Annotated in this window: 101 protein-coding genes, 2 tRNA genes, 6 rRNA genes, 1 other RNA gene and 1 other annotated feature (2 of these 111 running past the window's edge); of the genes, 16 read left to right on the forward strand and 94 right to left on the reverse strand. The window is 44.1% G+C overall.

Annotated features, from left to right (window positions below; genetic code table 11):
* From lysS to ACVHUV_RS02960, 14 genes are all read right to left on the reverse strand, one after another.
* Positions 1-1,327 carry the 5' portion of a lysine--tRNA ligase gene (gene lysS, locus ACVHUV_RS02895; protein WP_462086069.1) on the reverse strand. 164 nt of this gene lie to the left of the window's left edge, so the window shows 1,327 of its 1,491 coding nt (coding positions 1-1,327); it begins with the start codon at positions 1,325-1,327; its stop codon lies beyond the left edge, outside the window.
* A 215-nt stretch (positions 1,328-1,542) separates the two neighbouring features.
* Positions 1,543-2,031 carry a 2-amino-4-hydroxy-6-hydroxymethyldihydropteridine diphosphokinase gene (folK, locus tag ACVHUV_RS02900; protein ID WP_371391664.1) on the reverse strand — a complete coding sequence of 163 codons (489 nt, stop codon included), beginning with the start codon at positions 2,029-2,031 and terminating at the stop codon, positions 1,543-1,545.
* On the reverse strand, positions 2,028-2,396 hold the full coding sequence (folB, locus tag ACVHUV_RS02905; protein WP_371391665.1) for a dihydroneopterin aldolase: 369 nt from the start codon (positions 2,394-2,396) through the stop codon (positions 2,028-2,030). The genes folK and folB overlap by 4 nt, the downstream gene beginning before the upstream one ends.
* Before the next feature lie 22 nt (positions 2,397-2,418).
* Positions 2,419-3,273, reverse strand: coding sequence for a dihydropteroate synthase (gene folP / locus ACVHUV_RS02910; protein ID WP_462086070.1), 855 nt, complete (start codon positions 3,271-3,273; stop codon positions 2,419-2,421).
* Between the two features lie 4 nt (positions 3,274-3,277).
* Positions 3,278-4,129: an aminodeoxychorismate lyase gene (pabC, locus tag ACVHUV_RS02915; protein WP_371391667.1), complete on the reverse strand. Its 852-nt coding sequence runs from the start codon at positions 4,127-4,129 to the stop codon at positions 3,278-3,280.
* A 16-nt stretch (positions 4,130-4,145) separates the two neighbouring features.
* A complete protein-coding gene (locus tag ACVHUV_RS02920; RefSeq protein WP_462086071.1) occupies positions 4,146-5,573 on the reverse strand; it encodes an anthranilate synthase component I family protein in 1,428 nt (475 codons plus the stop codon).
* Positions 5,574-5,700: 127 nt separating this feature from the next.
* Positions 5,701-6,627, reverse strand: coding sequence for a cysteine synthase A (cysK, locus tag ACVHUV_RS02925; protein ID WP_462086072.1), 927 nt, complete (start codon positions 6,625-6,627; stop codon positions 5,701-5,703).
* A 204-nt stretch (positions 6,628-6,831) separates the two neighbouring features.
* Positions 6,832-7,755, reverse strand: coding sequence for a peptidylprolyl isomerase (locus tag ACVHUV_RS02930; protein ID WP_462086073.1), 924 nt, complete (start codon positions 7,753-7,755; stop codon positions 6,832-6,834).
* Positions 7,733-8,620 carry an Hsp33 family molecular chaperone HslO gene (gene hslO / locus ACVHUV_RS02935; protein WP_462086074.1) on the reverse strand — a complete coding sequence of 296 codons (888 nt, stop codon included), beginning with the start codon at positions 8,618-8,620 and terminating at the stop codon, positions 7,733-7,735. The genes ACVHUV_RS02930 and hslO overlap by 23 nt, the downstream gene beginning before the upstream one ends.
* A gap of 15 nt (positions 8,621-8,635) precedes the next feature.
* Positions 8,636-9,400 (reverse strand): type III pantothenate kinase, encoded by a 765-nt coding sequence (locus ACVHUV_RS02940; protein ID WP_317945963.1) that lies wholly within the window; start codon positions 9,398-9,400, stop codon positions 8,636-8,638.
* Between the two features lie 266 nt (positions 9,401-9,666).
* Positions 9,667-11,685 carry an ATP-dependent zinc metalloprotease FtsH gene (ftsH, locus tag ACVHUV_RS02945; protein ID WP_317945865.1) on the reverse strand — a complete coding sequence of 673 codons (2,019 nt, stop codon included), beginning with the start codon at positions 11,683-11,685 and terminating at the stop codon, positions 9,667-9,669.
* A gap of 207 nt (positions 11,686-11,892) precedes the next feature.
* On the reverse strand, positions 11,893-12,435 hold the full coding sequence (gene hpt, locus ACVHUV_RS02950) for a hypoxanthine phosphoribosyltransferase (protein ID WP_317945867.1): 543 nt from the start codon (positions 12,433-12,435) through the stop codon (positions 11,893-11,895).
* Between the two features lie 30 nt (positions 12,436-12,465).
* On the reverse strand, positions 12,466-13,851 hold the full coding sequence (gene tilS, locus ACVHUV_RS02955) for a tRNA lysidine(34) synthetase TilS (RefSeq protein ID WP_462086075.1): 1,386 nt from the start codon (positions 13,849-13,851) through the stop codon (positions 12,466-12,468).
* A 24-nt stretch (positions 13,852-13,875) separates the two neighbouring features.
* Positions 13,876-16,284, reverse strand: coding sequence for a SpoIIE family protein phosphatase (locus ACVHUV_RS02960; RefSeq protein WP_317945869.1), 2,409 nt, complete (start codon positions 16,282-16,284; stop codon positions 13,876-13,878).
* A gap of 208 nt (positions 16,285-16,492) precedes the next feature.
* On the opposite strand from ACVHUV_RS02960, the gene ACVHUV_RS02965 reads away from it, so the two are divergent.
* A tRNA-Met gene (locus ACVHUV_RS02965) sits at positions 16,493-16,566 on the forward strand.
* Between the two features lie 1,791 nt (positions 16,567-18,357).
* Here ACVHUV_RS02965 and ACVHUV_RS02970 read toward each other — a convergent pair.
* From ACVHUV_RS02970 to ACVHUV_RS03025, 12 genes are all read right to left on the reverse strand, one after another.
* Positions 18,358-18,777, reverse strand: coding sequence for a S1 domain-containing RNA-binding protein (locus ACVHUV_RS02970; RefSeq protein WP_317945870.1), 420 nt, complete (start codon positions 18,775-18,777; stop codon positions 18,358-18,360).
* Between the two features lie 126 nt (positions 18,778-18,903).
* Complete coding sequence (locus ACVHUV_RS02975; protein WP_317945872.1) at positions 18,904-19,320, reverse strand: FtsB family cell division protein; 417 nt, start codon at positions 19,318-19,320, stop codon at positions 18,904-18,906.
* Positions 19,321-19,375: 55 nt separating this feature from the next.
* Positions 19,376-19,843, reverse strand: a complete 468-nt coding sequence (gene yabQ / locus ACVHUV_RS02980; RefSeq protein WP_462086076.1) for a spore cortex biosynthesis protein YabQ — start codon at positions 19,841-19,843, stop codon at positions 19,376-19,378.
* Positions 19,840-20,136, reverse strand: a complete 297-nt coding sequence (gene yabP, locus ACVHUV_RS02985) for a sporulation protein YabP (RefSeq protein ID WP_317945876.1) — start codon at positions 20,134-20,136, stop codon at positions 19,840-19,842. The genes yabQ and yabP overlap by 4 nt, the downstream gene beginning before the upstream one ends.
* 105 nt (positions 20,137-20,241) lie before the next feature.
* The gene (locus tag ACVHUV_RS02990) at positions 20,242-20,589 is read right to left on the reverse strand and encodes a cell division protein FtsK (RefSeq protein ID WP_317945878.1); all 348 of its coding nucleotides are present in this window, start codon (positions 20,587-20,589) and stop codon (positions 20,242-20,244) included.
* Positions 20,590-20,598: 9 nt separating this feature from the next.
* Positions 20,599-20,889 carry an RNA-binding S4 domain-containing protein gene (locus ACVHUV_RS02995; RefSeq protein ID WP_371391675.1) on the reverse strand — a complete coding sequence of 97 codons (291 nt, stop codon included), beginning with the start codon at positions 20,887-20,889 and terminating at the stop codon, positions 20,599-20,601.
* Positions 20,886-22,343 (reverse strand): bifunctional methyltransferase/pyrophosphohydrolase YabN, encoded by a 1,458-nt coding sequence (gene yabN / locus ACVHUV_RS03000; protein WP_462086077.1) that lies wholly within the window; start codon positions 22,341-22,343, stop codon positions 20,886-20,888. The genes ACVHUV_RS02995 and yabN overlap by 4 nt, the downstream gene beginning before the upstream one ends.
* A 4-nt stretch (positions 22,344-22,347) precedes the next feature.
* Entirely contained in the window at positions 22,348-23,940 is a 1,593-nt protein-coding gene (locus ACVHUV_RS03005) for a putative polysaccharide biosynthesis protein (RefSeq protein ID WP_462086078.1), read from the reverse strand.
* 129 nt (positions 23,941-24,069) lie between these two features.
* Positions 24,070-24,480: a type VII toxin-antitoxin system HepT family RNase toxin gene (gene hepT / locus ACVHUV_RS03010; RefSeq protein ID WP_462086846.1), complete on the reverse strand. Its 411-nt coding sequence runs from the start codon at positions 24,478-24,480 to the stop codon at positions 24,070-24,072.
* A complete protein-coding gene (mntA, locus tag ACVHUV_RS03015; RefSeq protein ID WP_371391678.1) occupies positions 24,473-24,883 on the reverse strand; it encodes a type VII toxin-antitoxin system MntA family adenylyltransferase antitoxin in 411 nt (136 codons plus the stop codon). The genes hepT and mntA overlap by 8 nt, the downstream gene beginning before the upstream one ends.
* An 887-nt stretch (positions 24,884-25,770) precedes the next feature.
* Positions 25,771-27,705: an iron ABC transporter permease gene (locus ACVHUV_RS03020; RefSeq protein ID WP_462086079.1), complete on the reverse strand. Its 1,935-nt coding sequence runs from the start codon at positions 27,703-27,705 to the stop codon at positions 25,771-25,773.
* Positions 27,706-27,734: 29 nt separating this feature from the next.
* Positions 27,735-28,721: an ABC transporter substrate-binding protein gene (locus tag ACVHUV_RS03025; protein WP_317945889.1), complete on the reverse strand. Its 987-nt coding sequence runs from the start codon at positions 28,719-28,721 to the stop codon at positions 27,735-27,737.
* A gap of 179 nt (positions 28,722-28,900) precedes the next feature.
* Here ACVHUV_RS03025 and ACVHUV_RS03030 point away from each other — a divergent pair, with 179 nt between their 5' ends.
* Together ACVHUV_RS03030 and ACVHUV_RS03035 are read left to right on the forward strand one after the other, a co-directional pair.
* Positions 28,901-29,725, forward strand: a complete 825-nt coding sequence (locus ACVHUV_RS03030; protein ID WP_462086080.1) for an ABC transporter ATP-binding protein — start codon at positions 28,901-28,903, stop codon at positions 29,723-29,725.
* Entirely contained in the window at positions 29,718-30,410 is a 693-nt protein-coding gene (locus ACVHUV_RS03035) for a hypothetical protein (protein ID WP_462086081.1), read from the forward strand. The genes ACVHUV_RS03030 and ACVHUV_RS03035 overlap by 8 nt, the downstream gene beginning before the upstream one ends.
* Positions 30,411-30,589: 179 nt before the next feature.
* On the opposite strand, the gene ACVHUV_RS03040 is transcribed toward ACVHUV_RS03035, so the two are convergent.
* From ACVHUV_RS03040 to metG, 19 genes are all read right to left on the reverse strand, one after another.
* Positions 30,590-31,165 carry a Uma2 family endonuclease gene (locus ACVHUV_RS03040; RefSeq protein ID WP_462086082.1) on the reverse strand — a complete coding sequence of 192 codons (576 nt, stop codon included), beginning with the start codon at positions 31,163-31,165 and terminating at the stop codon, positions 30,590-30,592.
* Positions 31,166-31,497: 332 nt separating this feature from the next.
* On the reverse strand, positions 31,498-32,034 hold the full coding sequence (gene spoVT / locus ACVHUV_RS03045; RefSeq protein ID WP_317945894.1) for a stage V sporulation protein T: 537 nt from the start codon (positions 32,032-32,034) through the stop codon (positions 31,498-31,500).
* Positions 32,035-32,124: 90 nt separating this feature from the next.
* The gene (mfd, locus tag ACVHUV_RS03050; RefSeq protein ID WP_462086083.1) at positions 32,125-35,658 is read right to left on the reverse strand and encodes a transcription-repair coupling factor; all 3,534 of its coding nucleotides are present in this window, start codon (positions 35,656-35,658) and stop codon (positions 32,125-32,127) included.
* Positions 35,659-35,740: 82 nt separating this feature from the next.
* Positions 35,741-35,977, reverse strand: coding sequence for an anti-sigma-F factor Fin (locus ACVHUV_RS03055; RefSeq protein ID WP_462086084.1), 237 nt, complete (start codon positions 35,975-35,977; stop codon positions 35,741-35,743).
* A gap of 55 nt (positions 35,978-36,032) precedes the next feature.
* A complete protein-coding gene (pth, locus tag ACVHUV_RS03060; RefSeq protein ID WP_462086085.1) occupies positions 36,033-36,596 on the reverse strand; it encodes an aminoacyl-tRNA hydrolase in 564 nt (187 codons plus the stop codon).
* Between the two features lie 112 nt (positions 36,597-36,708).
* Entirely contained in the window at positions 36,709-37,341 is a 633-nt protein-coding gene (locus tag ACVHUV_RS03065; RefSeq protein WP_371391686.1) for a 50S ribosomal protein L25/general stress protein Ctc, read from the reverse strand.
* An 82-nt stretch (positions 37,342-37,423) separates the two neighbouring features.
* On the reverse strand, positions 37,424-38,383 hold the full coding sequence (locus ACVHUV_RS03070) for a ribose-phosphate diphosphokinase (protein ID WP_371391687.1): 960 nt from the start codon (positions 38,381-38,383) through the stop codon (positions 37,424-37,426).
* Positions 38,384-38,397: 14 nt separating this feature from the next.
* Positions 38,398-39,768: a bifunctional UDP-N-acetylglucosamine diphosphorylase/glucosamine-1-phosphate N-acetyltransferase GlmU gene (gene glmU / locus ACVHUV_RS03075; RefSeq protein WP_462086086.1), complete on the reverse strand. Its 1,371-nt coding sequence runs from the start codon at positions 39,766-39,768 to the stop codon at positions 38,398-38,400.
* Between the two features lie 278 nt (positions 39,769-40,046).
* Positions 40,047-40,331, reverse strand: a complete 285-nt coding sequence (gene spoVG, locus ACVHUV_RS03080; RefSeq protein ID WP_317945905.1) for a septation regulator SpoVG — start codon at positions 40,329-40,331, stop codon at positions 40,047-40,049.
* Positions 40,332-41,522: 1,191 nt separating this feature from the next.
* Positions 41,523-41,900, reverse strand: a complete 378-nt coding sequence (locus ACVHUV_RS03085) for a RidA family protein (RefSeq protein ID WP_462086087.1) — start codon at positions 41,898-41,900, stop codon at positions 41,523-41,525.
* 1 nt (position 41,901) lies between these two features.
* Positions 41,902-42,729: a pur operon repressor gene (gene purR / locus ACVHUV_RS03090; protein ID WP_317945910.1), complete on the reverse strand. Its 828-nt coding sequence runs from the start codon at positions 42,727-42,729 to the stop codon at positions 41,902-41,904.
* A gap of 57 nt (positions 42,730-42,786) precedes the next feature.
* Entirely contained in the window at positions 42,787-43,653 is an 867-nt protein-coding gene (ispE, locus tag ACVHUV_RS03095) for a 4-(cytidine 5'-diphospho)-2-C-methyl-D-erythritol kinase (RefSeq protein ID WP_317945912.1), read from the reverse strand.
* Between the two features lie 174 nt (positions 43,654-43,827).
* The gene (locus ACVHUV_RS03100; protein ID WP_317945914.1) at positions 43,828-44,013 is read right to left on the reverse strand and encodes a small, acid-soluble spore protein, alpha/beta type; all 186 of its coding nucleotides are present in this window, start codon (positions 44,011-44,013) and stop codon (positions 43,828-43,830) included.
* 128 nt (positions 44,014-44,141) lie between these two features.
* Positions 44,142-44,408, reverse strand: coding sequence for a biofilm formation stimulator Veg (veg, locus tag ACVHUV_RS03105; RefSeq protein WP_317945916.1), 267 nt, complete (start codon positions 44,406-44,408; stop codon positions 44,142-44,144).
* A 146-nt stretch (positions 44,409-44,554) separates the two neighbouring features.
* The gene (gene rsmA, locus ACVHUV_RS03110; RefSeq protein WP_371391689.1) at positions 44,555-45,439 is read right to left on the reverse strand and encodes a 16S rRNA (adenine(1518)-N(6)/adenine(1519)-N(6))-dimethyltransferase RsmA; all 885 of its coding nucleotides are present in this window, start codon (positions 45,437-45,439) and stop codon (positions 44,555-44,557) included.
* Positions 45,432-45,992 carry a ribonuclease M5 gene (rnmV, locus tag ACVHUV_RS03115; RefSeq protein WP_462086088.1) on the reverse strand — a complete coding sequence of 187 codons (561 nt, stop codon included), beginning with the start codon at positions 45,990-45,992 and terminating at the stop codon, positions 45,432-45,434. Before rnmV ends, rsmA begins: the two co-directional genes overlap by 8 nt.
* Positions 45,993-46,143: 151 nt before the next feature.
* Positions 46,144-47,370 (reverse strand): resuscitation-promoting factor, encoded by a 1,227-nt coding sequence (locus ACVHUV_RS03120; RefSeq protein ID WP_317945922.1) that lies wholly within the window; start codon positions 47,368-47,370, stop codon positions 46,144-46,146.
* Between the two features lie 176 nt (positions 47,371-47,546).
* Positions 47,547-48,317 (reverse strand): TatD family hydrolase, encoded by a 771-nt coding sequence (locus ACVHUV_RS03125; protein WP_462086089.1) that lies wholly within the window; start codon positions 48,315-48,317, stop codon positions 47,547-47,549.
* A gap of 120 nt (positions 48,318-48,437) precedes the next feature.
* Positions 48,438-50,408: a methionine--tRNA ligase gene (metG, locus tag ACVHUV_RS03130; RefSeq protein ID WP_462086090.1), complete on the reverse strand. Its 1,971-nt coding sequence runs from the start codon at positions 50,406-50,408 to the stop codon at positions 48,438-48,440.
* Positions 50,409-50,791: 383 nt separating this feature from the next.
* On the opposite strand from metG, the gene abrB reads away from it, so the two are divergent.
* Positions 50,792-51,067, forward strand: a complete 276-nt coding sequence (gene abrB, locus ACVHUV_RS03135) for a transition state genes transcriptional regulator AbrB (RefSeq protein WP_317945928.1) — start codon at positions 50,792-50,794, stop codon at positions 51,065-51,067.
* A gap of 56 nt (positions 51,068-51,123) precedes the next feature.
* Here the strand turns inward: abrB and rsmI are convergent, their stop codons facing one another.
* The 25 genes from rsmI to ffs all read right to left on the reverse strand — a co-directional run bounded on the left by rsmI (position 51,124) and on the right by ffs (position 74,419).
* Positions 51,124-52,005 carry a 16S rRNA (cytidine(1402)-2'-O)-methyltransferase gene (gene rsmI, locus ACVHUV_RS03140; protein ID WP_462086091.1) on the reverse strand — a complete coding sequence of 294 codons (882 nt, stop codon included), beginning with the start codon at positions 52,003-52,005 and terminating at the stop codon, positions 51,124-51,126.
* The gene (locus ACVHUV_RS03145; protein ID WP_317945932.1) at positions 51,968-52,273 is read right to left on the reverse strand and encodes a GIY-YIG nuclease family protein; all 306 of its coding nucleotides are present in this window, start codon (positions 52,271-52,273) and stop codon (positions 51,968-51,970) included. Before ACVHUV_RS03145 ends, rsmI begins: the two co-directional genes overlap by 38 nt.
* On the reverse strand, positions 52,257-53,006 hold the full coding sequence (locus ACVHUV_RS03150; protein ID WP_462086092.1) for a tRNA1(Val) (adenine(37)-N6)-methyltransferase: 750 nt from the start codon (positions 53,004-53,006) through the stop codon (positions 52,257-52,259). The genes ACVHUV_RS03145 and ACVHUV_RS03150 overlap by 17 nt, the downstream gene beginning before the upstream one ends.
* 60 nt (positions 53,007-53,066) lie before the next feature.
* The gene (yabA, locus tag ACVHUV_RS03155) at positions 53,067-53,426 is read right to left on the reverse strand and encodes a DNA replication initiation control protein YabA (protein ID WP_317945936.1); all 360 of its coding nucleotides are present in this window, start codon (positions 53,424-53,426) and stop codon (positions 53,067-53,069) included.
* A 13-nt stretch (positions 53,427-53,439) separates the two neighbouring features.
* The gene (locus ACVHUV_RS03160) at positions 53,440-54,267 is read right to left on the reverse strand and encodes a PSP1 domain-containing protein (protein WP_317945937.1); all 828 of its coding nucleotides are present in this window, start codon (positions 54,265-54,267) and stop codon (positions 53,440-53,442) included.
* On the reverse strand, positions 54,260-55,255 hold the full coding sequence (gene holB, locus ACVHUV_RS03165) for a DNA polymerase III subunit delta' (protein WP_462086093.1): 996 nt from the start codon (positions 55,253-55,255) through the stop codon (positions 54,260-54,262). The genes ACVHUV_RS03160 and holB overlap by 8 nt, the downstream gene beginning before the upstream one ends.
* Before the next feature lie 28 nt (positions 55,256-55,283).
* On the reverse strand, positions 55,284-55,724 hold the full coding sequence (locus tag ACVHUV_RS03170) for a YaaR family protein (protein WP_317945941.1): 441 nt from the start codon (positions 55,722-55,724) through the stop codon (positions 55,284-55,286).
* A gap of 20 nt (positions 55,725-55,744) precedes the next feature.
* The gene (darA, locus tag ACVHUV_RS03175; RefSeq protein WP_317945943.1) at positions 55,745-56,074 is read right to left on the reverse strand and encodes a cyclic di-AMP receptor DarA; all 330 of its coding nucleotides are present in this window, start codon (positions 56,072-56,074) and stop codon (positions 55,745-55,747) included.
* A 164-nt stretch (positions 56,075-56,238) separates the two neighbouring features.
* Complete coding sequence (gene tmk / locus ACVHUV_RS03180; protein WP_462086094.1) at positions 56,239-56,883, reverse strand: dTMP kinase; 645 nt, start codon at positions 56,881-56,883, stop codon at positions 56,239-56,241.
* Positions 56,880-58,322, reverse strand: coding sequence for an aminotransferase class I/II-fold pyridoxal phosphate-dependent enzyme (locus ACVHUV_RS03185; RefSeq protein ID WP_462086095.1), 1,443 nt, complete (start codon positions 58,320-58,322; stop codon positions 56,880-56,882). The genes tmk and ACVHUV_RS03185 overlap by 4 nt, the downstream gene beginning before the upstream one ends.
* 170 nt (positions 58,323-58,492) lie before the next feature.
* Positions 58,493-59,638 (reverse strand): ABC transporter permease, encoded by a 1,146-nt coding sequence (locus ACVHUV_RS03190; protein ID WP_462086096.1) that lies wholly within the window; start codon positions 59,636-59,638, stop codon positions 58,493-58,495.
* Positions 59,639-59,650: 12 nt separating this feature from the next.
* Positions 59,651-60,850: an ABC transporter permease gene (locus tag ACVHUV_RS03195; protein WP_462086097.1), complete on the reverse strand. Its 1,200-nt coding sequence runs from the start codon at positions 60,848-60,850 to the stop codon at positions 59,651-59,653.
* A gap of 12 nt (positions 60,851-60,862) precedes the next feature.
* Positions 60,863-61,795, reverse strand: a complete 933-nt coding sequence (locus ACVHUV_RS03200; protein ID WP_462086098.1) for an ABC transporter ATP-binding protein — start codon at positions 61,793-61,795, stop codon at positions 60,863-60,865.
* A 134-nt stretch (positions 61,796-61,929) separates the two neighbouring features.
* Positions 61,930-62,586, reverse strand: coding sequence for a response regulator (locus ACVHUV_RS03205; RefSeq protein WP_462086099.1), 657 nt, complete (start codon positions 62,584-62,586; stop codon positions 61,930-61,932).
* Positions 62,583-63,788: a sensor histidine kinase gene (locus ACVHUV_RS03210; protein ID WP_462086100.1), complete on the reverse strand. Its 1,206-nt coding sequence runs from the start codon at positions 63,786-63,788 to the stop codon at positions 62,583-62,585. The genes ACVHUV_RS03205 and ACVHUV_RS03210 overlap by 4 nt, the downstream gene beginning before the upstream one ends.
* A 13-nt stretch (positions 63,789-63,801) precedes the next feature.
* Positions 63,802-64,149 carry a hypothetical protein gene (locus ACVHUV_RS03215; RefSeq protein ID WP_462086101.1) on the reverse strand — a complete coding sequence of 116 codons (348 nt, stop codon included), beginning with the start codon at positions 64,147-64,149 and terminating at the stop codon, positions 63,802-63,804.
* A gap of 860 nt (positions 64,150-65,009) precedes the next feature.
* Positions 65,010-65,125 (reverse strand): 5S ribosomal RNA (rrf, locus tag ACVHUV_RS03220).
* 84 nt (positions 65,126-65,209) lie between these two features.
* A 23S ribosomal RNA gene (locus ACVHUV_RS03225) occupies positions 65,210-68,141 on the reverse strand.
* Positions 68,142-68,416: 275 nt separating this feature from the next.
* Positions 68,417-69,968, reverse strand: a 16S ribosomal RNA gene (locus ACVHUV_RS03230).
* Together the 16S, 23S and 5S rRNA genes form the textbook arrangement of a ribosomal RNA operon.
* A gap of 604 nt (positions 69,969-70,572) precedes the next feature.
* Positions 70,573-70,836: a pro-sigmaK processing inhibitor BofA family protein gene (locus ACVHUV_RS03235; protein WP_317946810.1), complete on the reverse strand. Its 264-nt coding sequence runs from the start codon at positions 70,834-70,836 to the stop codon at positions 70,573-70,575.
* An 82-nt stretch (positions 70,837-70,918) separates the two neighbouring features.
* The gene (locus ACVHUV_RS03240; RefSeq protein WP_317946811.1) at positions 70,919-71,134 is read right to left on the reverse strand and encodes a YaaL family protein; all 216 of its coding nucleotides are present in this window, start codon (positions 71,132-71,134) and stop codon (positions 70,919-70,921) included.
* A 13-nt stretch (positions 71,135-71,147) separates the two neighbouring features.
* The gene (recR, locus tag ACVHUV_RS03245; protein WP_317946812.1) at positions 71,148-71,744 is read right to left on the reverse strand and encodes a recombination mediator RecR; all 597 of its coding nucleotides are present in this window, start codon (positions 71,742-71,744) and stop codon (positions 71,148-71,150) included.
* An 11-nt stretch (positions 71,745-71,755) separates the two neighbouring features.
* Complete coding sequence (locus tag ACVHUV_RS03250) at positions 71,756-72,076, reverse strand: YbaB/EbfC family nucleoid-associated protein (protein WP_317946813.1); 321 nt, start codon at positions 72,074-72,076, stop codon at positions 71,756-71,758.
* A 25-nt stretch (positions 72,077-72,101) separates the two neighbouring features.
* On the reverse strand, positions 72,102-73,871 hold the full coding sequence (gene dnaX, locus ACVHUV_RS03255) for a DNA polymerase III subunit gamma/tau (protein WP_462086102.1): 1,770 nt from the start codon (positions 73,869-73,871) through the stop codon (positions 72,102-72,104).
* 281 nt (positions 73,872-74,152) lie between these two features.
* Positions 74,153-74,419: signal recognition particle sRNA large type (gene ffs, locus ACVHUV_RS03260), an RNA gene on the reverse strand.
* Positions 74,420-74,604: 185 nt separating this feature from the next.
* Here ffs and ACVHUV_RS03265 point away from each other — a divergent pair.
* Together ACVHUV_RS03265 and ACVHUV_RS03270 are read left to right on the forward strand one after the other, a co-directional pair.
* Positions 74,605-74,820 (forward strand): hypothetical protein, encoded by a 216-nt coding sequence (locus tag ACVHUV_RS03265; protein WP_462086103.1) that lies wholly within the window; start codon positions 74,605-74,607, stop codon positions 74,818-74,820.
* Between the two features lie 41 nt (positions 74,821-74,861).
* Positions 74,862-74,954: transfer RNA gene (locus ACVHUV_RS03270), tRNA-Ser, on the forward strand.
* Positions 74,955-75,107: 153 nt separating this feature from the next.
* Here the strand turns inward: ACVHUV_RS03270 and thrB are convergent.
* The 3 genes from thrB to ACVHUV_RS03285 are packed head-to-tail and all read right to left on the reverse strand — an operon-like array spanning position 75,108 to position 78,363.
* Positions 75,108-76,010: a homoserine kinase gene (gene thrB, locus ACVHUV_RS03275; protein WP_462086104.1), complete on the reverse strand. Its 903-nt coding sequence runs from the start codon at positions 76,008-76,010 to the stop codon at positions 75,108-75,110.
* A complete protein-coding gene (gene thrC, locus ACVHUV_RS03280) occupies positions 76,010-77,068 on the reverse strand; it encodes a threonine synthase (RefSeq protein WP_317946817.1) in 1,059 nt (352 codons plus the stop codon). The genes thrB and thrC overlap by 1 nt, the downstream gene beginning before the upstream one ends.
* Positions 77,065-78,363, reverse strand: coding sequence for a homoserine dehydrogenase (locus ACVHUV_RS03285; protein ID WP_462086105.1), 1,299 nt, complete (start codon positions 78,361-78,363; stop codon positions 77,065-77,067). The genes thrC and ACVHUV_RS03285 overlap by 4 nt, the downstream gene beginning before the upstream one ends.
* Positions 78,364-78,518: 155 nt before the next feature.
* On the opposite strand from ACVHUV_RS03285, the gene ACVHUV_RS03290 reads away from it, so the two are divergent.
* Positions 78,519-79,886 carry an aspartate kinase gene (locus tag ACVHUV_RS03290; protein ID WP_462086847.1) on the forward strand — a complete coding sequence of 456 codons (1,368 nt, stop codon included), beginning with the start codon at positions 78,519-78,521 and terminating at the stop codon, positions 79,884-79,886.
* Positions 79,887-80,254: 368 nt separating this feature from the next.
* Positions 80,255-80,767, forward strand: coding sequence for a hypothetical protein (locus tag ACVHUV_RS03295; protein WP_462086106.1), 513 nt, complete (start codon positions 80,255-80,257; stop codon positions 80,765-80,767).
* 80 nt (positions 80,768-80,847) lie between these two features.
* Here the strand turns inward: ACVHUV_RS03295 and ACVHUV_RS03300 are convergent, their stop codons facing one another.
* On the reverse strand, positions 80,848-81,516 hold the full coding sequence (locus ACVHUV_RS03300) for a deoxynucleoside kinase (RefSeq protein ID WP_317946820.1): 669 nt from the start codon (positions 81,514-81,516) through the stop codon (positions 80,848-80,850).
* Positions 81,513-82,148 (reverse strand): deoxynucleoside kinase, encoded by a 636-nt coding sequence (locus tag ACVHUV_RS03305; protein ID WP_317946821.1) that lies wholly within the window; start codon positions 82,146-82,148, stop codon positions 81,513-81,515. The genes ACVHUV_RS03300 and ACVHUV_RS03305 overlap by 4 nt, the downstream gene beginning before the upstream one ends.
* Before the next feature lie 192 nt (positions 82,149-82,340).
* Here ACVHUV_RS03305 and tadA point away from each other — a divergent pair, with 192 nt between their 5' ends.
* Positions 82,341-82,841, forward strand: a complete 501-nt coding sequence (gene tadA, locus ACVHUV_RS03310; RefSeq protein WP_462086107.1) for a tRNA adenosine(34) deaminase TadA — start codon at positions 82,341-82,343, stop codon at positions 82,839-82,841.
* A 28-nt stretch (positions 82,842-82,869) separates the two neighbouring features.
* Here the strand turns inward: tadA and serS are convergent, their stop codons facing one another.
* The 5 genes from serS to pdxS all read right to left on the reverse strand — a co-directional run bounded on the left by serS (position 82,870) and on the right by pdxS (position 86,909).
* The gene (serS, locus tag ACVHUV_RS03315) at positions 82,870-84,144 is read right to left on the reverse strand and encodes a serine--tRNA ligase (protein WP_371391853.1); all 1,275 of its coding nucleotides are present in this window, start codon (positions 84,142-84,144) and stop codon (positions 82,870-82,872) included.
* Between the two features lie 70 nt (positions 84,145-84,214).
* Positions 84,215-84,428 (reverse strand) — a binding site (T-box leader).
* Between the two features lie 252 nt (positions 84,429-84,680).
* Positions 84,681-84,791: a putative holin-like toxin gene (locus ACVHUV_RS03320; RefSeq protein ID WP_462086108.1), complete on the reverse strand. Its 111-nt coding sequence runs from the start codon at positions 84,789-84,791 to the stop codon at positions 84,681-84,683.
* A gap of 75 nt (positions 84,792-84,866) precedes the next feature.
* Positions 84,867-85,457, reverse strand: coding sequence for an NUDIX hydrolase (locus ACVHUV_RS03325; protein ID WP_462086109.1), 591 nt, complete (start codon positions 85,455-85,457; stop codon positions 84,867-84,869).
* A gap of 114 nt (positions 85,458-85,571) precedes the next feature.
* Positions 85,572-85,919, reverse strand: a complete 348-nt coding sequence (locus ACVHUV_RS03330; RefSeq protein ID WP_462086110.1) for a DUF4288 domain-containing protein — start codon at positions 85,917-85,919, stop codon at positions 85,572-85,574.
* A 123-nt stretch (positions 85,920-86,042) separates the two neighbouring features.
* On the reverse strand, positions 86,043-86,909 hold the full coding sequence (gene pdxS / locus ACVHUV_RS03335) for a pyridoxal 5'-phosphate synthase lyase subunit PdxS (RefSeq protein WP_462086111.1): 867 nt from the start codon (positions 86,907-86,909) through the stop codon (positions 86,043-86,045).
* An 81-nt stretch (positions 86,910-86,990) separates the two neighbouring features.
* Between pdxS and pdxR the strand changes: the two genes are divergently transcribed.
* Positions 86,991-88,394, forward strand: coding sequence for a MocR-like pyridoxine biosynthesis transcription factor PdxR (gene pdxR / locus ACVHUV_RS03340; protein WP_462086112.1), 1,404 nt, complete (start codon positions 86,991-86,993; stop codon positions 88,392-88,394).
* A 57-nt stretch (positions 88,395-88,451) separates the two neighbouring features.
* On the opposite strand, the gene ACVHUV_RS03345 is transcribed toward pdxR, so the two are convergent.
* The 14 genes from ACVHUV_RS03345 to dnaA all read right to left on the reverse strand — a co-directional run bounded on the left by ACVHUV_RS03345 (position 88,452) and on the right by dnaA (position 109,577).
* A complete protein-coding gene (locus ACVHUV_RS03345) occupies positions 88,452-89,795 on the reverse strand; it encodes a serine hydrolase (protein ID WP_462086113.1) in 1,344 nt (447 codons plus the stop codon).
* 146 nt (positions 89,796-89,941) lie between these two features.
* A complete protein-coding gene (gene guaB, locus ACVHUV_RS03350; protein WP_462086114.1) occupies positions 89,942-91,408 on the reverse strand; it encodes an IMP dehydrogenase in 1,467 nt (488 codons plus the stop codon).
* Between the two features lie 110 nt (positions 91,409-91,518).
* On the reverse strand, positions 91,519-91,998 hold the full coding sequence (locus ACVHUV_RS03355) for a glutathione peroxidase (RefSeq protein WP_462086115.1): 480 nt from the start codon (positions 91,996-91,998) through the stop codon (positions 91,519-91,521).
* Between the two features lie 754 nt (positions 91,999-92,752).
* Positions 92,753-93,004, reverse strand: coding sequence for a hypothetical protein (locus ACVHUV_RS03360; RefSeq protein ID WP_462086116.1), 252 nt, complete (start codon positions 93,002-93,004; stop codon positions 92,753-92,755).
* 592 nt (positions 93,005-93,596) lie between these two features.
* Positions 93,597-93,712, reverse strand: a 5S ribosomal RNA gene (rrf, locus tag ACVHUV_RS03365).
* Positions 93,713-93,796: 84 nt separating this feature from the next.
* A 23S ribosomal RNA gene (locus tag ACVHUV_RS03370) occupies positions 93,797-96,728 on the reverse strand.
* Positions 96,729-97,004: 276 nt separating this feature from the next.
* Positions 97,005-98,556 (reverse strand): 16S ribosomal RNA (locus ACVHUV_RS03375).
* Positions 98,557-99,010: 454 nt separating this feature from the next.
* The gene (locus ACVHUV_RS03380) at positions 99,011-100,102 is read right to left on the reverse strand and encodes an HD-GYP domain-containing protein (protein WP_462086117.1); all 1,092 of its coding nucleotides are present in this window, start codon (positions 100,100-100,102) and stop codon (positions 99,011-99,013) included.
* 400 nt (positions 100,103-100,502) lie between these two features.
* Positions 100,503-103,037 (reverse strand): DNA gyrase subunit A, encoded by a 2,535-nt coding sequence (gyrA, locus tag ACVHUV_RS03385; RefSeq protein WP_462086118.1) that lies wholly within the window; start codon positions 103,035-103,037, stop codon positions 100,503-100,505.
* A gap of 173 nt (positions 103,038-103,210) precedes the next feature.
* A complete protein-coding gene (gyrB, locus tag ACVHUV_RS03390; RefSeq protein WP_371390789.1) occupies positions 103,211-105,133 on the reverse strand; it encodes a DNA topoisomerase (ATP-hydrolyzing) subunit B in 1,923 nt (640 codons plus the stop codon).
* 93 nt (positions 105,134-105,226) lie between these two features.
* The gene (recF, locus tag ACVHUV_RS03395) at positions 105,227-106,345 is read right to left on the reverse strand and encodes a DNA replication/repair protein RecF (RefSeq protein ID WP_317945330.1); all 1,119 of its coding nucleotides are present in this window, start codon (positions 106,343-106,345) and stop codon (positions 105,227-105,229) included.
* Positions 106,335-106,574: a S4 domain-containing protein YaaA gene (gene yaaA / locus ACVHUV_RS03400; protein WP_317945328.1), complete on the reverse strand. Its 240-nt coding sequence runs from the start codon at positions 106,572-106,574 to the stop codon at positions 106,335-106,337. The genes recF and yaaA overlap by 11 nt, the downstream gene beginning before the upstream one ends.
* 303 nt (positions 106,575-106,877) lie before the next feature.
* Positions 106,878-108,014 (reverse strand): DNA polymerase III subunit beta, encoded by a 1,137-nt coding sequence (gene dnaN / locus ACVHUV_RS03405; RefSeq protein ID WP_317945326.1) that lies wholly within the window; start codon positions 108,012-108,014, stop codon positions 106,878-106,880.
* A gap of 213 nt (positions 108,015-108,227) precedes the next feature.
* Entirely contained in the window at positions 108,228-109,577 is a 1,350-nt protein-coding gene (dnaA, locus tag ACVHUV_RS03410) for a chromosomal replication initiator protein DnaA (protein WP_317945324.1), read from the reverse strand.
* Positions 109,578-110,106: 529 nt separating this feature from the next.
* Here dnaA and rpmH point away from each other — a divergent pair.
* The 6 genes from rpmH to mnmG all read left to right on the forward strand — a co-directional run.
* Entirely contained in the window at positions 110,107-110,241 is a 135-nt protein-coding gene (gene rpmH / locus ACVHUV_RS03415) for a 50S ribosomal protein L34 (RefSeq protein WP_317945322.1), read from the forward strand.
* A gap of 480 nt (positions 110,242-110,721) precedes the next feature.
* Complete coding sequence (gene rnpA / locus ACVHUV_RS03420) at positions 110,722-111,060, forward strand: ribonuclease P protein component (RefSeq protein WP_462086119.1); 339 nt, start codon at positions 110,722-110,724, stop codon at positions 111,058-111,060.
* 95 nt (positions 111,061-111,155) lie between these two features.
* Positions 111,156-111,926, forward strand: a complete 771-nt coding sequence (gene yidC, locus ACVHUV_RS03425; protein ID WP_317945318.1) for a membrane protein insertase YidC — start codon at positions 111,156-111,158, stop codon at positions 111,924-111,926.
* Entirely contained in the window at positions 111,923-112,693 is a 771-nt protein-coding gene (gene jag, locus ACVHUV_RS03430; RefSeq protein WP_462086120.1) for an RNA-binding cell elongation regulator Jag/EloR, read from the forward strand. Before yidC ends, jag begins: the two co-directional genes overlap by 4 nt.
* Positions 112,694-113,511: 818 nt before the next feature.
* The gene (mnmE, locus tag ACVHUV_RS03435) at positions 113,512-114,897 is read left to right on the forward strand and encodes a tRNA uridine-5-carboxymethylaminomethyl(34) synthesis GTPase MnmE (protein ID WP_462086121.1); all 1,386 of its coding nucleotides are present in this window, start codon (positions 113,512-113,514) and stop codon (positions 114,895-114,897) included.
* An 82-nt stretch (positions 114,898-114,979) separates the two neighbouring features.
* Positions 114,980-115,343, forward strand: the 5' portion of a protein-coding gene (gene mnmG, locus ACVHUV_RS03440) for a tRNA uridine-5-carboxymethylaminomethyl(34) synthesis enzyme MnmG (RefSeq protein WP_462086122.1). Its footprint extends 1,526 nt past the window's final position; only the first 364 of its 1,890 coding nucleotides appear in the window; it begins with the start codon at positions 114,980-114,982; the stop codon falls past the right edge of the window.

A 115,343-nucleotide genomic window follows, 5' to 3' on the forward strand; every position in this document is an offset into this window, starting at 1 on the left:
CGTTTCCTTGCTCCTTCTCGACAAGCTGCGCTTCAAATCGTGCACGCTGATCGATTGGATCGTTTAATTCAGTAAATGCGTTTGCATGTTCACGTCGTACAATGAACAATTCAAAGCGATCTGTGAAGCGAGCATCTTCTGGATTTTTCTTTGCAAGTGGAGAAATCTCTACCGGATGTCCATAGATGAACGTTGGTTGAACAAGTTGTTCTTCTACTTTTTGTTCAAAGAATTCATTTAGAACATGTCCAACTTCCATCATAGCCGTTACTTCAACACCATGTTCTTTTGCAAGTGCATGGGCTTCTTCTTTCGTCATCTCTTGCCAGAAGTCTGCGCCTGTGAATTCTTTAACAGCATCTGCCATATGCATGCGTTTCCAGCCTGGTGATAAATCAATAATGTCTTCACCGTACTGTACTTGCGTCGTTCCAAGCACATCTTGAGCCATGTAGGAAATCATGTTTTCCGTTAGTTCCATAATATCGTTGTAATCTGCATACGCTTCATATAACTCCATCATTGTGAATTCAGGGTTATGGCGCGTAGAGATTCCTTCGTTACGGAATACACGACCGACTTCATACACCTTCTCAAGTCCACCAACGATTAGGCGTTTCAAATGGAGCTCGATTGCGATTCGCATGTAAAGCGTCATATCCAATGCATTGTGATGTGTAATGAAAGGACGCGCTGTTGCACCGCCTGCAATTGAATGAAGCATTGGTGTTTCAACTTCCAAAAATCCTTGTCCATCCAAATAACGACGCATCGATTGGATGATTCGGCTTCTTGTAATGAAAGTCTCTTTGCTCTCTTCAGAAGAAATTAAGTCCAAGTACCGCTGACGGTAACGTTGTTCAATATCTTTCAATCCGTGGAATTTATCCGGTAACGGGCGAAGTGCTTTTGTCAGGAAAGTAAATTCCGTTGCTTTAATAGAAAGTTCGCCAACTTTCGTTTTAAAGACATTTCCTTTCACACCGACGATGTCACCTAAATCTGCACTGTTGAACAAAGCATATGCTTCTTCTCCAATTGCATCTTGACGTACGTAGATTTGAACTTGGCCACCGAGGTCCTGGATGTGTGCAAATCCAGCCTTCCCTTTGCCTCGCTTCGTCATAATACGGCCTGCAATTTTCACTTCATGCACCGTTTCGTCCAATTCTTCTTTCGTTAAGCCCTCATAAGCTTCACGGATTTCATTGGAAAGATGCGTCCGCTCAAATCTTGAACCGAATGGATCAAGTCCGTTTTCGCGTAATTCATCCATCTTCTGGCGTCTCACCAAAAGCTGGTCGTTCAATTCATCCAAATGGGACATTTCCTTCACTCCTTCATCAGTTATCCCTCACGCCCGCTGGCATGGTTCTATTGTACACAAACTCCTTATGTAAAAAAAGCCGCCACGTACATGACGACTTGTACTAAGACAATACGTACCCTATCCAATTGGCTGTTCTTCATCTAGCCACAGAGCTAGTTTTCAGCATTACCATGAACGTCTTCTAATTATACAGGGATGAATGTCGAGACCGTTCATTTCCCTACACGCAAGAAATTGTCGACATCCGATACCTCTTGCCAACGCATAACGCCACTGCCATCCACTTCAATAGGTACTAAGGTAGGTGCAATTTCCAATAGAGGCACAAGAACAAACGCACGTTCGCGCATGCGCGGATGCGGCACGATTAAGTTCTCTGATTCAATATTGTCGTTATTATACAGTAAAATGTCAAGGTCAACAGTCCGAGGACCCCATCTAATAATTCTCTCACGACCTAGTCCATTTTCGATTTCTTGACACACTGCCAATAATTCGTGAGCATCCAATGAAGTTTCCAAACAGACAACTATATTGAGAAAATCCGCTTGGTCCGTATAGCCGACAGGTTTTGTTTCGTAAACAGAAGACACCTTCACAACATGTATTTCAGCATGCCCATGAAGTGTACGGACAGCTTCAGTCAAATGGTGCAACCGGTCACCTATATTAGAACCGATTGAAAGGTAGGAGACGTTCACACAAATTGCCCCCTTGTAATGTCTACAGATACAGATGCATAATGACCGCGAATCGGCGGATCGGGTTTGATAAGCACAACGCGCACACCTCGTACTTGCGCGGCAAATTGACTAAGAATCACGTCTGCGATGTTTTCAGCGACCGCTTCAATCAACTTCCTCGGCTCCCCTTCGACAACGTCACGACATAGATTGAACACCTCAGCGTAGTTGACGGTCTTTGCCAGATCATCTGTCTTACCTGCATCCGCCAAATCGACCGCTAACGAGACGTTCGCCCGAAAACGCTGCCCTAACACCGTTTCTTCCTTTAAAGCTCCATGGTATCCGTAAAACTCCATTTCATTCACATGAATATAGTCCACTACACATTCACCCGCTTTCTAGTCAATTCACACCTACAGCAACTTTGGCTGATAGAACATCCATCATTTTCACCATGCGTGAAACCTCTTTCACATCATGTACGCGCATAATATGACACCCATGATCAATACCATAGCAAACTGTAGCGCCTGTTCCTTCCATTCGTTCATCGACCGGCAAATCCAAAATTTTGCCGATCATCGACTTGCGCGAAGTCCCAAGCAGGACAGGATACCCCATATTCGAAATTCGACGTAAACCTTGCATCGTTAATACATTTTGCTCAACACTTTTCGCAAAACCGATTCCTGGATCTAACCATATATCCCCTTCAGGCACACCTGCATTCCTTGCAATGTTCACACTTTCTTGTAAATCTGCAAGCACTTCCTCCATAAAATCTCCGCTATATTCAGCTCTCTCACGGTTATGCATCAGAATAATAGGTGCACCATACGCAGCCGCCACATCCGCAATACGCGGCTCACGTTTCGCGCCCCATACATCATTAATGATTCGAGCGCCCGCTTTTAACGCCTCTTCCGCTACCCCCGATTTATACGTATCGATTGAAATGACACAATCTAGTTCACGAGCCAATGCTTCAATGACTGGGACAGTTCGTTCCAACTCTTCCTCCAGCGGAACAGGGGCATGACCCGGTCGAGTGGACTCTCCGCCAATATCAATAATTTTCGCGCCATCTCGCAACATTTGTTGAGCGTGTAAAAGCGCTGCATCGATTTGCCCGTATTTTCCTCCATCTGAAAACGAATCCGGTGTAACATTCAAGATCCCCATTACAACCGTTTCCCTATGAAAATCAATTGTCATCTGACCGAAACGATACGTGTCTCTCGCTTTCATTAATTCCATCTCGTTAACCTTCTTTCCTATCAGCAATCGCCTGAACATATCGTTCATGCAGTTTGTTAGTATAAACACCCGATGCACCCGGCAATGGTTTGTCTCCTATTTGAAGCAATGGCACAAGTTCTTGGACCGCATTTGAAATGAACACCTCATCAGCTTGCTCCACAACACTTTTTGGGAAGAATCCTTCATGTACCCGCATACCAGCTTCCTCAGCGATCACCAACACAAACGCGCGCGTAATTCCTGGTAAGATGCCTGTTTCAATGGAAGGCGTAAATAACATGCCATCTTTTATCCAAAATACATTTGAAGTAATTCCTTCTGCCACATAGCCTTCTGCAGTGACAAAAATTCCTTCCTGTTCTTTTAGCGACGGTAATTCCAATCGTCCCTTTACATTGTTCATGTAATTATGCGATTTGTGCCGCACACTACTTTCCGGAAGGTTGCGCAGAGTTTCAAGCCACACACCCTTCTTCGGTGTCCCTCTCTCTACTTGAGGCAACTCTTTACGGAATAAAATGACGTTTGGTGAGTCATATCGTGAAGGGGCAAGTCCAATTTCGTGGGTCCCAGCCGAGATATTCAGACGGAAATACCCGTCGCGATCAGCTGACAAAGCTGTTAGCCTTTGAACTGCCGCACGAATCTCTTCAGTCGTATAAGGCATTGAAATGCGGTACTCTTCTAACGCGCGGGCTAGTCGTTCCATATGTTCCTCGAATAAAAACACATGCCCGTCATACGTCCTAAACGTTTCAAAAAAGCCAATTCCATATAAAAAACCGTGATCAAACGGTGAAATGAGCAATTCTTCTGCCCGCTTGTATTCACCGTTCATCCAACAGTATTGCATGAGGAAAACCTACCTTTCACGCCTTAGCAACCGATGCTTTTTCAGCCATTTCTTTCGCTTGCCAAAGTGCTTTCGCTTTGTTCAACGACTCCACATATTCTGCTCGCGGATTAGAATCAGCAACTAATCCCGCCCCCGCTTGAATATGCGCAACACCGTCTTTGATATAAGCGGATCGAATGACGATATTCAATTCTAAATCACCGTTAAAACCGATCCAACCGATAGAACCGGTATACAAACCTCTACGTGTCGGTTCCAACTCTTCAATAATCTCCATCGTCCGCAGTTTCGGTGAACCCGTAATGGATCCGCCCGGAAATACCCCTTTAATAATTGCAGCAGTAGACAAGTCAGGCGCAGCGGTTCCTCGGACATTTGAAACGAGATGCATGACGTGTGAATAGCGTTCGATTACCATGAATTCATCCGTTTCGACGGTTTCTGGAACACAAACTTTACCGAAATCCTCAAGCTCTTGCTCAACAAGCATAATGTGTTCGCCTTTTTCCTTCTCGTTTGACAGAAGTTCCTGTTCAAGCGCTTGATCTTCCTGCAAAGATGCACCTCTAGGACGGGTACCACCAATCGGGCGCGTGCTCAATTCATTGCCTCGTTTTTTCAGCAATAATTCGGGAGAACCTGAGACAACCGCAAACTCTTTCGCTCCAATGGACGCCATATAAGGGGACGGGTTAAATGAACGCAATGCTTCGTACATAGCAAGCGGTTCAACCTCTAGCGCTTTTGATTGGCGGACGGAAAGATTCACTTGATTGACTTCTTGCACCTCAATGTAGCGTTGAACGTCCCGAACCATTTGTTCAAATTGAGGACCTGTTACTGAAACGTCAATGTTTTCGGGTCTGTTGAATTCTACAGCAGTACCACCCGCTTCATGGACACGTTTTTTCTCACCGATTGCAGCAGCTTGCAACCACTCCGCTTCCACTACTTCAGGATTTAGTCCGCGTTCAGGTAACGTCATGAACGTCACAACTTCATCTTCAACGTCCAATACTGCCCAACGGTCAAATAAATAGAAGAATATATCCGGAGTGTCGAGGTCATCTTTCGCAATCTCGGGAATTGGCTCGTATGTTCTCGCATAGTCATAGCTTACAAAACCAATGACACCGCCTTGGTAATCTGGTAGTTCTGGAAGGTAATCCACATTCATCGAACGGACGAAATCAGCTACCAGTTCAAGCGGTTCACCTGTTCTCACTTCTGTCGTCCCATCCCGCCATACCAACTCAAGTGATTGCCCATCTGTACTTTTCATCGTTACAAGGGGGTCTACACCAGCAATACACAACTTCCCGACGCGCCCACTTTCCAATAGCACATGCTCTTCACTCGTTTGGGCAAGTTCTTTATACGCATAAAAGAATTGCTCTTTCGTCATATTTGCTTTCTTGTAATTCGGAAACACACGCTTCATATCGTTTTCCCCCACATCTCGTAATATCATTATCTTACTATCTGAAGAACTGTTTAGGCTACAAAAAACGACATGTGCAATGATTCCCATTTACAAAAAAGAGAGCACTTAGGCTCTCTCTTTCTACTTATTCTTCTTCGAATTGATAAAGTGGTGTACTTAAGTACCGTTCACCATTGGAAGGGAGCACAGCAACAACCGTTTTCCCTTTTCCGAGTTGTTCTGCAACTTGTAGTGCTGCAAAAATTGCTGCGCCGGATGAAACACCACCCAAAATCCCTTCTTCGCGAGCTGCCCGTCTTGCTAGATCATACGCATCTTCGTTGGACACTTGAATAATCTCGTCGTACACATCCGTATCAAGAACTTTAGGCACAAAACCTGCACCAATCCCTTGTATCTTATGTGGTCCTGGTTGACCACCTGACAATACCGGTGAATCTGCCGGCTCAACAGCAACAATTTTCACCCCTGGAAAACGTTCTTTCAACACAGAACCGACTCCTGTTATAGTGCCCCCTGTGCCGATTCCAGCAATAAATGCATCAACTTGGTCGAATGCATCTGCAATTTCCGGTCCCGTCGTCAAGCGGTGTACTTCCGGATTATGTTCATTGTTAAATTGCTGCGGCATGAACCAACCGTTTTGCGCGGACAGCTCCTCCGCTTTCGCAATGGCCCCTTTCATCCCTTCAGCACCAGGTGTCAATACAAGATCAGCACCATATGCACGAAGAAGATTACGTCGCTCCATGCTCATAGTGTCTGGCATGACGAGTACAGCTTTGTACCCTTTTGCCGCCGCAATCATAGCGAGACCAATCCCCGTATTGCCGCTCGTCGGCTCAATAATCGTGCTTCCTTCTTTCAAATCGCCCGTCTTTTCAGCAGCTTCAATCATCGCAAGCGCAATGCGGTCTTTCACACTGGAACCCGGATTGAAGTATTCCAATTTCAAATAGATATCCGCACTATCTGTGTTCCCCATACGATTCAATTTCACGAGTGGCGTTTTACCGACAAGGTCCGCTACTGTATTTCCGACTCTACTCATGCATATCCTCTCCCAATTCCTACTTATTTGATATGTTTTATAGTATTAATTGTATACCGCTTTTGTGATACGTGTCAAACGATACCTACATACATTATTACCGATTTCCCTATCTCGATTCGGCAACTCTGTGCCCCTTCAACCTTCAAAAAATAAAAAAACTGTCTTGACCTAACATGTTCAGTAGGTCGAGACAGTCATCAGTTACTTTCCATAATACCATTCTGCGTCAAATTCTTTCCAAAACGCTTCTGGATTCACCGTTTGAGGCAATTGTTCAAGCGCTAGTTCTCTGCGGATATGTTCTTCAACTTCTTTGAAGTCGAATGATCTCCCTTTAATAATTTCATTCACTTGAATGAGCGCATATGTACCATCTTGAAGATGTACTAATTTACCGACTTTGCCCTCTTTCGTCTTAACAGCAGCTTCATAGATTGCAGGATCGATCGTTTCTGTGTCTGCATTAATGTAGCCAATGTCACCACCTAGACTTGCGGAAGCTAGATCGGTTGACAGTTCCTTCGCCAAAGCGTCAAAGCTGGAGCCTTTCGCTATTTCATCCAATGCTTGTTCTGCCTCTTTTTTCGTCGGCACAATAATGACCGATGTCCGGTAAGCGGTTAATATGTTAAACAGCGATTCGTTCTCCTTATAAAAAGACCGCACCGCATCGTCTTCTATGAGGACATCATGTGTAAGCACTTTGTCTAAAATAAGCGAGGAACGGATTCGTTGTCGCGTTTGCTCGATGTCCAAACCGGAATGGGAGCGCCCGTCAACAGACGTGATGAGGGCGAGTTCCAAGTCAATTTCCTTATCCGTCACGTCGATGCCGTATTTCTCTGCCGCCGTTTCCATCACTTTATGGTTCACAAGTTCGAGTAACACTTCCCGACCGACTTCCTTTTCCATCGCTGTCATCCATTGTTCCCTCGTAATCGGGTCACCCGCGACCGAAGCAACCACTTCTTCCGGTTGCTTCGATTTATTTGGGATTAACCATCCAATGAACCACAAGAGGTTGCAGACAAAAAGAATTGCAATTAAAACGAGCAATGGCTTCGTTTTTAACTTCCTTCTTTGAGGCGCCGTCTCCTGGGCGTTAGGATTTCGATTGTATTTCATCGATAAAACCTTCTAATTCTTCTTGAGGGAACAAGTATCGTTCATTACAAAAATGGCATTCCGCTTCGGCTTGCCCATCCTCATCGATCATCTCTCGAATTTCCTGTTCGCCAAGACCGATAATTGCGTTGCCAAAACGCTCTTTGGAGCAGTTACATCGGAAAGAGACATCCATTTTGTCGAGAACTTCCACATTGCCTGCACCAAGTACTTCTTCCAATACTTGCTCAGGCGTTAAACCGCGGTTGATCATACTGGAAATCGGTTCTATAGAAGCAAGCTTTTCTTCAAGCTGACTAATCGTTTCCTCGGTAGCCCCTGGCATTACTTGAATGATGAATCCACCCGCTGCCTTTATTGTATTATCCGGATTCACGAGTACACCTAGCGCTACAGCAGAAGGAACTTGTTCAGACACTACGAAGTATTGTGTGAAGTCCTCTGCAATTTCTCCAGAGACGATTGGAACTTGACCTGTAAAATAATCCCGGAGACCAAGATCTTTCACGACTGTAATCATACCTTCCGTCCCGACAGCTCGACGAACATCCAACTTTCCTTTTTCATTTAAATCAAAGTGCGTTTGCGGATAAGTAATGTATCCTCTCACTTCTCCACGCGCATTCGCATCGACGACAATCGGTCCAGCTGGTCCGTTCCCTTCGACTTTCACCGTCAGCTTATCGTTCCCTTTCATCATGACACCCATCATCAATCCAGCGGTCATCGTTCTGCCTAACGCTGCAGCCGCAGTTGGCCAAACGTTATGTCTTTTCTGCGCTTCCGCAACCGTTTCTGTCGAATCGACTGCATATGCACGAATCGTCCCATCAAAAGCCAATGCTTTTAGTAAATAATCACTCATTCATTTCTACTCCTTTTAAACGTTTCTTTCGTAAATTAAGTGCAATCCTTTTAACGTAAGGAAGTTATCGACAATATCGATCACTTCTGTTTCACTAGCAATCAGCTCCGCCAATCCACCTGTCGCAATAACAGTCGGCTCAACCTTACTGTGTGCCTTCATCCGATTAACAATACCTTCAACAAGCCCTACATAGCCATATACAATCCCCGCTTGCATTGCAGAAACTGTATTCTTCCCAATAATATGATCCGGACGCGTCAATTCAACACGCGGCAACTTGGACGCCCTGTCAAATAGAGCCTCCATGGAAATACCAATACCAGGTGCGATCGAGCCTCCCATGTATTCACCTTTTTCATTCACATAACAAAATGTTGTAGCCGTTCCAAAATCCACGATAATGAGCGAATTGCCGTACTCATGGATCGCCGCTACCGCATTCACAATCCGGTCAGCTCCAACTTCACGCGGGTTCTCGTATTTAATATTCAAGCCTGTTTTCACACCTGGTCCCACAACGAGGGGACGCATATTAAAATACTTCCGACACATCTGCTCAAGCGGAAACATAACAGGCGGAACAACAGAAGAAATAATAATGCCTTTAATATCCTCAAATTTTAGTCCGACGTGAGAGAAAAGCGCCTTTACAGACATCGCATACTCATCTTCCGTCTTTTGTCGATACGTTTCCATGCGCCAATGATATTTCAGCGCGCCATGTTCATATACACCAAGGACGATATTCGTATTACCCGTATCCAATACTAAGATCATTTTCATTTCCTCGCTAACATTCGTCATTTTCCAAAACATCATAACATAATACAAAAGCGGAGGGTGGCGTCTAGGCTCGACAGGCGCTGGAAGAAATGAAAAAAAGGCGTTCTTTGCCTTTATTTTATTTCTGAAGCGACCCGAGAGACTGCCACCCGGAGTCTGGACGATACAAAAGCGGAGGGTGGCGTCAAGGCTTTACACATTAAAAAAACAGCCGACTGCCTTTAAAAAGCAGCCGACCGTCGCAAGTCATTTTATTCGGATCAATCTCTTCGCTGTTCATCGATCGGAGGAAGCGTCGTGTCGCCTTCATTCTCCTTTGGCAGATCGCCAGTCGATGGATCAGTTGGAGCTCCTGTAGAATCAGGATTTACTTCATCTTTCACTTCAGATTCTTCATCTGCTTTTGCAGCTGCACCATTGCCATTTTGCTCATAAGCACGTACCGGCAATGTACCATGATCTTTCAAGTGATTGATTTGTTCAGCATCCAACGTCTCAACTTCAAGAAGTGTATTTGCGATCAAGTCAAGAAGCTCACGGTTTTCCGTCAGGATTGTTCTTGTACGCTCATACTGTTCCTTAATAATACGTTGCATCTCTTGATCAATTTCGTACGCAATCGACTCAGAGTAGTTTTGTTCGGAATTAAAGTCTCTTCCAAGGAACACATTTCCACCTTGCGCCTGACCAAATTGCATCGGTCCGAGCTTATCACTCATCCCATATTCCGTTACCATGGAACGAGCAATGCCCGTAGCACGTTGGAAGTCATTATGTGCCCCAGTTGATACTTCGCCAAGAACGATTTCTTCCGCAACACGCCCGCCGAGTAAGCCGGCAACTTTATCGAGAAGCTCAGGCTTCGTCATGAAGTAACGGTCTTCTTTCGGAAGCATGACTGCATATCCACCCGCCTGGCCGCGAGGTACAATTGTAACTTTATGGACAATTTCGGCATCATCCAACATAAGACCAACTACGACGTGTCCCGCTTCGTGGAACGCTACAATATTTCTTTCTTTCTTTGAAATAACTCGTGTCGTCTTAGCCGGACCTGCGATGACGCGATCTGTCGCTTCATCGATATCTGCCATATCGATTTTCGCTTTTCCTCGTCTTGCCGCAACAAGTGCCGCTTCGTTCAGTAGGTTTTCAAGGTCTGCACCCGAGAAACCTGGTGTACGTTGTGCTAACGCCTTCATGTTGACAGTATCGTCAAGAGGCTTATTACGCGCATGCACTTTAAGTACCGCTTCACGTCCTTTTACATCCGGACGACCGACCGTAATTTGACGGTCAAAACGTCCTGGACGAAGAAGTGCAGGGTCTAGAATATCCGGACGGTTCGTAGCTGCAACGATGATAATCCCTTCGTTACCATCGAATCCATCCATTTCAACTAATAGTTGGTTCAACGTCTGTTCACGCTCATCGTGTCCGCCACCGAGACCAGCGCCACGTTGACGACCCACTGCATCGATCTCATCGATAAAGATGATACATGGAGCATTCTTTTTCGCATTTTCAAACAAGTCACGAACACGGGACGCACCGACCCCGACGAACATCTCAACGAAATCCGAACCGGAAATCGAGAAGAACGGAACGCCGGCTTCACCAGCAACTGCTCGCGCCAAAAGTGTCTTACCTGTACCCGGAGGACCTACTAACAAAATACCTTTTGGAATACGAGCCCCAAGTTCAGCAAACTTACGTGAATCCTTTAGGAAGTCAACTACTTCTTCAAGCTCTTGCTTCTCTTCATCCGCACCCGCTACATCCGTGAATCGGACTTTCTTGCGGTCATCCGAGTGAAGCTTAGCCTTACTCTTACCAAAGTTCATGACACGGCCGCCACCGCCGCCTTGCGCTTGATTTAACAAGAAGAAGAACAGGATGATAATAATGATAAAAGGAACCAACCCTGTGAAAAAGGCTACCCAAGCACTGGTTTCAGGCATTTTTTCAACAACGATTTCGGGGTTGTTCGATTCACCGATTGCTTCTAGCTTCTCCATAAGCGTTGTATCGTTATGCAGGACATTCGTAGTGAATTTCTCCCCTTCTTTTGCCCCTTTCATAACACCTTCAACTGTCAGAACGCCAGCGTCCGGTTGCAACGTCATAGACGCAATATCGCCTTTTTCTAACGCATCGTAAAATTGATCGTACCGAATCACTTCCGTCTTCGGATTCGGATTATTTAGTGAACTGAATATCCCCATTATTGCAAGGAAAATCAATCCGTATAATAGAAAGTATCGAAGTATACGATTCATCCCAAGCCTCCTCATTTCTTCAACAGAAAACTATTGTAAATCTTATCATATAACGAATTCACACTTCAAAGGAAATGCCTTTCTTGCTAAGGTCTGTTACTAGTGGTAATACATGCTAACCGCGCTACCAACCCACTTATCAAGCAATTTTTTTATCACATGAGGAAGCTTTCCAACAGCCTTCAGAAGAAGAGGACTGCAAGTGAATTAGAAAGAATAGATTTCCTTTTTCAATACGCCGATGTATGGCAAGTTACGATACTTTTCAGCATAATCCAGTCCGTATCCGACAACAAATGCATCTGGGACGAGGAAACCGACATAATCCGCTTTTAAATCGACTTTACGTCCAGTTGGTTTATCAAGTAATGTGACGATTTTAATGGATTTTGCCTTGCGGTATTTGAATAGGTCAACTAAATAGTTCAATGTCTTCCCACTATCAATGATATCTTCAATAATGAGTACATCGCGACCTTCCACACTCGTGTTTAAATCTTTAACAATTTTCACTTCACCTGAAGATACGGTTGCATTTCCGTAGCTTGAAACATCCATGAAATCGAGTTCGATGTATGTGTCAATTCGTTTAATAAGATCGCTCATGAAAGGTAATGCACCTTTTAACACACCTACCGCAAGCGGAAACTTGTCTTGATAGTCAGTAGTCAACTGTGCACCAAGCTCAGCAATTTTTTCTTGAATGTTTTCTTCTGTAATGAGTATTTCTTCGATATCCTTTTGTAACATCGAAAACCCTCTTTTCTTCATAGGATTTTTTTACAACTCTTTGAATCTCAATATGTACCGATCCTGTTCTGTTTTGTGTTTTTTGAACTGGATGCCATATCGTACGCCTGGAATAGCGCAAACTTCATCATTCGCTGTTGTAATGACAGGCAACATATGCCGTTTTTCAGCACTGATTTTTTCATCAATAAAGATTCTTGACAATCGTTTTGGAGCCTTCATGCCTGGCAGTAGCATGCGATCACCTTCCCGTTTGCTTCTGACTCGTAAAGGCAAATCATTTTCTTGAAGCGAGAAATAGCGTTCATTGTCGTCTACTGCATCAATATTATCGGCATCGTCCCAATTCAATAGCCAGTTCCCCCATCTTTGCCACACGCCTTTTTCTAAAGCTACATCCGTGAGTACGAAAGGCTCCTGCCCTTTAACAATGAAAACTTGCTCGTACTCCCGCACGAAACGATATCCTTTCGGGAGGTCTATGGAAACAGTTCCTTGGACGTCCGACAGATGAAATTGAATTAGATTCAATAGTGCTATATTCAACTCAATGGGACTACTTTCCCCATCATAAATATACTTCAATACTAGTGGAATAAAGCGCTTTTGTAAAGCAGTGTGCATGGCAGCAAACCGTTTAACGGAAAAGGTTGGAAGCCCTTCTGCTGTAAAGGAAACATGCGCTGCAACATGTTGCTTCACCAAGCTGTTTAACAAGTTTTCATCGTCTTGTAGGTCAGATGTCATTTTTACGACATTGACAGCTGCTGTAGGTGTTTCCGAGAGGATCTTCGGAATAATATGATGGCGGTATCGGTTCCGTAAGTATGCATCACTTTCATTGCTCGGGTCTTCTCGAAATGCTATCCCATGTTTTCCAACAAACTCTAACAGGTCACGCTTCATCACAGAGAGAAAAGGTCGAATGACCGTTCCACTTTCCATTTGTCTACTTGGACGAATCCCAATAGGCAAACTTCCTTTTGACAACTGCATTAACACCGTCTCCAGTTGATCTTCCGCATGATGAGCGGTTGCCAATAAAGGATACTGTTCCTTTTGCATAATCTCTTCAAAAAACTTATACCTACCTACTCTGCAAACGTCTTGTACATTACCGCCTTCCTCTTCAAGTACGGCTGGTACTGGCACACGACCACCGAAGAAAGGAATCCCAAGTTGCTCACATAAGCCTTGTACAAAACGGCCGTCTTCAGCAGACTCTTCTTCGCGTAACATATGATCGACATGGGCGGCTGCCACTGTCACGTTCCACCTCTCGCGATGGACTGCCAGAAAAAGTAAAAGGGCAACAGAATCCACCCCGCCCGAGCAGGCGACGAGGATTCGTTGACCGGAAGTTAGTAATGCATGTTTTGCAATAAAATCGTATACAGACTTCTCTAACTCACTCATTTTCCGACCTCCATTTCCCTTATTCTACCCTATAACCTTTTCCCGGGAAATAAATCGATTTGTCGGTTTTATTGTCATCCACTTTGGCAAGACGTGGTCCATCTTCATGACGAGAACTGTTCGGTCGTCTGCAACTACACCAAATCGTCGCTCCATTTCAGACATAATCCGGTCCGCCAACTGCTCACAGCCAAGATGTTCGTACTTCTCCAAAATGGCATACAATGCGTCTTCCTGCTTCTCAATCGTATGCTTTGAACTGAATAGGCCATCCGTCAACATCACAACAATATCACCAGCTTTTAGCTCTTCGTTTTTCGCTTCAACAGAAAATGAAGGGAGAAACCCAACAGGCACTGACTTGCTATCGAGACGTAGAAAATCGGGTCCACGCATAATATACGTACTCATCGAGCCAGCTTTCCAAGACCAGAGCCGTCCATCCTGTAAATCAATTAACGCAAGATCCAACGTAGCATACATATCATCCAACCCGTTTAAAGACATCATGTAATGCAACGTATGCATCGCCGTTTCGGGGTCCATTTTACGATCCAAACATTCCCGCATAAGGCGGATGACTTTCCTACTTTCTCGATAAGCGTTCATATCATGTCCCATTCCGTCGGATAGTAATACCGCCGTTAAACCATCATGAATCGGAAATACCTCATATGCATCTCCTGCATGGAATGTCCCCCCTCCGGCAGTAGCGACAATGCCGTATTCCAATGTGAAACGGACAGACGAACAGAACATTAATTGCAAATGCGGAAATGGATCTTGTTGAAAAACCGACTTCTCCACTTTGAACGGTTCACGGTATACTTCCTCAAGCAATGGTAAAATGAGTCTCTCCGCCACTGTCATATCCGTTTCAAAGTCTGACCGCTTCTCCGGTATAGAACAAACAATCCGATAGGCCCCTCTCTCATCTGACAAGATGTCAATTTGATAATATTCAATCCCTTGAGCTTGCATATGCTTCCCAAGTTCTTCTTCCGCGCGATGGTTGACCGTCAGCTCCCCTTTAATATCTTTCATGATTTTCTCTAAATGATTGCTCATATCACGTAATTGCAATGCCAACATTTTCCGACCGTGCTGTAACTGTCCCATAAGCAAGTGGTTTGTAGCCTGCTCCTCAAGCTCGGTAATCAAACCTGAAAAGCGGATACATTTATATTTAATCTTCTCTTCCACACGATGACGTGCCGCTTTCTTGGTGGCTGAGTACGTTGACTCCCACTCATAGAGAAGCCTCGACATTCCTGCTTCATTGTCCTCCCAACATTTCGAATAACGAAAACACGATTGACAAATGGACGGTATTTCTTGAGCTGCAAGTGTATCATCCGATTCAAATCGATCATTCACAAGCGTCGACATGAACTCTGCAAACTGCTGAAAATCAGATAACTGTTCGTCCAATCGGTCAGTTAACCACTTTTGACGCTTCACAGAAATATCCGGCTGATCAGGCTTCATCACAAGTCCAATTGGCTCCACTTTCTTTGTTGGGATAAAGAAAAAAACGAACGTCGCTAACCCAATTGTCGCAAAATGAGAAATATCCAACGGTAACGTCAAGTCATATAGAAGGAAAAAGACAGACACTGCATACCCCCCAGTAGCAATGCCTAGCTTTCCTAATCGCCTCATCGCACCTGCAAAAAAACCGGTCATACCGTACACGGCCATCATTCCTGTGAAGGACAATTCAGCAACACCTGCAATTGCGGCAATCATCATTGCAATTGTCGTCGAAAAAGGGAGACCACCTGCCAACGCTGCCAAAAGGATTGTCAAATGAAGGAGAAAACCTGAGATTGAAATCGGTCCAATCATTAAACTACCCATACCCGTCGTAGCCATAATACCAACAATACAAACGGCCCCTAATCGCTCAGGCGTCCACTGTCCATATAAAATACGCTCCCGATGCGGAAATGCGACAAACAAGAAAAATGTCATGAATAATGCCAAAACAGCTTCAAACCCAATTGTCAGCTGCACATCCACCGGCGTACTTCCGCTATGCATCACAAACTGCCATAACACTTGCACAACGATAATCGCACCCGCCACCGCTAACGGAATCGACTTCCTCGTCCACGGATGCTTACTAACAACATTAAACAACAGCAACTGCAATAAATGGATAACAGCTTGTCCCACACCTAGAAGCGCTCCACCAGCCATTCCCCCAATGAACACAAACACTAAATACTTCCGAAAGCGCAACTGCGCCAACGCCCAGATTGGTAAGAAAAACGGCACCGCCGCATCAAACAACACCGCTTGCGACAAGAAAAACGATCCAAGCAAGAAAAAAGTAGCCATCAACACATACGTCTTCCGCTTCCCCGCCACTTCCAACGCATGACGAATCTGCTGGCCCATCGGCCTCTCCATATTGCCAATCATCTTCATCTCCACATTCCCCCTATGTCTACTTGTCCACGAGTATACATAAGTCAACGTAAAGAATTTGTCTCTTCCTGACAACTCACTCACAAAATCTTTCGACTCATTCCGAAGTCTTTCTTTTTTTAAAACAGTAGTTGACAGACCACGTCGAGCCATGTAATATGATTATTGTCGTTCAGAAAAAGTGGCAAAGCCCTTCGAAGAACAACACGGCGGCGTAGCTCAGCTGGCTAGAGCGTACGGTTCATACCCGTAAGGTCGGGGGTTCGATTCCCTCTGCCGCCATTATAGAAAAGCGAAGAGCGTCGTTTAGCCTCGACAGGTGCTGGAAGCCTGAGGCTAAAGGCGCTCTTTGCCTTTAACCTCAGGCTGAAGCATCCCGAGAGGCTGACGCTCGCAGCTAGACATTTGAAATGCGGAGGCGCCTTGCTTTGCCCCGACAAGCGCTGGAGAGCTTGGACAAAAGGCGTTTTTCCTTTTGCTCCGAGATTGAAGCGACTCGAGGGGCTAGGCGCCGCAGCTAGACAATAGAAATGCGGAAACGGCCGTTCAGGCCCGACAGGCATAAGACAACCCGGCGTGTGGCGCTTTTTGCCACTTAGCCGGGTTTCCTTATGACCCGAGGGACTGGCCGTTGCAGCTGGACATTAGAAATGAAAAAACTGCGACCTGAAAAAAATTAGGTCGCAGTTTTTTCATTATGCAACTCTTTCACTCCACTGTTACAAGATCTTTAATTTGTCAAAATCCATTTAGCACGATTTTTTACTCTGTGGATTCTTGCAATTACCCGCGAAACTTTCAAACTACGCATATTCGCTTCAAACGCGGCATATCTAATCAAAACAACGCATACTTACTCGAAACGCGGCATTATCCTACCAATTCCCGCATAACTCCTCCAAACACGGCATTCTCTCCAAAAACGCCGCATTTCGAACAGCACACTCCACTGTTATTAAGATCGTTAATTTGTCAAAACCCATTTGGCGCGTTTTTTTACTCTATGGATTCTTGCAATTGCCCACGAAACAAAATTCAAACTCCGCATATTCGCTTCAAACGGCGCATATCCCAATCAAAACACCGTATACTTACTCGAAACGCGGCATAATCCCTCCGATTTCCGCATACCCCCTCCAAACACAGCATTCTCTCCCAAAACGCCGCATTTCGAACTGCACATTCCCCTGTTAGTAAGATCTTTAATTTGCCAAAACCCATTTGGCGCGATTTAATTTCCTATGGATTACCGTGATTGCCCGCGAAACAAAATTCAAACTCCGCATATTCGCTTCAAACGCGGCATAATCCCACCGATTTCCGCATAACCCCTCCAAACACAGCATATTCTCCGAAAACGCCGCATTTCGAACTGCACACTCCACTGTTATCAAGATCGTTAATTTGCCAAAACCCATTTGGCGCGATTTAATTTCCTATGGATTACCGTAATTGCCCACGAAACAAAATTCAAACTCCGCATATTCGCTTCAAACGGCGCATATCCCAATCAAAACACCGCATACTTACTCGAAACGCGGCATAATCCCTCCGATTTCCGCATACCCCCTCCAAACACAGCATTCTCTCCCAAAACGCCGCATTCCGAATATACCAATCAACACCTCTAGTATTTTCTAAGCTTCTATAGACTCGCGCCATTAGCTAGTTCGGATGACTGTTTCAAAAATATTGTTTAACAGTAAGCTATCACCAGAAAAAAATTACAGAGATTTCCCGATATATGCTGTTTTAGAAAGAAGTATGCGGCGTTCTCCAGCTAAATGCTGCAATTTACAAAAGTATGCGCCGATCTGCCGAAGTATGCTCCGTTACACAAAAATATGCCGCAATCTCCCGGTATATGCCGTGATCAGTCAAAGTATCCTTGGTCAACAAAGCGCTTCACGTGCAAACGCCCTCCATTCCGTTTTCAATCAAAAGTTCCTAACGTTTCTGTCAAACAATTCCGCTCTAGTCGACGCAGAAAAGCGATCCACCATCTAGAAAGATGTCGGATCGCTTTACATAGTCATAGATTATACATTTTCACTAATTGAAACAGCCAGCAAGTTATCCTCTTCTTGCGCCACGGCCACCGCGTTTAGATTCTGTTGCTCTTTTTAATGAAGTCAGGCGTTCTTCACTGTCTTTCATGAATTTAGCCATTTTTTGCTCAAAATTCTCGGGACGCTCAGTGTGGCTCGGACGGCCACCACCATGACGAGGACGTTGAGGGCGTTGAGGGCGCTCAGCTTCTGGTTTCGCTTTTCTGATCGATAACCCGATTTTACCATCTGTGCCGACATTCATCACTTTCACTTCAACCATGTCGCCAACTTTTAGGTGGTCGTTAATATCTTTAACATAATTGTCCGCCACTTCACTAATATGGACCAGACCAGTTGAACCGCTCGGTAGTTCGACGAACGCACCGAAATTTGTGATCCCTGTAACTTTACCCTGTAACTTGCTGCCTACTTCAATTGACATAAAAAAATTGCTCCTCCTTAAGATTTAAACGACTTCATACAGAAGCCTTTTTACCATATCACGAGTCCTGCAAAAAGCAGAATCCTTACTTTCATTATAGCCAACAAAAAAAGAGTGTCAATAAGACTACTCTTTTCCGTCATCTTTTTCGTCGTTTTTCTTCTTTTTTTCAGGTAATGAAAAGATGATTTCATTTTTATCAGATAAAAAATACTCTTTACGAGCTAGCTTTGCAATATACTCTTCGTCATCGAGTTTAACAAGTTGTCGTTTAAGAAGCGCTTGTTCATCTTTCACTTCTTCCAACTTTGCTAACGTCTCCACTTTTTCCTGTTCCTTCTTTTCCAACGTCTGCTGTTGCTGGATGTACATATTCGTTAAGCCACCAAATACGACAAATGCAACTAACGCATAAAGAAACATTTTTTTACGGAGCCGCTTCTTTTGCTTGTTTCTCCACATTTCTTTCTTTTGCAACGAGCGGACATATTCAGTTTCAATTGATGCAACGGTCGTGGATGATTTCCTTTTCCTTTGCTCCATGTCTACACTCCCTCTCATTACAGCTTGACTTTGCGATAAGTCTATTAATTATACACTATTCATCGCGAGTTTGAAAGAGGGAGCTATAGACCTTTTTATAAACATAGATGAATGGCGTTGCCAGCACCATCACTATTCTGACGACCAACCTGAACAGTGCACGAATAATCCGTACAACCAATAGGATGACGAACACGATTGGTCTGATGATAAGCATGTTGACAATACGCCCAAAAAATCGGAACGGCCGATGAAAAATTGACGCATACAGAAGCATCCCACTTACTTGAGCAAACGGATCATACATCCTCCATGCACCGTCCCGCACGACGAAAAGAACGTAAAAAGAAGCACAACCAATTAAGATCCAGCCAATTACTTCAATGAGCACCGAATACTTACGAATCATCGACTTCTTCCCGACCTTGTCGATGCCCGTTCCGATCAAATCCATAAACGCTCCGGCTCCGATGCCTGTCCCAATCATTGCAAGTAAACTAAGAAACTGGACGGAGAGACTCATCCAAATAATTTATGGAGGAAATTACGTGAACCTGTCTCTTCTTCGTCGTATTGCATCGTTGCAATTGTCCCTTCTAACGTCAGAAGCCCTTTGTCTACATCCAAATGGACGATGCGCAGCTCCTCCCCCCGAATTTGCAACACCCCTTGAGATGTGCGGACAATAAATTCTTCTTGGTCGAACCGGTCAATCGTTTTTACAGATGTAAGATCCATTCGTTTTCTGTTTCGCATCGTGACGACATGGTCACCCGATGGAATTGCGTATGTTGGACTATCCGTCTGGATTTGCATACTATTCCTCCTTCGCTTGTACGTTCAATGCCATCTTATGCGTGTAATTAAAAAAACATGACAGGAAAAATCCCGTCATGCTACTCATTTCTTTTAAACTTCCCGTTAAACGATTAAATCGTGCGTATATCCTGAAAAATATAGAACCAATCCAATTACCGATAAACCAAACCCGATGTAAAATGGCCATGGGTTGTCTTCCTTTTCCTTGTCAAACGTCCGGTATGTAAGCATACAAAAAACGAGTGAAAGTACCGGTATGAACCCATAAGCCGGACCAAACGTAAAGGACACGCCACCTAGCACCATTGCGAGCAAGCCATAGGGATTCTGCTTTGGTAGACTCTCCAAATACGCTTTATCCGTTTCGCTCATTTCCTCATCCGTACGCATCCATCCTTTTAACTTCTGCCTACACCTGTTCAATCGTCTTGACGTTGCCAAATCCTTCATGACGACCCATTACTCCTCATCGTCAATGAACTCCGGCTCCACCTTTTCGAGCTTCTCTTCCTTCAAAATCGTATACATCATCGCTGCGTCTTCTTTCTTCGTCGACTCCTTCAATGCCTCGACCTTCGCAGTAACAATCTTTTGACCAAATCGGATCGCCAATTCATCCCCCGGTTTTACGACCGATGACGCTTTTGAAACTTTGCCGTTAATGGTAATCCGGCCTTGATCGGCTACTTGTTTCGCCAATGTACGTCTTTTGATTAACCGTGACACTTTTAAAAATTTATCTAATCTCATTTCTTTTCCCTTCCCTTCGCTTGTTGCCAAAAATCTTCTAATTCATCGAGCGTATAAGCAGAAAACTCGCCCTTTCCTTCCTTCACGCTTTGCTCAACAAATGAGAAACGGCCCTTGAATTTCGCATTCGCATGCGCCATCGCTTCCTCTGGCGACAATTTTAAAAACCTCGACAAATTGACGAGCGTAAAGAGCACATCCCCTAACTCATCCGTCTGGCTCTCTTTCGTTCCATTCTCCACTTCGTCCTTAAATTCCTGCCACTCTTCCTCAAATTTCTCAAAAGCCCCTTCAATACTCGGCCAATCGAACCCGACTTTTGCGGCCTCTTTTTGATAATTAAAGGAAGTAAGCAACGACGAACTATGGCGCGCCTGTCCATCCAGAAGCGAATCGACTTGCGGCTTCTCTGTTTGCTTAATCTCCTGCCAATTCTTCAACACTTCATCCGAATTGTCCACGCCCAGATCTCCGAACACATGCGGATGGCGACGTATCATCTTCTCACCAATCGACTGCAACACATCTTCCATCGCAAAGAACCCGTCATCCTCGCCAATCTGCGCATGTAAAAACACTTGTAGCAGGACATCCCCTAGCTCCTCGATGATGCCTTCATCGTCCTGCTGATCAATCGCTTCCAGCAACTCATGCGCTTCCTCTATTAAATAGCGCTTCAACGATTCGTGCGTCTGCTCACGATCCCAAGGACAGCCATCCGGCGCACGCAGCGCTGCGATAATCTCACGGAACGTCGACCACTCTTTCAATCGTCCATCACGCTCTGCGACAGGTGGTACATACACCGTCGTCAAATTATCAATACTCGTTTCACGGTCCAGCTCAAATAGCGGCACCGTCCGCAACTTTTCCTTTGAAGAACCCGCAGCAGTCACAATCGTTACGGGATGATCGAACGCATACTTCTCCATCAGCGACAGCTTCACCTCTGAAGCGACAAATGCATCATACACTTGTCCAATCAGCACATGTTGCGTCATCTTCACATCGTCACGCTTCAAGTCCGTACCGTCCAACAATTGAAACCCTTCAATTGGGTCAATTCGCAAAGCCCCAAAAATCGGGTCAAGAAAGCTGTTGCCGCCTGCAATTTCAAGTTGCACTAGTCCCTCCCGTTCTTTCTCAATCAACAACTGCACCGTACGTTCCGCAACAAGCGGATGCCCCGGCACAGCATACATAACGGGTTGCTCCTTCGCTAACGCAACTAACCGTTCCGTAATTTCTTCGTACACTTGCTCAAAAGCGTCATTTTTTTCGTAAATCGCGTCAAAGCTTTCGATTTGTAAGCCTTCCGCCCGCAGTTCATTAATAACAGGATGCTGATCTGTCCTTGCAAACACTCGCTCCGCCGCTTTCAGCTTGCGATACGTTCCAATGGATAGCTGGTCTAAGTCACCTGCACCAAGCCCAATAATCGTTAATAGATTCATATAGTCACCTTCTATGTTTAGTCAGCATTAATTGCACACGTGCTAATCTTTTTCCGAACGGCAGTAAATACCATTCCTTTTCAGCCATTATACGCGATTTCATGACAATCAACAGGAATACGGCTGCACCTAAAATGACTGCTGTTAACGCGCTTACTGTCGCACCAATCCGGGATGATAATTGATCGAATAAAACCTCGTCCGCTACAAATAACCACGGAATAATAATTGCTAGCATCCCAATCGTTGAAACCAATAGCCACCCATAAAAACGAAGCGGTGCAAGCTTTACAGGTAAGACTCTTCTAAAATAAAACAGCAGTCCACAAGCAATTACCGCAAAGCCGATATTCCCTGCAATCGCAGCACCCGTCACGTTTAAAACGGGGATCAATAATTGGTTCGCTACAATCTTTACTACTAGTCCCACGATGAGCAGTAACGTAGGAACCTTCACTTTCCCCGCACCTTGCAACATCGCCGTTAGCGGCAATATTAGCGACAACCAAAAAATTTGCAAAGAGAAAATCATTAGCGTACCCGACCCATCGCGCGTTTCGAAAAGCATTTCATTCACATATGGCAAGACGAGCGCAAGCCCCACAGCCGCCGCCCAGCCGAATAAAAACGCCGTCCGGAATGTGAGCGAGATGAACGGTTCTGCACCTCGCCCCTCTTTTTTCGCCGCATGATGGGCAATAAGCGGTACAATCGCTAACGCCAACGTGGAGGCGATTAAAATCCCCATTTGCACAAGCGGCTGTCCACGGTCATAAACGCCTTTCATTTCCATAGCCGTATCTGATGAAAACCCGTTCGCCAGTAAGGTATTATACACCGTAAACGAATCTGCCATTTGGAACAGCAATAGAATGAGCGAGCTAGCACTGACACTTAAGCTCACGTACGTTAATTCCTTCACGACACGCCACGTATTTATCTTCACTGCTGGTCCCTTAAAGGCGTTTCGGTAATAGAGAGCAAGTATGACAACACCCGCCGCCTGCCCAATGACCGCGCCCCACATCGCAACTTCACCTGCTGTATACAGCGATGCGCCTGCACGAACTGCAAGCCAAGTCCCCATTAATATAATCGCTACGCGAAGCGCCTGCTCTCCGACATTTGAGACGGCAACCGGCGTCATATACCCTTCCGATTGGAATGCACCTTTTAATACAGCAAGCATTGGCATGACGAGCACAATATATGCGCCTGCACGAAGCAAGGAAACAAGTTCAGGGTCTCCCATTGCGTGCGCGAAAGTCGGAGCGAACACCATTAACAGAATAAAAAATGACACCGATAAGACGGATAAATACATAAAGGCAATTCGTTTTACCGCTTTTGATTCACCAAGACTCGTACTTCCCCCAAGCAGCTTCGAAACCGCCACTGCAAAGCCGTACGACGTCCAGACAATGAATATTCCGATGAAAGGATACACTTGCTGATAGATATAGAAGCCTTTATCGCCTACCAGATTTTGAAATGGAATCCGGTATACCGCGGCAAGCAACTTCACGATGATTGCCGATATCGTCAAGATCGACGCGCCTTTCATGAACGTTTTCATATTCCAATCCGTGGTAGCCATCACTGCGCCTCTTTCGATAGATAATAAGTATTCTCTAGTATACCATCAACAGAAAACAGCCACACCCTCGTTTACAAAACGGACGCGTGGCTGTTTCATTTCATTTTTCCGATACATGAAAGCTGTCTTTCAGTGATCCTCCAACTGTAAAAGCACCTTTATGAACTGTTTGAAGTCGTCAACATGTTTATTTAAAATCGACTCTAAAATATCGAGTTTAAGAGCTTGATAATCATGAACAGCGATGTTGCGGAAGCCAACCATATTCATTAATGTTTTTGCAAGATCCGCTTCAATTATAGCTGCTTCTTGTAAAAGCTTAAATGCTTCACGACTTGTTTTTGGAACGCCTAATTTACGCCTGCCCACTACATGCATAGCGAGGTCAATACTTGCTTCACAAGCACGCTGTATATTTAACACGATACTGTCTTGTTTCGTAAAGTCCGTTAAATTTTCAGGATTCCCTTCATACACCTCATGAATACGGTTCAGACAGCGCTCAATCGTTGTCATTTTGTTTAAGATGACATCATTCATCCCCAAATACACTTCCCCTCGCCTGAATGTCATTAATAATAGCTGCTCGTTGCTCGTTTAAAGTTGCATACATGCTATAAGCTCGCATTCTTTGACGGATGAATTCATTTTCATCCTCTATATAGATTGGGATGCCATGGGCAAAAATTTGCATCGTGAAAACTGTATCGATATTTCTAATATCAACTAAATCCACTTCTCGCCCACCTATTAAGGCAAGCTCATTGGATAGCAAAAAACGATCATAAGATGATAGTTGCTTGCTGCTGAAATAAGCAAGATCGATATCACTCTCTTCGCGTACCGTGTCTTTTGCAAAAGAGCCAAAAAGGATAATAAAAGCTGGATTGACTTCTTGCTTAACCTTTTCAATGAGTTGTACCATTATTTCATTCGTAAGCATACATATCACCGCCTTATCAACAGTATAAGCATTTTTGGGAAAAACTGCACATCAATATAGTCTTGTCTACCTTAGTAAAAAATTCTCTCCTCTTTGATTAGCCAAATAGGGCAATAAAACCGCTTTCATCCAATGTATCAAGACGTATGAAGTCGATTTGCATGAAAAATATGCAAAGCAGCTAAATGTAAATCGAGATCTATTAAAAGTCAGATCTGTTAATTAACCACTTATTTACAAGTAGACTTCTTCGAACCCATTGCCTTGCGTTCCGGCGCACGCTTTCCACGGGGCACGGGTGAGCCAATCGAACAACGATGAGTTCGATTTGCCGTATTTCTGCGTACTTTGCAGAAATTAAGGCATCCTTGCTCCACCGCTACGCTTTTGTTCGCAAAAGCCGTTCTGCGTGACGGCTTTCCCGCCGGGGTCTCACCATTCGTGCTATCCCCCCGCTGGAGTCGGCGTCTGCACTCCAGCCAACTAGCATATGACAACTCTTTCTATGTCATATACTATAGGTACTGCTTTTCAGGATTGGAGCGGAAGGCGGCGAAATGCAAAGATGTGCTCTCAACGCTTCGCTTTTGTTCGCAAAAGTCGTTCTTCGTTACGACTTTTCCTGCGGGAACAGCTCGAGCTGAAGACCCTGGACTGAGCGAAGCGAGGGAAGCGGCTGAAGCCGTGCCCGCGGAACGCGTCCGCCTGGAGCGGAAATCCGGTGTTTATCGAGGATAATAAGGATTATTGTTTGGTCTAACATCCTATAAATTGGTTAATCAACACGCCTGATTAAAAGTAATAAAAGATTGATGATTTTACAAAACGAAAAGTTTCTAATTAGAAAACAGCCACACCCCCGTTTACAAAACGGAAGCGTGGCTGTTTCATTTCATTTTCCTGAGCAAATAAAGCAAATACGGCGTACCAATCAACGCTACGACCAGTCCACTCGGGATATCTTTTGGCGCAATCAGTATGCGGCCAACGAAATCCGCCGTGACAAGCAACAAACCGCCCAATAAGCCCGACACGACTAGTAATGGTAAATGGCGGAAACCTACGAGTCTACGTGCGATATGCGGCGCTACAAGTCCCACGAATCCGATTGTCCCGACAATCGCAACACCGGCTGTACTAATTGCCACCCCGACGACCAATGCCCAGACACGTGTCGATTTGACAGATAGACCGAGTCCTGCAGCTACGTCATCACCGAATGTCAATGTATCCAAACTTCGTGTCAAATAGATGGCCGGGCCGAGAAGAAGAGCGACCATCACTAAGGCGAGCTGTACATCGTCCCACCCTTTTCCGTATGTGCTACCGGACAACCAGACGAGTGCAGCGGCAACGGCTAACTTCGCTTTGACGACAAACACTTGTGTAGCTGCTGAGCCGAATGCAGAAATTGCTATCCCCATCAAGGCGACAAGCATCGGCTGAAAGTTATTTTTCCAAGACGTCGCTAAAATGATGACTAGGGCAATTGAAGCGCCTACTACCGCGCCAAGCGGCATATACTGAACAGGGATTGCCGGGAAGACGACTAGTAACAACATCGCTCCAGCGCCACCCATCGACGTGACACCTAACACACTAGCGTCCGCTAATGGATTCCGTAAGACACCTTGCAATAAAACCCCGGCTAACGCAAGCATGACCCCTACAATGAAAGCCGTCAGCACTCGTGGCACGCGGAAGTTCCAAATCACCGGTTTCATCCAGTCCATCGACCATACCGAACCGTTAAATGATAACGCCATCGTCAACACAGCAACAATTAAAGCGGCAATGATTACAATTACAATCGGCAGTTTCACCGGCTTCAGCGTACCGCCCATTTGGCGATCGCCTTTCGTATGTGTTTTAGCGGTCTTCCAAGCCAAATACAATAACCAAGGGCCACCGACTAAAGCCGTCATCGCTCCGACCGGTACTTCTTGACCTGGTTGAATCAGTCTGCCTAACACATCTGCTCCAATGAGCATTACACTGCCCCAAAGAAACGATTGAAGGAAAATGTGTAGATGTCCTCTGATGCCGAGCATGCGCACAATATGCGGCGCCATTAAACCAATGAAGCCGATTGGACCAACGACGCTTACAGTTGTCGCAGCAAGAAGAATGGCAGCAGCCCACGCCAACAATTTTACAACTGGTACATTTTGTCCAAGGGATGATGCGACATCTTCACCTAACGATAGAATGTCCATCGGTTTTGCCAATGCGAGCGTCATAAGGAACAGAACAACGATCATCGGACCTGCGAACGATACGCCGTTCCAGTTCAATTGCACAAGAGTGCCTGAACCCCATAAAAAGAGTCCGTTCGTTTGATTTTCAAATAACAGTTGTAACGAGCCGGTCATCGATGCGAACAATAACGAGATAATCATTCCCGTCAACGCGACGCGGACCGGTTCCATCTGTTTCCCCGCAAGTGTGACGACAAGTACTGACGAAAGAACTGCACCTGCCAATGCAACGAGGAATGGAAAGTCTCCAAGTACTGACGGAAAAAAAATCATCGAAACGACAACAAAAAAGTATGCACCCGCGTTAATCCCAAGTGTACTCGCAGATGCTAGAGGGTTATTCGTCAACGTTTGCAATACTGCACCTGCAACCGCAAGTGCACCACCTGCTAAAATCCCGATGACTAACCGTGGAAGTCGGAGAGAGAGAACGATATCTTGAATACGTCCCTCTACCCATACCTCTTTCACTAACTGTGAAACGCTATAATCCGCCTGGCCTTGCGTCAAATGAATAAAGGATAAAACGACCAACAGGAAAAGACCGCTGATCCAAACGAACAACGATCTTTTCCCTGACGTATTGCTAGCCATTATTTGTTGACCATCGTATCAACAATTCGATTCAGCATTGTTTCAGCTGAAAGTGGGCCTCCATACAACCAAGTGTCCCCACCTAGGTCAAATAGTCGATCTTCCTTCACGAAGTTCAAGTTTTTCCAAACTGCATTGTCTTTTAATTGGTTCTTATACACATTATCTGCATCTTGAACCGTATACAGATAGTTAGCATCTTCATATTTCGTCAATCCTTCAACGTTGAACGTACTAGAGCCGAATACTTCAAACTGATCGGGTACATGAACGTTTTTCAAACCGATTTTTTCAAGAATTTGAGAAGCCATTGAGTTTGGTGTGAATACCCGAATTTCCGGAGCTTGAGGACCTGAGTAAGCAAGCGTCAGGATGAAATCCTTTGTTTTCAAATCCGCTTTCTCGATTTCAGCTTTCGCTTCTTCATATTTAGCGTCTAAATCCGCCAATACTTTTTCTGCTTCATCTGTTTTATCTACAGCTTTTGCAATTTCGTTGAACGTCGTCGTCATCTCTTGATACAAATCAATTGATTCATCCTCAGGATACGGATTGAAGATGACTGTTGGTGCAATTTTCTCCAAATCTGCAAGCATTGCATCATGACGGAAACTTACACCGATGATCAAGTCCGGCTCAAGTGCAGCAATTGCCTCTAGGTTCGGTTCTTGTCGACCACCGACATCAGCGACATCTTTACTTAACTCCGCATCGATGTTCACCCAGTTATGATATTCCTGAATATCCGCCATTCCTGTCGGCTGGATACCAAGTGCAAGCAAATCTTCCGCATATGTCCATTCAAGGACAACAACTTTTTTAGCAGGCTCATCCAATGTTACTTCACCGTTTGAACCTGTAACCGTCACACTGCTTTCAGCTTTATCGCTTCCTTTGTCTTCATTGTCAGCTTTATTTGTCGAACAGCCGACTAAAAGGATTGCACTTAAAGCCATTAGTAAAAACGTCTTCATATATTTATTCATACTTCATTCCTCCATGCTGATAATCATTATCAATTAGTAGTGTAAGCTGTAAGCAAGTCGTTTGTAAAGTGTTTTTACAAATTAATGATATTCATTCTCAATTAAACGAAAATATGGTATGCTAGTAAGTACTTACGTTGTCATTTCTTTGGATTATCAATGAAACGGAGGCATGTTTCATGCACCCTACGATAAATACGAAAAACCTTTCCATCGGCTATCAGGATCATTTGCTGTTTGAGAATTTGAATTTAACAATCCCTAAAGGGGAAATTACGGTCTTCGTCGGAAGCAACGGTTGTGGGAAGTCCACGTTGCTTCGTTCGATTGCCCGGTTATTAAAGCCTTCCGATGGATCCGTTTTACTCGAAGGAAAAGATATTCATTCGATGTCTTCACGCAATGTTGCGAAGAAGATGGGGATCCTTCCTCAAGGCCCTGTGTCACCTGAAGGATTGACGGTCCACGATCTCGTGAAGCAAGGTCGCTATCCGCATCAGTCATGGCTTTCCCGTTGGACAGAAGAAGATACGAAGAAGGTCGAAGCGGCGATGGAAGCAACAAAAATCAGCAATTTGCGCGATCAAGCCATTGATACATTATCGGGGGGCCAACGTCAACGTGCTTGGATTGCGATGACACTTGCACAAGATACCGACATCATTTTATTGGACGAACCGACGACGTATCTCGACATGACCCATCAAATTGAGATTTTGGATTTACTGTTCGAATTAAATGAGCAAAAGAGCCGGACAATCGTTATGGTACTGCACGACTTGAATTTGGCATCACGCTATGCACACAATATTGTCGCCATTAAAGACGGCGCGGTTTTTGCGCAAGGAAGACCGGAAGATATCATCACCTGTGACCTTGTCCGTTCGGTATTCGGTATGGAGTGCCAAGTTTCGACGGATCCTCTATTCGGAACACCGCATTGTGTGCCATTTGGTCGCGGGCGTTGCATCGTGCCCGTTTTAAGGAGTCATACAGGTGCCTGAGTTGAATGCTGAACAACTAGCCGCATTGGAACGTTTTAATGTATCCATAAGTGATCAGCCAATGGGCCTTATGAAAGTTGAGGATCTATTAACGCATGCAGGGAGTTCGCAAATAATACATTTGATTCAAACACAAATGGGTGCCCCTACAGATGCTGTGGCGCTATCCATTTTTATGCGCAGATACGGTTTCTTCATAGCGGCTCACCTGCATATGATTAGCAAATTTAACTTGCGATGGACGGGAAGATTAGAGGATATTGCAGTCGAAGTCGGTGAAGGGAACCTATCATTCTCCATCCCTTCCGAACCTTTTAGGACGGTACAGGACCGGGAAAACGATATTCGTTTCCTTCTTGAACAGTATGGACATCCGGTCGTGAACTATTTAAGTAAGCGTGCACCTATTTCAAAATTGATTCTTTGGGAAAACATTTGGGGCTACGTCATTTGGATGTACTCAATGCTATTCCAGGAAAATAGTCCATCCGCCCAAGATGATTTGAACTTTTTGTTACATGATGCAACTTGGACACCTCAACTGCGGCGCTCGCCTTTCAAGCAATTTTTACAAAACGAGCCCGTTCTTGAAGCCATGACGAATTATAAACGGACGACTTGTTGCTTGTATAAGGAATTGCCAAATACCGAGAAATGCCCGTATTGTCCGTTGAATAAAAAATAAAACAGCCCACATCCGAATCAATCAGTATGTGTGGGCTGTTTTTTATTGTTTCTTTTACATGATCTTTTCAAAAAAGGAGAGCGTTAGGTGCACGACACGGAGAGCGTAACTTTTGGAGCGCAGAGGTATAGTTTCAGTTATGGTCTCACCATTATTCTAATCAGTAGAACTTGCTTATGTTATTCACCGTATGAGAACATTTCTTCCCCTATTATCTCCAAATGCTCAAATTGATGCGATTTAATCACGTCTTCTCGTCCATACACATTTCCGCGTTGGTATATGCCTCCATCTATCACATAGACCTCCACAGTTTCATTTAATGGATCTACAATCCAATACTCTGGAACCCCGAACTTTTGATATGCATTGTATTTTGGAATTCTATCATTCCTACTTGTAGACGGGGATAACACCTCTACAATAAGTTTAGGGGCACCTTGGCACCCAAATTTATCGAGCTGATTTTTATTGCATATAATTGAAAGATCTGGTTCAAATACATTATCTGCATTGTCATAATCATCTATTTCAGAAAAACGTACTGTGAACGGAGAGGGAAAGACTCGGCATTTTTCACCTTTGAAATACATGCCAAACGCTATCGTCAAAAAAGAGACAACGCCTTGGTGTTTCGTCGTTCGCGATGCAAGCAATACAGGAACGCCATCAAAAATTTCATATCGGCTGCCCTCATCCCACGACAAGAAGTCTTGAAAAGTATAATGCTTATTTTCATTCCTTTGAATGCTCATCATATCCTATCCTTTCTACCAGTATTATTTTTTAAAGCTGGAGACACTGTATTCATCAGTACCGTTTTAGTTATTTGTAGTATAGCATGAGAGCTGGTTTAGCGGAAAACAAAATAGTCATAATAGTACGAATGTTGAACGGTGTTTAACGTATATGAGTTGAACTTTCAATGCATCTTTACTAGGTTTTTTATCTTAAAAAATAAACCACACTGAAAGAGAAAACGCCATTTTCGTTAGATAAATGATTTTCTAGATTACGAAGAAAAGTAATGTATTACATAAAAACAGCCCACCCACCCCGATGCTTCCCGGTGCGTGCAGGCTGTTTTTCATTGTTCCATCTGTTTCGCCAAAAAGTGTGCGGCGGTTTCTGCTGCTTTTTGTTCAGCTTCTCCAATAAAGTGGACTTTCGATAGCAAGTAGACTGCACCGATTGTGTCTCCTCCAGCTACAATCGGAGCGACACAGTAGGATTTCACTTGCTCGACTTGACCGGGCACCCATTCCACTGCTTTTTCTAGTTTTTCCGTGACGATTGTTCGGCCCGATAAAATTTCTTCCACATCCGGAGCTAATTGTCGGTTTAAATAATCCTTTTTTGATAACCCGGATACGGCGATCATCTCATCTCTATCGCTGATGAGTGCGGGTGTTCCAAGTGTTTCGTAAAGTGTTTCTGCGTATTCTCTCGCAAATTGACCGAGTTCGGATATCGGGGAGTACTTTTTAAGAATGACCTCTCCATCCCTGTCGGTAAAGATTTCAAGCGGGTCTCCTTCGCGGATACGGAGGGTCCTTCGAATTTCTTTTGGAATGACCACTCTGCCTAAATCATCAATTCTGCGCACGATCCCTGTTGCTTTCATGCATGATGCCTCACTTTCCCAGTAATTGAATACCGTTTTCCGTTCGAATATAGTATGCATCATGTTTGGACATTTTATGCAACAGAACCTTTAGACGGAACTTGTGCCGCTTGTTTCTTTTAGGGACGCTTGCAAAATCCGCATCATTTCTTCCAACACATCGAAATCTGTTTGCTTTCCAGTAAACCGTTCATCTACCGTCAAGATCAGTCGGCCGTCTTCCATTGTAAAACCGACTGCTTTGCCAAAGCGCATGGAATCCGCGACAATTTTCGCACCATCCGTTTGAGCGGTACCTTCTTTAGAGAGTCGGATTTCAATTATAGAACGTTGCTTTTTGATGGATTCGACGCCTGCCATACGGCCCCACGCCTTTATTCTTCCGATACGTAACAGCAAATCCGCTTCAAGTGGCAGATCTCCGAAACGGTCTGTCATTTCATCGACAAGTTCGCTGTAATCCGCTTCATTTTCGATTGCTTTGACTCGTTTATACATCTGGATTTTTTGGAAACCATCCTTAATATACGTATCCGGCAAGTACGCGTTGATGGGCAATGAAATTTCAACATCCGGAATGTCGGCTTTCACAACGCCTGTCTGTTTCTCTTCAATTGCCTCTTGCAACATTTGCGAATACAAGTCAAATCCAACCGAATCAATGAAGCCATGCTGTTGAGATCCAAGCAAGTTGCCTGCACCACGGATCGATAAATCACGCATTGCAATTTTAAAGCCTGATCCAAGTTCCGTAAATTCCTTAATGGCTTGTAAACGACTTTCCGCCACTTCTGTCAGCACTTTATCCCGTTGGTACAAAAAGTAGCTATACGCAACACGATTCGAACGTCCAACGCGCCCGCGCAGCTGATACAACTGTGACAAGCCCATACGATCTGCATCGTGCACAATGAGCGTGTTGACATTCGGTATATCAATACCCGTTTCAATAATTGTCGTCGTCACAAGGACATCATACTCACCTTCAAGGAAGCTGAGTATGACCGCTTCAAGTGCAGATTCTCCCATCTGCCCATGTGCAAAGGCAACGCGTGCTTCAGGTACAAGTTGTTTAATTTCATCGACTTTGCGCGTAATGTCTTCGACTCGATTGTAGAGATAAAATACTTGACCGCCACGTCCCATCTCCCGCTCAATCGCTTCACGCACTAATCCAAAATTGTGCTCCATGACATACGTTTGCACCGGAAAGCGGTTTGCAGGTGGTGTCTCGATGACAGATAGATCCCGAACACCCAACATCGACATATGAAGCGTGCGTGGAATCGGTGTTGCAGTCAAGGTTAGAACATCGACGTTTGTTTTCAATTGTTTCAACTTCTCTTTATGGGTCACACCGAATCGTTGCTCTTCATCGACAATTAACAGACCAAGGTCTTTATAAACAACATCTTTGGATAGCAGGCGATGTGTGCCAACGACCACATCAATCGTACCTGCCTTTAAGCCTTTCAATGTTTCTGTCTGCTGTTTTTTTGTACGGAAACGGTTCAACAAAGACACTTCTACAGGAAAGCCTGCAAAACGTTCTTTCATCGTCTCGTAATGTTGCTGGGCTAAAATAGTAGTCGGAACAAGGAATGCGACTTGTTTACCGTCTGAAACAGCCTTGAAAGCTGATCGGATCGCCACTTCGGTTTTCCCATATCCAACATCTCCGCAAAGAAGACGATCCATCGGGCGTTCCCTTTCCATATCCCGCTTCACTTCCATGATTGAACGAAGTTGATCTTCCGTTTCATCATACGGAAAAGCATTTTCAAAGGAGCGTTGTAGATCATCATCTGGAGAGAACGCATAGCCTTTTTCCGCCTCGCGCTTGGCGTATAACTTAATGAGATCATCCGCGATATCTTTGACAGCAGACGATACTTTGTTTTTCGTCTTTTTCCATTCGGCGCCGCCAAGTTTATGCAATTTCGGCTCTTTCTCACCTGAAGCAACATATTTCTGAATCAAATCAATCTGATCAGCAGGGACAAACAGTTTATCTTCCCCACGATAACGGATATCGAGGTAGTCTTTGTGCACCCCATTTACTTCGAGCGTCACGACACCATAATATTTCCCGATTCCGTGATGGACGTGAACGATATTGTCTCCAGGTTTTATCTCTGAATAGCTCTTTATGCGCTCCGCATTCGTCATCTTTTGCGGACGAGCTTTTCGTTTCGGCTTCCCTTTGAACAACTCTGCGTCTGTAATGACCGCTACTCGCTGGAATGGAAGTTCAAATCCGCCGGACAGGTCACCACTAATAATAGATAGAACGCCCTCATCCGATGGTTTGCCATTAACAGTAGCCTCCATCTCGTAATCTCCCAAGATGGATTGGACTTCTTGGATGCGCTCTTCTCCATCCACTACAACGAATATGTTGTATTTCCCTTGTTTCCATCGTTCCATTTCATTTTTCAATAATTGCATCTGCCCGTGGAATTCTTGCATCGGCTTACAGGAAAACGATACGGTCTTTTTCAGAACAATTCCCGGTACATTACGGACAAATAAAGATAAATAATTTTTTGGTTGCTCAAGCATCTTATGCATTTCATCAAACGAGAACGAAATTTTTGCATCATGAACGATCTTTCCATCCTCAAGAAGTGTCAAAAACCACTCCTTCTCTTCATTTTCCATTGCTGAAGCAACTTCTACAATCCGGCCAATTTCATCGAATAAAACAAGTCCATCTGCTGGAAAATAGTCCCCTAAATAGGACGGTACCCGTTCTAAAAACGAAACGTATTTCAACATCCCTTCTGGAACGATACCTGTTTTCAACAAATCGATGTCGCGGGAGATGTTTTCTGTTAATGATTCTTTGGCATGGTCGTTTTTCATCCGTTTCAAGCTCGTTCGCAACGCTTCTTCTAAGTTGGTTGCTATTTGCAGTAAATGAGTCGCATCCCAAACGTGCTCTGTAACCGGCAGAATGGTTACTGTGTCCAATTTGTCAGTGGACCGCTGATCATCCGCAGAAAATGTACGAATGGAATCGACGTCCGTATCAAACAGTTCAATGCGGACAGGTTGGTCCATCGTCAACGGAAATATATCTAAAATTCCGCCTCGAAGTGCAAAATCACCAGGTGTCGTCACCATATCTTGACGGGCATACCCCATTTGAATAAGCTTTTGAACCCATTCCTCCACATCGATGGCGTCATCCACTTTTGTCGTGAGCGAATGTGAGAGCCACTGTTCTTTCGCTGGAAGAAGTTTTTTCATCCCTGCGACGGGTGTAATGTAAACGCCTTTTCCAACACGGGCCATATGATTGAGCGTGTCAATCCGGCTAGCTCGGAGCTCATAGCTCGATACAGAAAAATCAGCAGCTACCAATTCCTCTGCTGGATACAAATGCACGAGCGACTCGCCGAGCATTTTCACTAAATCTTCGTATGTACGTTGAGCTTGCAACATATTTGCAGTAATGAGAAGGATCGGTTTGTCCGTACTCTCGTAGGCAGCCTTAAAAAAGACCGCTTTTGCACCGCCTGTGAGTCCTGCCAGCAGTTGACGATCTTGTCCTGTTTGTAAGTCTTTAATGACTTTATGAATCTCTTTTTCTTGTAAAAATAAATTTATGAGCGCATCCAATGATCAATATCCTCGCTTTGCAATAGATGAATGAATTGAAGTGAAAAAAGCTTTGTGCGCCGAAAACGCCAAAGCAGCAGTTCTATTGTAGCCATTTCTTTAATGCATAGTAATCCGGGAACAGCAGAAGTGACTGTTCGCATTCCTCACAAATGCACCGAACGGTCAACGAACCATCTTGATTATATTCAATAAAATGCTCATGTCCATCATGCTCTCGTTCCGTTTGTTGCACTTGCTGAATGACTTCGCCGGCAGATGAAAACGGAATGCTACCGACTTCTGTATTACAATGTCTACATGAATAACGGATCGTCAACTTATCATCAGCCCCTTTTACACAAAGTATAGGCTAAATGATGTGTGATTATTCCTTATGCTTTATTATAGTGATTCATCACATCGAGAAACGGGCTTTTGAGCCAGTCTAGACAAGCTGATGCACTCTTTTTCACCATTTCATCCAGCAGAGGCTGTTCTTCCTTACTGAATGAAGACAAAACGTAATCTGACACTTTCATGCCACCTGTAGGGCGACCGACGCCAATACGAATGCGATTAAATGTATCCGTTCCAAGATGGGCAATTAATGATTTCATACCATTATGGCCACCTGCACTCCCCTTTTGGCGCAACCGTAATTTTCCTGGCGTAAGGTCAAGGTCGTCGTAGATTACGACAATTTCATCAGGATGAATATCATAATAATCCATGAGCGGGGCTACGCATTCGCCAGAGAGGTTCATGTAAGTGAGTGGCTTGACGAGCATCACTTTTCCTTCAGGACGATGAATGATCGTATAGGCGCCGTTGAACTTTAGTTGCATGGCAGGTGCATCCATCTGCTTCGCCAGTTCATCAATTACATGAAAGCCGACATTATGACGGGTCATTTCATATTGCTTACCCGGATTCCCGAGTCCAATTATCATTTTCATAAGTTTACTCTTCCTTTGACGGTCGTGATATTCCATACACTACTCAATGCTTTTCAATACAATGTTAAAAAGGGCGCACGGATGGAAACGTGCGCTCCTTAGCTTCTGTGTATTACTCTTTGTCTTGATCGCCAACGACTTCAGGTTCTGCATCAGGTGCTGCTCCATCGGCATCCAGCTCGTCCAACTCTGCTTCCGTTCGTGGCGCAGAAATTAAAACAAGACTGTAGTCATCGTCATTCAGAATTTCAAATTTCGACTGCTCGCGGACATCTCCGACAGTAATCGTTTCACCAATTTTCAAGCCTGAAACGTCAACATCAAATGATTCAGGGATATCTGAAGGCTTCACTTTAATAAGCACTTCAAAGTTTGGCTGTTGTACAATGCCGCCTTCTTTCTCCCCGATGGATTGGCCGACAAGATTGACGGTTACGTTGACTTCAAGCTCTTCTGTCATGTTAATGGCCAAAAAGTCCGCATGGCGGATATCGCCTATTAATGCGTCTTGTTGATAGTCGTTTAACACGACGTTCAATTCCTCGCCGTCTACATCCAGTTTAATGACACCATTTCGTCCTGTTTCGCGCAACGTGAATAGTAAATCACGTTCTTTAATTGCGATTGGTGTAGATTCTGTTTTGTATCCATAAACGACTGATGGAATGTACCCATCTTTTCTTAATGCTGATAAAGCTGATCGCGTTTTAGTTTCTCTTCGTTTCGACTGAATTGCTGTACTCATGTGCGTAGTCACCTTTCCTAAAAAAAGTTATTCTATCTCTTGAAATACCCAAAATCAGACGACGGTAAACTATATTGCTTGCTTACTCAAACAATGTGCTGACAGATTTCTTTTCAAACACGCGGATGACTGCTTCTCCTAGGAGTTTCGCAATCGATAATTGTTTGATTTTTGGAGATTTTTTGCTTTCTGGTAGTTCGATCGAGTTCGTAATGACCAATTCTTTAATGCGTGAATTGTCGATTCGTTCGATTGCAGGACCAGATAAGACCGGATGTGTACAGCAAGCATACACTTCCTTCGCGCCGTTCTCGATGATCGCGTTCGCTGCGATTGTAATCGTTCCGGCTGTGTCAATAATATCGTCAATGAGGATAGCCGTCTTTCCTTCGACATTACCAACGATACTCATTACTTCGGCAACGTTCGGGCGTGGACGTCGTTTGTCGATGATCGCAATCGGTGCTTTCATACGATCCGCCATTTTTCTTGCACGCGTAACACCACCGTGGTCCGGAGATACGATGACGAGCTCATTCCCCTCTAGACCTTTCCCTTTGAAATATTCAGTAAGGATTGGTTCTGCAACAAGGTGGTCGATTGGAATATCAAAGAAACCTTGAATTTGAGGTGCGTGCAAGTCAATAGCAATGACGCGGTCAGCTCCCGCTTTTTCAAGCAGGTTTGCTACAAGCTTAGCTGTAATCGGTTCACGAGAACGTGCTTTACGGTCTTGGCGCGCATAGCCGTAATATGGCATAACGACATTGATGGTACGTGCTGAAGCACGCATTAATGCATCAATCATAATTAGTAGTTCCATCAAGTTATCGTTGACAGGATTAGAGGTGGACTGGATGACAAAGACGTCACAGCCTCGGATACTTTCTTCGATGTTAATTTGAATTTCTCCGTCACTGAAACGTTTGACAGAGCACTTGCCGAGTGGACGACCGATTTCGTCTGCCACTTGTTGTGCAAGTGATTCGTTCGATGTTAAAGAGAATATCTTCAGTTTATTGTCAGGATAATGATTAGCCATCATGGCCCCCCTAGTTAGTTATGATTTAGTTTTGTTGCGTATCCTTCTTTATTCTCCTGGCGCGCGCGCGCAATTGCAAGTGAATTTTCTGGTACATCTTTTGTAACCGTCGATCCGGCCGCGACATAAGCGCCTTTACCAACTTTTACAGGTGCAACTAAATTAGAATTGCAGCCGACGAATGCACCATCTTCAATGGTCGTTTGGAATTTATTCTTCCCATCGTAATTCACTGTAATTGTTCCACAACCGATGTTCACATGGGTACCGACTTCCGCATCGCCGATATAGCTTAGGTGAGAAACCTTGCTTCCTTCCCCTAACATCGTCTTTTTCACTTCTACAAAGTTGCCGATTTTAACATTGTCGCTGAGATTGGTATCCGGACGGATATGTGCGAACGGCCCTACTGTCGTACCTGACCCGATTGTACTGTCGCGTACGACTGACGAATGAATGGTTGTATCATTGCCAATTTTACTGTTGCTAATATGACTGTTTGGTCCGATCGTACACTTTTCACCGATTGTTGTGTGACCTTCAATCATCGTACCCGGCTGCAGCACTGTGTCACGCCCAATTTCAGCATCTGCACTAATGTACGTGTTGCTTGGATCAATGATGGTTACGCCATTGCGCATATGTTGTTCAGCAATACGTTGACGCATCACTTTTTCAGCCTCTGCCAATACGACACGGTCATTGACACCAATGGTTTCACTGAAATCATCGGTTACAAAAGCTGCGATACGTGCATTTTCAGCTTTTAAGATTCCAATGACGTCGGGTAGGTAGTACTCACCTTGCGCATTGTCATTTTTCACTTTCTTTAGTGCTTCAAAAAGCGCTCGGTTATCAAAACAATACGTCCCAGTATTAATTTCAGTCACATTTCGTTCTTCTGGTGATGCATCCTTATGCTCGATATTGCGAAGGACATTCCCTTCCTCATCTCGGATAATACGACCATAACCTGTCGGATCATCTGCATGCGCTGTAAGAATTGTCGCTTTCGCTTTCATTTCGGTATGATGTGCTAGTAATGCTTGCATCGTTTCCGATTTGATAAGCGGTGTATCGCCACAGACGACGAGAGTGACACCATCCAGCTCACCGAGTTGCGCCTCTGCTTGTTGCACAGCATGTGCAGTGCCTAATTGCTCCGCTTGAAGCGCGTACTCGCTTTTTGCTCCTAGTGTTTGTTCCACCATTTCTGCGCCGTGACCGACAATCGAAACGATTTTATCCGCTCCGATTCCAATAATATGGTCGACAACGTGCTCGACCATTGGTTTCCCACAAACAGGATGCAATACTTTATATAAATCGGATTTCATCCGCGTCCCTTGTCCTGCAGCAAGGACGATGGCGTATGTATTCGTCATGTGCTGGCCTCCATCCATAATTTCATTATTGACTATAGCTGAAAATAATAGACATTTCAACTATACCCCCTTGACAAGCTGTCATGATTATTTTAATATGGTTGTTTTCATTTTTCGATTGATGTGCTTACATGACAGTTGGATCCTCACAACAAAGTACTATCGATGAGGAAGCAATATTTTTGTCGATGGACGGCTCCAACCCAAAAAGCACAGGCCCGAGATTTGAATGTCAAACCCCACGCTGTGCTTTCCATCATGTGCTTTTAGAAGAAAACTTATGCTCCAGCCTCTTCCAAAACCCCTTTTTCTTCAACCATATAATACGCAGACAAAACCGCTTCTTGTACTTTCATCCGTGCTGACGTGTTAATCGGATGCGCAACGTCCCGAAACTCCCCTTCAGGCGTCCGCTTACTAGGCATCGCGACAAACAATCCATCATTCCCCTCAATGACACGGATATCATGCACGACAAACTCACCATCCAACGTAATCGACGCAATCGCCCTCATGCGACCATCCGTCTCCACTTTCCTCAGTCTCACATCTGTTACTTCCATTCTTTTCCCACTCCCTTTTTGTTTACATTGCTCAACAACTATATTCTACAAAAGTAAGCATTTCCCTTTTTTTTTTGAAAAATATTTTTAATAAATTTGAAATATATGTAACGCACTGTGGAGTGGGCGTGTTTTTGCTTGGGATGGGAGACTAATTTTTGTTTGGGCAACTGATTTGTCGTGTTTTTTAATGGTGGTGTTAGCAGCAACAGTATGAGTGGTCGTGAGATTCATTCCACAAACTGGATAAGTTGTGATAAACTGCGGGCGAGCGGGGAAACTAGCTGATAAGCGGTGTTAACGGACGACTAAACGATAATAATGCCTACTTTCCGTCCTAGGTGATCGAAGAATTCCATGAAAACGACGAATCGGTGGTAAAGTGGCTTGAAACGGTGGTAACGAGCTAAGTTTCGGTGGTAACTGGCTGTGAATCGGTGGTAACGCGCTGAGTTTCGGTGGTAAACTCGCCTGAATCGGTGGTAACGCGAATGCTCCGTCCAAAGATTGCTACATTGTACTAAAAAACGCCGAATCGGTGATAAAGTGGCTCGAAACGGTGATAACTAGCTGAGTTTCGGTGATAAACCCGCCCTAAACGGTGATAATTGCTCGAGAATCGGTGATAAACTCATTAGAATCGGTGATAACGCTTTTCTTAGTAGAGAATGTTGCTCGTTTCTCACGTTAGACATCAAGTTATAACATTTTCAACTAATTAATTTACATATAATGGTCCAGTGGTGATAAACGCTCCACAAGCGGTGATAAACTGCGGATGAGCGGTGATAAATGGGTGACAAGTGGTGATAAATCCTGAAAAAGCGATGATCATGTTAATTGCTGACAAAGGTGATTGCTACATTCTAATGAAAAATGACGAATCGGTGGTAAAGTAGCTAGAATCGGTGGTAACTGGCTGTGAAACGGTGGTAACGCGCTGAGTTTCGGTGGTAAACTCCCTCAAATCGGTGGTAACTGCCTCAGAAACGGTGGTAACGGAAATTCTCCCTCCAAAAATCTGCTAATTTCCATTTAAAATGATAAATTCTCAATCATCATCTAAACATCGGTAATAAAGCAGGCAACAGGACTACATCACATGCATATATCCCACAATTCCCTCCCCTTCAATTCCCCACTCCCAATAAAAAACCCGCTCACGATAAATGAGCGGGTTTGGGAAATTTTTTATTCGCCTGCTAGTGCAATGACTTCGATTTCGACGGATGCGTCTTTCGGTAGTCTTGCTACTTCTACTGTGGAGCGGGCAGGTGTGTGTGAACCGAATTGTTGCGCGTAAACGTCGTTTAGGGCAGCAAATTGGTTCATGTCTTTAATGAACACAGTTGCTTTGATGACTTGATCCAATGAAGAGCCTGCTTCTTCTAGTACGGCTTTTAGGTTTTCGAATACTTGGTTCGTTTGCTCTTCAATTGTGCCTTCGACGAGTAGGCCGTCTGGTGTCATTGGTAGTTGTCCGGATGTATAAACCAATCCGTTTGCTTTTACCGCTTGTGCATAGGGTCCGATTGCTTGAGGTGCGTTTTTTGTCGCTACGTAATTCATGTTAGTTTCCACCCTTCGTAAAATAATTGCCTTCTTCTAGCTCAATGGTGCGGTCTTTCTCGTTCATTGCGCGGAGCTTGACCAACGAGAGGTAGTCATCGACGAGGACTTCTTCTGCATGTTCCGCCTCGACAAGGACAGCGATGCCTGCGAGTTCGCAATCGAATTCCTCCAACAGACTTTTCATGCCAGCCATTGTGCCCCCTGCTTTCATGAAGTCGTCGGTGATGAGTACGCGCTGCCCACTTTTCATGCTCCTTTTAGATAATACCATTGTCTGAATCCTTCGTGTAGAGCCGGATACATAATTTATGCTCACGGTTGAACCTTCTGTCACTTTACTATCCCTGCGTACGACCACGACAGGTACGTTTAAATGCCTAGCAATCGCATGGGCAATTGAAATTCCTTTTGTTGCGACTGTCATGATCACATCTATTTCCGTCTCACTAAAAGCAGATGCAAAGACTTTCCCTATGCGATCCATTATGGAAGGATTGCCTAAGAAATCTGTCATATATAAATAACCGCCCGGCAATAGACGATCTGAACGTCCTAGACTTTCTTTCATGAGGGCCATCACTTCACGAACTTCTGTCTCCGTGACATGCGGTATGTATTTTACTCCACCCGCCGCACCTGAAACGGTGATTAGTTTACCCGTGCCGTTCTCTTCAAAGGTTTCCTTGACGATGGTCAAGTCTTCACTTATCGAGGACTTAGCTGCATGATAGCGCTCAGAAAAGAAAGTGAGCGGTATGAGGGAATGTGGATGTTCCAACAGATGACGTGTCATATCGACAAGCCGTTCGCTCCTTTTCCACTTCATAATTAACAACCCCTACATCCGAATATTTTATTCGTACATTATCACGAATGTACATTTTTAATCAAGAAGAAACCGTTCTCCTGTCATTCTGACGGCATGTACTTCTTTGCAGAAGCCTTTTAAACCGTTATATACTCTGGAAACTCTCGCTTCCTGTTTCACAAAACCGAATACCGTTGGACCACTGCCACTCATTAATACGGCATCTGCTCCGAAGCGTTCCATCTTTTCTTTCAGATCAACGACTTGCGGGTGGATTTTCATCGTCACTGGCTCTAGAACATTGCCGAGAGAAGCACACATTTTGGCGTAATCCCCTGCATGCAGCGCCTCTAACATGCCTGCTGTGTCAGGATGTTGAATGGTTGCAACGTCAAGGTTCCGGTAAATGTCGGCTGTGGAAACGGAAATGGTCGGTTTCGCCAAGATGACCCAACAATTTGGCGGTGCTGGCAGGTGTTCAATTTTTTCGCCTCTGCCTTTTGCTAACGCAGTACCACCATGCACACAGAAGGACACATCGGAACCGATTTTTGCACCGATATCTGCCAGTTCATCCGCACTTAAGCCAAGCTTCCATAGTCGATTCAGCCCGCGCAATGTTGCTGCTGCATCGGAACTGCCACCTGCGAGTCCTGCTGCAACGGGTATTTTTTTGTCGAGTGTAATTTCGACACCACTACGGACATTGAATTTCCGTCTTAGCAAATCTGCCGCTTGATAAGCCAAATTCTTTCGGTCATTCGGCACAAATCGCTCGGATACTTTAATGGTAATCTTATTGTCCTGTGTAGGTCGAAGCCAAACGCGGTCTGCTAAGTCAACGGTCGTCATAATCATCTCAACTTCATGGAAACCATCGTCGCGTTTATGTAGTACATCGAGTGTCAGGTTAATTTTTGCTGGCGCTTTCTCATATAACATCCAGCCCCCTCCATTCCAGGTTGTCATTGTTCACTATTTTACCATAGCGAGGAGGGTTTGAACCGCGAAATCTTCTTGAAGGCCATAAAAAATGGAAAAGAGCTACATGAACGACAGATACGACGTTCCATGTAACCCTTCCCTTGTCAGTCATCATTTGGATAATAGGTGCTCTTAGCGGTTCGTTTTTTCGTTCGCTAGTCCACGGTTTGCCATTTCAATCGCATGTTTCACCATGTTTCCTGCATCCCGGGACTTGATGCCTCCCCAACCTTCTCGCTGAACAACATCGTAAAAGCCAAGCTCCTTAGCGATCTCTTCTTTCAAGTGCTCAGACATTGTACTTCGTTTTCTAGCCATCCGGCTTCTCCTCCTTGTTGACTGACACTACTAGTATGTCCGCCCATACACAAAAAACACTTAAGCTTATCCAAGTAGGATCGCTTAAGCGTTTTAAATAAAAAAACAATACAAGATTGCTGAAACGGTTATTTGATGATGAACGCTGTCGCGTCTCCGTCATCCAATACAGTTATTTCGACAGCTTCAGTCAAAATATCTGCGTAGCTGTAAGACACCCTCTCAAAAGCATTTTCGTCCTGGTCCAGTTCAACAACAAAAACCGCACGATACGTTTCACGAAGGACACCGGCACGTTCGATTGTCTTCTTACGGCCGCCATTTGCACGTACATGCAAACGTTTACCTAGGTGATCATCCAATGACTTCTTAATGTCCGCTAATGTTTTTGGCACGTCGCTTACACCTCACTAAATACCAGTATAACACTGTTAAAAAGTTCTGTCAATTGAAACGGTAATTTTAACTGCGAACCCTTCAGTTTGTCAATTCTTTTTTTGCTTTTTTCGACAACTGGTTTTAGTTTTCTGCCTTATTTTCGTCACGACATGCGGAATTCAGGATATAATGCATTTGCCAACGCACCAAATTCTTGGATTGTTAACGTCTCGCCTCTTCTGCCTGGATCCATCCCAATTTGTTCGAAAGCTTGCAAGATCTGTTCTTTTTTCGCTTTGCCGTTTGGTAAGGATGCCTGCAAATTGTTCAGCAGTGTCTTTCTTCTTTGGACAAATGAGCCTCTCGCCACTTGGAATAGAAAATCTTCATCTATCACTTCCACTGGCACCTGTTCTTTCCTTGTTAACGTCAACACAGCTGATTCAACATTCGGCTGCGGCACAAAAACGGTTTTCGGGACAATCATTGAAACTTCTGCATCCATGTAATACTGGACCGCAATTGATAAAGATCCATAAGCCTTCGTACTTGGAGAAGCCGTTATACGATCTGCCACTTCCTTTTGCATCATAATAACCATTGCGCGAATCGGTACTCGATCGAGAAGGAACTTCATAATAATTGGAGTTGTTACGTAATACGGTAAGTTCGCGACAACTACAAGGTCATCGTAACCACTGAATTGCTCCTCAACGACTTTATTCAAATCGGCCTCTAGAACGTCCTGGTTAATGACCGTTACATTATCGTAAGGAGATAACGTATCCTCCAATACAGGCAGCAATCGCCCATCGATTTCAAATGCCACTACTTTCTTTGCCGCTCTTGCGATATGTTCTGTCAAAGCACCAATTCCCGGCCCGATTTCAATAACGCCTGTACGTTCTGTTAAATCTGCATGCGACACAATATTACGCAAAATATTTGGGTCGATTAGGAAGTTTTGTCCTAAGCTTTTTTTGAATGAAAAACCGTATTTCTCTAAAATTTCTCTCGTCCGGATTGGTGTTGCAATGTCTTTATTCATGAGTTTCCTCCTCTTGCAGAGCTTGTAATGCTTCCTTTAACTGCTGTGGCGTAATCCGAAACATTTCGAGTCGCTTTTTCAACCCTTTACCGTTCACTTGTCCAATTTGAAAATACTCACTTAGCCGATCACGGTTTCTTTTCGCTTCAGGGTGTCCAATTAATTTATTTTCAATTAAAAATACCAATGGAATTTCTTCCACCGATTCTCCGTCCAATGAATAGACCGCTTCAAGCGCCTCTTTAATATGCTGATCGCTCGCATGTTCAATGCCTAGCCCTTGTCCGTTTTTAGCAATGGTCTTCGATTTGTGTAAGAACGCGTGTTTAACGTCAGGAATACGCTCTTCGATAATTGCCCGTATTCTTCTGCCAGGAAAATCTGGGTCGGTAAATACGATGACGCCACGGGTCTCATGCGCAAGTTGAATTTGTTGCAATGTTTTTTCGTCTATTGCCGACCCGTTCGTCTCGATAGTATCTGCACCTATCGCGCGTTTTATGGCGATTGTATCCGATTTTCCTTCCACAACGATAATTTCTTTTATTTTCACGTGTATCCTCTTTTCATCTCATACGGTCTATAGTAATAGTACGTGTTGCAGCGGTACTTGTACAGAAGGCGAACTCGTAGTACGCATACATAGAAAAAAACCGTAGGACCGATGAAGCCCCACGGTAAATACGGTAGACAGTATAGTCAAGTTAGTCGATAATTTTCACTTTCACTTGTCGGCGTCCAAAATTATAGGCTGCAGACTTTGTTGGTACGTGAAGATCAATTCTCTTCCCTTTAATCGCACCGCCAGTATCACCTGCAATTGCATAGCCGTACCCTTCAACCCAAACTTTTGAGCCAAGTGGAATAACACTTGGATCGACAGCAATGACTTTCAGGTTCGGATTCTCACGTAAATTAATGCCTGTTGCCGTTTTACCGGTACATCCATTGCAATATGCTGTATAGGCTGTAGCAGTTACATAAAATTCTTTACCACCTGAAGGTGCTGAATCACCCCGTGAAACCGTTACCGGCTTTTTGTTCGAAGCTTGGGCAACCATCACTTTTGAACCAACTGACACAATCTTTTTCTGTGGCTCCTCAAGTACTTTCTCACTTAACAATGTACGAGAAACTTCTTTACCATTTTCTTTAATCACTTCAAACTTGCGTTGTACGGAGCCTTTCTTACCTTCTTGGACGACTTTCTCGCGTCCTTTTAATAGTTTGGCATCACTTTGTGTTACAACCGCAAAGTTTGTTGGTTCTTCCACTACATCGGTGACCTTTTCTACCCGCACGATTTCAATGACCGATCCAGGCGTAACGATGCCGTCTGCCTCCTGTTTCAGTTTATCGTGTTCATTCAGTTGAATGTTCTCTCTCTTTAAAAAGTCAGCGACCGTAGTCGAAGTTGACCATATCTTCTTTTCACTTCCGCCATCGACAAGCGTCACTTGAAAAGCTTTTTGAATGGAAATGGTTTGATCATCGTCAAGATTAGCTTGTAGACTTGGTTGTACTTCATCGTTTTCTTCAAGTGTAATGTCGGCGACAGCTAATATATCGCTAACTTTCGATTCCGTTGTCCAAACCTTTTTCGTCTCTTGATCGATTTGTATCTCTACTTGTTTTGCCTGTTCCCACCTGATCGATAAACCTTCTTCGATTGGTGTATTCACTGAGGGTGAAACTAAATCGTGGTCAGCTACTTCAATTTCCTGATCGGATAGAAGCTGCCCAACTGTATGTGCAGATGTTTTTAATTCGGTTTTCTCATCGTTCACTTCCAAAGTGACCGACTTCTTCGTGCCCTCGTAAAGGACGAGTGAAATGACTGAAACAAATAATGCGAATGCAATTGCTGTTATCGCTATTTGTTTACTCCTCAATGACCTATAGAACAGATTTTCCATGGTGCTTTTTATCATGAAAAAACTCCTCCTTCATCACTCGGCTGATTATAAAGCTTCCTTTTCGACGTGTCAATAGATTAGAATTTTCACCGAACAATATACTTTCCGTAAAAACCGGTACCATTTCACATATGTAAGGAACACCTGTCAACAAGCAAAACCGCTCTTACAGTTGGTTACAGCTTTATCAATCACTTAGAAATCCGAAATATTTTCAACGCATTTTCTGTCGTACGTTTTGCAACTTCTTCTATAGAAATTTCCTTTAGTCTTGCAATCTCTTCCGCCACTAACGTAACGAGAGCTGGCTCATTCCTTTTTCCACGATGTGGGTGGGGAGCCAAGTATGGAGCGTCCGTTTCGATTAATAAATGATCAAGCGAAATTTCAGTAGCGACTTGTTTTGGCATTTTTGCATTTTTAAACGTAACAGGGCCGCCTAAAGAAATCAAAAAATTCATCTCAATGCATTCCTTAGCTGTTTCTACGCTTCCTCCATAACAATGCATAATGCCACCTGTCAAATGCGCTTCTTCTTCCTTCAAGATTCGCACAACATCAGCGGTCGCATCCCGATTGTGAATGATAACTGGTAAGTTCACTTTTTGAGCGAGTCGAATTTGCTTTCTGAACAACGCTTGCTGAACATCTTTTGGTGACTTGTCCCAATAGTAGTCGAGTCCAGTCTCACCAATCCCTACAACTTTAGGGTGTGCTGATAGCTCTTCAATCCATTGCAAGTCTTCATCTGTACAATCTATCGCATCGACAGGATGCCAGCCGATAACAGCATAAATGAATGGGTACTGTTCAGCTAACACCATCGCCTTTTCAATAGTAGGTCGATCAAAGCCGACAACAACCATTTTATGGACCCCTGCTTCAACTGCCCGCTTAATCACTTCTTTAACGTCTTCTTCGTATTGGTCTGCGTTTAAATGAACGTGTGTATCAATCAACATTCCGATTCTCTCCTCATAGCATTCATTGTATTTCAGTCGTTTGTTACTTTTGTTACAACAATATGTCTGAATGATTAAAAATTAAAGACGACGCCTCATATGAAACGCCGTCTCCTCTTTTTACTTCACTTTCGCACCATTTTCCAGTGACTCATCAACCGTTGCTAACTTTAAGACACCGTTTGACGAGCCTGCTAGGATCATTCCTTGTGAAAGTTCTCCACGTAATTTCACAGGTTTCAAGTTCGCGACGACAATTACTTTTTGCCCAACTAATGCTTCAGGTTCGTAATGTTCAGCAATTCCTGAAACGACTTGTCGTTGTTCATATCCTAAATCCACTTGGAGTTTCAACAACTTGTCCGCCTTAGGAATGCGATCACATGCTGTTACCGTAGCGACTCGTAAATCGACTTTCATAAAGTCATCAATTGTAATTTCTTCTACTTGCTCTACTTCTTTCGTTTGTTCTACAGGTTTGTCTTCCTGTTTTTCTTTCGGTGCAGTAATCGCCATTTGTTCGCGAATGTAAATGATTTCAACTTCTGGATCTAGTCGTGGGAAAATCGGAACCCCTTTTTCCACAACTTTTGTTCCTTCAGGGATGCTATCAAACTTGTTTAATGTATCCCATGTTAGCAACGAAGCATCCAATCCTAACTGCTCCATAATTTGAACAGGTGATTTTGTCATGAACGGTTGTAACAGTACAGCAATTTGCTGAAGAGATGTTGCTAAATGTGCCATGACGGACGCTAATTTCCCTTTATCCGCTTCATCCTTTGCAAGCACCCATGGGGATGTTTCATCGATATATTTATTCGTACGGGAAATAATTGACCACAATTCAGAAAGGACAACACTGAATTGCATTTTCTCCATCGCTTCTTCGTACTTTTCAATTGCTTGCTGTGTAAACGTTCGTAACGTACTGTCGAACTCCGTTTTTTCCAAACCTTTTGTCGGAATTACTCCATCAAAGTATTTATTGATCATCGAAATCGTTCGGTTCAATAGGTTACCAAGATCATTCGCTAAATCGTAATTTGTCCGTTCAACAAAGGACTCTGGTGAAAATGTACCGTCTTGACCGAACGGCAATTCACGCAGTAGGAAGTAACGCGTCGCATCTAGTCCGTAGCGTTCTACAAGCATCTCAGGATATACGACATTTCCTTTGGACTTTGACATCTTCCCGTCTTTCATCATAATAAAGCCATGTGCGAACACTTTTTTAGGTAGCGGTAAGTCAAGCGCCATTAAGAAAATCGGCCAGTAAATTGTATGGAAACGAACGATATCTTTTCCAACAACATGGACATCTGCAGGCCAATACTTTTGATAAAGCTCTTCGTGATCAGATCCGTACCCAAGGGCCGTAATATAGTTTGTCAACGCGTCAACCCAAACGTAAATGACGTGCTTCGGATCTCCAGGAACCTTTATGCCCCAGTCAAACGACATACGTGAAACCGATAAGTCCTCCAGGCCAGGCTTGATAAAGTTATTGATCATTTCGTTCTTACGTGACTCCGGTTCAATAAATGAAGGATTGTCTTCATAATACTGCAACAGACGGTCTGCGTATTTCTTCATATTAAAGAAATACGATTCCTCAGCAACCCGTTGTACCGGTCGATGGCAATCTGGGCAATTCCCCTCTTCAAGCTGCGCTTCCGTAAAGTACGACTCACAAGGAACACATTTCCACCCTTCGTATTCCCCTTTGTAAATATCTCCATTATCAAGAAACTTTTTGAAGATTTTTTCGACCGCTGCTTTGTGTCGCTCTTCTGTCGTTCGAATGAGATCGTCATAAGAGATATCCATCGTCTTCCATAGGTTTACAGCAATATCTGCAATCCGATCGACATACTGTTGAGGAGGTAGCCCTTCTTCTTCGGCTTTCTCTTGAATTTTTTGTCCATGCTCATCCATACCCGTCAGAAAACGCACATCAAATCCACGCAAACGCTTGTAACGAGCCATCGCATCTGATGCTACTGTTGTGTAGGCAGTACCAATATGAAATTTCCCACTTGGATAATAAATGGGTGTTGTAATATAAAATGTTTTTTGCTGTTCCGTCACGAAAATACCTCCAGTGTTTCAATCTATACTAACCATTTTAGCTAAATTTCAACAAAAGTGCTATGTAGACAAAAATTTATAATGAAAAAATAAAAGATTACAACATAAAGAATAGCATGCAAATGTATGAATTCAAAGTATTTCTCTTCCTTTATTTTTATTCACAACAATGAATATACCTTATGAAACAACTCCTAGACAACTACCAAAGTTTTTTCAACTCCTAACTAAAGAATTGCATTATATAAAAAATCTATTATTCTCGACATAATTTTAAGTTAGAAATATTGACGTTAATTGGAAGACTTGGTATGATGTTAAGAAGACAAGAGAATAATGTCGAAAATTGACGAAAATTAAATCGTTTAGGGGGAATTCTTGTCATGAAATCAACAGGTATCGTAAGAAAAGTCGACGAATTAGGTCGTGTGGTCATTCCAATCGAGCTTCGTCGCACACTAGGAATTGAACAAAAAGACGCTTTGGAAATTTATGTTGATGATGATAAAATCATCCTCAAAAAGTACATGCCTAACATGACATGTTCGATTACAGGCGAAGTATCCGATGATAACTTACGTCTTATCGATGGTAAGTTGATTTTGAGCCCAGAAGGCGCAAAACAACTTATTAAAGAAATCGAAGACAAGATTCTTTAATATTATTCAATGAATAATAATTTAAATCCAGAACAAATAATTGTTCTGGATTTTTTTTATTCCTTTAATTTTACATGGTATGCTTGATACACATCTCTTTTTGCCATTTCTCGTTCCAACGCTACTAAACGGATTGCTTCTTTGGACGAAATGTCTTCCTTTTCCATTATTAATTCCACATGGGATTGGATACTAATATCTTTCCACCAACTATCCTGCGCTTCTTCTATTACATTGCTATTCCCTTCAATGACAAGGCAAAACTCGCCCCTCACTTCGTTTGTTTCCACCCAAGTAACAGCCTCGGCTAATGTACCACGAAGGAATTCTTCATATCTTTTTGTTAACTCTCTCGCCAAAACAACCTTTCGTTCAGGGCCAAAAACTGCTTCAAAAGCACGGATCGTTTCTTTTAATCGATGGGGCGCTTCATAAAACAATAATGTTTCTTCTTTCTGCTTCAATATCTTTAATTGTTCCGCCCGCTCTTTCTTTTGTCTTGAGAGGAACCCATAGAAAGAAAACGGCTGTGTCGGAAGACCTGAGGCAACTAATGCACTGATAGCAGCATTCGCACCGGCTACAGGAACAACATCAAATCCTGCCTCAATTGCTTTCACCGAAATATCTAGACCGGGATCTGAAATACAAGGCATCCCTGCGTCACTAACGAGAGCGACTGTTTTACCTTCTGCCAATAACGATAAGATTTTCTCTCCACCTTTTTGGAGATTGTGTTCATGATAACTAATCAGTGATGTTTTAATATCAAAATGGTTACACAGTTTAATGGTGTTTCTTGTGTCTTCAGCCGCTATGAAATCTGCTTCGCCCAAGATTCTTATTGCACGATAAGTCATATCCTCTAAGTTGCCAATCGGGGTACCGACTAAGTATAATTTAGCTCCATTCGCTATAGCACTCTGCTGGGCTCTCATCGACAATGCCCCTTTCCTTTAGAATGTATTGCTCTTTTGCTTTACGCGTTAACTGTTTAAAATGGTATTCCATTTGCATTGCTTCCCGCTTTGTCGCATAGTGCTCGAAGTAAATGCAACGAACAGGTCGTTTAGCGCGTGTGTACTTGGCGCCTTTGCCTTCATTATGCATACGTAAGCGTTTTTCTAAATCATTTGTATACCCTGCATAATAAGATCCATCGTTGCATTCCAGCACATAAAATAGATGCTCAAGCTTCTTGTCCATACAATAGAAGCCTCACTTCTTCTGTATATTCACCGTCTTGCCCGTATACATACAAAGGAGGTAAAATCTTTAAATCTGGCTTTCCGTCCTTAATTCCCTCGATCAGTAACGTATTTGCCTCTTTTCCTTCTTTCGGATACACAAAACGGATTCTTTTCGGTTCCAATCGGTTGGCCCGCATGAGCGTGACAAGGTCAAGAAGCCTTCCAGGACGATGGACGAATGCCGCTTTGCCTCCTTGCTTTAATAATTCACTTGCTGATTGGACAGCTTGTTCAAGTGTTAGTCGAATTTCATGTCTTGCAATCGCAACATGTTCTTTCACGTTTTTCTCACTTGCTTCAATTGCAGGGAAGTAAGGAGGATTGCACGTGACGGTATCGTATTTTTCATAACCGATTTTGCTGGCTATGCCAATGACGTCATCATTCACGATTTGAATACGATTGTCCAATTCATTATACGCAACACTGCGACTGGCCATATCCGCTAATCGTTCTTGTAATTCGACCGCGATTATGTCCGCGTTTGTACGTGCACTTAAGAACAAAGGAATTGCGCCATTTCCAGCACACAAGTCCACAATTTTTCCTGACCTTATCGGGACGTATGCAAATTTCGCAAGCAAAACCGCATCCATGGAAAATGAAAATACGGAGGGACTTTGAATAATTCGCAGCTTCTCCGCCAATAAATAATCAAGCCTTTCATCGTCTTTTAATACAATCTCCATCTTCGTACTCCTTCAAATAGAAAAAAAGCCGATGCCTACAATATATAGGATCGGCTCTTCTCAAGCATTTTGTTTACTCAAGAAGGATAAGCAGAATAAGCAATCTTCTCCTTTACGACTACTACCATAATGGACATTGCATACATGGTATCCTTCGTTATAAATACGCGCCAGATTGTCCACGCCTTCACCAATATCCATCCTACGCGGTTTTTCAGGCGGCAATTGCTCGTCAACTAGTTGAGCTTTTTCCGTTATTTCCTCTAGTCGCGTACGCAGATGATGGTTTTCGAGTTGAAGTGAATGGTTCTCTTCCGTCATCTTCGCGACAAATCCTATGAGTTCGCGGAATTGGTCGTGCATTGTTTCCAGCTGTTGCTCAAATTCCATCACTCTATCGAGAAAGTTCCCTTCTTTCAACCTGTTCACCCCATCATTTCGTCAATTGAGCTACCGATTTTTTCTGACTCTCTAATTCTTCCCAAGAATACTCCAAAACTTGCTCCTGATCCGTTAAACTCACTTGTAGAACCCTTTCCAATAAGTTCAACCCTACGACTTTCCCTAAACCTTCAGGCGTCTGTACTTTTTCGCCAATGTCAGGCATGAGGGATTTAGCCTCTTCATACTCGTCATTTTCATATTTCAAACAGCACATGAGACGCCCGCATAATCCAGAGATTTTGGATGGATTTAGTGATAGATTTTGATCCTTTGCCATCTTAATGGAAACGGGTTCGAAATCCCCTAAAAATGTTGAACAGCATAGCATACGACCACAAGGGCCAATACCGCCTAGCATTTTTGCTTCATCTCTTACACCAATTTGACGTAATTCAATACGTGTCCGGAAAATAGCTGCAAGGTCTTTCACAAGGTTCCGGAAATCGACTCGTCCTTCTGCAGTGAAATAAAAGACGATTTTATTCCGATCAAACGTGTACTCTACATCTACGAGCTTCATATCCAACTCGTGTTCTTTTATTTTCTCAACACATTTAGAAAAAGCGAGCTCCGCATCCGCTCGATTCTCTTCCACTTGAGCATGATCGTCTTTATTCGCTTTTCGGATAATTTTTTTCAGTGGTAAGACGACATCGCTCTCATCCACTTCCCTCACATGGCTTGCAACTTTACCATATTCGATCCCTCGAGCTGTTTCAACGATTACATAATCATCAATAGCGAGTGAATAATCGAGTGGATCGAAATAATATATTTTACCCGCTTTTTTAAAGCGGACTCCTACAACATTAAACAAGCATTAACCCCTCCTGCAAATTGAGCACCAGTTGTTCCATTAAAAGTGTCCGGTTCATATTACCGTACAATTTCTTCTTCGCCTGTAAAATGGATTCCATGTTTTCCGATAGTCGGTTGTAAGTCATTTTCATAGAAAGTGTTCGTAAGTGTTGTTGGTGATCAGGAAATGTCAGTTCTGCCTGTAATCCTGCTTTTAACGACACGATATCACGGTAGGCATAGAGTAGCAAATCTAGCCCGAGCTCCATGTCTTCTTTTTCTTTCATGACCGGCAACCAGTCGGATTGGATGAATAAAAGTGCTTCATTCACATGGCGATCTGCTGCTTCCATCAATTTTAACACTGTCTTTCGCAAGAGTGCAAACTGATCATTCTCTGCGAGTTCTTTCGCTTTTTCACTATCAGCCGTCAACATCGTCACAGTCGCTGCCATAGAAGGAGTGATGCCGGTTTTTACCAGTTTGGCCATCATTTCTTCTCGATTTGGCGGAAGAAATGGAATGCGCTGACAACGTGATTGGATAGTCGGTAAAATAGAATGATAGGCTTCTGTCAGTAATATTGCCGTCACATCGCCTTCTGGTTCTTCGAGGAATTTTAGTAATGTGTTGGCTGCTGCGGCATTCATCCGGTCAGCCCGTGCAATAATGTAGATTTTACGTCCAGGTTCGTAGCCTTTCTTCGTCATTTTCATAATTAACGAAGACATTTGCTCTTTTTTAATATCTTGTCCATCTGGTTCAATTATTGTGACATTGGGATGAATTCGCGCTTGGACCCGTTTACAAGCATTGCATGTTTCACATGGAACAGCGTTTTGGGGGCGTTCACACAGGAGCAGTTTCCCGAAATGGATGGCTGCTTCCTCTTTGCCCGTCCCTTTTTCCCCATCAAAAAGGTAAGCATGGCCAATCCGATTATGAAGAAACGTCGATTCCAAACGGTCAATAACCGCCTTTTGCCGTTGTTTAATAGAACTTACCATGCCTAACCTCCTTCTACCGAGTCGTCAATTACATGTATAGATTAACGAGAAGTCCTTTGATTTCTCCAATTTTCCCTAACAAGTCAACAGAGCTTCGTTCTTCATCCAACAAAGCCTCTGCTAGTTCAATCAGCTTTTCATCAATTGTACGGACGATTTTTAGACGTCTTCCTTCGCCGTATTGATTCCACGTATGGGATTGTTTTAATCCTAATCCCGATTCCACAGTTTCTTGTAAAAAACGACGAACAAGCATTTTAAACTTCGCCATGTCCCGTAAGTTACGCGAACGTGCCAACCGATCTCCCGCTGAAGAAATATCGCCTAACAGTCGTGTAATCTGCTCACCATGTAAGCGTTCTTCTTGTTTAAGGACCATTTGGCCGAACCGGTTTGTACTTTGAGGCGAGCGCAACGGATCATTGCGCATCTTATCCAGTCCGGCGCGATAGTCACCATTTACTTTCATACTATTACCACCTTATTCCATCAAAAATGATGAAATTGTTCAATTGGCAGGACAAATACCGTAGCGCCGCCGACTTCCACTTCTACGGGGTAAGGAATATAGGAATCCGCATTACCACCCATCGGCGATACAGGAGCGACCATCTGATCACGGGAACGACAATTTTCACGAATTAAGTCCAAAGCTTTCGGAACGAGGCTGTCATCCGTTCCAATAAGAAATGTCGTATTTCCCGAACGTAGAAACCCTCCAGTACTGGCTAATTTCGTAGCTCGAAAATCATTTTTGGTTAACGCTGCTGATAACCGGTTGCTGTCTTGGTCTTGGACGACTGCTACAATCAATTTCACGGTACCCTCTCCTTTAGCTTTTCTTTAGTAGTGTATGAGTCTCTTGCTTTATTTGTAACAAATTACGCATTTCCAGCCATTATTCACCTGTGTAAGAGACGTATGATGTGGTCGTACATCACATGCATCCACAAGTAAATTCACAGGCTGCTTACTTCATTATATCACGAATTGCGGTTAGAAATGAGTTGAGAACTTATAATTTTCCAAACATTTTCAGTTACTTCAGATAATGGTGCACTAGCGTCTATTTGCACAATCCGATCTGGAAATCTCCTTTGTACTTCTTCATACCCCGCATATACATCACGATGGAATTGTAAAGTTTCGTTGTCTAATCTATTTTGTTCTCGATCATCATTCCGCTCAATTCTTTTTAAACCTTCTTCAGGGTGAATAGCGAAGAAAATCGTCAAATCAGGCATCGTATCTTCAATGGCAAACGCATTAATCGCCATCACTTCATCCATTCCTAGTCCTCTTGCATACCCTTGATAGGCCAACGAACTGTCCACAAACCGATCGCAAAGCACAATTTTTCCTGCTTCAATCGCAGGCATGACTTTTTCAACAAGGTGTTGTCGACGGGCTGCCGCATATAGAAGTGCTTCCGTTCTGCCATCCATCTCTTGATGCTCGTTGTCGAGTATGATCGCACGGATTTTTTCCGAAATACGTATCCCACCCGGCTCACGTGTTAACAAAATGGCTTCCCCGGCACTTTCCAGTCGTTTATATATTTCTGCAATGACAGTCGTTTTTCCTGCACCTTCTGGACCTTCAAATGTAATAAACGTACCTTTATTCATCTTTTTTCCTCCGAGTCTATTTTCATTACGGCAATTTTGCCTTCTGACAAGCGATCAGCCCCTTGAACCCTCGCGCCCATCTCCACTAATTCCAATAAGGCATTCATATGACTCGCCGTTATTTTTTCACCTGTCAGCAATAACGGTATACCAGGAGGATACGGAATGAGGGAAGATGCCGCCACACGACCTGATGCCTCCTCGATGTGAATCCATTCATGCCCTATCTTTTTTATGGATGAGGGAGATTTGTCTAAAGTTGAAATGCCAGTCGGCCAAGCTGGAAGTGCTGTCGGCAGTATGACTTGTAGTTCTTTACCCAATAACGGTACTGCCGCATGCATCTTTTTCAACCAACGTTGCAGGGGGAACTTCGTTTCCTGTAGCGTGAGCGGTAAAATGATGAGAACTTGATACGGATCTGCAAGCTCTACATACATACCGACCGTTTCAAATGCACGCTGCAGTTGGAACCCTGAGTACCCACCTGAGCGCACTAACAATTTCAACGGATCATCCGTTTCTACCACTTCATAAGGGGTCTGTCTCTTTACTTCATCTATGAACGTTTGGCGCAATGCCATGAACTCTAAATGATCTTCTTTTGTAAATGAAGCGATATAAGCTCTTGCATCGTCAAGAGAGGCCAACACTAAATAAGATGGACTGCTCGATTGCAGCATCCGCAAATAATGGGCAATGTTTTTTTCATCAATAAAATCTGAACGGACATGTAGAAAGGATCCCATTGTCATCGCCGGCAACGTTTTATGTGCAGATTGCACGACAATATCTGCGCCTAGTTCAATAGCGGAAGGCGGAAACGCCCCTCCTGCTATAAAATGTGCACCATGTGCTTCATCGATGAGAACAGGAACTTGCTGTGCATGGCACCTTTCAATGATTCCTTTTAGTTCGTTACCAGCTACACCATAATAGGTAGGATATGTTAGGACAACCGCTTTCGCATGAGGAAACTCCTTTAATGCTTCATTCACTTGTTCATATGTAAGCACACCTGGCGTCAATGTACGGTCATCCCATGGGGGAGTCACGAGAACGGGCTTTGCGCCAATCAATTCAATAGCATTAAACACCGATTTGTGTGCATTCCGCTGGACAATAACCGTATCACCATAGCTACACGTCGCATACAGCATCGCCAAATTGCCTACAGTAGAACCATTGACGAGGAAAAAGCTCCGCGTAGACCGATATAGTGTCGACAACAACTTCTCTGCTTCTTGGATAACGCCTTCCGCTTCATGGAGGTCATCCAAACCCGTCAATTCGGTCACGTCATACGCTAACGCACTTCGCATATCTCTCGGTAGCGTTGAAAGAATTCCATGCTTGTGCCCCGGCACGTGGAAGGAAAGCGGTTGTTGCGCTTTAAAATCTTGTAACGCCTCTACTAACGGGCGGTTTAGTTGACTCATGAATCGTTCCACTTCCTTTACATACTTCTATTATAGAGGAAGGAACGTAAGATGATAAGTGTTTGGGGATATCCTCTTTCGGACTAGTGGGTAGTATAGAGAGAAGAAAAAAATGCTGTTTGCATTCGCCTTACTAACAATAAAAAATGCGACATGAGGTAGCCCTCGTGTCACACGTATTTTATGTTTCTTAGTCCGATGGTGAAAAAAATCGCCGCAAAACCGAGCAACATGAGTAGCGGCATTGCAATGTCTTGTAAGGCACCGCCTTCTGCAATTAACGCCGTAAAGCCCTTCATCGCCCATGACTGCGGGACAAAATAGGCAATTTTTTGCATCACTTCGGGTACAACACTAAGTGGCCAATACACGCCTCCAAGCATGCAAGTTGAGATGACAATTAATGTGCCGATCGCATTTTGTTGTTCAGCGGTCTGTACGAGACTTGCAATCGCTATCCCTAAACCGACAATACATACGATCAAACCTGTCACGAGCACTGCCAAACCGATTGGATTGCCCCACGTAACCCCAAATAATACCGACGATAACACAATGAGCACGCCGAACTGGAGCCAACCAACAAAGAAAAATGAAAGGAAATAGCCTGCTAGCACTTGAAATCGGGTGACTGGCGACGTGAATAATCTGGACCAAATTCCCATCTGTTTTGCTTCAATTAGAATACCAGTCATCGTTAACATCATCATCATGACGAACATAATCGCAAATCCTGCTGAGCTATAGGATACACTCGTCATCCCTGTTGACGGGACTCGTGTTGCTTGTTCGGTCCAAACTGGAATTTGTTCTACATTCGTCGTCATTCTTTCATACAATGCAACCCAATCCTCTTCTAAATAGGAACTGCCTGTCTGTGCAGCAACAACTTCTATTTCCACAGCCAGCACTGCTTGTTGCACCTGTTGTAAAATAATCGGAGTGATTGCTGTTCCTGGTAAGTAGTGAAATTCAACGATAGGCTCTCCACTCATGACTTTAGTTGCAGCGCCATTCGTAAGCGTAAGCACTCCTTCAATTTCACGCTCTGTTAATTGCTGTTCTGCTTGTTCCGCTGATAAAAGCTCATACGAAATCATGTCATCCAGCATCAGCCGCTTCTTTATTTGCTGCGATACAATCGTCTGGTCTTCATCAACAATTGCGATACGCAAATTTACTGTTGAACTTGCTCCAAAAAGACTTCCAAATAGATACGCGAACAACAATGGCATAGCAAACATCAGTACATAAGCAGATTTCTTTTTGAATGTCCGTTTTAATTCCAACAAGCAAATTGCAAAAATGTTCTTCATTCATCTTCCCTCCTACAGAACCTGTCGTTTACATTTCACGCCACTTACAATAACGGCCACTAGTCCAATCGCAAAAAATATTGCCGCAGCCCTCCATATCACCGACCATTCCGTTCCTGACATGATCGAGGTGAAACTCGTCAAAGCCCATGAATTTGGCGTTAGCATGGCAATTTTACGTAATTCATCAGGAAATAAAGATAAAGGCAACATGGAACCTCCGAGTAAAGCCATCACTTGAACGCCTAAGCTCCCTACTACATCGGCCGTTTTTTCACTTGACGTAAAACTTGCCACGATCATTGATAAGCCGGCAACCGCGAAGCAATAGAAGCAGGCGATGAAAACTGTTTGTTCAAGATTTGCCCCCCACTCCACTTGCAAAAGAAATCGAGTTGCAAACATGAACAGAGTAAATTGGAACAATGCAAAGAGGAATGTTCCAAGAAATTTTCCAGCTAACAACGTAGTTACAGAAATCGGCGTCATAAGCAATCTTGCCATCGTCTCCATTTGACGTTCTTTATGAAACGATTTTCCTCCCTGCATCGCGTTGAACAATAAAAACATCGCCGCCATCGCAGCCGCATAATATTGCATAGCACTAACAGGTTTCTCACCTACGGACTTTTCTTGTACGTAATCGTGCTGTTTGCTTACAACGTGTTGCACCGACTCCCCAATACGCGCTTGCAACATACCCGTATCAACCTCTTTGCCTGCTGCTTGAGTTAGTGCCGCTTCCTCCATCACTTTCCGAGTAGCTGTTGCAACGGTATTCGATGTTTGTGCATGCGTTTCAAAGAACTGTCGAATAACCATCGCTGCTGGCTCCTGTCCGGCAATTGCGCGAACGACTACACGCTCATCTTGCCCCTCCATCCCCCAGCCTTGTGGTACATGAACACCAACGTGAACAGTTTTCTTCTCTATCCATTGCTCAAGTTGTTGGTTTGAAGTCGCCTGCTTTGCTGTAATTGCTAGGCTTTCATCACTCAAAGAGTTCAATACGTTGTCCATCAAAGCATTTGATTCAACCAAATAGACGCCAACAATCGTTTCAGGCATGCTTGCTTCCCCCATCATCCCTTTTAATGCAGCGCCTAATATCGCCGTCAATAGAATAGGCATGAGTAACAGCATGAGCAAAGCTTTTCGATCTTTGAGAAGAACCTTCAAGTCTTTCTGTGCAATTAACAAAATAGAACTCACAATGCTTGCCTCCTATTCTCGCAATGTCTTTCCGGTCAGTTGCAAAAACAGCGTTTCTAAAGTCGCCTCTTCCAGTTGCATATGGCGAATCTTCACACCACAATCATTTGCATGATGAAGGATAGTTGACACCAATTCCATTTCCGAATGCATATGAATTTGGATATTTTCAGCTGTCGGTACAATGACTTTTTCTACACCGTTCATTTTTTGTAAGTGATGTATGAAAGATGGATTCACTGCATCAACTGTTAAATTCACGATTGAACCACCCGCCAATCGATTGCGAAGATCATTCTTCGTCCCGCTTGCTAACAAACGACCATCGTCAATGATCGCAATGCGCTTACAAAGGTACTCAACTTCTTCCATATAGTGACTCGTGTAAATGACCGTCATCCCTTGCGCATTCAATTGTTTAACCGTCTCAAGTATATGATTTCTAGACTGCGGATCAATGCCTACTGTCGGTTCATCCATAATAAGTAGCGCTGGTTGATGCATAAGCGCAGCACTAATATTAATGCGTCGTTTCATCCCACCCGAAAACGTCTCAATTCTTTCCTTTCCACGGTCAGTCAGTCCAACCAGCTCCAATACTTCCCTCGCCCGTACTTTTGCTTGCTTCCTCGAAAGACCATACATCTTTCCCCAAAACACTAAATTGTCCATTGCAGACAAAGTCGGATACAGCGCAATCTCTTGCGGCACAACCCCAATCAGTTGCTTACAACTCCGCTCATGACCAATCATCGGTTTGCCATTTATCCGGATGTCCCCTCCTTCATACGGCACAAGTCCACAAATCATGGAAATGAGCGTCGACTTACCTGCTCCATTCGGACCAAGCAAACCAAACGACTCCCCTCGCTCCACATGCAACGATATCCCTTTCACCACTTCTCTCGCGTCATAACTCTTCTTCACATCCACCAATGTCAACATATCCGATACCTCCTTGTACAATCATCTTATGTCAAATCCCTCTCCGTTCCATCGAGCGAGCGATAGATTCGTATGCATGAAAAAAACGACACCCATGTGCCGTTTTGTAGAGGTACCCTATGCTAGAAGTCATACTAGAAAACCGTAATCCCATATCGTACTGCGTAGATCGCTGCCTGTGTGCGGTCGCGCAAACCTAATTTCTGAATAACATTCGACACATGGTTCTTCACCGTTCCTTCAGTAATAAACAACAAATCCGCCACTTCTTTATTGTTCAGGCCGTGCCCCAAGTGCTTGAGCACCTCCCTTTCACGCTCCGTCAATTCCTCTATCCCAATAGGCAACGGCTTCACACAATCCGTAGCTGTTTTCAATCTTATATCCTTTAACACTTGCATCGTAAAATCCTTTGGCAAGACAACTCCTCCATGATGGACAGTCAAAATTGCTTGCACAATCATATCCGTCGGCATGTCTTTCAACAAATATCCGCTAGCCCCTTCTTCAAGCGCATCGAAAATAAATTCACTATCATTGAACGTCGTCAAGATTAACACTTTCACATCACTCAAACTCTCTTTAATCATCCTCGTCCCTTCAACACCATTGGTTCCCGGCATCCGAATATCCATTAACACAATTTGAGGAAGCAGATCCAACGACTTCTGCCATGCATCCTCTCCGTCTACTGCTGTCCCTACAACTTCAATTTCGGGACGTAAACTTAATAATGTACTCAGTCCTTCTCGTACAAGCGGCTGATCATCTACTACCAAAACCTTTATCATCTCAACACCCCCACTGATTTCTCCCGTAGCGGGATGGTCATTGTAATGACAAACCCCTCTCCATCCTTACTCATCACTTCAAATGAACCACCAAACTCACTCACACGCTCCTTCATATTAATTAAACCAAAATTAGGCACGACATTTTGCACGCCCACCCCATTATCTTGGATGCTTACGAGTAGTTCCTCTTCTCTAGTCTGCAAACTCACAACACACACTTCTGCATTCCCATGCTTTTTTGCATTCGTCAAAGCCTCTTGAATAATCCGCTTTACGGTTGGTTGTATCCTTGACGGAACCTCGCACTCGTCCCCAACAACATCCAATCGAGTTTCCATCTTCGTCAATGCCGAAAACTCTTGAAGCAGTTCGTTTATACTTTCAATAAAATGCTGTTTGGAGTCCTCCTTCAATGCTCTGACCGACATCCGTATGTCATGCAATGATTCGCGCGTTAACTGTTCACAGACAGAAAGTATAGCCATACTCTTCTCTTCATCCCTCTTCACCATTTCCTGCGCCAACTGCAATTGCACAATGAGAGCGGTCATCTTATGCCCAACCGTATCATGGATTTCACGGGCAATTTCAGTCCGCTCACGCGCCGCTGTTAACTGTTCAACCTGCTCTGCGTAAGACCGCAACTGCCGATGCGCATCCTGCAGTGCAACATGTGTATCCGTCAATTGTTCATATTGCTCAGCAATCGTCTCTTTAGATGCTTGGAAGTTTCGAATTAACGTACCAACAACTGCACCATAAAATGTAAACATCGCATTCACAATATTACTCGTCACTTCAAAAACCCCTACAACGCGATACACATTCCAACTCACTAACGCCCACACAACAACAAATGAAATCGAAAACGTCCACAGCAAACGCTTATCCGTAAACATCAAGAAAACCGTCGTCGAAAACACACCAAAAAAGATCAAATACAAATAACCGCTCTGTGGAAATAAAAACCCAAAACCAGCAATAAGCAGAAAATCAACACCAGCACAACTAACCCGCAAAACATGAGATGCCCCCGACATTTGAATAAAATGGCTAACAACAAACAGAGCAATAGCGGCCCCTACAAAAACTGTCCGGCCTACATCCGGCAAATCAATCATCTGGAAAAAATAAATACTTAAGATTACCAACATAACAACACGAATTAACGAAAAGACAAATAACGAGAAGCTCCTCAACAAGCTACCCCCCTTAGTTCAATGGACCCTCAATTCTCAACAATTCACCCGTAACCGCATCCATCACGACTATCGGCTCCATTCCCTCATAATAAATCGTCACTGCCCACTCCCTATGATTCAGCATTTCTGCAACAAAACCTCGTTTTGGCATCAACTGTGCCCTGTACTGTTCATACTGAAAATCTTCAATTTCAAACGAATGAAAAGGATCACCAAACTCCTCAGGAGGATTCTGCAAATAATCTACAGCTAATATAAACGCCTCACTTGAAGTCAAAAGAGGTGCTTGATAATGGTATACGAATAAATATATACAATACGCAATAGCACCAAAGATTACAAAGTTGATTTTCTTCAAGACTGTCCCACCTCTTTTATTCGTTACGTCTAATGATGAACGATTAAGAAGGTTTACGCAATAAGCGATGGAAGGAATTTCATCTTGTGGTTGAGAGAATAGAGTATTTATTACTTCGTTAAGAGGAGTTTGTTACGTTATGCGGTGTTTGGACGATTTTTGCGGCGTTTTGCGTCGTTATGCCGCGTTGGGACGATTTATGCTGCGTTTCGATTCATTATGCGGCGTTTGGAAGATTTATGCTGGGTTTCGATTCTTGATACGGCATTAGAACGATTTATGCTGGGTTTCGATTCGTGATGCGGCATTAGTAACATTATTTGTTGTAGTAAAAGGTTAATTAAAGAGTGGGAATCAATTTCTTCTAACTGATTTAAATATCGTGGGGAGCTAAGTTTATTTATTTGATTCTAATTCGCGCCAAATGGGTTTTGACACTTTAACGGGGTGCTTTTGAAGGAAAACTGTAGATCACTAGCCAATTGTCGTAAAGAGAATAAGATATGTACTCTTAACAACGCATACTTCTCCAAAACGGCGCATACTCCCTGTAACCGGCTCATAAACGCTTCATTCGCGGCATATTCTCCCCAAACGCCGCATAAATAACAAAAACTCGACTAACCTCATTAAACACAATATCTCACCTAAAATTCCCCCTTAGTTTGTCAAGTGCATCTAGCGCGACAAGCATGCCAATAACGGAAAGCCCTCCGCGGTACAAGGCAATCTTTGTATACTTCTTACTTAATTCCTCTGAAACAGCTCCCTATTCCATTCTACACTTCGCAAGTTTGTTCATCTCATTCTAAAATATCCTGTAAACACAAAAAAACCACCCCCCACAGGGGATGGCCTTTGCCCGGCGACGTCCTACTCTCACAGGGGGAAGCCCCCTACTACCATCGGCGCTGAAGAGCTTAACTTCCGTGTTCGGTATGGGAACGGGTGTGACCTCTTCGCCATCATCACCAGACAATTAAACGAATCTTGTTCGTTCAAAACTGAATAAAACCAACATTGTTGCTAAACACAAGTTCAACCATACTTAATTAACATAAAGGATAAGTCCTCGATCGATTAGTATCCGTCAGCTGCACGTGTCGCCACGCTTCCACCCCGGACCTATCTACCTCATCATCTTTGAGGATCTTACTTACTTGCGTAATGGGAAATCTCATCTTGAGGGGGGCTTCATGCTTAGATGCTTTCAGCATTTATCCCGTCCATACATAGCTACCCAGCGATGCCTTTGGCAAGACAACTGGTACACCAGCGGTATGTCCATCCCGGTCCTCTCGTACTAAGGACAGCTCCTCTCAAATTTCCTACGCCCGCGACGGATAGGGACCGAACTGTCTCACGACGTTCTGAACCCAGCTCGCGTACCGCTTTAATGGGCGAACAGCCCAACCCTTGGGACCGACTACAGCCCCAGGATGCGATGAGCCGACATCGAGGTGCCAAACCTCCCCGTCGATGTGGACTCTTGGGGGAGATAAGCCTGTTATCCCCGGGGTAGCTTTTATCCGTTGAGCGATGGCCCTTCCATGCGGAACCACCGGATCACTAAGCCCGTCTTTCGACCCTGCTCGACTTGTAGGTCTCGCAGTCAAGCTCCCTTATGCCTTTGCACTCTACGAATGATGTCCAACCATTCTGAGGGAACCTTTGGGCGCCTCCGTTACACTTTAGGAGGCGACCGCCCCAGTCAAACTGCCCACCTGACACTGTCTCCTACCCGGATCACGGGTAAGGGTTAGAATTCCAATACAGCCAGGGTAGTATCCCACCATTGCCTCCTCCGAAGCTGGCGCTCCGGATTCCAAGGCTCCTACCTATCCTGTACAGGCTGCACCGGAATTCAATATCAGGCTACAGTAAAGCTCCACGGGGTCTTTCCGTCCTGTCGCGGGTAATGCGCATCTTCACGCATATTATAATTTCACCGAGTCTCTCGTTGAGACAGTGCCCAGATCGTTACGCCTTTCGTGCGGGTCGGAACTTACCCGACAAGGAATTTCGCTACCTTAGGACCGTTATAGTTACGGCCGCCGTTTACTGGGGCTTCAATTCAAAGCTTCGCTTGCGCTGACCTCTCCTCTTAACCTTCCAGCACCGGGCAGGCGTCAGCCCCTATACGTCACCTTACGGTTTTGCAGAGACCTGTGTTTTTGCTAAACAGTCGCCTGGGCCTATTCACTGCGGCTCTCTCGGGCTATTCACCCTACCAGAGCACCCCTTCTCCCGAAGTTACGGGGTCATTTTGCCGAGTTCCTTAACGAGAGTTCTCTCGATCACCTTAGGATTCTCTCCTCGCCTACCTGTGTCGGTTTGCGGTACGGGCACCTCCCGCCTCGCTAGAGGCTTTTCTTGGCAGTGTGAAATCAGGGACTCCAGGGAATAATTCCCCTTGCCATCACAGCTCAATGTTATAGGAACGGGATTTGCCTCGTTCCACACCTCACTGCTTAGACGCGCATAACCAACAGCGCGCTCACCCTATCCTACTGCGTCCCCCCATTGCTCAAACGGCGGGGAGGTGGTACAGGAATATCAACCTGTTCTCCATCGTCTACGCCTTTCGGCCTCGACTTAGGTCCCGACTAACCCTGAGCGGACGAGCCTTCCTCAGGAAACCTTAGGCATTCGGTGGAAGGGATTCTCACCCTTCTTTCGCTACTCATACCGGCATTCTCACTTCCAAGCGCTCCACCAGTCCTTACGATCTAGCTTCAACGCCCTTGGAACGCTCTCCTACCACTGACATCTAAGATGTCAATCCGCAGTTTCGGTGATCCGTTTAGCCCCGGTACATTTTCGGCGCAGCGCCACTCGACCAGTGAGCTATTACGCACTCTTTAAATGGTGGCTGCTTCTAAGCCAACATCCTGGTTGTCTGGGCAGCGCCACATCCTTTTCCACTTAACGGATACTTGGGGACCTTAACTGGCGGTCTGGGCTGTTTCCCTCTCGACTACGGATCTTATCACCCGCAGTCTGACTCCCAAACATAAATCATCGGCATTCGGAGTTTGTCTGAATTCGGTAACCCGGGATGGGCCCCTAGTCCAAACAGTGCTCTACCTCCGAGATTCTTTCGTTTGAGGCTAGCCCTAAAGCTATTTCGGAGAGAACCAGCTATCTCCAGGTTCGATTGGAATTTCACCGCTACCCACACCTCATCCCCGCACTTTTCAACGTACGTGGGTTCGGGCCTCCAGTAAGTGTTACCTTACCTTCACCCTGGACATGGGTAGATCACCTGGTTTCGGGTCTACGACCCCATACTCATTCGCCCTATTCAGACTCGCTTTCGCTGCGGCTCCGCATTCGCTGCTTAACCTTGCATGGAATCGTAACTCGCCGGTTCATTCTACAAAAGGCACGCCATCACCCATTAACGGGCTCTGACAACTTGTAGGCACACGGTTTCAGGTTCTCTTTCACTCCCCTTCCGGGGTGCTTTTCACCTTTCCCTCACGGTACTGGTTCACTATCGGTCACTAGGGAGTATTTAGCCTTGGGAGATGGTCCTCCCGGATTCCGACGGAATTTCACGTGTTCCGCCGTACTCAGGATCCACTCTGGAGGGGCTGGACTTTCGACTACAGGGCTTTTACCCGCTATGGCGGACCTTTCCAGGTCGCTTCGTCTAATCCAGCCCTTTGTAACTCCGTATAGAGTGTCCTACAACCCCAGGAAGCAAGCTTCCTGGTTTGGGCTCTTCCCGTTTCGCTCGCCGCTACTAAGGGAATCGATGTTTCTTTCTCTTCCTCCGGGTACTTAGATGTTTCAGTTCTCCGGGTGTGCCTCGTTTACGCTATGTATTCACGTAAACGTACTACCCCATTACGGGCAGTGGGTTTCCCCATTCGGAAATCTTCGGATCAAAGCTTACTTACAGCTCCCCGAAGCATATCGGTGTTAGTGCCGTCCTTCATAGGCTCCTAGTGCCAAGGCATCCGCCGTGCGCCCTTTCTAACTTAACCTTTATACGGATTTAATAGTATAACTATCATCATCCTCGGGTGAGTAGTACTACTTAGCGATAAGTATTACTAACTCGTTAAAAAAGTATTGCATGTGTTCAATCACTGAGTGATTGACTCGGTTGATTACTTGATGTTTTGTTGCTTTCAATGTCGTTTTATCCAGTTTTCAAAGAACAAGTTTTGAAAGTCTCATTCAAAAGAATGAACCTTCAAAACTGAACGCAAAACGTCAACTTATGGATCCGAAATCCATATTCCGTAATTATCCTTAGAAAGGAGGTGATCCAGCCGCACCTTCCGATACGGCTACCTTGTTACGACTTCACCCCAATCATCTGTCCCACCTTCGGCGGCTGGCTCCCGTAAGGGTTACCCCACCGACTTCGGGTGTTACAAACTCTCGTGGTGTGACGGGCGGTGTGTACAAGACCCGGGAACGTATTCACCGTGGCATGCTGATCCACGATTACTAGCGATTCCGGCTTCATGCAGGCGAGTTGCAGCCTGCAATCCGAACTGGGAACGGTTTTATGGGATTGGCTTGCCCTCGCGGGTTTGCAGCCCTTTGTACCGTCCATTGTAGCACGTGTGTAGCCCAGGTCATAAGGGGCATGATGATTTGACGTCATCCCCACCTTCCTCCGGTTTGTCACCGGCAGTCACCTTAGAGTGCCCAACTGAATGATGGCAACTAAGATCAAGGGTTGCGCTCGTTGCGGGACTTAACCCAACATCTCACGACACGAGCTGACGACAACCATGCACCACCTGTCACCATTGTCCCCGAAGGGAAAGATATGTCTCCATATCGGTCACTGGGATGTCAAGACCTGGTAAGGTTCTTCGCGTTGCTTCGAATTAAACCACATGCTCCACCGCTTGTGCGGGTCCCCGTCAATTCCTTTGAGTTTCAGCCTTGCGGCCGTACTCCCCAGGCGGAGTGCTTAATGCGTTAGCTGCAGCACTAAGGGGCGGAAACCCCCTAACACTTAGCACTCATCGTTTACGGCGTGGACTACCAGGGTATCTAATCCTGTTTGCTCCCCACGCTTTCGCGCCTCAGCGTCAGTTACAGACCAGAAAGCCGCCTTCGCCACTGGTGTTCCTCCACATCTCTACGCATTTCACCGCTACACGTGGAATTCCGCTTTCCTCTTCTGTACTCAAGTCCTCCAGTTTCCAATGACCCTCCACGGTTGAGCCGTGGGCTTTCACATCAGACTTAAAGGACCGCCTGCGCGCGCTTTACGCCCAATAATTCCGGACAACGCTTGCCACCTACGTATTACCGCGGCTGCTGGCACGTAGTTAGCCGTGGCTTTCTAACGAGGTACCGTCAAGGTACGAGCAGTTACTCTCGTACTTGTTCTTCCCTCGCAACAGAGCTTTACGATCCGAAAACCTTCTTCGCTCACGCGGCGTTGCTCCATCAGACTTTCGTCCATTGTGGAAGATTCCCTACTGCTGCCTCCCGTAGGAGTCTGGGCCGTGTCTCAGTCCCAGTGTGGCCGATCACCCTCTCAGGTCGGCTACGCATCGTCGCCTTGGTAGGCCGTTACCCCACCAACTAGCTAATGCGCCGCGGGCCCATCCTGCAGTGACAGCCGAAACCGTCTTTCAGAGTTCTTCCATGCGGAAAAACCGATTATTCGGTATTAGCCCCGGTTTCCCGGAGTTATCCCCATCTGCAGGGCAGGTTGCCCACGTGTTACTCACCCGTCCGCCGCTAATATCAGGGAGCAAGCTCCCTTCAATCCGCTCGACTTGCATGTATTAGGCACGCCGCCAGCGTTCGTCCTGAGCCAGGATCAAACTCTCCATAAAAGAAGAAAATGAATAGCTCATTTCTTGCTGGCATCATTTAAGATGTCAATTTTGAATCCAAAGATTCGAGTTGTTCGTTCACCGACAAGTCGGCTTCAGAACTTTATTTGTTGACGTTTTGCTGTTCAGTTTTCAAGGTTCATGTTCAGCCGCTTCGTTCAGAAGCAACTTTTATATAATACCATGTTGCTCATTTCGATGTCAACAACTTTTTCAAAAAAGTTTTTCAACCTGTTTTCAAGTCGTTTTCGTTTATCGGAAGTGCAACGTTATCTACTATACCACCGTATATTTTAGAATGCAACACTTTTATTTAAATTCTTTTTCCTTCTATATACTGCTCACATATTTCACAACGCTTGTCCACGTAAGCAAACTAGTAAACCTTAACATACCGATGACCAACCTTCATCTACGTACATGACTAAGAATAGAAAGGAGCTATATTTATATAGGCTAGACAGTACATAATCTTGAGTTTGTATCATCAATACTTTCAGTGATTCCACGGCTGAATCGAATCTACGCAACTTGTCTTCTTTGTTCAGCCGGAAATCCATACTCAAACGATGCAGTACTCTTCTTTCTATTTATAGAAGAATCGTTACAAAAACACTGCAAATGCAAACAAAGCTGCAAAACCTGGTATACCTAAAATGGCTAACAGGAATCCTGAAGCAATGTTTACAGGGAAATAGATACCTACAAAACCACCAGCAATGTTCAGGATAAATAGCGCTAGAAAAGCAAAAGCCAATCGGAACCAAAAGATCGACAGTTTTTCAGTAGCTTTAGCAATTTGTTTTTTATCCAACATCAATAACGATAAAAGAATAACGCCAATTACTGCTACACCAATTATTTTCATGGGAAACGCTCCTTTCGACTAGTAGTCCAATCTATGCGTTTCCCAAAACAATTATCACGGCTTTATGACAACAACTTGTTTCTCATCGCTCGACTCGGAGCGCTCGCTCTTTTGCTTCTTTGAATAAATGAAAGTATTTACTTTCTGCTATTTTCCTGCGAACAATTACATCTTCATCATAATCATTCAAATAGTGCTCTATCTCTCTTGCTTGTTCCCAGTCGCTTTTCGTTTCAAGCAACAAGTTTCGAAGACAATCGTCAAATTCTCTTTTTAGTTTTCTTTTACGGCCAAACATGGACGTTGACCCCCTATAATTCCCTACGACCTTCTAATGCTTTAGATAGTGTCACTTCATCTGCGTATTCCAAGTCTCCTCCAACCGGAAGACCGTGTGCAATCCGTGTCGTCGTAATGCCTGATGGTTTTACGAGACGGGAAATGTACATCGCTGTTGCTTCGCCTTCGATCGTTGGATTCGTTGCTAGTATCAATTCTTGTACTTCTTCATCTTGTAGTCTTGTTAATAATGAAGGGACGTTAATATCTTCTGGCCCGATTCCATCCATTGGAGAAATGGAACCATGTAACACATGGTACAACCCGTTGTAATCTCTCATCTTTTCCATGGCAATTACATCCTTCGGGTCTTGAACGACGCAAATCATCGTACGGTTGCGGGATTGATCTTGACAAATGTGGCACGGATCAATATCCGTAATGTGCCCACAGACCGAACAAAAACGCAGATTTCTCTTTGCATCTACGAGTGCTTTGGCAAAATCGAGCACTGTATCTTCTTTCATGCTTAACACAAAAAACGCCAGTCGGCCCGCTGTTTTCGGGCCGATACCTGGCAGCTTCATAAAACTATCGATCAATTTGGATATCGGTTCAGGATAGTGCATAATAGTTCCTCCTAGAACATTCCAGGTAGGTTCAATCCTTTCGTGAATTGCCCCATTGTGGAGTTCGTTAGTTCTTCCGCTTTTGACATCGCATCATTTGTTGCGATTACTACTAGGTCTTGAAGCATTTCAACGTCCTCAGCATCCACTACGGATGGATCGATTACAACTTCAAGTACCTCTTTTTGACCTGAAACGATTACTTTTACCATACCGCCACCGGCTACACCTTCGAGACGCTTTTCAGCTAACTCCTCTTGAGCTTCCGCCATCTTCTTTTGCATCTTCTGCATTTGTTTCATCATACCTTGCATATTTCCCATACCACGCATTGTCATTTCCTCCTCATTTTTTCAATTAATCATCATGTACAGTTATGAATTCCTTGCCAAACATCTTTTCCGCCTCCGCGACGAGTGGATCCGTATTTTGCTCAACTGCTTCCTGCATAAAGGAAGGCATCTCGTCCTGAGCACTTTGGTCCTCCTCAGTTGGATGTTCTGAGTCATCTGATTGTTTGGAGAGCCCATTATTACGGATGAATTCCTCTCTCACCTTTAACCAGCCGTCTTCCGGGACGTATACGACGTCGTATGCTTTACCAGTTTTCGCAAGTAAAGCAGCTGACAACCCTGATCGGAGTGACGTATTTTCTGAAGCCATGAGGCAATGAATTTCATACTTGAATTTTAACACAAAAGCGTTGTCAGATGCCGCCACCGGTTCAGTTTCTTCTAGAAGTGCTGAATGGGATCGCTGCATTGTATGCATCATCCCTGCCCACTCTTCACGAATGACTTGTATATCTTTACGTGTCGCACCTTTAAGTACTTCATTTATCTTACCAGTCGGTATTCTGAATGACTGCGAAGATTTCGATGCATTTTTCTTTGGTTGTGCTGGTGCAACGGAGCCTTCAGTTGGACGAACGCCTTCTGCCAATTGTTGTTGCAGTTCAGCAACGAGCCTTTCCAAACTTTCTACTTTCTGATTCAACTGCGGATCAATTGTTGCACTACCGCCTTGTGACTGTCCACCAGAATTATCGAGATGAATCATTTTTAATAAAGCAGATTCAATATATACTTTCGCATGATTCGAGAACCGCATTTCTTGCTGTGTTTTTGACAAGATATCAATAAATGCATATAACATTTCCGCTTCAAATGCATGTGCCATCGAAACGAATCGTTCATCGTTTGAAATTAACTCTAGAAGATCTTCCAAATTCGGGGCCGTTCTTAATAGAAGAAGATCTCTGAAAAACGTTATCAAATCTTCAGCCAGCCTCGATACGTCCTTCCCTTCAGCGATGAGTCGATCGAGTAGTGTCAAAGCTGTTGCTGCCTCTTTCGATAAAAGCGCTTCTGCCAATTGGTAGAAAATATCTTCGCCGACAGACCCTGTTACAAGCAACGCACTTTCCGCTGTTAACCGCTCCCCACTGAAAGAAGCTACCTGATCAAGCATACTTAACGCATCACGCATTCCACCTGAAGCAGCTTGTGCAATCACTTTAAGCGCAAGCTCATCCGCTTCAATGCTTGCATCATCCAACACCTGTCGCATCCGATCAACAATTTCCGCTGACGTAATCGGCTTAAAGTCAAAACGTTGGCAACGTGAAATAATTGTTAACGGCAATTTATGCGGCTCGGTTGTGGCTAAAATGAACACTGCATGCGGAGGAGGCTCTTCCAACGTTTTCAGCAACGCATTGAATGCTGAATTCGATAACATGTGCACCTCATCGATAATGTACACTTTAAATCGGGCATTAGAAGGCGCAAATCGAACTTTCTCGATAATGTCCCGAATTTCTTCGACACGTGAGTTTGATGCTGCGTCAAATTCGATGACATCCGTATTCGAACCTTCAGTAATGCTTTTACACGTTGGACATTCATTACACGGTTCCTTCGCCGGGCCATTCTCACAATTCAACGCTTTTGCAAACACCTTTGCGGCACTTGTTTTCCCTGTTCCCCGAGGACCTGAAAAAAGATACGCATGCGATGTTTTATTGTGATGAAGTGCATTTTGTAATGTCTGTTTGACATGATGCTGTCCCGACATTTCACCGAACGACTGTGGCCTGTAAACACGATAAAAAGCTTGATACGCCACTATTCCCCCTCCTTCCATGACAAATCTCATAGTATGTATTATAGCATAGATGCATTCAATAAAGCGCTTCGTCGTCCTGTGGATTCCAAGGATTTGTTTGCGAATTCCTCTACCAGTATACTAGGGACTTCAATTGCGTATTGGTACTACAAGTATGGCATTCAGGTTCTGTTTCAAAACACGAACTGGATCGGCCTGCTTTAAAAAGATTCCTATTTAACATGAAGACAAAGAAAAAACCCGACCGATAAACGGACGAGTTGGATAGACATATGTAAATGCCGTGCACCTTCCTTCGACTGCCGCACATAAGCGTTACTCTTGTCGACAGCTCAGCCTAGGCTGCCCCGCGGCACATGAGAAAGTCCACTTAATGCTGCTTCCTTCCGGACCTGACATGGTTCATGGGTTCCCATTGCGCAGGACCCAGACGTCAACACTACGTGCAAGAGGCAGGCCCTACATGCGGACAGCCTCAGAAAAGGAATTCAGTCTTGCTAGAGCGGATTGCAAGTTACAGGGCACCGCTACCTCCCCACCTAGCACGGCATTTACTATTATACAGATTTCTGACGAAAAATCAACCTACTCCCTCTATCGTCTTAGGTTCAAGGAGTCCACTTGTAAGTAAGTGGTTAATCAACAGACCTGAAACTATTTATTCCACATACATTAAGTGTTATTTGTACTCCTCTTGTATAACTGTTAGAATTTACAGAAAGGATGTGACTATGTGAAAGAATTTGAATTAAGTTTTCGGAATCCCGAAGTCAAAATGTATGTGATGTTGGTATCACCAAGTTTTCTATTTGCACTTCTCATCATTCTGTTTTCGAATGCTGATTCGAAGAACATTTATGCGGCTTCCGTTCAGGCTGTCGGACTAGCCGGATACTATGTATGGCGCATGTTTCATCGAAGAAAAGAAAAACTTAAGAATAATGGTTGACACCTTTTTAAGAACGTGATAAATTATTACTTGTCCAACACGGAGGAATACCCAAGTCCGGCTGAAGGAATCGGTCTTGAAAACCGACAGGGGTGTTAAAGCCCGCGGGGGTTCGAATCCCTCTTCCTCCGCCATATTTTTTATATCGCGCATAAATTGGAAATGAAATTACTTTTAATTTCATCTGAAACAATAAAAAACGCCTGACCGGCTTGAACGGTCAGGCGTTTTTCATTTATTAAACTATAGGTGCTTATGAATGATGTACATAAGCACCCTTTACTTCTTTAAACTCGATCTACTACCCTTGCGCCTTCCTCAGCAGGTTGCAAAGCGATCGCTTGATAGTAAGGGAATTGCTCCTTTAATTTCTGTGCGATGACCGTTTCTTCCCCGTCTTTTACTGCCACAAACAACGAAGGTCCTGCTCCGCTAATTGTCATTCCATACGCTCCAAGTGAATGGCACACCGTACGAATTTCATCAAACGAAGGAAATAGTCGCTTTCTGTGCGGTTCGTGGAAAACGTCTTTCTCCATCATGCGACCTGCCAGTTCCCAGTCGCCTGTCGCAATGGCCGTGACGAGCATATTGCTCGCAGCACTCCCAGCCGCCGCTTCAGAATGAGACAGTTCAAGTGGTAGAAGGCCTCTAGATTCTTCGGTTTTTAATGCTTGTGGCGGTACGAGAAGAACAGCCCCGATCGACGGTTTCGGTAATTGAATGACTTCCATCGTATCTTCTGTGTAGTAGGTTACGGTCACTCCGCCTAGTAACGCGGCAGTGACGTTATCGGAATGCCCTTCAAGTTCACTACCTATACGTGCTTTTTCAATGGAAGTAAAAGTGACGCCTAGCAATCTTTCCGCAATAACAATTCCTGCTGCAATAGCTGTTGCGCTACTCCCAAGCCCCTTCCCTAAAGGAATAGTGGACTGTACTTGCAATACATGCGGCTCGACTTCTTTACCATGTCGCGCCGCCACATCTTGAATCGTTTGGACGATTAAATTATCGGTCCCGGTCGCAAGCCCTGCATACTCCTCACCGTCATAATGTACAGCCCATGCGTGAGAAGCGGTAACAGCAACCGTCATATACAAAGCCAACGCCATTCCGACACTATCATAGCCCGGACCGATATTTGCTGTCGTAGCAGGAACAGCAACCGAAAACATCGGCGCTTCCATTAGTTGACGCCTGCCTTTACGTCATTTAAGAATGCATGAAATTCTTCAGTCGACAAGAAAGGTTTCCCTTCATTCACTTGAATTGCTGTTTCAGGGTCTTTCAGGCCGTTTCCAGTTAACACACCGACAATCGTTGTGCCTTTTTCAATTAGCCCTGCATCGAGTTGCTTCTTAATGCCAGCAATTGTTGCACAAGAAGCAGGTTCAGCAAAGACACCATCTGTCGCCGCAAGTAAACTGTATGCTTCTAAAATCTCTTCGTCGGTTGCTGAAAGGATTGCCCCTTCAGATTCTTCTAATGCCGCAGTTGCTAAATGCCAGCTGGCAGGATTACCGATACGGATCGCAGTCGCAATCGTTTCCGGTTGATCAAACACACGGTCATAAACGATCGGTGCCGCACCATCCGCTTGCACACCTAGTAATTTAGGCGTTCCTGAACCTTTTTTCGCGTCGTACTCCTTGAAACCTTTCCAAGCAGCTGAAATGTTCCCTGCATTCCCTACTGGCAATGCAAAAATGTCTGGAACTTTTCCTAGTTGCTCTATTGTTTCAAAGGCAATCGTCTTTTGTCCTTCTAGACGATACGGATTGACGGAATTGACGAGTGCAATCTTGCCTTCACCTACTTCACGCACCATCCGAAGCGCTTCATCGAAATTTCCTTCGATTGCAACGATTTCTGCTCCGTACATTTTAGCTTGCGCTAGTTTACCAAGTGCAATCCGTCCTTCCGGGATGACGACGATTGTCCGCATCCCTGCGCGAGCGCCATAAGCTGCTGCTGAAGCGGATGTATTGCCCGTAGAGGCACAGATGAGCGCGGTTTTGCCTTCCTCTTTCGCTTTAGCGACTGCCATCACCATGCCGCGATCCTTGAAAGAGCCTGTAGGGTTTGTCCCTTCCGTTTTGACGTATAGGTTGACGCCCCATTGTTCGGATAGGTTTTTCAAGTGGATAAGGGGCGTGTTTCCTTCTTGTAGCGTGAGTTCAGGTGTGTTGTCTGTCACGGGTAGCCATTCTTTATATTCTTCTAAAAGTCCATTCCATCTTCTCATTTATTTTCGCCCTCCACTCGGTAGTAACTTACGACTTTGTTTACTTCTGGTACGTTTTGCAATGCTTGCATGATGTCCTTGTGCTGTTGACGTGAGATTTGGTGTGTAATCATGACAAGGTCCACTCCACCGTTTTGATTGCCTTCCGGTTGGACGACGGTTGCCAAACTCGCACCGTGATTGCTATAAATTGAAGATAAATGCGTCAACACGCCGACTTTGTCTTTCACTGAAATACGGTGGAAGTACCGACCGATAATTTGGTCATCGCTTTTCGCTTTGCATGAATGCTGAGGGGCATGTACTCTTTTTCCGTTTACCCCTAGCAATAGGTTCCGGCAAGCGGCAATAATGTCTCCAGTAACAGATGTCGCTGTTGGCAATGAACCTGCTCCTGGGCCGTAAAACATCGTTTCACCGACGGCATCCCCGTACACGTAAACTGCATTGAATTCATTGTTCACGGAAGCAAGTGGATGTGCATTGCGAATGAATACCGGTTCCACGGAAATTTCAATCCCATCTTCGTCCTTTTTCGCTGATCCCGCCATTTTCACCGTGTAGCCGAATTGCTCAGCAAGTTCCAAATCGCCCTCTTGAATGACATCCATACCGCGTACAAATACATCATCCAGATGAACATCTGTAGAGAATGCTAGTGACGCAAGAATAGCCATTTTTCTTGCCGCGTCAATGCCGTCGACGTCCGCGGAAGGATCTGCTTCAGCAAATCCAAGTTCTGTCGCTTCGGCCAGTGCTTCTTCATACGATTTCTTTTCGAGCTTCATCTTCGTGAGGATGAAGTTCGTCGTTCCGTTCACGATGCCTGTTAACGCAGTAATCCGGTCAGACGCAAGTCCATCTTCAAGCGTTCGGATTAGGGGAATACCGCCTCCGACACTCGCTTCATAGAATAGATCGCACTTATTTTCATCTGCTAACTTCAACAATTCAAGCCCTGATTCTGCCATGACGTCTTTGTTTGCCGTAACAACGCCTTTTCCAGCCCGTAGTGCGCGTTCAATCGCTTGTTTTGCTTCGGTTGCTCCACCAATGACCTCGACAATTAAATCAATGGATGGGTCTTCTATTAATTCATCCAAATCAGTCGTAAACATTTCTTGTGCTAAGTAAGTATCTCTTTTCTTCGTAGCATCTTTCACTAATACTTTTTTTATCTTTACGGGAACCCCCAATTTATGGTTCAGGTCGTCTTGGTGTTCGTGTAGAATTGTGGCTACACCGCCTCCAACAACGCCGAATCCGAGTAACCCAATTGTAATTTCACTTTTCATTGACGATTCCCCTCACTCTATGTACACTATAAAAATACATTCGTTCTTTGCATAAGGACATTATAGAGAATTACACTTTCAATAACAACCCCTTTTATGGTAAAGTTCAATATATCATGCAATTGTCACTTTAATAAAGATTGGATCTGATGAATATGATAGTGTGTAAATTCGGCGGCACATCCGTTGCGACAGCCGATCAAATTCGAAAAGTGGTCGACATCGTCACCTCTGACAGTAACCGTAAAATTGTAGTTGTCTCTGCACCTGGTAAACGTTTTTCCGATGATACGAAAGTGACGGATCTTCTCATCCAGCTTGCGAACAAAGCGTTGGCCAATGAAGATACAGAACAAGCATTGTCTGCCGTTGTCAATCGGTTCCGTGGAATTTCCGAAGAACTCGGCCTAGACGGCGCAATCATCGAGGAAATTGAAACGGATCTACGTGATCGTCTCGCCAAGGATAAAGTAGATACTCTTTTATATATGGATAGATTAAAAGCAGCCGGTGAAGATAACAACGCGAAAATGATTGCCGCTTACTTCCAGTTGCTCGGCATGGAATCCCATTATGTCAGTCCAAAAGAAGGCGGCTTGCTCGTCAGTGACCGACCTGAACGCGTCCGCGCACTCCCTGAAGGCGATGAGCGTCTTGCGAAACTTCGGGACCTACCTGGCATTATCGTCTTCCCTGGATTTTTCGGGTATACAAACGACGGCACTATCCGTACATTCAACCGTGGCGGTTCTGACATCACAGGTTCAATCATTGCAGCTGCCACTGGAGCGGAACTGTATGAAAACTTCACAGATGTCGACTCTGTTTTCGCAGCAAATCCAACGGTCATTGAAAACCCCGTTGCGATTGAGAAAATGACGTATCGTGAAATGCGGGAACTGGCCTATGCTGGCTTCTCAGTCTTCCATGACGAAGCGCTAATCCCTGCTTTTCTAAAGTCCATTCCTGTTTGCATTAAAAACACGAATAACCCGAGTGCCCCTGGAACGTTGATCGTCAAAGAACGTGACTACAATGAGCAACAAGTAATCGGCATCGCAGCAGACAGTGGCTTTACAACGATTTATGTGGATAAATACTTAATGAACTTGGAAATCGGCTTCGGCCGCAGACTCCTTCAAATCTTTGAAGAAGAAGAGATTTCCTACGAGCATACACCGTCAGGCATCGACAATCTTTCCATCATCATCCGCACGCGCTATTTGCCTGAGGAGAAAGAGAAAAAGATTGTAGCGCGTATCCATCAAGAACTCGAACCGGATGCTGTCATCGTAGAACACGACTACTCCATGATTGTCCTTGTCGGAGAAGGCATGCAATATACAACTGGACTTGCAGCCCGCGCAGCATCTGCCATCGCACGCACAGGTTGTAATATTGAAATGATCAACCAAGGATCTTCAGAAGTCAGTTTAGTGTTCGGCGTCAAGAAAAACGACGAAACGAAAATCCTAAAAGAGTTATACAAAGAATTCTTTGTAAAATCAACTGTACAGCTATAAGCAACAAGGGACACCTCCGTGTCCCTTGTTTTCTTCTATTGAATTAACAATACACATACAATCCCCTTCAAATTCAGTATCTTGCCACCGAATGCGGCATAACTCTGCCGATTTCAGCATATCTCCTCCGAACGCCGCATAAACTCCGCCATTCTCAGCATATTCCCCCAGAACGCCGCATAAACTCCGCCGTTTCCAGCATAACACCCTCTTAATTCTTCACATATGCATCTAGATTAATAAACGACTATAGCATACAATAGTAATTAACAGAATTTACTATACAGAGGATTAAACACGTCTGCTTAGCAGTAGCACCCTCTCTACAATTACACCTCAAGCTAGGCAAAAAGGAGATGAAGAACCTCTTGAAAAAGAAGTACAAAGTTCTTTTAGTTAGTTCGATAATAGCAAACATTGTATTCGTCATTGCGCTCGTCTGGGGGTATTTAACCGTTAATTTGATGAATGAACAGCTCTTTTACACGGAAGTTCAGTATAAGCTTGTAGAATTGGACGGGTTGATTGAACAACAAAAAGAAAATAATTGGTCTGAACCCAATTTAGTTACGACACAATTGAGTGCCGTGTTAAATGGTATCGAGGTGGCCACAAGCAGTGCCAAATATGCAAAATGGATTTCTAACGAGGAGAGGTTGCTAATGGAGCATCTTTACGCTGCACTGGCAAGGTATCCGCATGATGAATTGTATACATTCAGTGATGTGTCTGAAAGTGATAGAGAGGACTTTGAAGCATTGCAAGCAGAGTTACAAAACATCGGAATCGGCATGAACATGACGATGTCAAATGATTGGAAAACGTTTATTGACAAAGTGGAGACGTTCGTGAAGGAACTACAACGGATCTCGTCTTTATAGAAGATGAATTACACACGCTATCAACAAAAAAACGTGTAAAATCAAGATTTCTCCCTTGATTTCACACGGTTTTATTGTCCCTACTTCTTCAATCCCGCCGACAAGTTCAACATATTACCAATCCGCTCTACAATCGCTTCCACTTCTTCAGGGTTTGCTTTTAAATCGTAATCGGTAATATCTATTCTTAAGACCGGACAAGAATTAAACGAATCAATCCATTCTACATACCTACTATGCAGCTCTTCCCAGTAAGAAAGCGGTGTATCTTGTTCCATTTCGCGTCCGCGCTCTTGGATACGCGCAAGAATCGTTTCAAATGGCCCATCCAAATAGACAAGTAAATCAGGATGTGGGAAATATGGCGTCATGACCATTGCGTCGAACAACTTCGTATATGTATCGTAATCGACTGGATCCATCGTCCCTTTATCTTTATGCATTTTCGCAAAAATCCCCGTATCTTCGTAGATCGAGCGATCTTGTATGAAGCCGCCGCCATACTCGAAAATCCGCTTTTGCTCCTTGAACCTTTCAGCTAAGAAATAAATCTGCAGATGGAAACTCCACTGCTCAAAATTATCATAAAACCGGTCTAAATAGGGATTTTCATCGACATTTTCTAAAGATGTACGGAAATCCAAAGCGTTCGCCAACGCGTTCGTCATCGTCGACTTACCCGCTCCAACTGTTCCGGCAATTGTGATGACCGCGTTTTTCGGAATGCCGTATTTTTCACGTAAATTCATTGCTTTGCTCCTTTTCGTATCGTCTCATCAACTTTGCTTAAAATAAATTGCAAATCGCCTGCATCATTCACAAAATCGATTTCGTCCCCATTGAAGCGTAGGACAGGTATATCTGGATGAGCCGCTTCAAAGTTTGAAATGAACACTTCGTAGTCAGCCGATAATTGTTGCAAATAAGCAGGATCAATTTTCTTCTCAAAATCTCTCCCTCTCATTTCAATCCGCTTCATAAGCGTATCCAGAGATGCATGAAGATAAATAATAACATTCGGAGCAGGCTTGTCCCTCGTTAAAATATGATAGATCTCTTCATATTTTTTATATTCTTCCGCAGGTAATGTACGTTGCGCGAAGATCAAGTTCTTAAATACATGATAATCCGCCACAACTGGCTGCTCGTTGCTAAGGTATTTCTTTTGAATATCGCCCAGTTGCTTATATCGATTACAGAGAAAGTACATTTCGGTTTGGAAACTCCATTCCGCAATATCATCATAAAATTTATTCAAAAATGGATTTTCATCCACGATTTCACGTAACTGGTGGAACTGTTGTGCTTCAGCGATCGCTTTTGAGAGAGTTGTTTTCCCGACACCAATCGGCCCCTCAACCGTAATAAACGGAACAGACATTACAATGCTCTCCTTTAATTCGTCAATTTCTGCACTTTATTTTACCATATAGGGGTTGTGAAACATAGAGCGTTTCCAGTTCTATTACAAGTCCGCTGTACAATGGTTCGGAATCGTTCTATGATCCCAGCAACATTTCCGTTCAAGTTTTGAATAAAAGGATGGTACACTACATACGAGGAGCGATGACAGATGGATGAGTGGACGACAGATCAACATTTCATGCAATTAGCAATAGAAGAAGCGCAGAAAGCTGAGGCATTAGGGGAAGTTCCGATTGGAGCCGTCATTGTAAAAGACGGCGTAGTCATTGCGCGTTCCCATAATTTGCGAGAAAACTCTCAAAATGCCGTCACCCATGCGGAACTGATGGCAATACAAGATGCATGTGCAACAGTTGGCAGTTGGCGGTTGGAAGAGACCACATTATATGTCACGCTTGAACCGTGCCCGATGTGCGCAGGTGCTATTCTTCAGTCTCGAATACCGCGTGTTGTCTATGGCGCACGTGATCCAAAAGGCGGTTGTGTCGATTCTTTTTATCGTTTATTGAATGACCCTCGGCTTAACCACGTGTGTGAAGTGACAGAAGGCGTGCTAGCAGAGCAATGCGGGGACATGCTGACCCAATTTTTCCGTGCATTGCGGGACAAGAAAAAAGCACAAAAAAAGGCGATGCGGGAAGTCGATTGAACTTCCGCATTGCCTTTTACTGTTATTCTTATCGGATGACTTCTTTGCCACCCATGTACGGACGTAATACTTCAGGAACGACAACAGAGCCGTCTTCCTGTTGGTAATTTTCAAGGATAGCAGCGACAGTACGCCCGACTGCAAGGCCACTTCCATTCAATGTATGAACGAATTCAGGTTTCGCGCCTTGCTCGCGACGGAAACGAATGGACGCACGTCTCGCTTGGAAATCTTCAAAGTTTGAACAAGAAGAAATTTCACGGTACGTCTCTTGCGTCGGAATCCAAACTTCAATATCGTATTTTTTCGCAGCTGTGAACCCAAGATCCGCTGTACACATTTTTAGGACACGGTATGGCAAGCCAAGTAGTTGCAATACTTTTTCTGCGTGGCCTGTCAGTTTTTCCAATTCATCATAAGAATCTTCTGGCTTCACAAAACGGACGAGCTCGACTTTATTGAACTGATGCTGGCGAATTAATCCACGTGTATCCCGGCCTGCAGAACCTGCCTCTGAACGGAAGTTTGTGCTGTACGCTGTAAACGCCACAGGCAATTGAGCGCCATCCAGAATCTCATCGCGATAGAAGTTCGTTACAGGCACTTCAGACGTTGGGATTAAGAAATAATCCTCTTCCTGAATGAGGAACGCATCTTCTTCAAACTTTGGCAATTGACCCGTACCCGTCAAGCTTGTGCGGTTGACCATGTATGGTGGAAGCATTTCTTCATACCCGTGTTCATCCGCATGTAAATCCAACATGAAACTGATTAACGCTCGCTCAAGACGAGCACCTAACCCACGATAGAACACGAAACGGCTTCCCGCCACTTTCGCTGCACGTTCAAAATCAAGCAAATTCAAGTCTGTTCCAATTTCCCAATGTGGCTTTGGTTCAAATCCGAATTCCGGTTTCTCACCCCACGTACGAACCTCCACGTTGTCGTCTTCACTGTCGCCGACAGGAACACTTTCATGCGGAATGTTTGGGATGCGCATCATGACATAATTCAAATCTTCTTCGACTTGATGCAATTGCTCATCAAGCGCTTTAATCTCATCTCCCACTTCACGCATACGAGCGATTGTCTCATCCGCATTTTCCTTATTGCGTTTCATTTGTGCCACTTTTTGAGATACTTCATTGCGTTCTGCCTTCAGCACTTCCACTTTCGCAATCAATTCTCTCCGTTTTTCATCGAGACCGACGAACTTATCTAAGTCCGTCAAATCTTCTCCGCGTTTCGCCAGCTTTTCTTTTACGCCATCGAAATCTGCACGTAACTTCTTAATATCCAACATCGTTTATTCCTCCTCTAAATGTAGTGTTGACGACAATCTTCAGACACAAAAAAAGCCCTCCATCCCCTATAATAGGGACGAGAACTACCCGCGTTGCCACCCAAATTGACCAGCCGTAAAGCTGATCCACTCGTTGAAATAACGGTTCAATGTCCGGCTAGGCCTACTATTCGTTCAACCCGGCTACTCAGGGACGGATTCACAAGTGTCTTTACCAGCTTTCACCACCCGCTGGCTCTCTACAAAAAAACATACTTGCTACTACTTCCCATCATCGTCTGATGTATGAAATTAACATTACTGTACTACATACTGAATGTTTTAGCAACAAAAGACTAACACAATTATTTATAGCGGTTAAACAAGTGTAATATCAGCATAATTGTGGTAATGTGAAGATATACTAAAAAAGACCGGGTGCTGCTAACACCCAGTCTGTGCAGCTGACATCCGCATGAAGTGCGGTTGGCCTGTAATACGAGAGTTTTTACAAAAGAGTAACTACCCTGCATACTTTGGACGTTTGCGGAGGGTGGTTACTTTTTTCTATTGATGAATAGAGCAATTATCGCTACAATGGCTGCTGCCGCTGCTGCGAGAAACATTCCAAATTGGAATAGCATGTTCATTGCGTCATAAGTCACCATATAAACACCCCCTTTTCTCAGGGAGTGCCAACCGCCCATCCGCTTAATGTAGCTGCTTATCCTATTCTAACATTTTTATAGATTCGTTTGATGTTCCAACATCTCTGCAACCTTGTGAAAGTACCCTGTTTCATGTGGAACAAAATCATTGAGAGTTATTTCCGATAATGTTCCGTCCCTCAAGTTCTTACACGTAACGACTTTGCATTCATTCCGAAACAATGCTTTGATTTCGCTAATTCCAACCGTATAAATTCCTTCTACTTCCTCATCTTGCAATGAAAAATCCGTCGGTGAAAAAGTTGATTTATACAAGAATACATTCGTAAATTCCTTATCGATAAATCCTGACAATCTAATAACATCTAGAATCACACCTGCCTTCACCAACTTTGCAGGATCTACGTTAATCCCCAACTCTTCCTCAACTTCGCGTGTTCCGTCCGTTACATTTTCAGTCGCAAGCAAATGTCCCGCCGCAGTAATATCAAATAAACCCGGGAAGTCTTTCTTCTTTGAACTTCTCTTTTGAATATACACATCCGTTTCATCCATCAACCAACAATGAAAAGTCTCATGCCATAAACCTTTTTCATGGACATTCTCTCTCGTCTCCTCACCAATATATCGATAGTCTACATCAAATACTTTTAGTTGTTCCGTCATGCGATAACCTCCTGTCTCCATGTAGAATACCAGACCTGCAGTTGACTGACGGGTAACTACCTCATTGCCCGTCTCTATATGCATGTAATAAACGAACATTCTCCGTACAATCTATCATTTATCCAACGAATAATTCCGAATCACTTCTTCCGATGTCGTCCCCGGTTCTACTAGTATATATCGGCTATACACTTCCTTAAAGTCAATGTCCCCTTCTATGTTATCGACTAATTCAAAACAATCCAAGACCGTTACAAATCGCCATGTCGTCGTTCCACCTGCCGCATTTTCATACGTAAGTTGTTCATACTGTCCGATGACACGTTGCCTCGCATGATCTTTCTCATCCGCCTTCACTAAAACAATCACTTCTTCAAAAACGTCTTCGTCATCACCGAATTTGAGCGTGTCCTTTGAGTTAATCGATTGCAATAAATATTTTACTGAGAAAATCTTCTTCATACCCCTCAGCCTCCCACACTTTACTACCTTTACGGCTACTCACAAAAAAAGATTCAAGAAAAGCCAGAGCAACAACTACTTGCTCCAGCCTTTCTTGAACATACAGTCCCCATTTGCTTAACCTTACACGCCACGCCCAGCCATCAATTCACTTTCCGCCAATTTGCTAATTTCAAGTCCCTTCATTGGGGTTCCGATATCTTTCGACAAATCTGCAATGAGCGGATAGTTTCTAAAATCTTCTGTCGCCATAACAATTGCACGTGCGAAACGTTCAGGATGATCCGATTTAAAAATGCCCGATCCGACGAAGACGCCATCTGCACCTAGTTCCATCATCAATGCTGCATCAGCAGGAGTTGCAACCCCGCCTGCCGCATAATTAATAACTGGCAGACGTTTTGCTTCACGGATCGCAAGTAATATCTCATAAGGAGCACCTAAATCACGCGCTTCCACCATCAATTCATCATTATTCATATGAATGACCTTATTCACTTGCGCATTCACCATACGAAGATGTCGAACTGCTTCTACGATATTCCCCGTTCCAGGCTCCCCTTTCGTTCGGAGCATTTTTGCACCCTCGCCTAGTCGACGTGCGGCTTCACCAAGATTGCGTGCTCCACAGACAAATGGAACTTGATAGTCGCTCTTCAATAAATGGAACTCTTCGTCTGCAGGTGTGAGTACTTCACTTTCATCGATATAGTCGACACCCATCGCTTCCAAGACGCGTGCTTCAGAAATATGACCAATACGCACCTTCGCCATGACAGGAATCGAAACCGCCTTTTGAACTTCTTCCACGATACGTGGATCCGCCATCCTTGCCACACCACCTGCCGCACGAATATCAGACGGGACACGTTCAAGTGCCATTACTGCAATTGCACCTGCCGCCTCTGCCACTTTTGCCTGCTCTGCATTAATAACATCCATAATGACGCCACCATATGTAAATTCCATAAATCCCTTCCCCCTTTTCATATTTTTCAGTATACTAGATTATGACCATATAGAAATACTCAGTTTAACACTATTTAAAGTGGTCAGATAGAGGTTGATCAAATGGATATGCTGTTAATTAAATTAAATAAAGAAAATAACATTCCGTTATATGAACAGATTTACGAACAAATTCGGGAAGGGATTATCGAAGGCAAGTTAGTTGTAGGAGAAAAACTGCCGTCTAAACGAAAGCTTGGAGAGTTCTTAGATGTCAGTCAAACGACAATTGAGCTATCGTATGGGCAACTCGTTGCAGAAGGTTTTATTACATCGAAACCACGAAGAGGCTATTTTGTGCAGGAAATTGGAGAGTTAGCATATGTTCGACCGGTTGAGCAAGCTTTGACGAACGTACAGCAACGTCAAAAAGAACTAGTCATTGATTTTTCACCTGGGAAGATTGATACGGCGTATTTTCCATTCACACAGTGGCGAAAATATGCCAAGGATGTCATCGATGAATCGGCACAGCACCTTTTATTGCTTGGCCATCCACACGGGGATCTAGAACTTCGACAAGAGATTGCGAGGTATTTGTATCACTCCCGAGGGGTCGATTGCACGCCTGAACAAATTATTGTCGGTTCAGGTACCGAACAACTCATGCCGTTGCTCATCCGCCTTTTAGGTCCAGACGCAACGTATGCCATTGAGGATCCAGGCTATCCGCTTACACATCATGTGTTCGTTCATAATAACCGGGAAGCAATACCGATTGCTGTAGATGAAGAAGGAATGGACGTACAAGCGTTACAACGATCATCTGCAACAGTCGCCTACGTTACCCCTTCCCATCAATTTCCGACCGGCACAGTGCTTTCTGCAGGACGTAGAACTGCCTTATTGAATTGGGCATCCTCAAATGAGCATCATTTCATCATTGAAGATGATTACGATAGTGAATTCCGTTACACTGGCCGCCCAATACCGTCGTTGCAAGGCATGGACAAAGCGGACAATGTCATTTACATCAGTACGTTTTCAAAATCACTCATGCCTTCTTTGCGAATCGCGTACATGGTGCTACCACAAATATTGCTGGAGAACTATGAAAAAGCATTCATCCACTATTCGTCCACTGTCCCGCGACTTGACCAACATACAATCGCGCGGTTCATGGCGGATGGTCATTTCTCGAAACATTTGAACCGTATGCGGAAAGTGTACAAGCGGAAATTGCAGTTATTAACCGATGCGCTCCAACAATATGCTCCTCATATTTCCTATTCAGGAGATGAAGCAGGTATGCACATCCTCATCAATGTCCATACCGGAATGGATGAACAAACGTTAGAAAAAGCTGCGCTCATGAAAGGCATCCGTGTTTACGGTTTACGAGCATACCGGACGGCAACAACAAGCGATACCCCTTCCTTCCTAATTGGCTTTGGCGGATTGACAGATACGGACATATGCAGTGCCGTTGAACAACTAATGAACGCTTGGCACATCAAACGTTGTTAGTCTTTAATCAAAAAAACCGCATGGAACGCATTTAGATTCCACGCGGTTTTCTTATCATCAATCAAACAAACCTTTAACAAAGCCAGTCGCACTATCCCAAATGCCGACGAAGAAATCACCAATTGCACTCATCGCAAGTGAAAACCAACCAGCTTTCTCTACATCTTCTGTGACAACGACTTCCATGCCCATATCATTGGCGTTAATGTAGCCATAGTCCTCGCCCTCTTTTTTAACGATATTGACATGGCCTACAACTGTTCCTTTTTTAATCGGCGCTTCAAGTGCACCATCTTTAAGCAATGATTCATCCAGTACCAATTGTGGTTCATACAGATCTTTTTCACTCGATTTGATCATCGATTGAATGGAATCCTTCACTTCAATTGCTACAGTCTTCTCTTTTCCTTTATGCACATCTAGCGTTTTTTGGTCTTTAAACTGATAACCAGCTGGCAGCAATTCCTCTTCTGAGAATTGACTAAACCCATAGTCAAACAATGCACGTGTCGCGTCAAATCTTGCTTTGTACGAACCAACACCATTGGCATCCACAGCTTTCATGACAACCGCAATTACACGCTTGTCACCCCGTTTTGCAGTACCTGTAAAACAATGCCCTGCAAAGTCAGTAGTACCCGTTTTCAAACCGTCTACACCTTCATAGGCGTACACAAACCCTGGAAGCATGAAGTTCCAGTTGTCCATCTTAATTTCATCCGTCGTACCTTCACGGAATTTTTTGGTATTGATTTTTGTCGTTTCCAACACTTCTGGATAATCTTTCATTAAGTGGTATGCAAGGCGTGCCACAGATTTTGCCGGCATGACATTCTCATCATTCGGTCCTGTTCCTTGCGGATGCATCCCTTGTAAGTATTCGTTGTTCAAGCCCGTTGAATTTACAAATTTATAGTCCTTTAAACCAAGTTCTTTTGCTTTTTCGTCCATTAATTTCAAGAACTCTGTTTCTGTCCCTGCAATCGTTTCAGCAATTGCAATCGTCGCAGCATTTGCCGAGTAAATCGCTAACGCTTCATACAACTCACGGATTGTATACGAACCATCTCTACGGAGCGGTACATTACTCAGTCGTCTGTCTTGAGAAACTGCATATGTATAGTCCGTTACTCTGTATTCTTGGTCCCAACTAATTTTTCCTTCTTCGATTGCTTCAAATAGAAGGTATTCCGTCATCATTTTTGACATACTTGCAATGCCGAGTGGTGTGTCTGCATTTTCTTCGTATAAAATCTTACCACTGTCCGCGTCAATTAAGATGGCACCATCAACATGAATGCCTAGTGTCGTTTCTGCTTGTGCAGGCGCGCTATTGATCGTCATCATGAAGACAACTGGTATGATCAGTAAAGCAACCCATTTTCTCATTTCCCGTTTCACCCAACTACCTCCGTCATTGCATTTTTCCACTTCATATTTTATCACAAGATGAACTCTTTTAGGGACTCCTCTAAAAAAAGCACCTTTTCGCTCATATCATGACGGCTGAAAAGGTGCTGAAGTTTCATATGAATACTTCCAATTTATTATGAAATCGAGTAATTCGGCGCTTCTTTTGTAATATGAACTTGATGAGGATGACTTTCACGAAGCCCCGCACCCGTCATACGAATAAATTGCGCTTTTTCACGTAAATCATGTAGATCCTTCGTTCCGCAATACCCCATACCTGCACGAATCCCACCAACTAATTGATGGATCGAATCAGAAAGAGGCCCTTTGTACGGCATACGACCTTCAATTCCTTCTGGTACAAGTTTTTTCGCATCTTCTTGGAAATAACGATCTTTTGAACCATGCTCCATCGCCCCAACAGAACCCATACCGCGGTACACTTTAAAACGTCTACCTTGGAAAATCTCTGTATCGCCAGGGCTTTCAGTCGTACCTGCTAGCAAACTACCGAGCATCACAACATGTCCACCTGCAGCAAGAGCTTTTACAATATCGCCCGAGTATTTAATTCCACCGTCTGCAATAATCGTTTTGCCATGCTTACGTGCTTCAGAAGCACACTCGTAAACAGCTGTAATTTGTGGTACACCTACACCCGCAACAACGCGAGTCGTACAAATTGATCCAGGACCAATACCGACTTTTACGACATCTGCTCCTGCTTCATAGAGTGCCGCCGTTGCTTCAGCCGTTGCAACGTTTCCAGCGATAATATCCAAATCTGGATAAGCCTTTCGAATTTGTGCAACAGTCTCAAGCACTCCTTTGGAATGACCATGCGCTGTATCAATGACGATAACATCTACTTCAGCCGCAACAAGCTTCTGTACACGTACCAACGTATCCGACGTTACACCTACAGCTGCCCCTACAAGTAGGCGACCTTGCTGATCTTTTGCCGCATTCGGAAACTCAATGACTTTTTCAATGTCTTTGATTGTAATTAAACCTGTCAAAATCCCTTGCTCATCGACAATCGGCAATTTTTCGATTTTATACTTCTGCAAAATCTTCTCTGCATCCTCTAACGTCGTGCCAACAGGAGCCGTCACAAGATTATCCTTCGTCATGACATCATTAATTGTCATTGAATAATCTTGAATGAAACGCAAATCACGATTCGTTAAAATCCCGACCAATTTTCGCTCGTCCATATTGTTAACAATAGGCACACCCGAAATACGATACTTGCCCATCAAATGTTCAGCATCGAAAACTTGGTGTTCCGGCGTCAGGAAGAAAGGATTAGTAATAACACCATTCTCAGATCGCTTAACCGTTACAACTTGCTCTGCTTGCTCTTCAATGCTCATGTTCTTATGAATAATCCCTAATCCACCTTGACGAGCCATCGCAATCGCCATTTTCGCCTCAGTAACAGTATCCATCCCTGCACTGATAATCGGAATGTTCAACGTCATTTTCTCTGTCAACTTAACAGATAGGGACACATCCTTCGGCAACACTTCAGAAGCACCAGGCACAAGTAAAACATCGTCAAAGGTTAATCCCTCGCGAGTAAATTTAGTTTCCCACATATCGTTTCCTCCTAGTATGAACTTAGTCTACACGTGAATATTATTAAAAGGTTATCAGCGGCAATCAGACGTGTCAAGGAGGCCCTAATAAGAAAAATAATTCCTATTATTCACTGAATGTACTTATCAATTACTGCTCTCATTTTATCCGGGGACGTTTGCGGAGCAAAACGATCCACAACATTTCCTTCGCGGTCAATTAAGAACTTCGTAAAGTTCCACTTAATCCCTTCCGTCAACAATCCCTTCTTCTCACTCGTTAAGAAAGCAAATAACGGAGCAGCATGCTCCCCCTTCACATCCACCTTCTTAAACATCGGAAACGTCACACCATAATTCCGCTCACAAAACGCCAACGTCTCATCCATCGAATCGAACTCCTGATTATTGAAGTTATCTGAAGGAAACCCAAGAATCACAAGTCCTTTATCCCGATAATCATCGTAAATCTGCTGCAACTCTTTAAACTGATCCGTAAACCCACATTTACTAGCCGTATTCACGACAACAATTACAGAACCTTCATAGTCCTTTAGAGACTGCAGCGTCCCATCCGGTTTTTCCACCGAAAAATCATATACCCTAGCCATACTTATCATTTCCTCTCTTCTCTCTTATTAATCAACAATAATTCAACTTGAAACGCATTGCAAAAAATACCTTTTGAATGATTTAAGAGAGGATTCCAATAGCCGGGATTTTGCGGGGAATGCAACGAATAGCGAGTTCTTACCAAGTATGTAGCATTTCGAGCAAGGATGCCGGGATATGCACCAGTATGCGGCGATTTAAGCCAGTATGCGGTGATTTGCACAAGTATGCGACGGTTTCAGCCAGTATGCTGTGATTTGCACAAGTATGCGGCGTTTTCAACCAGAATGCTGTGATTTACACAGGTATGCGGCGATTTCAGCCAGTATGCGGTGATCTTCACAAGTATGCGGCGATTTCAGCCAGTATGCTGTAATCTGCACAAGTATGCGCCGATTTCAGCCAGTATGCTGTAATCTGCACAAGTATGCGCCGATTTCAGCCAGTATGCTGTGATTTGCACAAGTATGCGCCGATTTCAGCCAGTATGCTGTGATCTGCACAAGTATGCGCCGATTTCAGCCAGTATGCGGTGATTTGCACAAGTATTCGGCGATTTCAGCCAGTATGCTGTAATCTGCACAAGTATGCGGCGATTTAAGACAGTATGCGGTGATCTGCACAAGTATGCGGCGTTTTCAACCAGTATGCTGTGATTTGCACAAGTATGCGGCGATTTCAACTAGTATGCGGTGATCTGCACAAGTATGTAGCATTTCGAGCAGTACGCTTCATTGAACGTTAACGAACCTGCTAATCAATTTGAAGTGAATAATCCTTTTTGAATAAATAACCGCGGGAGATATCTTCAATTAAACAATTCTCATCGCGCCAAATGGGTTTTGACACTTTAACGGGGTGCTTGTGGAGGGAAACTGTAGATCCGTAGCCAATTGTCGTAAATACAATAAGACATGCAATCATAACAACGCATACTTCGGCAAAACGCTGCATAAACTTCTCAATCGCAGCATACTTCCCGTAAACGGCGCATAAACGCTTCATTCGCGGCATATTCTCCCCAAACTCCGCATAAGTAACTACTGAGGAATATAAAAATAACGATGTTTCATTTACCGCTCTATTTCAGTTGAATAATGACGATTAGCTTTTTTGTAGAATAAATAATACAGCGCCAAATGGGTTTTGACACTTTAACGGGGTGCTTTTGGAGAGAAACTGTAGATCACTAGCCAATTGTCGTAAAGAGAATAAGATATGTACTCTTAACAACGCATACTTCGGCCAAACGCCGCATAAATTTCTCAATCACAGCATACTTTTCCAAAACGGCGCATACTCCCCGTAAACGGCTCATAAACGCTTCATTCGCGGCATATTCTCCCCAAACGCCGCATAAATACCAAGAACTCAGATTAATCTCCTTAAAAACAGCCTCACCTAAAATTACCCCTTAGTTTGTCAAGTGCATCTATCGCGACAAGCATGACAACGATGGAAAGCCCTCCGCGGAACAAGCAATCAACGCATTTCTCACATGAAATACTGCTTTCCTGTATCATCCTCGCAAGTTCTACCATTCGTTCTAAGATCCTGAAAACACAAAAAAAACCACCCCCCACAGGGGATGGCCTTTGCCCGGCGACGTCCTACTCTCACAGGGGGAAGCCCCCTACTACCATCGGCGCTGAAGAGCTTAACTTCCGTGTTCGGTATGGGAACGGGTGTGACCTCTTCGCCATCGTCACCAGACAATTAAACGAATCTTGTTCGTTCAAAACTGAATAAAACCAACATTGTTGCTAAACACAAGTTCAACCATACTTAATTAACATAAAGGATAAGTCCTCGATCGATTAGTATCCGTCAGCTGCACGTGTCGCCACGCTTCCACCCCGGACCTATCTACCTCATCATCTTTGAGGATCTTACTTACTTGCGTAATGGGAAATCTCATCTTGAGGGGGGCTTCATGCTTAGATGCTTTCAGCATTTATCCCGTCCATACATAGCTACCCAGCGATGCCTTTGGCAAGACAACTGGTACACCAGCGGTATGTCCATCCCGGTCCTCTCGTACTAAGGACAGCTCCTCTCAAATTTCCTACGCCCGCGACGGATAGGGACCGAACTGTCTCACGACGTTCTGAACCCAGCTCGCGTACCGCTTTAATGGGCGAACAGCCCAACCCTTGGGACCGACTACAGCCCCAGGATGCGATGAGCCGACATCGAGGTGCCAAACCTCCCCGTCGATGTGGACTCTTGGGGGAGATAAGCCTGTTATCCCCGGGGTAGCTTTTATCCGTTGAGCGATGGCCCTTCCATGCGGAACCACCGGATCACTAAGCCCGTCTTTCGACCCTGCTCGACTTGTAGGTCTCGCAGTCAAGCTCCCTTATGCCTTTGCACTCTACGAATGATGTCCAACCATTCTGAGGGAACCTTTGGGCGCCTCCGTTACACTTTAGGAGGCGACCGCCCCAGTCAAACTGCCCACCTGACACTGTCTCCTACCCGGATCACGGGTAAGGGTTAGAATTCCAATACAGCCAGGGTAGTATCCCACCATTGCCTCCTCCGAAGCTGGCGCTCCGGATTCCAAGGCTCCTACCTATCCTGTACAGGCTGCACCGGAATTCAATATCAGGCTACAGTAAAGCTCCACGGGGTCTTTCCGTCCTGTCGCGGGTAATGCGCATCTTCACGCATATTATAATTTCACCGAGTCTCTCGTTGAGACAGTGCCCAGATCGTTACGCCTTTCGTGCGGGTCGGAACTTACCCGACAAGGAATTTCGCTACCTTAGGACCGTTATAGTTACGGCCGCCGTTTACTGGGGCTTCAATTCAAAGCTTCGCTTGCGCTGACCTCTCCTCTTAACCTTCCAGCACCGGGCAGGCGTCAGCCCCTATACGTCACCTTACGGTTTTGCAGAGACCTGTGTTTTTGCTAAACAGTCGCCTGGGCCTATTCACTGCGGCTCTCTCGGGCTATTCACCCTACCAGAGCACCCCTTCTCCCGAAGTTACGGGGTCATTTTGCCGAGTTCCTTAACGAGAGTTCTCTCGATCACCTTAGGATTCTCTCCTCGCCTACCTGTGTCGGTTTGCGGTACGGGCACCTCCCGCCTCGCTAGAGGCTTTTCTTGGCAGTGTGAAATCAGGGACTCCAGGGAAAAATTCCCCTTGCCATCACAGCTCAATGTTATAGGAACGGGATTTGCCTCGTTCCACACCTCACTGCTTAGACGCGCATGACCAACAGCGCGCTCACCCTATCCTACTGCGTCCCCCCATTGCTCAAACGGCGGGGAGGTGGTACAGGAATATCAACCTGTTCTCCATCGTCTACGCCTTTCGGCCTCGACTTAGGTCCCGACTAACCCTGAGCGGACGAGCCTTCCTCAGGAAACCTTAGGCATTCGGTGGAAGGGATTCTCACCCTTCTTTCGCTACTCATACCGGCATTCTCACTTCCAAGCGCTCCACCAGTCCTTACGATCTAGCTTCAACGCCCTTGGAACGCTCTCCTACCATTGACATCTAAGATGTCAATCCGCAGTTTCGGTGATCCGTTTAGCCCCGGTACATTTTCGGCGCAGCGCCACTCGACCAGTGAGCTATTACGCACTCTTTAAATGGTGGCTGCTTCTAAGCCAACATCCTGGTTGTCTGGGCAGCGCCACATCCTTTTCCACTTAACGGATACTTGGGGACCTTAACTGGCGGTCTGGGCTGTTTCCCTCTCGACTACGGATCTTATCACCCGCAGTCTGACTCCCAAACATAAATCATCGGCATTCGGAGTTTGTCTGAATTCGGTAACCCGGGATGGGCCCCTAGTCCAAACAGTGCTCTACCTCCGAGATTCTTTCGTTTGAGGCTAGCCCTAAAGCTATTTCGGAGAGAACCAGCTATCTCCAGGTTCGATTGGAATTTCACCGCTACCCACACCTCATCCCCGCACTTTTCAACGTACGTGGGTTCGGGCCTCCAGTAAGTGTTACCTTACCTTCACCCTGGACATGGGTAGATCACCTGGTTTCGGGTCTACGACCCCATACTCATTCGCCCTATTCAGACTCGCTTTCGCTGCGGCTCCGCATTCGCTGCTTAACCTTGCATGGAATCGTAACTCGCCGGTTCATTCTACAAAAGGCACGCCATCACCCATTAACGGGCTCTGACAACTTGTAGGCACACGGTTTCAGGTTCTCTTTCACTCCCCTTCCGGGGTGCTTTTCACCTTTCCCTCACGGTACTGGTTCACTATCGGTCACTAGGGAGTATTTAGCCTTGGGAGATGGTCCTCCCGGATTCCGACGGAATTTCACGTGTTCCGCCGTACTCAGGATCCACTCTGGAGGGGCTGGACTTTCGACTACAGGGCTTTTACCCGCTATGGCGGACCTTTCCAGGTCGCTTCGTCTAATCCAGCCCTTTGTAACTCCGTATAGAGTGTCCTACAACCCCAGGAAGCAAGCTTCCTGGTTTGGGCTCTTCCCGTTTCGCTCGCCGCTACTAAGGGAATCGATGTTTCTTTCTCTTCCTCCGGGTACTTAGATGTTTCAGTTCTCCGGGTGTGCCTCGTTTACGCTATGTATTCACGTAAACGTACTACCCCATTACGGGCAGTGGGTTTCCCCATTCGGAAATCTTCGGATCAAAGCTTACTTACAGCTCCTCGAAGCATATCGGTGTTAGTGCCGTCCTTCATAGGCTCCTAGTGCCAAGGCATCCGCCGTGCGCCCTTTCTAACTTAACCTTTATATGGATTCAATAGTATAACTATTATCATCCTCGGGTGAGTTGTAGTATATAGCGATATATACGTACAAACTCGTTAAAAAAGTATTGCATGTGTTCAATCACGAAGTGATTGACTCGGTTGATTACTTGATGTTTTGTTGCTTTCAATGTCGTTTTATCCAGTTTTCAAAGAACAAGTTTTGAAAGTCTCATTCAAAAGAATGAACCTTCAAAACTGAACGCAAAACGTCAACTTATGGATCTAAGATCCATATTCCGTAATTATCCTTAGAAAGGAGGTGATCCAGCCGCACCTTCCGATACGGCTACCTTGTTACGACTTCACCCCAATCATCTGTCCCACCTTCGGCGGCTGGCTCCCGTAAGGGTTACCCCACCGACTTCGGGTGTTACAAACTCTCGTGGTGTGACGGGCGGTGTGTACAAGACCCGGGAACGTATTCACCGTGGCATGCTGATCCACGATTACTAGCGATTCCGGCTTCATGCAGGCGAGTTGCAGCCTGCAATCCGAACTGGGAACGGTTTTATGGGATTGGCTTGCCCTCGCGGGTTTGCAGCCCTTTGTACCGTCCATTGTAGCACGTGTGTAGCCCAGGTCATAAGGGGCATGATGATTTGACGTCATCCCCACCTTCCTCCGGTTTGTCACCGGCAGTCACCTTAGAGTGCCCAACTAAATGATGGCAACTAAGATCAAGGGTTGCGCTCGTTGCGGGACTTAACCCAACATCTCACGACACGAGCTGACGACAACCATGCACCACCTGTCACCATTGTCCCCGAAGGGAAAGATATGTCTCCATATCGGTCACTGGGATGTCAAGACCTGGTAAGGTTCTTCGCGTTGCTTCGAATTAAACCACATGCTCCACCGCTTGTGCGGGTCCCCGTCAATTCCTTTGAGTTTCAGCCTTGCGGCCGTACTCCCCAGGCGGAGTGCTTAATGCGTTAGCTGCAGCACTAAGGGGCGGAAACCCCCTAACACTTAGCACTCATCGTTTACGGCGTGGACTACCAGGGTATCTAATCCTGTTTGCTCCCCACGCTTTCGCGCCTCAGCGTCAGTTACAGACCAGAAAGCCGCCTTCGCCACTGGTGTTCCTCCACATCTCTACGCATTTCACCGCTACACGTGGAATTCCGCTTTCCTCTTCTGTACTCAAGTCCTCCAGTTTCCAATGACCCTCCACGGTTGAGCCGTGGGCTTTCACATCAGACTTAAAGGACCGCCTGCGCGCGCTTTACGCCCAATAATTCCGGACAACGCTTGCCACCTACGTATTACCGCGGCTGCTGGCACGTAGTTAGCCGTGGCTTTCTAACGAGGTACCGTCAAGGTACGAGCAGTTACTCTCGTACTTGTTCTTCCCTCGCAACAGAGCTTTACGATCCGAAAACCTTCTTCGCTCACGCGGCGTTGCTCCATCAGACTTTCGTCCATTGTGGAAGATTCCCTACTGCTGCCTCCCGTAGGAGTCTGGGCCGTGTCTCAGTCCCAGTGTGGCCGATCACCCTCTCAGGTCGGCTACGCATCGTCGCCTTGGTAGGCCGTTACCCCACCAACTAGCTAATGCGCCGCGGGCCCATCCTGCAGTGACAGCCGAAACCGTCTTTCAGAGTTCTTCCATGCGGAAGAACCGATTATTCGGTATTAGCCCCGGTTTCCCGGAGTTATCCCCATCTGCAGGGCAGGTTGCCCACGTGTTACTCACCCGTCCGCCGCTAATATCAGGGAGCAAGCTCCCTTCAATCCGCTCGACTTGCATGTATTAGGCACGCCGCCAGCGTTCGTCCTGAGCCAGGATCAAACTCTCCATAAAAGAAGAAAATGAATAGCTCATTTCTTGCTGGCATCATTTAAGATGTCAATTTTGAATCCAAAGATTCGAGTTGTTCGTTCACCGACAAGTCGGCTTCAGAACTTTATTTGTTGACGTTTTGCTGTTCAGTTTTCAAGGTTCATGTTCAGCCGCTTCGTTCAGAAGCAACTTTTATATAATACCATGTTGCTCATTTCGATGTCAACAACTTTTTCAAAAAAGTTTTTCAACCTGTTTTCAAGTCGTTTTCGTTTATCGGAAGTGCAACGTTATCTACTATATCACCATATCATTATCAGTGCAATACTTTTCTTCAATAAATATCTTGTTTTATATAAAACCTAGAAAAGAAAGCATTTATCCACTATCCTCCGCTTTTTATTACCAACAACTTTTGAAACCTACTCTCCATATCAGACCAATGGAAAGTAGATTTCAAACCCATTCCATCTGTTCACTCAATAATCTTAGCAATCGCCAAGTGCCGATGTGTTGTTAAATCAATAATGGAACCATCTGCTTCTTTTTTAATCATCGGTCGGAGGGGTGCATCTCGGTGGAGGAACATCACTTCACCTAACTCACCATCCGTCAACTTTACACGTGTGCCAATTGATAAATCGCCAACTAGTTTCTGAAGAGCCTCTACTACTTTAAGGTCAAACTTGCCAAACTCTTCTTCTTTTATCATTTCAATTACTTTAAAAGGAGAATGTTTTGGCCGATAAAGTCTTTCTGACGTCATTGCGTGATATACGTCTGCAACGGCTATAATTTGAGAGAATAGCGAGACTGCCCCTAACTTATCGCCTCTTGGATAACCGCTGCCATCCAATCGTTCGTGATGTTGAAGTATGGCTATTTTCATCTCCTGACGAAGTAGCGGGGATTCTTGTACCATTTTTAAACTGAACAATGTATGTTTCTTCACTTCGCTATATTCTTCTCTTGTAAGGAAGGCTGTTTTCTTTAAAATAGAAGGACTAATTTTAGACATGCCGCAATCCGCAAGTGTCGCTGCAATTGCTAGTTGCAACATATCCCCCTTTTCATACCCCATTTGTTTACTAATCGCTGCTGACAAAATACCAACCGCCACTGAGTGGTGATAAATATATTCATCCGGATTAGAAAACTCATTTAATAAAGCTAACATCTTTTTTTGCTTAACAAAATTTTCGATTAAAGGTAAGGTGAACGCTCTCACTTTTACTATGTCAGGTTTTTGACCAGCTCTCCAATAGAAAAATTCTTTTTTATAGTCTCGGACTGTTTCGTTATATTGTTTACGTAGCACATACATACTCATCGGAAGATCGTTCATCAATTCTTGTGTGGACATTGTAGATGCTAGCGATTCGTCTTCTTTTTTGGTGACGCGTTCTTCCACTAACACTTTCTTTATACCAAAAACTCGAAGGACTTCAATATGTTCTAACGTCAACTCTGTATCTTTGCGCATGATTGGATACTTCGTTTTTGAATAGACATCTTCTTTTAGCAAGATTCCAGCACGTAAGTCACTACTATTCTTCAGTATTTCCATTTCTAAAGTCTCACCGCTTCCCCATATCTCTTAAGAACTATCATACTCCAATTTATAAAATTAAACGATAGAAAAATATGAAAATGATCTGGAGATGTCTTTTTTAACCAATGTGCAAATTTAATTGCATTTCATCGGTTGTCAGCTTCCGGTAGGCCTATGTGCAGCTAACACACTTCTTGATACCCCAATGACTCCTTGCGGCATCGTCCGCTGCATTAAAGTAATTCACACTTTACTGTGCGTTTTATGTAATTTCAACTTCCTACACTTGCCCACATCATGATCAAATCAAATAAAAAAACCGTGTGAAATCAAATTACGGAGATTTCACACGGTTTTACTTTTGGAATACCATGCTACTTAGTCTGTTAACAGACAAGCATTCACAGCATATTTTTTATTCTTCGTCGTGGCTTTCTTCCACTTCACTGCTGCTTTCTACTTCCACTGATTGTTCCTCAGTTTCTGTGTCTCCATGATCTTCGCTATCAGAAGACTCTTCTTGCTCTTTTTCCACTTTCGCTACAGTTGCTACGTGCTCATCTTCACCAAGACGGATTAGACGAACACCTTGTGTGCTACGACCAATGGAAGAGATGTCTTCAATGTCCATACGGATGAGAATACCGTGAATCGTAATTAGCATCAGATCTTCTGTACCATCTACTGTTTTCATGGCTACCAATGGACCGTTTCGATCGGTGACATTCAAGGTTTTTAGGCCATATCCTCCACGGGACTGGATACGGTACTCCTCTTCAGGCGTACGCTTTCCAAAACCTTTTTCCGTAACGACAAGAATTTCATCACCTTCTGCAACAGTATCCATGCCGACCGCCACGTCACCTTCACGTAAACGGATACCACGCACACCACTTGCAGTACGACCCATGCAACGGATATCACGTTCGTCAAACTTGATGAGCATGCCGTCTCTTGTACCGATGGCAATGTTTTGATCGCCGTTTGTCATTTTAACGCCAATCAATTCATCCTGGTCGCGTAACGTTAAGGCAATTAAACCGTTTGAACGGATATTTGCGAAATCGGCTACAGACGTTCTTTTCACAACACCCTCACGTGTAGCAAAGAACAAGTATTTATCCGCTTCAAACTTCTCGACAGGAATCATAGCTGTAACTTTTTCATCCTTGTCGAAGTCTAGAAGATTAATGATTGGCAGTCCTTTTGCCGTACGGCTGAATTCAGGCACTTCGTATCCTTTTTTCCGGAACACTCTCCCTCTACTCGTAAAGAAGAGGATCGTGTCATGAGTGGAGGTGTTCAACAAATGCTCAACAAAATCATCATCATTTGTCCCCATTCCTTGAATACCACGACCGCCACGACGTTGGCTCCGATACGTATTGGCAGGTAGGCGCTTAATGTAGCCATTATGCGTTAACGTCAACACAGAGTTCTCTACAGGAATGAGGTCTTCATCCTCGAGCATTTCTGCGCCACCCATCGTGATTTCTGTTCTGCGATCATCCGCGAAACGGTGTTTCACTTCTAGAAGTTCTTCACGAATAATATCGACGACTTTTTGATCATCCGCAAGAATTGCACGTAATTCGGAAATGAGTACTAATAGCTCTTGGTATTCATTTTCGATTTTGTCGCGTTCCAAACCAGTCAATCGTTGTAAACGCATGTCCAAAATTGCTTGAGATTGACGTTCTGACAAGTTAAAGCGTTCCATCAAACCGGTTTTTGCTTCATCTGTAGTTTTGGATCCACGAATTAATGCAATAATTTCATCGATATGATCGAGCGCAATCCGCAAACCTTCTAAAATGTGCGCACGATCTTCTGCTTTGTTCAACTCATACTGCGTTCTTCTACGGATAACTACTTTTTGATGTTCTAAGTAATGATGTAAAATTTCTTTCAATGCTAATATTTTCGGCTGTCCTTCAACGAGTGCCAGCATATTGATCCCGAAGCTTGATTGGAGAGCCGTATGTTTGTACAAATTGTTCAATAATACATGGACATTCGCATCTCTACGCACTTCGATGACAATCCGCATACCTGTACGATCCGATTCATCCGCTAAATGGGTAATGCCTTCGATTTTTTTATCGCGAACCAATTCAGCAATTTTTTCAATCAAACGCGCTTTGTTCACCTGATAAGGCAACTCTGTGACGATGATTGTTTCTTTACCGTTTGATTGCTGCTCAATTTCGATCTTCCCACGGATAACTATGGAACCGCGACCCGTTTCATAGGCTCTACGAATTCCGCTTCTTCCAAGAATGATTCCTCCAGTTGGGAAGTCCGGTCCTGGAATGATTTCCATCAATTCTTCAGTCGTAATTGCGGGATTATCTGCCATCGCTAATACACCATCAATTGTTTCTCCAATATGATGTGGTGGAATATTCGTTGCCATTCCGACAGCAATTCCAGACGTTCCGTTAACGAGTAAGTTCGGGAACCGGCTCGGTAACACAATCGGTTCTCTTTCTTGTCCGTCATAGTTGTCTTGGTAGTCAATCGTGTCTTTATTAATATCACGAAGCAATTCCATCGCGATGCGAGACATCCGAGATTCCGTATAACGCATTGCTGCCGCCGCGTCACCATCAACGGAACCGAAATTCCCATGGCCATCTACCAACATGTAACGATAGTTGAAGTCTTGAGCCATCCGGACCATCGTGTCGTAAACGGCACTGTCACCATGTGGATGATACTTACCGATAACGTCACCCACGATACGTGCTGATTTCTTATGTGGTTTGTCTGCAGTATTTCCTAGATCTTGCATTGCGTAGAGGATACGACGGTGAACGGGTTTCAATCCATCCCTCACGTCAGGTAAGGCTCTAGAGACGATAACACTCATTGCATAGTCGAGAAAGGATGTTTTCATCTCCGTACTGATGTTTATTCCTTGGACACCGCGTTTAGGCATATCTGCCATTTTGTCAAACTCCTTTCAACTCAGGCGCTTTTCTTGCACAGCCTGTCAACTGAACAATGCCCCTGTTTGTTGGCAGGTCCATGTGCTCGTGTTTGTTCTACTTCTTACCGAAAAATCGTCCAACAGGGGTTTACCTTGTTGGATGATTTCCCTTACTGCTCTATGAAAACGGATTACGCATCCAAGTTCTTTACATACATCGCATTTTCTTCAATGAACTTACGTCTTGGCTCCACTTCATCGCCCATCAATTGCTCAAAAGTCGTATCTGCATCCAATGCATCTTCGAGTTGCACTTGAAGGAGCGTACGTTGTTCAGGATCCATTGTTGTTTCCCATAATTGAGTGGCATCCATTTCACCAAGACCTTTATAACGTGTAATAACCGGTTTTGGCGTTGTAGACAGACGCGCTAAAATCGCTTGCAATTCTTCTTCATCGAAGCAGTACTCCTCATGCTTCCCTTGCTTCACACGATAAAGTGGTGGTTGAGCAATATACACATATCCTGCTTCAATCAATGGACGCATGAAGCGGAAGAAGAATGTCAACAGTAACGTCCGAATATGGGCTCCATCGACATCCGCATCGGTCATAATGACGATTTTATGGTAACGGGCTTTCGACAAGTCGAATTCGCCGCCAATACCTGTTCCAAGTGCTGTAATCATCATTCGAATTTCAGCATTTCCAAGAATACGGTCCAATCTGGCTTTCTCTACGTTCAAGATTTTTCCGCGTAACGGCAGGATCGCTTGGAAATGACGATCACGACCACTCTTTGCTGAACCGCCTGCCGAGTCACCCTCAACGATATACAACTCGCTAATCTTTGGATCGCGAGATGAACAATCCGATAATTTACCAGGTAGACTTGAAACTTCCAAAGCGGATTTACGACGAGTCAATTCTCTCGCATTCTTTGCTGCGATTCGTGCACGTGCTGCCATAAGACTTTTATCGACGACTAATCGTGCAGTAATTGGATTCTCGAGTAGGAAACGTTGGAATCCTTCTGAGAATAAAGCATTTGTAATCGTACTGACTTCTGAGTTTCCTAACTTCGTCTTCGTTTGCCCCTCGAATTGTGGATCAGGGTGTTTGACGGAAATAATTGCAGTTAACCCTTCACGGACATCGTCACCCGACAAGTTCGGATCGGATTCTTTTATTATTCCATTTTTCCTTGCATAGTCGTTCACGACGCGCGTTAATGCAGTCTTAAAGCCTGATTCATGTGTACCGCCCTCATACGTATTGATGTTATTGGCGAATGAAAACAGATTTTCTGCAAATCCGCTGTTATATTGCATCGCAATTTCAATGGAAATCCCATCTTTTTCACCTTCTATGAAAATCGGATCTTCATGAATCGGTTCTTTGTTTTTATTCAAATGCTCAACGTAAGATTTAATGCCGCCTTCGTAATGGAAAGTGTCAACACGCTTTTCTTCTTCACGTTCATCCGTAATCGAAATGCGTAATCCTCTATTCAAATAAGCAAGCTCTCGTAAGCGATGGGCTAAAATCTCATATTCATAGACCGTTGTCTCCAAAAAGATTTCAGGGTCAGCTTTAAAACGGATACGTGTTCCTGTCTCGTCAGTTTCTCCGATCACTTCAAGCTCTTTCGTCACGACACCTCGCTCAAATGAGATGGCATGAACTTTTTCATCGCGGCGCACATACACTTCTGTGTATTCAGATAGGGCATTGACGACTGACGCACCTACACCGTGCAAGCCTCCTGAAACTTTGTAACCTCCACCACCGAATTTTCCACCTGCGTGAAGAACCGTCATAATTACTTCAACAGCCGGTCGGCCTGTGGATTCTTGGATGCCTACGGGGATACCACGCCCATTATCATCTACACGAATCCAGTTATCTTTTTCAATTGTCACTTCAATGTGGTCACAATAACCCGCCAAAGCTTCGTCAATACTATTATCGACAATTTCCCATACAAGATGGTGTAGCCCTCGCGAACTCGTTGTACCGATGTACATGCCCGGACGTTTACGGACAGCCTCTAAGCCTTCAAGAACTTGTATCTGATTCGCATCATAAGCTGTCTGTAATTCTTTTTCTTCCATAGCCAAAATGTTCACCTTTCCTTTCCGAACATCAATCATCGTTAAGCTTTATTCATTTGTGCAGACGTGCTGTTGGAACTCGTGAATCCGACGTCATTCTTCTTTTGCCACTTGTCCTGCTGAAACGTTGTACAGTTTAGCGTTACGTATCGCTTCGTGGTCTAAACCAGCAATGTTAGTCGTCGTTACAAATGTCTGTACTTGACCTTGCATGGTGTTCAACAGATGAGACTGACGGTAATCGTCTAGTTCCGATAGGACATCGTCCAACAGAAGGACAGGGGTTTCGCCGACTTCCTGTTTTACGAGATCGATTTCCGCAAGTTTTAGGGACAGCGCAGTCGTTCGTTGCTGCCCTTGCGATCCATACGTCTGTATATCGTAGCCATTCACAAAAAAATGGAGATCGTCTCGATGCGGTCCGATCAAAGTCATCCCACGATCCAATTCACGACGTCTCGATTCCTGTAATTTCTGGCTGAATATTTCTTCCATCTGTTCAGTAGTCTGCCCAGAATCCAACTCTTTTAAAGTGCCATATGACACTTTTAACTGTTCAAGTCCTCGCGAAATCCCTTTGTGAATCGGTTCTGCCCATTTTTGAAGCAGTTCGACAAAGTAGAATCGTTTTCGAATCAATTGAACAGCAATTTGAATATATTGTTCTGTATAAATATCGAACATGACGTCCGTAAAATCCATTTTACCGCGGTTATCTTTTAAAATGGCATTTCTCTGTTTAAGAATCTTTTGAAACGTAAGCAAGTCATGTAAGTAGACTGGAGAGATTTGGCCGATCTCCATGTCTAAAAACCTTCTACGGACTTGCGGACTGCCTTTTACAAGATTCAAATCTTCTGGTGCAAACATGACAACATTCAATTGACCGATGTAAAGACTCAGACGGTTTTGTTCCAAATGATTGACGCGAGCTTTCTTGCCTTTTTTAGAAATGGTCAATTCTAGCGGTAACCGTCCATATTTGCGTTGGACGTCCCCTTCTATTTTACCATACTCTTGCTCCCAGCGTATAAGTTCACGATCATTTGCTGTCCGATGCGACTTTGCCATCGACAATACATAGATGGCTTCCATGATATTCGTTTTACCTTGGGCGTTTTCACCGATTAGGACATTGATTTGAGGGGAAAAATTCAATGTTAGAGAAGAATAATTTCGATAATCTGTTAAGGCAAGTCGTTCAATGAACATCTGAATGCCCGTCTACTGTAGAAACAATTTTATACCTGCCGGATCCTGGTATATTTACAACATCACCGTCATATACTTTTTTACCTCTCCGACGCTCTTCTTCGCCATTTAAGTAAACAGTATGTTCTTCCAAAAACCATTTAGCCATGCCACCAGAGCTAATGACGTCGGTCATTTTTAGCAACTGGCCAAGCGTTATGAACGATGTGTCAATTCTAATCTCTTCCATTCGTTTCATTCCTTCACTTCGTAGTCTGTCCTTCTATTTTACCGAACTTTGCTCAGTAAGTAAAAGGGGGGCTCAGATTCTGATAAAAAACAGGACAAATTCGACCTTTTAGACTTGTCAACATGTGGATAAGTAAATATTTAACGCTGATGTCCTTCTAGTTATAGATTATTTTGATCCGTTCATTGGACACCTACTTTGGATCTTCTGAGGCTTTAGGGGAGTTATTTGTAAATAATTTAAAAAGAGCAGCAAACGAGCATTATTTACATGCCGCTTGCTGCGTATTTCCGCTGTACTGAATTAAAAAGTTCTGACCGGAAGAATTAATTGTAAAATTGAGTCGCTATCAGTGGATTTCAAAATGAATGGGCGCATTGCACCTGTAAAGTGAATGGCGATATCTTGCGCATCAATCGCTTTTAAGGCGTCCATCATATATTTTGCACTAAAGGATATTTTTAAATCTTCGCCGTTTACATCAATTGCTTCAATCGACTCTTCAACTTTACCGATTTCTGGTGAATTGGAAGAGATCTCAATGATTTTTCCTCCATCAGCTGAGAAACGGACAATGTTATTTCGTTCTTCACGAGCAAGTAATGATGCTCGGTCAATCGCTTGCAGCAATTGGCGGCCATTCACATGTACAGTCGTTTTGTGCTCAGCTGGAATCAAACGAGAAGTGTCTGGATAATTACCTTCCAATAATCTGGAGTAGAACAAGACATTTCGAGATTTAAACAGTACTTGCTGATCAGCGATAACAATATCTACAAGTTCTGTATTGTCTTCTAAAATTTTGTTCAACTCTTGCAAACTTTTCCCTGGAATCACAACACTGAAGGCACTTTCAGGCATGTTTTCAGGTACGATTTCACGGCGAGCAAGTCGGTGGCTGTCTGTTGCAACGCATACAAGTTTTTCGTCAATTGTTTCCCAATGTACTCCCGTAAGAATTGGACGAGTTTCTTGTTGTGACACAGCAAACACGGTTTCCCGAATAATTGATTTCATCAAATCAGATGGTAAGGAAAAACGGTATTCATCCTTCACATTAGGTAGCACAGGGTAGTCATCTGTACTTGAACCAATTAAGTGGAATTCAGATTTACCTGACTGAATATGTGTTTGCAAACCATTTTCAACTTCAATCGTGACATCATTTGTAGGAAGTTTACGTACAATTTCACTAAAAACTTTTGCTTGAAGAATGATTGAACCTGATTCAATGACGCGGATGATTTGTTCACCATTTTCTTCAACAGGAATGAACGTACAAATCGTAATATCCGAATCACTACCGGTCATTGTCAATCCTTTATCATTTACTTCGATTTTTACCCCAGTCAATATCGGGTTTGCTACTTTTTGACTGATTGCTTTCATGACGTCATTCAATCCTTCGAGCAACCAGTCTCGCATTATTTCAAATTTCATTCTGCACCCTCGCTTATATAATTAATTAGTTATTAATAAAAATAGTAATAGTAATAGGGGCTGTGGAAATGTGGATAAGCCTGAGAATGCTAGATTTACAAAAGCTATTCACATGTGCATAAAGTGTTCATAGCTTGTAGCGAATTTTTATAGTTATACACATGTGGGCTTGTCCGTCTTTTACAGGTATGCTGTCAGACAACGACCACTAACTTAGCCGCGACCTAATGCATTTCGAATATCTTGTATATCTTGCTGCAAGTTTTGATCTTCCTTCATTTGTTGGGAGATTTTTTCATGCGCATGAATAACAGTTGAATGATCGCGGCCCCCAAATTCCGACCCGATCTTAGGCAAGGACGAATCAGTCAGTTCACGCGATAGGTACATCGCAATTTGACGAGGAAAAGCGATTGCACGCGTTCTTTTCTTTGCTGTAAAGTCTTCAAGACGTACACTATAATGCTCCCCGACAGCTTTTTGAATGTCTAAAATGGTAACAGTTCTAGGACGTGAATTCGGTATGATATCTTTCAATGCTTCTGCAGCTAGGTCAGTCGTTATATCCATATTGACGAGTGAAGAGTAAGCGACGACCCGAATAAGCGCGCCTTCTAATTCACGTATGTTGGAATCAATTTGATTGGCAATGTATAACATCACTTCATCAGAAATATCGATCAGTCCATCCGCTTTCGCTTTCTTACGAAGGATGGCGATACGTGTTTCTAAATCAGGTGGAGCAATATCCGTTATTAATCCCCATTCAAAGCGCGAACGCAACCGGTCTTCCAGTGTTGGAATCTCCTTTGGTGGACGATCACTTGATATGATAATTTGCTTCGATTCTTCATGAAGCGTATTAAAAGTATGGAAAAATTCCTCTTGTGTCTGTTCTTTTCCTGCAATGAACTGAATATCGTCTATTAATAGGACATCCACGTTCCGATACTGATTTCTAAATTCGCCGGCCTTGTTATTCATAATGGAATTAATGAATTCATTCGTAAATTTCTCCGACGATAAATAAACAACTTTAGCAGTCGGATCTTGTTCCATAATATAATGCCCGATTGCATGCATGAGGTGGGTTTTACCTAGTCCTACCCCTCCATAAATGAATAGGGGATTATACGATTTTGCGGGCGCTTCCGCTACTGCAAGCGATGCAGCATGGGCGAACCGATTCCCTGAACCTATTACAAATGTATCAAATGTATATTTAGGATTTAACATGACTGATGCCGATTGAACTGGAGCTTTCTCCACTTGCTGAACAGTTGCCTTAGGCACAGGGAAATCGCTTTCTTCCATATCTTTTGGGACGACAAAATGTATAAAACGATCTTCGCCGGTCAAATCTGAAAGAATACCCGTTATCAAATGTACATAATGTGTTTCGAGCCAATCCTTCGCAAACGAATTTGGAACAGCAATCGTAACATTCTCATCTCCGTAGGACAGCAATTTCGTCGATTTCAACCAAGTTTCAAAACTGGGTCTGGAAATACGGTTTTCAATTTTCGACAATACACTGTCCCATAATTTATCTAGCTGATCCACTCGTGGGCCTCCTTTACTGACAAAATAAAAAACACAGGAATATGTATTATACACACAAATCAGCTGTGTGGATAACAAATATCCAAAAGTGTTGAAAAAATTATCCACAACCTATTAACAATTGTGGATAAGAAAAAGTCGGTTTATGTTTATTAACAGCAAAATCCTATACATTGTAACAAGAAACTACAACAAACACAAGGGATTCTATGAGTTATTAACAATAGCGACAATTGTGGAGAAAAACGTTATCCACAGCTTTTCATATGTGTAAAAGGTGTAGATAAGGGTTGTGCATAAAAAATACCGAAAAAAATTCTATAAACAAATTATGACCTGAGATGAATTTGAAACTGTGGATAACCCAATTCCACAATCGAACCGTAGATTTTTTTGTCGATAAATGAAAGTAACAGATACAAACTGAAAAAAAGTATGAGTGAAAAAATGATTGACATTATAAGTAAAGGCATTTATACTGTTCAAGACTGTCAGATTGTAAAGGGACAATGCAGGAGGTGTCTTTAAAATGAAACGTACATTCCAACCAAATAAACGTAAACGTAGTAAAGTTCACGGCTTCCGTTCAAGAATGAGCTCAAAAAGCGGACGTAATATTCTCGCTGCTCGTCGTCGCAAAGGAAGAAAAGTGCTTTCAGCTTAAGACCACTGTACCCCAGTGGTTTTTTTTTTATATAACGAAAGAACAAAAGCGGAGAGTGGCGGTTAGGCGCGATAGGCATAAGGCAAAGATGCGAAGTGGCGTTCTTTGCCACACAGCAGCTTGGACTTATGACCCGAGCGCCTGCCACTCGGAGTCTGGATGAAACAAAAGCGGAGAGTGGCGGTTGCTCAGAGGTTCGCAGTCTAAATACGCGACATCCTGTCGCAACGACTGCATGACCAGCTTCCTGCTGGCCTCAGGCGCTGACCGACTAAAGACGCTACGTTTTGTGCAAATTCGGGCCTTGAACTTCCTATTAATGAGGAGAAGTAGAGGAAGGGGCGCACTGTGCTTTTAACTTCTTGTCACAACTAGCTGTTAGCTGAACTCAAACTCATACGAATTAAAGTAGAAACAAATCCGTTAAAGTAATGAAAAAAGGGCATGATTAAAGGACGTGTATTTTGGAGGTGCAGGAGATTGAAGAAGGAACAACGGATAAAAAAGAACGAAGATTTTCAGAAGGTATTTAAAAGAGGTAAATCCGTTGCAAATCGGCAATTTGTTGTTTATTGCTATAGAAGAGACAAGCAACAGCAATTCCGGATCGGGTTGTCTGTCGGGAAGAAACTAGGGAATGCCGTAACACGAAATCGGATTAAACGATACATACGCCAATCTTTTTTGGAAATGAAAGACGACATTAAAAATGATACCGACTATGTTATTATCGCCAGACATCAGGCGGCCACATTGGATTTCCATGAAACGAAAAAAAGTTTGCAACACGTGTTAAAAATTGCAAAAGCATTTAAATGAAGCAGATCACACAGTAAGAAGTAGAACGTTACAAATGTTCATGATAAACTGAAACTATCTATGGACTGGATAGTAAAAATTTTGGGGGAAACGACTTGAAAAAGAAATCCTTATTAATACTCATGTTAACCGTGTTATCCGTATTTTTGGCCGGGTGTACAGAATTCAATGAGCCTATTTACGAAACAAGTGAAGGCTTCTGGAATAAATATATCGTTTGGCCAATTGTATCATTAATTGTCACATTTAAAGAATTACTCGGGACATATGGCTTCGGAATTATTGCCGTTACAATTATTATCCGCTTGATTCTCTTGCCGTTAATGATTAAGCAGGCACAAAGCTCAAAACGGATGCAGGAGATGCAACCTCTACTTACAGGCTTAAAAGAGAAATACAAATCTAAAGACGCGGTTACACAACAAAAGTACCGTGAAGAAATGCAAAAACTGATGACAGAGCAGAAAATTAATCCTGCAGCCGGTTGTCTACCAGTTTTGATTCAGATGCCGATCATTATCGGTCTATATCACGCAATTAGCAGAATGAATGCAACACCAGAAATCAATATCGGAAATTTCCTTTGGTTCGAACTAGCTGCACCAAGTATTACCCTTGCGATTGTAGCAGGTCTCATGCAATTTGCAGTATTACGGACAGGCCCTGCAATGGATAACCCACAAATGAGAATCATGATGTACATTATGCCTTTCATGATTATTATTTTCGGTACATTCTTACCAGCAGCACTTGCACTTTATTGGGTTATCGGTAACATCATTTCAATCATCCAAAATATCTTCATTTACAAACCCTTCAAGAAAAAAGAAGTGGTCCCTGTAAAAACGGGAGGGAAAAAGAAATGAACAAGATAACGCGAAAGGGAGCGACAGTAGACGCAGCAATAGAAGCGGCTCTGCAAGAACTCGGTTTGACGCGTGAACAAGTGAATGTGGAAGTAATAGAAAGCGGTAAAAAAGGGTTTCTTGGTTTCGGAGCAAAAGATGCGGAAGTCATTGTCACTGTAAATGAACCGCATGTAGAGGACAATAACGAAACAGACACCGATGAGAAAGTGACTATTGAAGAACCTGAACAACTCAAAGTTGAACAACCAATTGAAGAACGATTTGAAGAGGAAATTGTTCTTGAAGTACAAGATTCCTCAAAAGTATCCGATGAAGTAGCCATTCATGAAACTAAAGCGTATGTAGTGGCCATTGCTAATGAAATGGGCATTGATGACCTGGTCGTTAACTATGAGCAGGACGGGAAATACATCACGTTCCAACTCGAAAGTGAAAAAGCGGCGTTCCTCATCGGAAAAAGGGGACAAACCTTGAATGCGTTGCAGCAATTGGCGCAACTCATTACAAACAAATTCTCAGAGCAATTCAAAGTTGTACGACTGGATGTTGGTGATTATAGAGAACGCCGAGAGCAATCATTGGAACAATTTGCAGAAAGAATGGCCGATCAAGCGGTACGAAATGGAAGAAAAGTAAAGCTTGAACCGATGCCATCCTATGAAAGAAAGATCATTCATAATGCATTATCCAATCGATTAGACATCGAAACGTATTCAGAAGGCACAGATCCAAACCGTTATTTAGTCATTGAGCCGATGAATTGATGCAGAGAACCTCCAAAACGTGTGAAAATCGCGTTTTGGAGGTTTTTTTGATGTTCATATTTAAAGATATTTTTGAGTTTTAATGTGGTCTTTAAAAAAACAACAAAGTATTAATCATATTCAGTTTCTATCGATCACTTTTGTGGCTTCTATCGATCATTTTTGTGGCTTCTATCGATCATTTTTTGAATTCTATCGTTCACTTTATCAATTCTATCAATCACTTTCACAATTCTAATAACCATTTTAGGACTTACTATCTACTGTATCTATGTAATAAATACATTTAGATGGTTAACCTCTATTAACGAACCGTATCTTTTTTGAAAATGATTCATTTCACCAGCGCTTGTCGGGGCTGAGCAAGCGCCCTTTGCTTTTGTTAGCATCCAGACTCCGAGTGGCAGGCGCACGGGTCATAAGTCCAAGCTGCTGTGTGGCAAAGAACGCCACTTCGCATCTTTGCCTTATGCCTGAGGCCAGCAGGAAGCTGGTCATGCAGTCGTTGCGACAGGATGTCGCGTATTTAGACTGCGAACCTCTGAGCAAGCGCCCTCCGCTTTTGTGTCATCCAGACTCCGGGCGCTAGCCCCTCGAGTCGCTTCGAAATTGACCAAAAGGTAAAAAGCACCTTTTGTCAATTCCTCCAGCGCTTGTCGGGGCTGAGCAAGCGCCCTCCGCTTTTGTGTTAAGTTATCCACATTTTTTTGTTTAGTGGCTAGGAGAAATGGTGAATTTGTGGTAGTATAAGATGTTAGATAGTCATGTCAAAACGGGTTATCCACATGTGGGTAATTACAGTTAGGAAGGTGAAGAACGTGCATTTTGATACTATAGCTGCTATTTCGACTCCGATGGGGGAAGGGGCTATTGCCATCGTCCGACTAAGTGGAGATGAGGCTATCGGCATTGCAGATCTCATTTTTCGGTCTCCCTCAGGAAAAAAACTTGTGGAAGAACCGTCACATACAATTCATTATGGGCACTTGGTAGAGCCAGCTTCAGGTGAAGTGGTGGAAGAAGTCATGGTTTCACTCATGAAAGCTCCTAAAACATTCACGCGTGAAGATGTGGTGGAAATAAACTGTCACGGCGGTGTGGTGGCAGTGAACCGTGTCCTCAACTTAGTGTTGAAAAATGGAGCTCGCCTTGCGGAACCAGGTGAGTTCTCAAAGCGCGCCTTCTTAAATGGGCGCATCGATTTATCCCAAGCAGAAGCTGTCATGGATTTAATTCGTGCAAAAACGGATCGCGCCATGAATGTCGCGTTGAACCAAATGGAAGGGAAACTTTCACGGTTGATTGGTGAATTGCGACAAGCTCTTCTGGAAACGTTGGCACAAGTCGAAGTAAATATCGATTATCCAGAGTATGACGATGTCGAAGAAGTGACCATTCCGTTGATGATTGAAAAAGGGACTTGGGTGAAAGAAGAGATTGAGAAATTACTTCGCACTTCATCCCAAGGAAAGATTCTCCGAGAAGGTCTTTCAACAGTCATTGTCGGAAGACCGAACGTTGGAAAATCCTCTTTACTCAACAGCCTTGTTCAGGAGAATAAAGCAATTGTTACCGATATTGCAGGAACGACACGTGATATAATCGAGGAATACGTCAACGTAAGAGGCGTTCCTTTACGACTTGTCGATACAGCTGGAATCCGGGAAACGGAAGACATTGTTGAACGAATCGGTGTGGAACGATCTCGCCAAGTGTTGAAAGAGGCGGATTTGATACTACTCGTGTTAAATGGTGCTGAAGAGCTAACGGAAGAGGACAAACGTCTCTTTGAAGCGACAGCAGGGATGGACGTCATTGTCGTCATTAACAAAACCGACTTGCCGCAACAAATCGAGATGCAGCAAGTGAGTGAGCTTGCTGGTACAGGCACAATCGTCACGACATCGATACTCGAGGAACAAGGGATCGACGAACTGGAGGAATCCATTGCGAAGCTCTTCTTTGAAGGAACGCTCGAAGCAGGCGATCTTACCTATGTGTCAAACGCTCGTCATATCGCACTCCTTCACAAAGCTCATCAAACGATCCAAGACGCTATATCCGCTGCAGAAGCGCATGTACCAATCGATATGATCCAAATCGATGTAACGCGTACATGGGAACTTCTCGGTGAAATTGTTGGCGATACCGTCCAGGACAGTTTGATCAATCAACTGTTTTCACAATTCTGCCTCGGGAAATAACGACGTACTAAATGGTATACTATACATTCACATAGACACGGAACTAGCAAGTTAATTCAAAAATTAGGAAGGATGAACGAACATGCCACAATTTGAAGCAGGCACGTTCGATTGTATAGTCATCGGAGCAGGTCATGCTGGCGTTGAAGCGGCATTGGCTTCAGCGAAGATGGGTGCATCGACATTGGTGCTTACGATGAACTTAGATATGATCGCGTTCATGCCATGTAATCCGTCACTTGGAGGTCCTGCAAAAGGGATCGTCGTCCGGGAAATTGACGCACTTGGCGGAGCGATGGCAAAAGTAATCGACAAAACACACATCCAAATGCGGATGTTAAATACAGGGAAAGGACCTGCTGTCAGAGCGCTTCGTGCACAGGCAGACAAAGTCCTTTACCAACAAGAAATGAAACGGGTACTCGAAGAACAAGAAAACTTGAAAC

It is taken from the genome of Sporosarcina saromensis (genome assembly GCF_054901285.1).

Coding starts and splice junctions, on each gene's coding strand:
- rpmH (WP_317945322.1), top strand. CDS start 110,107: ATGAAACGTACATTCCAACCAAATAAACGTAAACGTAGTAAAGTTCAC.
- thrC (WP_317946817.1), bottom strand. CDS start 77,068: ATGAGAAGATGGAATGGACTTTTAGAAGAATATAAAGAATGGCTACCC.
- ACVHUV_RS03190 (WP_462086096.1), bottom strand. CDS start 59,638: ATGAAGAACATTTTTGCAATTTGCTTGTTGGAATTAAAACGGACATTC.
- tilS (WP_462086075.1), bottom strand. CDS start 13,851: ATGAGTGAGTTAGAGAAGTCTGTATACGATTTTATTGCAAAACATGCA.
- ACVHUV_RS03305 (WP_317946821.1), bottom strand. CDS start 82,148: ATGTCTGTTCCGTTTATTACGGTTGAGGGGCCGATTGGTGTCGGGAAA.
- ACVHUV_RS03200 (WP_462086098.1), bottom strand. CDS start 61,795: ATGTTGACATTGGTGGATGTGAAGAAGAGTTATGACGCGAGAGAAGTG.
- ACVHUV_RS03300 (WP_317946820.1), bottom strand. CDS start 81,516: ATGAATTTACGTGAAAAATACGGCATTCCGAAAAACGCGGTCATCACA.
- recF (WP_317945330.1), bottom strand. CDS start 106,345: ATGTTCATTGAACGACTTGCCTTAACAGATTATCGAAATTATTCTTCT.
- guaB (WP_462086114.1), bottom strand. CDS start 91,408: ATGTGGGAAACTAAATTTACTCGCGAGGGATTAACCTTTGACGATGTT.
- ACVHUV_RS03235 (WP_317946810.1), bottom strand. CDS start 70,836: ATGAAAATAATTGGTGTAGCAGTAATTGGCGTTATTCTTTTATCGTTA.
- jag (WP_462086120.1), top strand. CDS start 111,923: ATGAACAAGATAACGCGAAAGGGAGCGACAGTAGACGCAGCAATAGAA.
- ACVHUV_RS03185 (WP_462086095.1), bottom strand. CDS start 58,322: ATGAGTCAACTAAACCGCCCGTTAGTAGAGGCGTTACAAGATTTTAAA.
- ACVHUV_RS03125 (WP_462086089.1), bottom strand. CDS start 48,317: ATGTTGATTGATACACACGTTCATTTAAACGCAGACCAATACGAAGAA.
- rsmA (WP_371391689.1), bottom strand. CDS start 45,439: ATGAATAAAGACATTGCAACACCAATCCGGACGAGAGAAATTTTAGAG.
- ACVHUV_RS03355 (WP_462086115.1), bottom strand. CDS start 91,998: ATGGCTAGGGTATATGATTTTTCGGTGGAAAAACCGGATGGGACGCTG.
- ACVHUV_RS02920 (WP_462086071.1), bottom strand. CDS start 5,573: ATGAAGCGTGTGTTTCCGAATTACAAGAAAGCAAATATGACGAAAGAG.
- pdxR (WP_462086112.1), top strand. CDS start 86,991: ATGGATATGCTGTTAATTAAATTAAATAAAGAAAATAACATTCCGTTA.
- ACVHUV_RS03250 (WP_317946813.1), bottom strand. CDS start 72,076: ATGCGTGGTATGGGAAATATGCAAGGTATGATGAAACAAATGCAGAAG.
- ACVHUV_RS03005 (WP_462086078.1), bottom strand. CDS start 23,940: ATGGCTACCACGGATTGGAATATGAAAACGTTCATGAAAGGCGCGTCG.
- tadA (WP_462086107.1), top strand. CDS start 82,341: ATGGATGAGTGGACGACAGATCAACATTTCATGCAATTAGCAATAGAA.
- hslO (WP_462086074.1), bottom strand. CDS start 8,620: ATGAGTGATTATTTACTAAAAGCATTGGCTTTTGATGGGACGATTCGT.
- ACVHUV_RS03100 (WP_317945914.1), bottom strand. CDS start 44,013: ATGGCTAGAAAACGAAGTACAATGTCTGAGCACTTGAAAGAAGAGATC.
- abrB (WP_317945928.1), top strand. CDS start 50,792: ATGAAATCAACAGGTATCGTAAGAAAAGTCGACGAATTAGGTCGTGTG.
- yabP (WP_317945876.1), bottom strand. CDS start 20,136: ATGCAAATCCAGACGGATAGTCCAACATACGCAATTCCATCGGGTGAC.
- serS (WP_371391853.1), bottom strand. CDS start 84,144: ATGTTGGATATTAAGAAGTTACGTGCAGATTTCGATGGCGTAAAAGAA.
- ACVHUV_RS03360 (WP_462086116.1), bottom strand. CDS start 93,004: ATGAAGCGTTTATGCGCCGTTTACGGGAAGTATGCTGCGATTGAGAAG.
- ACVHUV_RS02930 (WP_462086073.1), bottom strand. CDS start 7,755: ATGAAATACAATCGAAATCCTAACGCCCAGGAGACGGCGCCTCAAAGA.
- yaaA (WP_317945328.1), bottom strand. CDS start 106,574: ATGGAAGAGATTAGAATTGACACATCGTTCATAACGCTTGGCCAGTTG.
- recR (WP_317946812.1), bottom strand. CDS start 71,744: ATGCACTATCCTGAACCGATATCCAAATTGATCGATAGTTTTATGAAG.
- spoVG (WP_317945905.1), bottom strand. CDS start 40,331: ATGGAAGTAACAGATGTGAGACTGAGGAAAGTGGAGACGGATGGTCGC.
- ACVHUV_RS02990 (WP_317945878.1), bottom strand. CDS start 20,589: ATGAAGGATTTGGCAACGTCAAGACGATTGAACAGGTGTAGGCAGAAG.
- thrB (WP_462086104.1), bottom strand. CDS start 76,010: ATGGAAGCGCCGATGTTTTCGGTTGCTGTTCCTGCTACGACAGCAAAT.
- gyrB (WP_371390789.1), bottom strand. CDS start 105,133: ATGGAAGAAAAAGAATTACAGACAGCTTATGATGCGAATCAGATACAA.
- ACVHUV_RS03070 (WP_371391687.1), bottom strand. CDS start 38,383: ATGGCTAATCATTATCCTGACAATAAACTGAAGATATTCTCTTTAACA.
- ACVHUV_RS02970 (WP_317945870.1), bottom strand. CDS start 18,777: ATGTCAATTGAAGTAGGCAGCAAGTTACAGGGTAAAGTTACAGGGATC.
- ACVHUV_RS03320 (WP_462086108.1), bottom strand. CDS start 84,791: ATGGTGACTTATGACGCAATGAACATGCTATTCCAATTTGGAATGTTT.
- hepT (WP_462086846.1), bottom strand. CDS start 24,480: ATGAATGATGTCATCTTAAACAAAATGACAACGATTGAGCGCTGTCTG.
- ACVHUV_RS03170 (WP_317945941.1), bottom strand. CDS start 55,724: ATGAAAGTAAATGGTGACTATCGCGCCGGACTGGATAAGATGCGCAAT.
- ACVHUV_RS03290 (WP_462086847.1), top strand. CDS start 78,519: ATGATAGTGTGTAAATTCGGCGGCACATCCGTTGCGACAGCCGATCAA.
- ACVHUV_RS03240 (WP_317946811.1), bottom strand. CDS start 71,134: ATGTTTGGCCGTAAAAGAAAACTAAAAAGAGAATTTGACGATTGTCTT.
- gyrA (WP_462086118.1), bottom strand. CDS start 103,037: ATGGCAGATATGCCTAAACGCGGTGTCCAAGGAATAAACATCAGTACG.
- ACVHUV_RS03085 (WP_462086087.1), bottom strand. CDS start 41,900: ATGAATTACGTAGCGACAAAAAACGCACCTCAAGCAATCGGACCCTAT.
- ACVHUV_RS02995 (WP_371391675.1), bottom strand. CDS start 20,889: ATGAGATTAGATAAATTTTTAAAAGTGTCACGGTTAATCAAAAGACGT.
- yabN (WP_462086077.1), bottom strand. CDS start 22,343: ATGAATCTATTAACGATTATTGGGCTTGGTGCAGGTGACTTAGACCAG.
- pabC (WP_371391667.1), bottom strand. CDS start 4,129: ATGCAATACTGTTGGATGAACGGTGAATACAAGCGGGCAGAAGAATTG.
- rsmI (WP_462086091.1), bottom strand. CDS start 52,005: ATGAGAGCCCAGCAGAGTGCTATAGCGAATGGAGCTAAATTATACTTA.
- ACVHUV_RS03030 (WP_462086080.1), top strand. CDS start 28,901: ATGCACCCTACGATAAATACGAAAAACCTTTCCATCGGCTATCAGGAT.
- holB (WP_462086093.1), bottom strand. CDS start 55,255: ATGGTAAGTTCTATTAAACAACGGCAAAAGGCGGTTATTGACCGTTTG.
- ACVHUV_RS03205 (WP_462086099.1), bottom strand. CDS start 62,586: ATGATAAAGGTTTTGGTAGTAGATGATCAGCCGCTTGTACGAGAAGGA.
- tmk (WP_462086094.1), bottom strand. CDS start 56,883: ATGAATAAAGGTACGTTTATTACATTTGAAGGTCCAGAAGGTGCAGGA.
- ACVHUV_RS03380 (WP_462086117.1), bottom strand. CDS start 100,102: ATGGAAATACTGAAGAATAGTAGTGACTTACGTGCTGGAATCTTGCTA.
- ACVHUV_RS03040 (WP_462086082.1), bottom strand. CDS start 31,165: ATGAGCATTCAAAGGAATGAAAATAAGCATTATACTTTTCAAGACTTC.
- ACVHUV_RS03025 (WP_317945889.1), bottom strand. CDS start 28,721: ATGAATAAATATATGAAGACGTTTTTACTAATGGCTTTAAGTGCAATC.
- yabQ (WP_462086076.1), bottom strand. CDS start 19,843: ATGAGTCTCTCCGTCCAGTTTCTTAGTTTACTTGCAATGATTGGGACA.
- ispE (WP_317945912.1), bottom strand. CDS start 43,653: ATGTTATATGAGAAAGCGCCAGCAAAAATTAACCTGACACTCGATGTA.
- pdxS (WP_462086111.1), bottom strand. CDS start 86,909: ATGAAAAGGGGGAAGGGATTTATGGAATTTACATATGGTGGCGTCATT.
- folP (WP_462086070.1), bottom strand. CDS start 3,273: ATGGAATTAATGAAAGCGAGAGACACGTATCGTTTCGGTCAGATGACA.
- ACVHUV_RS03145 (WP_317945932.1), bottom strand. CDS start 52,273: ATGGACAAGAAGCTTGAGCATCTATTTTATGTGCTGGAATGCAACGAT.
- ACVHUV_RS03120 (WP_317945922.1), bottom strand. CDS start 47,370: ATGATAAAAAGCACCATGGAAAATCTGTTCTATAGGTCATTGAGGAGT.
- ACVHUV_RS03150 (WP_462086092.1), bottom strand. CDS start 53,006: ATGGAGATTGTATTAAAAGACGATGAAAGGCTTGATTATTTATTGGCG.
- purR (WP_317945910.1), bottom strand. CDS start 42,729: ATGAAGTGGAAAAGGAGCGAACGGCTTGTCGATATGACACGTCATCTG.
- ACVHUV_RS02975 (WP_317945872.1), bottom strand. CDS start 19,320: ATGGAGCAAAGGAAAAGGAAATCATCCACGACCGTTGCATCAATTGAA.
- ACVHUV_RS02940 (WP_317945963.1), bottom strand. CDS start 9,400: ATGATCTTAGTATTGGATACGGGTAATACGAATATCGTCCTTGGTGTA.
- ACVHUV_RS03065 (WP_371391686.1), bottom strand. CDS start 37,341: ATGAGTACAGCAATTCAGTCGAAACGAAGAGAAACTAAAACGCGATCA.
- mntA (WP_371391678.1), bottom strand. CDS start 24,883: ATGCTTACGAATGAAATAATGGTACAACTCATTGAAAAGGTTAAGCAA.
- dnaN (WP_317945326.1), bottom strand. CDS start 108,014: ATGAAATTTGAAATAATGCGAGACTGGTTGCTCGAAGGATTGAATGAC.
- glmU (WP_462086086.1), bottom strand. CDS start 39,768: ATGACGAATACATACGCCATCGTCCTTGCTGCAGGACAAGGGACGCGG.
- ACVHUV_RS03285 (WP_462086105.1), bottom strand. CDS start 78,363: ATGAAAAGTGAAATTACAATTGGGTTACTCGGATTCGGCGTTGTTGGA.
- ACVHUV_RS03325 (WP_462086109.1), bottom strand. CDS start 85,457: ATGACGGAACAACTAAAAGTATTTGATGTAGACTATCGATATATTGGT.
- pth (WP_462086085.1), bottom strand. CDS start 36,596: ATGAAAATGATAATTGGACTCGGGAATCCGGGTAAGCAATATGAAATG.
- ACVHUV_RS03330 (WP_462086110.1), bottom strand. CDS start 85,919: ATGAAGAAGATTTTCTCAGTAAAATATTTATTGCAATCGATTAACTCA.
- cysK (WP_462086072.1), bottom strand. CDS start 6,627: ATGAGTAGAGTCGGAAATACAGTAGCGGACCTTGTCGGTAAAACGCCA.
- hpt (WP_317945867.1), bottom strand. CDS start 12,435: ATGTTACAAAAGGATATCGAAGAAATACTCATTACAGAAGAAAACATT.
- ACVHUV_RS02960 (WP_317945869.1), bottom strand. CDS start 16,284: ATGAAGATGATTGGCAATATGGAGAGGCCGATGGGCCAGCAGATTCGT.
- ftsH (WP_317945865.1), bottom strand. CDS start 11,685: ATGAATCGTATACTTCGATACTTTCTATTATACGGATTGATTTTCCTT.
- spoVT (WP_317945894.1), bottom strand. CDS start 32,034: ATGAAAGCAACAGGGATCGTGCGCAGAATTGATGATTTAGGCAGAGTG.